The organism is Mycolicibacterium austroafricanum, assembly GCF_000612725.1.
GTDB classification, from domain to species: Bacteria; Actinomycetota; Actinomycetes; order Mycobacteriales; family Mycobacteriaceae; genus Mycobacterium; species Mycobacterium austroafricanum.
In genome coordinates this window covers 252886-368228 of sequence record NZ_HG964453.1, presented here as the reverse complement: position 1 = coordinate 368228, position 115343 = coordinate 252886, and the positions used below count along the sequence as shown (strand labels likewise).

Below are 115343 nucleotides of genomic sequence, written 5' to 3'. Positions count from 1 at the left end.
GGCCCGCGATGAAGAGCCGGTAACAGGCGACCCCTTCCTCCCGGGTGGCGTCGCGGTCGGCCGCCGCATCACCCGTCGGCGCCGGCGGGTGTTTCACCACGAAACCGCCCTTGGCGCCCACCGGGACGATGACGGCGTTCTTGACCGCCTGCGCCTTGACCAGCCCCAGGATCTCGGTGCGGAAGTCCTCGCGGCGATCCGACCACCGCAGGCCACCGCGGGCGACGAAACCGAACCTCAGGTGCACGCCCTCGACGCGCGGCGAGTAGACGAAGATCTCGAACTTGGGCCGAGGTAGCGGCAGCTCATCGATCAGCTGCGGGTTCAGCTTGAGGGACAACACATTCCGTGCGCGGGCCGACTCCTGGCCGGTGATGAAGTAGTTCGTGCGCAGCGTGGCCTGGATCATCGACGCGAACGCGCGCAACACCCGGTCGGTGTCGAGGCTGACCAGCGCATCGATGTCGGCGGCGACCGCGGCAGCGGCCGCCTGCGCATCGCGGTTGGCGCCCGGGCCCTGCTCGACGGGGCGGAACAGCGCCTCGAAAAGCGCGATGAGCGAACGGGCGGTGCCCGCATTGTCGTTGAGCACAGACTCGATGTGGGACTGGCTGTACGCGAAGCCGGCCTGTTTGAGGTATCTGGCGTAGGCGCGCAGCACGGCGACCTGTTGCCAGGTCAATTCGGCACGCAACACCAACTCGTTGAAGCGGTCGATCTCGGCGTTGCCGTGCCAGATCGCGGTGACGGCGTCGGCGAAACGCTCGGCGGTCGCCTCCCGCTGCGGTCCGGGCGGGGCTTCCGGGATGCCGCGGTGCGGCGACACCTTGAACTGATAGATCCATACCGGCAGTCCGTCGGGGCGGACCACCGTGAACGGCCGCTCCTCAAGCACGACGACGCCCATCGACTGCAGCATCGGCAGCAATCGGCTCAGTGACGCCGACCGTCCGCCCAGGTACCAGTTCAGGTGGGACACACCCGATTCGGCGGTGTCATCGCTGTCTGCCAGCACCAGCTTGACCGAATTGTCCTGCAGCTCTTCGATGACCGCGATGTCGGCGAGGGCGTGCACCGGGTCGATCGCCTGCTTGTACACCTCGGAGAACGCGGACGCGTAGTGCTCGGCGGTCGCCTGGTCGACTTCTCCCCCGGCACTCACCGCACCCAGCAGGCGATCACTCCAGGTGCGGGCCGCCTCGGTGAGCAGATCCTGAATGCGCGACTCGTTGGGCTCCGAGACGTCGATGTCCTGCGGGCGGGAACCCTCCGGCATGCGAACCGTGAAATGCACGACGGCCCAGGGAGACTCACTGACCCTGGCGGCGTAGTCGATACTCACACCACCGAGCTCGCGGACCAGGATGTCCTGCATCTCCAGCCGCACCGCCGTGGTGTAGCGGTCGCGCGGCAGGTACACCAGACACGACACGAAGTGGGCGAGCGGGTCGGCCCGCATGAACAGCAGCGCGCGGCGCCGGGACCCGAGGTCCACCACCGCCATCGCCATGTCGAGCAGACCTCTGGCGCTCAGCGCGAACAGCTCCGAGCGGGGAATGGTCTGGATGATGTCGAGCACCAGCTGGCCCGGATGGCTGGGATCCCGGTGGGCCATCGCCAACGCGTCGTTGACGCGGCGCGACACCAGCGGGATCTCCAGGACGTTGGCGTTCATCGCCGCGACGGTGAACATACCGACGAAGCGGTGCTCGATCGCCGCGGCGTCGTCGGCATCCGCGTCGCCGGACTGTTCCCGCACGACCACGATCTGCGGGTAGGTCCCGTAGCGCAGAAAGCTGGGAATCGTGGCCTGCGCCAGCGTCAGCAGCTCGTCCTTGTTGGTCAACTGCGGGAACACGTCCTCGCGCAGGCGAAGCACCCCGAGCCGGCTGGACGGGTCGACGGTGGCCTCCCCGTCGCGCACCGGGCAGCGCTGATAACCGAGCAGCACGAAATGCCCGTCGGCCAGCCAGCGCAGCAACGCCGCCACGTCCTTGCGGTCCGGGCTGGGGAACCGTCGCCCCGGGTCGCTGTCGAGTTCGGCGGCCAATGTGCGCAGCGCCGCGGCCATGCCGGTGGAATCCAGCGCCACCTGCCGTGCGTCGGCGAGCACCCGCGGCAACAGCTCCTCGGCCTCGGCGAGGGCGCGCCGGTCAACGGAGTCGGCCAGCTGGACGTGGACCCAGGTCTCGTCGACACCGTCGACGAAGGTGGCGTCCGAGGCGGGCGCGATGTCCTGTAGCTCTCCGCCCGCGCCGCGGCGGACCCGGAACACCGGGTTCATGATCGCGGTGTAGGCCACCCCGATCCGGTGCAGCAGGACCGTGATCGAGTCCATCAGGATCGCCGCGTTGTCAGTCACCACCTGCAACGCAGGACCGAAACCGCCCTCGACGTCTGCGGCGTGGACCGCAACCCGGGTCGCACCCGGCGACCGTTGGGCCCCGAGCCGGTAGTGCGCCGCGACCAACGCCGGACCGTTGACCGTGTCGGTGCCCTGCCGACGCAGCGGACCGGTGACGGCGCTCTCGGCGCCGGGCGCGCCGCCGTGCGGACCCCGATAGGTCGCGAGGTACGCGGGAAGGAGACGATCGATGACCTCAGAGGAGACTTCCGGGCCCACCGAACCGTTAATGGCACCTGGGTTCAACGACATTCGCCGCTCCTGACTCACACGCGCGCACCGGCCGCCGTTGGCTGTAACCGGGCGCCCTGGGTTGTCCGCGCCGGTTACCTGGTCCGCACGACGAGACTATCCCCGCGTGAGCTTCCGGTGGGTCACCCGGTGCGGACGCGCTGCTTCTGCACCGAGCCGTTCGATCTTGTTCTCCTCGTAGCCACCGAAGTTGCCCTCGAACCAGAACCATTTGGCCTCGTTGTCGGCGTCGCCTTCCCACGCCAGGATGTGCGTGCAGGTGCGGTCGAGGAACCACCGGTCGTGGCTGATCACCACGGCGCAGCCGGGGAATTTCTCCAGCGCGTTCTCCAGCGAACTCAGGGTTTCCACGTCCAGGTCGTTGGTCGGTTCGTCGAGCAGGAGCAGGTTGCCGCCCTCCTTGAGGGTGAGCGCCAGGTTCAGCCGGTTGCGCTCGCCGCCGGAGAGCACCCCGGCCGGCTTCTGCTGGTCGGGCCCCTTGAATCCGAACGCCGAGACGTAGGCCCGCGACGGGATCTCGTTCTGGCCGACCTCGATGTAGTCCAGTCCGTCGGAGACCACTTCCCACACCGTCTTCTTCGGGTCGATGCCCGCGCGGCTCTGATCGACGTAGCTCAGCTTGACGGTTTCGCCGATCTTGACCGTGCCGCTGTCGGGTTGTTCGAGCCCCACGATGGTCTTGAACAGCGTCGTCTTGCCGACGCCGTTGGGGCCGATGACGCCGACGATGCCGTTGCGCGGCAGCGTGAAGGACAGATCCTTGATGAGCTGCCTGCCGCCGAAGCCCTTGTCGAGGTGTTCGACCTCGACCACGACGTTGCCCAGCCGGGGCCCGGTCGGGATCTGGATCTCCTCGAAGTCGAGCTTGCGGGTCTTCTCCGCTTCGGCCGCCATCTCCTCGTAACGCTGGAGGCGGGCCTTGCTCTTGGCCTGACGCGCCTTGGCGCCCGAACGCACCCAGTCCAACTCGTCCTTGAGCCGCTTCTGCAGCTTGGCGTCCTTGCGGCCCTGAACCGCGATGCGCTCGGCCTTCTTCTCCAGGTACGTCGAGTAGTTGCCCTCGTACGGGAAGGCGCGGCCGCGGTCGAGCTCGAGGATCCATTCGGCGACGTTGTCGAGGAAGTACCGGTCGTGGGTGACGGCCAGCACGGCGCCCTTGTACTCGGCGAGGTGCTGCTCGAGCCACAGCACGCTCTCGGCGTCGAGGTGGTTGGTCGGCTCGTCGAGCAGCAGCAGGTCCGGCTTGGACAGCAGCAGCTTGCACAACGCGACGCGGCGCTTCTCGCCACCGGACAAGTGGGTGACGGGCTCGTCCGGCGGCGGGCAGCGCAGCGCGTCCATCGCCTGTTCGAGCTGGCTGTCGATGTCCCATGCGTCGGCGGCGTCGAGCTCCTCCTGGAGCTTGCCCATCTCCTCCATCAGCTCGTCGGTGTAGTCGGTCGCCATCAGTTCGGCGACCTCGTTGTACCGGTTGAGCTTGGCCTTGATCGCCACGCCCTCCTCGACGTTCTCCCGCACCGTCTTGGTCTCGTCGAGCTCCGGCTCCTGCAGCAGGATGCCCACGGTCGCGCCGGGAGCCAGGAATGCGTCCCCGTTGTTGGGCTGGTCCAAGCCGGCCATGATCCGCAAGACGCTCGACTTACCGGCCCCGTTGGGACCGACGACGCCGATCTTCGCGCCCGGAAGGAAGTTCAGCGTGACGTCGTCAAGGATCACCTTGTCGCCGTGCGCCTTGCGGACCTTCCGCATCGTGTAGATGAATTCGGCCATTGCCTTCGATGTGCCTTTCTCGATCCCGGTACCAGAACTGCGGGATCATCTCGTGACTGCGCGATAGTCGGGCCCCATCCTAGGCGGCGGCCGCATCCGAGGCGTTGGCCGCTAGGCGCTCAAGCTCAGCTCCTCCGCCCCGGACCCCGATGCGTCCTCGTCGACGACATCCCCGACGACATCCCCGTCGTCGACGCTGTCGGCTTCCGAGGCGACCGCCACCGCGGCCGGCACGGGCTCGGGATGCCTGCGGCTCTCGATGCGGATGATGCAGCGCGCCAGGTCCGGCCCGACCGAGGTGGCCCGGATCTCCAGGGACGACCGACGGTTACCGTCGCGGTCCTCGTATTCGCTGGTGTAGAGGTATCCGACGACGATGACCGGGTCCCCCTTCCCGAGCCCGGCGCCGACGCCGGTGACCAGGCGCCCCCAGCAGTTCACCGTCGCGTACAGCGAGTTTCCCGGCTCCCAGGTGCCGTCGGCGGTGCGCCGGCGCGAGTTGCTGGCCACCCGGAACTTGAAGAGTTCCTGGTCGCCGACCCAGCGACGGTCGGGCTGGGTGACGATGGTGCCGACGACGGTGATCGGTGTCTCGAACATGATGGTGCCTCTCGGTTTCTCCGCTGCGGGACGGGCACCGTGCCCGCCCCGTCGATGACACCGCCATTGAGCGCTTCGCCGCCGACACCGGGACGGCGAGTGGTCCCGCAGGATCTACGGGCTGTGGATGAATCAGGGATTGGGGACAGCGCGCCGCCGGGCGGCGGCGCCGGGGCCGTCAGGCGGTGGTCGCCGGTGCGGGCCGACCGAAGCGTCGATGTGCTGCATCGGTGTCGCGAGGCCGGCCCGCGCCCCGACGCTAACACAAGCCATGAATATCTGAACAGGTGAAAATATGACGGTCCCGATCAGCTCCGCTCACGCTCGCGTCGGGCGAGTTCGGCAAGCATCGCGTTGTAGGCGGCGAGGTCGGCGTCATCGTCGCGATCGGCGGCGCGGTCGAGACGTTTGGCGGTGCGATCGTCGGTGCGCCGCCACTGGACGAACAGCGCGATGAGCACCACGACGAGCGGGATTTCGCCTGCAGCCCAGGCGATTCCGCCACCGAGTTTCTGGTCGCCCATCAGATCGGTGTGCCAGCTCAGCTGCAGCGAGCGGTAGAAGCTCTCGGCGAGCACCGACTGGGTGCCCATCAGGACCACACCGAAGAACGCGTGCAACGGCAGCGAGGCGAACACCACCGCAAGCTTCGCGAGGTGCGGTATCGGCCGCGGTGTCGGATCGATCCCGATCACCACCCAGTAGAAGAGGTAGCCGCTGACCAGGAAGTGCAGGTTCATCGCCAGGTGGGCGAAGTGACTGCCCGCGGCGGCCTCGAAGAGGCCGCTGAAATACAGCCCGTAGAACCCGACGACGAACAGCGCCGTCGCGACGATCGGGTTGGTCACCACCTGCGAATACCGTGAGTGCAGTGCGGCCAGCAGCCATTCCCGCGGACCGGGCGGACCGTCGCGACCGGCGGCGGGCAACGCCCGCAGCGCCAGCGTGACAGGGGCGCCGAGCACCAGCAGTATCGGCGCCAGCATCGACAACAGCATGTGCGCGATCATGTGCATGCTGAACATCGCCGGCATGTAGCGGCCGATCCCCGAGGACGTCGCCAGAAGCAGCACCAGGCAGCCCAGCAGCCACGCCACCACCCGCCCGATCGGCCACGCGTCGCCGCGTCGGCGCAGTCTGCGCACGCCGGCGAGGTAGACCAGGGCGAACACGATCGCCGCGGTGCCGAAAATCAGGTCGAAGCGCCAGTCGAACAGCACCTTGCCCACCGTCGGCGGACCGGCCAGGTCGTAGCCGATCTCGACCGCAGGTATCGACAGGTTCGTGTTCGTCGGGGGCGGCGGCGGGGTCCGGCCGAGCGCGACCGCGACACCGAACGTGAGACCGAAGACGACGGCCTCCACGAGCGCGAGCCGGATGAGCGGCTGCCGCGCATCCGGGTCCTGTTGCAGCGCGGCGACCGCCCTGCGGCGCTGCTGCCAGCCCAGTCCACCGAGCGTCACCAGCGCCACCAGCTTCGCCAGGATCAGCAGGCCGTACTGGGTGCTGACCAGGTCCGCGGGCCGGATGCGGACCAGCGCGTTGATCACCCCGCTGAACGCCATCGCGACGAAACACCACAGCGCGACTGCGGAGAACCGGCGCGCGGCGAGGGGACCGTGGCCACCTCCCCGCAGCGTGTGCACGAGCAGCGCCAGCAGACCGCCCGCCCAGATGGCTCCCGCGACGAGATGGATGAGCAGGCTGTTGGTCGCGATGTCGTGGGATCCGCCGGACGACGAGTGCCCGGACAGTGCCAGCGGCAGCAGGGTGAGCAGCGAGCCGGCGAACAGCACCGGGGTCCAGGACCAGCGCAGCACCGGGATGCTGACGACGGTGACCAGCACGGCCAGCAGTGCCGTCCAGCGCCATGCGCCCGCGATCTCGATCAGGTCGGCCACCGACCAGATGTCGGCCGGGCTCAGTCGCGTGGCCAGCGGTTGACCGCTGACGTCGGAGACCGTCAGCGGCACCATCAGCACCGCGCACACCGCCCAGGCACCCGCGGCAGCCGTGCCCGTCCGCAGCGCGCGGTACCCGGCGGCGTCGAGAACCTGATTCTGCTGGGGCGGCACCATGAACGCGGCGAACAGGAACCCTCCTGTCGCGGTCACCGCCGCGATCTCCCCCACGGCCTTCACGAACGGCAGTCCATAGCTGGTCACCGGGCCCGGGTCGGGCAGGCCCGTCGCGGTCAGCGCATCGGCCAGCGACAACGCCGAGAGCGCCGCCGCGGTGACGCCGGCCAACACGGCGACGCCGTACAGCACCGCCCATACCGGCGCGCGGCGCACACCACCGGGCGCGACGGGGGCAACCGAAGTCATGCGCCCAGCGTATGACCCTGGCGAAGGCGATCTACGACACAGGGTCGTTGCGTAGCTGCCTACGGGCCCGCTCGCGGGCGAAGAACTGCCTCCGGGCGCATCTGTCGACGGTGTTCATGTCCTTGAGGATGCCGCGCAGCTCGGTACGGAAGGCCCTGCGGCGTTCGGCCAGATCGGCGGCCGGTTCGAGCAGATGCTGATCGGCGGCCACCTGACGGGCCGTGGTGAACAGCAGCGCCGACACCGACTCGGTGCTCTGCACCCGTCCCTGCGCGAGGTACTGCTGCCCCAGACCCAGCGCCTTGGCCGTCAGATCCTTCTCCGAGATCTCCGCCGGCGCGTCGATGAGAGCGTCGGCGACGATCTGATAGGCCTCGAAGAACGGACGCAACAACGGACCGGCGATCGCGGGCCGCTTCTCCCGCAGCAGTGCGTCGAGCCGGTCGCCACCCGCGGCGACGTCGGCCTCCCAGTTCGCATGCCACGACATCTCGGCGGCCACGTGGTCGCGGTAGCCGGCCGAATCGGCGAAGTAGAACTCGAACTTCAGCAGATCGCGCAGCCGCATCACCTGAGCCCAGAACGCATCCAGCCGGTCGGTGTCCGTGCGGGTGGCGCAGGCCAGCGCCAACTCGACCAGGGAGGTCTCCAGGAACGCGTCGATGAGCGAGTTGCGGTAGAACGCGGCCTCGAGCTCGTCCTCCGGGGCGATGTTCCAGACGGTGACGCGGCCGCTGTCGGTGCGGGTCACCGGATGCCCGCCGGACAGCGCGTCGAGCGCGGCGCGCACCCCCTCGGGGGTCCGCAGCCGCAGCGCGCTGTTGGTCATCGGAGTCTGCTTGCGCTCCAGATAATCCAGCGAGTCCTGCAGGGTGTGGTGCAGCTGGTCGAGGGTCAACGCGATGCCGCGGGTACTGAGCAGCAGCGCCGACACCAGCGCCGTGGCGTTGACCGGTGTCACCTGCAGGATGCGCCACGCCACCTCGAACGCCATCTTGTGCATGGCGAGCCGTTTCGCGGACTCGTCGGTCGCCATCGGGCCGTGCGGCTCGCCGAGGTACTCGCGCATCGAGACCGCCTCCGGGAAGCGGACGTAGATCTTGCCGTAGTTGCGCTCCCCCTGCGCCCGGATGTAGTTGACGAGCCAGGACAGGCCCTCGGGGGTTTTCTCCCCGCCCCTGGCGTAGGACGCGTACTCGGCGGTCTCGTGCAACTGGTCGAAGCTGATCGACACCGGCTGCAGCAGAATGTCGTCGCTGCGCCCGTCCAGATAGGCGTCGGCGACGTAGGCGAGCAGACCGAGCTTGGGCGGCAACATCTTTCCGGTACGCGACCGGGTGCCCTCGATGGCCCAGGACAGGTTGAACCGCTTCTCGACGATGTAGCCGACGAACTGGCGCAGCACGAACTTGTACAGCGGATCGTCGAGTTTGCGTCGCAGGAAGATGACACCGGATCGGCGCATCAGCGGACCCATGAAGCCGAACGACAGGTTGACGCCGGCGAACGTGTGCACCGGTGGCAGCCGGTTCTCCTGCATCGCGACCGGCACGATCGCCCCGTCGAGGTAGGACCGGTGCGAGAACAGCAGGACTGCCGGGTGGTTCTCCAGCGCGTGCCGCATTGCTTCGACCTCGGAGCGGTCGTAGTCGATGTTGGGGTCGAAGCCGCGGCTGAAGATGGCCCGGCCCATCGCCGGGATCAGGTCCACCGAGAAGCGACTCCAGCCGGTGCCGAGTTCGTCGAGCATCTCGCCTGCCTGCTCGACGGTGGCGCCGGGAATCTTCGCCAGCCCCTCACGGAACCGCGCCGAGGCCAGCACCTCGGGCTTGATCAGCCGCGGAGACTTGTATTCGGGACCCAGCAGTCGCAACTCGACGCGCTCGATCGCCAGGATGGCTCGCCTGAGCACGAATCGCGCGAATTCCCGGGGGTTCTCGGCGACGGTCGTCTCGCTCCAGCGCTTCCTCAGCTCGGAGACCTTGGCGGGTTCCCCGGCGACGACGCGGGCGCGGGACGGGTCCCGTTTGAGGATCGCGTGCTGCAGTGCCTTCGGCGGACGGTAGGTGTCCCGGCCGGACAGCACCGCCACCACCTTGGACCGTGTCGGCAGTCCGCCCGGGATCCAGAACACGCGCACCGGAACGACGGAGCGGTCGTCGTCGGCCTTGAGCAACTCGACGAGCTGGGCAAGCACCGGCGGTGCCGGGTCGTCGTCGATGGGCAGCTTGAGCACTTCGATCCTGGAGTCCGGATGCGCGCGCCGCTGGCTCTCCAGCCAATCGCTGAGCAGTGCCTCCTCGGCGGGTGAGGAGACCGAGGCCAACACGAGCGTGTCCTCGACGGCGGTGTAGGCCGCGAAATCGTCGGCCCGGACCTTCACGGCCGGCCCTTCGTGCCACCGGCCCGCTTGGTCGGCGCCTTGGCGGCTGCCTTCTTGGCCGGCGCCTTCTTGGCCGGGGTCTTCCTGGCGGTCGACTTCTTCGCCGGTTTGGCACGTCTGTACAGCTCAGGCGTGGGCAGCTCGTCGTGCGGCCAGTCCTTGAGCGTGTCGATATAGAGCTGACGCACTTCGTCGATGCGCTCCGACAGGTTCTCGCGGGTCCAGTCGTCGACCGGAATGGGCGGGTAGACAACGACATCGACGGTGCCCGGGTTGAACGTGCTGGAGTCGCGCGCGGCGATCACCTCGGCGTTGCGGATCACGATCGGCACGATCGGGATGCCCACCGACATCGCGATGCGGAACGGTCCCTTCTTGAAAGGGCCCACCTCGGTGGTGTCCAGCCGGGTGCCTTCGGGCGCGATCAGAATCGAGAGCCCTTTGCGGGCAAGCTCTTCGACCTTGTGCAGTCCCTCGACGGCCTTCTGCGGATCGTCCCGGTCGATGAAGGCGGCGTCCATGATCTTGCCCATCGTGCCGACGATCGGGTCGTTCTCCAGCTCCTTCTTGCCCACCGAGGTGAAGTTGTCGTTGACCAGCCGCCCGGCGATCAGCGGGTCGGCCTGGTTGCGATGGTTGAAGATGAACACCGCCGGCCGCTGGGCCGTCAGGTTCTCCTTGCCCAGCACCTGGAGATTGATGCCGACCGTGTTGAGCAGCGTCCGGCCGAACATCGAGGTGAAGAAGTTGACTCCGGTGCGCTTGTTGCGGGTCAGCAGCCCGACGCCGATGGCGCCGGCGGCGATCGGCACCATCGTCGCGATACCGACGGCGGTGCGCACCTGCGAGGCCGGGCTGGCTCCGCTGCGGCTGCTGAAGCGCAGGATCGGCCAGCCACGTTTGGCGGCGACGGCCGCCATCTTGCCCGCCGGGTTGGTGGGGCGTGGATTGCCGACCAGATACATCAGGGCGACGTCCTCGTCACCGTCGGCGTAGAAGTAGCTCTTCGACAGGTCGATGTCGTTGGCGGCGGCGAATTCCTGTACCGCCCTGGCCTTTCCAGGTCCCCAGATGATCGGCCGCTGGACCTCGCCGGTGATCAGCCCGTCGTCGTCGGTCTCGAACTTGTTGCTCAGCACGTTGTTGATGCCGAGAAACCGGGCCACCGGCTCCACCTGCACCGTCAGCGCGGACGAGGACAACACGACGGTGTGGCCGCGCGCCATGTGTGCGCGCACGATCTCGCGCATCTCCGGATAGATTCTGCCGACGATCTTCTGGACGAAGAGCCGCTCGGCGAGCTCGTCGATGTCGTCCACCGAGTTGCCGCGCAGCATTCGCGCACCCTTGCCGATCAGGTCCTCGAACTCCGAGCGGCCGAGCTGATGGTTGAGCCCGGCCTGCACCATGCCGATGAACTCACCGACCGACATCTGCCTGCGTCGCAACCGGTCCTGTGTCATCACCACGCCGGTGAATCCGGCCACGAGCGTGCCGTCGAGGTCGAAGAACGCACCGATCTCGGGGCCCTCGGGGCTGGCGTGGATCTCGGCGACCGATCCCGGCAGGCGCATTTGACGGTTGACCGGTGTCTCCGATGTCACTGTGGGCCACTTCCATTCAGTCGGGCGGAGTCTAAGGGCGGTGTGGTCTGCGCGGTGAACGTCGCCGGTACAGCGCGGCCGTCGCCGCCGAGGGCCAGCACTTCGTCGAAGCCGGCCAGCAGGCACTGGGCGAGAAGGTCCGGGTCGGTGATGGCCGCCCTGTCGTAGCGGGCGGTGACCGTGCAATACCCCGAACGCGATATCAGCACCACCATCATCGCCACGCCGGGCAGCGGCCCAAGGCCGTACTGGCGCAACACTTTCGCCCCGGCGATGAAGGTGTCCCCGGCGTAGACGGGGACATTGCTGGCCTGCACGTCGGAATTCACGAAGGAGCCCGCCATCGACTCGAGCACGGTGTCGGGAAGCAGGCTGACGACGGGCGCGATGGCCCCGACCATGTCCATTGCACGTTCGTCACGCTTGCGGGTCATCTGCGATCGGATGTCCTGGATGCGGACCTCGGGGTCGGACACCCCGATGGGCGCAGCGAGATTGACGCCGACGAACCGGTTACCGCCCGCCGGATCCGCTTCGGAGCGCAGGTTGACCGGCACGGCCATCGGCAGCGTGTCGATGGGCACGCCTTTGGCCTCGTGGTAGAGCCGCAGCGCCCCGCACAACCCGGCCAGGTACGCGTCGTTGATCGAACCGCCCGCGGCCTTCGCGGCGCGGTGCAGGTCGCCGAACTCGATGTCGATGGCGTCACTGCGTGACGACAGGCTGCGCCGGCGCAGGATCGGTGACGGGTCGGCGACCGGGCCGACCACCCGGAGACCGGACATCGCGTAATCGAACGCGCGGCCGAGCCGCGAGACCGGGTCGCGCACTACATGACCGACCGCCTGGGCGGCGCCGAACAACGCGTCGCGCACGCCGCCGACGATGGTGCCGGGCAGCCGGTTCATGCCGGCCCTCATCAGATCGTTCGGCGACAGGTCGGACGGGATGGGCAGCGGCGGGGTGCTCTGCGGCGGCGGGTCGCGCTCGAAGTCATAGAGGTTGGCGAACATCTCGACACCGCCGACCCCGTCGGTGACGGCGTGGCTGAGGTGGACCATCAGCGCCGCCCGCCCGTTCTCCACCCCCTCGATGAGGGTCGCCGTCCACAGGGGCCGGGAGATGTCCAGTGGGGACTGCGCAGCGATTTCGGCGAGATCCATCACCTGCCGGAAGGTGCCCGGCTGCGGGACCCGGACCCGTCGGACGTGGAAGTCCAGGTTGAAATCCGGGTCGACGACCCAGCGCGGCGCCGCCGTGGGCAGGGTCGGTGTGACGACCTTCTGACGCAGCCGCAACACCTTGCGCGAGGCGTTGTCGAACCGGGTGCGGAACGTGTCCCAGTCGGGCGTGGTGTCGAGAAGTTCGAGGGTCATGATCCCGGAGCGGGTGCGCGGGTTGCCCTCGCCGCGATGCAGGATCTGGTCGAGCGGGCTGAGTTCCTCCGGGAGTCCGGCCGCATCCAGTTCCGGCTCGTTGCTCATGCGCACCACGCTAGTCGGCGGCTGTGTCGGACGAGGTGGCTTTGAAAGCTGTTCAGCCGCGGCACCCCGCTTCGATGGCCAGCGCCATCCCGTTCAGAATATGTGCAGGGACCGGTTGGACTGTTGGTTAGGGATTCAGCGCACCGTCCAACGTCAGCCTGGGATCAACGAGGGCAGGTCGCGAAAAGCCGCCGCATTCAACACGCCTGCCAGCTGACCGTTCTTACTCGGCGCGATCCGCAGAGTCACCGATACACCGTGCGCGGAAGGGCTGATGTAATAGCACTCGTCAGTCTCTGGGCAGTAGACACACACCAGATCGACTGCTGACTAGGTCAGCATGAGCTTTCGCCACCCCCAAGCCACCCTTGTCCTTCGTGTGGTGTACCCCCATGGATCTGACAGTAAGGTACGACGGGTCCAGCGGTATGCGCCGATTCGGCTAGGGTGTGTGCGCTGCCTCCGTAGCTCAGCGGATAGAGCAGCCGCCTTCTAAGCGGTTGGTCGCAGGTTCGATCCCTGCCGGGGGCGCTTCTCGGCGTGTGACTCCCCGACGTCGGCGTCAGACGGCGACCAGCACCTCGGGCATCTCAGGCAGGCTCGGGTTGGGACCCTGATTGGTCCCCTTGGTGGTGGTCGGCATCGTCACCTCGACGCTCTCCACGTTGATGAAGCCGAACTGCGTCGCGTTGAAGTAGGACGTCGCGGTGGTGAATATCTGCAGTTCGAGTTCGCTGTCGGGCCCCACGGTGTAGGCGATGTCATTCAGGTCCACCGTGACGACCTGGTCCCGGCCGTTCAGCGTCACCGGAACCGGGGTGACGATGTTGCCGACGACGAGTCCGGTGCTCCGGTCGACCACCTGTGCGTAGATGTGCCGGCTGGTTCCGAAACCGCTGTAATGGATCACCACCGAGGGCGAGCCGACGACGTTGGCCTCGGCGACGGGATTCTCCAGCGCGATGGTGACCGCGTTACTGGCGATGGATCCGTCACCCAACGAATACGGCAACGGAACCTCCGGGTTGGGACCGGAACCACCGATGAGCGGGATGATCGGCAGCACTTTGCCGGTGTCCCACACGGTCGTCGGAATGACACCGGGCGGGTCGTAGAAACCGGCCTCGGTCGGGGAGACCTCGGAGGTCCACCGGTCCCCGTACTGATCGGTCCATTCGAAGACGACGTCGTCCTGCGAGCCGTCGTCTTTGACGTAGCGGTACATCCACGCCAGCGTCTCGCGCATCACCCATGCCGAATCGGCCTCGCCATTGCCTTGTCCGGGAAGGCACGATCCGTGCCCGCCGCAGAACCAGAGCATCTTGACGTCCTCGTTCAGCGCGAGCAACCCCTCGTTGACTATGGACTGCTGCAACGGGAACAACACGTCGACCGTGCCCTGGATGATCAGGGTCGGTGCCGAAATCCCCCGAACCGTCTGGCCCGGGCCACTGGTCTGGAGCAGTTGAATCTGACCGGGGGTGAGGACACCGAGAATCGCACCGGTGATGATGCCGCCGTAGATCTGCGGGTTGATCCTGGCGCCGGTGGTCACCAGACCCAGCAACAGCAGGGACGAGTAGGCCGTCTTGAAGGACCGGTCCGGGTAGAGCGAATCCGGCAGGGTGTTCCACGCCCAGCCCGGCGCGATCGCGTCGACCCGGTTGTCCCCGGCGGCGGTCACGAACTGGATGCCGCCGCCGTAGGAGACACCGACCATGCCCAGCGTCGGATCACCGACTCCGTCGAGTTCGACGCCGTCGAGACCGGCCGCCCAGGATATGAGCTGGGAGACGTCCTGCCCCTCGTACTGCGGGCTGTCGAGCTGAAGCACGCCACCGGAGGCGAATTCACCACGTGGGTCCCACGTGACCACGTTGTAGCCGCCCAGCCGGAATGTCGACACGAACGGGTTCTCCGGATCGGTGGCGCCCGCCTGCGCCAATCCCGGCCCGTAGAGGATGGTCTCGTATCCGGGATTGCCGTCATCAGGGTTCCCGTCGGCGATCGCCGGGAAGAAATTGGTGCTGATCTGCGTGCCGTCCCACGACGTCACCATGGTGGTGTAGGCCACCGGCGTTTCTGCCGGAGTCCGCAAGAAGTCGATGTCGACCAGGATGTCCTGTCGCGTCGCGGTGCCGATCAACGGTGCGAGGACGGTGCTGATGACCGGAATCTGTTGCAGGGTCATGATGACCGGCGCCAGAATCGACGATCCCACGATCGGCAGCCCGATCAGGAACGTCGTGAACTGCGTGTTCTGCGCAACGAGAACCGAGAACGTCTCCTGCCCGGACGGCCCGTCGGCATTCTGTGAACCGTCGGGGTTCTTCTCCGACGCGAAGGGTAGAAACCTGAAAGCGCCTGTCGTCGGATCCAGGGCGAGCTTGCCGCCCTTGTCCGGGTCCTTGATGAGGGTGAACGTCGATCCGTCCGCGGTGGTGCAGGTGGGCCCGACGACGCAACCGCCGATCACCCCCGCGGTCACACCGACGGAGTAGGGCGGAATCTCCAGCGCCGCCTCCTGCTGCGCCTGCAGTTCCCGTCGGGTTCCGGCCAGCAGCAGTAGATCGGCGGCCGATCCGCCGATCGGGGCCGTTCCGCTGTCGTCGGCGATGGGGTCGAGCGCGAGGTCGGCCGACGCCGGCGGTGACACGACCGTGGTACTCACTACCGGCGCCGAGAGCGACGCGGTGTCGTCGGCGGTGTCGACAGGTTCTGCGGGTGTCGTCGAATCTTCACCCGTGCCGCCGCCCGACTGCTGCTCTTCGACGTCGGACGCCTCGTCGTCCTCGGCGGTCTCGACATCGGACGCCTCGTCGTCCGCGACGGTCCCGACATCGGACGCCTCGTCGTCCTCGGCGGTCCCGACGTCGGACGCTTCGTCGTCCGCGCCGGTCCCGACATCGCTGTCCGAAGCGGCGCCTTGCCTGGCCGGGCCCTCGGCAGAGCTGTTCTCGGTCGCTGTGGTCTCCGAGCTCGCAGTTCCCGTGTCGTCGGCGTAGGCGACACCCTGCCCCGTGAGAATCGCGACACCCACCCCCAGGGCGACCGCCAACCCACCGACCCGACCGACATACTTCGCTGCGCCCATGTCACGACCCCTTCGCGCGGCACCCCGAACGGGGCAGACACTACGCCGACGCGACTTGGCCGAAATGGGTTTTCGGATGACCGGTTGCGGGGACGTCAGTTTGCCGGTGACCGCCCGGATCCCCGCGCCCGGTCACCGATCACGGGGGCCAGTCCGTCGAGGACCCGGGCCAGCCCGAACCGGTAGGCGTGTTCGGCGTTGTAGGCCCCGCCGAGGGCCCGGCCTGCGGCCTCGCCCACCCGCGCTGCCAGCGGGAACTCGTCGGCGTCGAACACCGTCGCCAGCACCGGCCCGGCCTGCTCCCACCAGGTGTCGTCGGTGACGCCGCTGTCGGCGCGCGCAGCGTTGGTGTCGATCGCGATGCGGGCCACCGACATCACGAACCCGAGCACATAGGTCAACGCCGAGTCCATGTCGAGGTCGCTGAGGCCGAGTCCGTCGAACGCACACAGTTCGTGTTCGTACTTGGCGATCATCCCCGGCCCCAGCGGGGGCCTGGTGGTCGCCAGCTGGGCGACCCACGGGTGCTGTTCGAGCAGCTCGCGGTTCTCCCCGGCGATCGCGGAAACCCTGTCGCGCCAAGCCATCCCGCTCAGATCACGACGTGGCATCTGTCGGTAGACGGTGTCGAGCATCAGGTCGAGGAGTTCGGCCTTGCCGGGAACGTAGGTGTAGGTGGCCATGGTCGCGATGCCCAGACGGGTGGCGACCGCGCGGATGGTCACCGCGCCGAGACCGTCGGCGTCGGCGATCTCGATCGCCGCGGCCACCACCGCATCGACGGTGGTGCGCTGCCTGGGGCCGCGGCTGGTTCGCGCTTCACCCGGCGTTCGCCACAACAGTTTCAGCGTCCGAACCGGGTCGCCGGCACTACTGCGCTCGGGACCGGCTCCACGGGTGACCATCCGGCCGATCGTAGCTGCTCCGGGCACCCGCGATATTCGTGTACTTTGTACAACGTACTTTGTACGCTAATTAGTGAGAGGATGTGGTCGCATGCCCGCACACGGTGGATTCGCCCCGGCACCGGAGGACGTCGAGGAGGTGCTGGCCTGGTTCGCCCGCTACGACGCGCTGGCCGTCGCCAGAGACATCGAGGCCATGGCCGATCAGGCGATGTTCCCCGTCAACGAGGTCACCGACGGGCAGGCCGAGACGTGCGACCGGGAACGGTTCGTCGCGCAGATGACCCAGGAACTGGGAGGTGCCGGCGATATCGCGATGGAGTCCGCGCGCACACCGCACTTCATCAACGAGAACCTGGTGTTCGTCGTCACCGACGCCACCATCACGGCGGCCGGGCACAGCCAGCAGGTCCGGTACGGCGACCTCCTGGTGAGGTGCGGCGGCGAGTGGAAGTTCCAGACGATGGTGCAGGGCGGGTGGGGCGAATCCTGACCTGACGGCCGGCCCCGAAACTGAGCTTGTGCCCGACGGCGAATGACGGCGCGCGAGTTCAGTTTCGGCGGTCGTTCCGCGCGCAGCGAAACGCCTTCCCCGGCCTCGGGCCCCTGTGGAAACGTCGGCCGCATGACCGTGCAGCACACCTCCCTGCGTCACATCATCGACGGCGCGCAGTTCGACGCCGTGCTGGTCCGCGACGACGCCGCCGGCGCCCCACCCACCGTCCTGGTCGTGCACGGCATGGAGGGCCGCAGCGACGCTCAGCTGCAGTTCGCGAACCGGCTGGCCGAGCGGGGCTACCAGGCCATCGCCGTCGACCTTTTCGGCGAGGACGTCAGCCGCGGCGGCATGGAGGCCACCAGTGCGGCCATGACGGGCTTCCTCGACGACCGTGAGGCGCTGGCCCGGCGCCTTGCGACGGTGTTCGGGACATTGACCGGGGCCGCCGAGGTGGACGCCGACCGGGTCGCGGCGATCGGATTCTGCTTCGGCGGTCTCTGCGTGCTCGATCTGGCCCGCGCGGGGCACCCCCTCGTCGGGGTCGCGAGCTTCCACGGCCTGTTGACTCCCCCACCACAGCCTCAGCAGCGTGAGGTGACCGCCAAAGTGATCGTCTTCCACGGCTGGGACGACCCGTTCGCCCCTCCGGAGGACGTCGTCGCCCTGGGGCGGGAGTTCTCCGGCCGCGGCATCGACTGGCAGCTGCACGCCTACGGCAACACCCTGCACGCGTTCATGGCGCCGTTCGCCGACGATCCGGCCCGAGGTGTCCTTTTCAGCGAATCCGCCTCACGCCGGGCTTGGACGTCGGCCGAGCTCTTCCTCGCCGAGTGTTTCGGCACCGAGATCCCAGCACACTGACCCAGGGGGTTCGCGTCGCGCGCTCCGGCGGGTACCGTGTCGCGGGGAGGAGTCACCGGTATGAGCAAAGTTCGCCACAGGATCGGAAGCGCTGCGTGCGGCGTCGCTGCGCTCGGGATGGCGATCACGGTCGGCGGGGTGGCGGCCACGCAGCCGGCCTCGATCTCGGCCTCCCCCGTGGACCTTACGGCGCTGATCGTCGTCGGCAGCTCCACCCACCCCGACCCCACCGGCAACGAGGACTTCTTCGGCGGCAAGTTCAATCAGGCCCCCTACAACCCGGGCGGCCAACCCGGCCCCGATCTGATCGGACTCGACTTCCGCGGCGGCGCCGCAGCAATCGAGCAAGCGCTGCAAGAGAATTCGGGCGAGGACAACGCCGTGCTGTCCTCCGGCTGGGGTGCGGCGAACGCCAGCCTGGTGCTGAACCGGCTCGACCGGGCAGGCGATCCGGCGCTGCCGAAGTCGCTGTTCATCCTGGACAACAACGTTTCGCGTCCCGACGGCGGCTTCGGTACCCGCTACCCGCTGTTCGCCCTGATCGGCGTGAATCCCTTCCCGTCGCCGACCGACACCGCCGCCAGGGCCGTGGTCGACATCGCCTACCAGTACAACTACAACTCGAACGCGCCCGCCGACCTGCTCAACCTCGTGGCGCACGTCAACTCGCTGGTCGCCTACCTGTACGGCTACCGGGAACAGTCCGAGATCGATCTGCCGGTGGATGTGGACGGCAGGCCGACGGCGTCGTGCGGCGGCGCCAACACCTGCGCGGTGCTGGCCGGTGGCGTCGACGCGCTGCCGTGTGACGACGCCCGCTGCGCCATCCCCTCCGGCGAACGGGTGCTCGCCTACGTGACCACCCGGGGCAACACCACCTACGTCACCTACACCACCGACGAGCTGCCCCTGACCCGGCTGATCCGCGCCGTTCTGGGCGACACCGTGGCCGATGCGTCCGCACCGCTGCTCAAACTGATCGTGGACTCCGCCTACTACGACGGCAATCCGATCTCGTCGGACCCCAGCCGCTACCGTCCGGCGCGGCTGATGCCGTCGTTGGGCGAGCTGATCGGCACCGCGTCCAAGGTCCCCGGAGCCATCCGCGAGGGACTGGAAACGCTGTCCGACAACGACTCTCGGCAGAGCGCAGGGCCGGCGCGCGAGACCGTCACCGCACAGACGGTCGAAGCGGCGGGCCACCGAGACGACGGTCCTGCCGCACCGGGCGAGGACGACGACGATGCGACTGAAGTCGGGCAGGACGATGACGAAGCGGCAGAAGTCGGGCAGGACGACGGCGCCGTGGACGCGGACCCGGCCGTCGACGAGTCCGCGGGTGCCGAGGACTCCGTAGGCACCGACGACGCGGTGGCGGCTGCGGACCCCGAGGGCGGCCTGACGACGGACGCCGCCGGCGGGTCCGGCGAGGAGTCCTCCGAGTAGTCGGCGCGACGGTCGGCGGCCCTGGTCGAACAGGCGGCGCCGCTGGCACATTCGAGACATGCAGGATTACTGGAATCACAACACCGCCTATCACCCGTGGCTGGTCGGTATCGCGGGCGAGCATCGGGGCGATGTGCTCGACATCGGTTGCGGCGACGGATTGCTGGCCCAGCGTCTGCTGCCGGTCTCCCGTTCGGTCACGCTGATCGATCCCGACCCGGATTCGGTGGCGCGTGCGCAGGCGCGGCTGGCCGGGCACGCCGACGTGTCGATCTCCCAGCAGTCGTTTCACGACTATCGCCCGGAAACGGCGCTGTTCGACGTGATCACCTTCGTCGCGAGCCTCCATCACATGGCACTGCGGGAGTCCCTGCGCAAGGCCCGTGCGCTACTCCGACCCGGCGGGGAACTGGCCGTCGTCGGGCTCAGCGCGAACAGGTCGGCGTCGGATTGGATCTGGTCGGGACTGTGTCTGCCCGCCGTGCGCATCGGCTCGCGACTGCACCGCGAAACCCGCGACATCGGGGTGGTCGTCGCCCAGCCGCGGGAAAGCCTGCGCGAGATCCGTTTGGTCAGCGACGACGTCATCCCCGGAGCTGTCGTGCGCCGCGCGCTCTACTACCGATATCTGTTGCGGTGGCGCAAACCGGCGTGAACGAAGACGACAGGTTCCGCGCCGTTAGGCTGACCGGATGTCCGAACTGGTACTGACGCAGGTCGAGGACCGCGTCGCGCTCATCACCATCAACGATCCCGACCGGCGCAACGCGGTGACCGCGGAGATCTCGGCCGCCCTGCGCGCGGCGGTGGAAGCCGCCGAGGCCGACACCGGCGTGCACGCGGTGATCGTGACCGGCGCGGGCAAGGCGTTCTGCGCCGGCGCCGACCTGACCGCGCTCGGCGCGGCCACCGAGAACGGACTTCGGGTGATCTACGACGGCTTCCTGGCCGTGGCGGAGTGCAACCTGCCGACCATCGCCGCGGTCAATGGGCCCGCAGTGGGCGCCGGCCTGAACCTGGCGCTGGCCGCCGACGTGCGTATCGCGGGCCCGGCAGCGCTGTTCGACCCGCGCTTCCAGAAGCTCGGCATCCACCCTGGTGGCGGCGCCACGTGGATGCTGCAGCGCGCGATCGGACCGCAGGCGGCACGGGCCGCACTGTTGTTCGGGATGCGCTTCGACGCCGAGTCGGCGGTGCGTCACGGGCTCGCGCTGGAGGTCGCCGACGATCCCGTCGCCGCGGCGCGCGAGCTGGCGGCCGGTCCAGCGTCGGCACCGCGCGACGTCGTCGTCTCGACGAAGGCGTCGATGCGGGCCACCTACAACCCCGGCATCTCCGACCTCCATCAACATCACATGGCCGTCGACATCGAGATCGGGCCGCAGGCCCGTTCGATCGAGTCCCCCGAATTCGCCGCCCGGCTGGCCGCGGCCCAGCGCAGGTAACTCACAGATCCAGCAGCGCCAACTCCGGCGCCTCGATCAGCGACCGCAGCTCCGCGAGGAACGCGGCCACCTGGGCACCGTCGGCGACACGGTGGTCGAACGCGCAGGTGAGCCTCATCGTCGGCCGCGCCACCACCGCGCCTTCGACAACCACCGCGCGCGGCTTCAACGAACCCACGCCCAGAATCGCGGCCTCGGGGTGGTTGATGACGGGCACTCCGTCGTCGAGACCGAGCGCGCCGTAGTTCGACACCGTGAACGTCGACCCCTGCAGCTCACCGGGTTTCAGCGTGCCGGCGCGGGCGGCGGCGACCAGCCGCGCCACCTCGTCGGCGAGCCGGCGGGTGCTTCGCTCCTGGGCGTCGGTCACCACCGGCACCAGCAGCCCGCGGGGCGCGGCGACACCGACGCCGAGATGGACCGCCGGGTGCACGTGCACGCGTGGCCCGTCCACGGTGTCCACCCAGGTGGCGTTGAGCACCGGGTGCCTGCGCAGCGCGACGACCAGCAGCCGCAGCACGAGCACAAAGGGCGTGACCCCATCCGCACCTGCCGCCGCGAGGCGGTCCCGCAGCCTGAGCAGTTCACTGCCGTCGACCTCGACCGACGCGTGCGCATCCGGAATCTCACTGCGGGAAAGGGACATTCGCCGAGCCATCGCCAGCCGCACACCGCTGACGACGCTGTCCTGCGAGGTTCCGCCGTCGGTCACGGCAAGGACGTCGTCGCGGGTCACGATGCCGTCCGGGCCCGAGCCGTCGATCCGTGACAGGTCCACGTCGAGGTCGGCGGCCAGTTTGCGCACCCGCGGTTTGGCGCGGGCGCGCCGCCGGCTGCCGTCCATGGTGTGGTCCGCGCCGTACCCGACCAGCACCGGCCTGCGCGGCGCGTCCTTCTCGGCGTCAGTCGCGCTGTCCCCGTCGCTGTCCGTGTCGCCGGCCCTGTCGTTTTCGGTGTCATTGCCCAGGTCGATGCGCACCAGCACCGAGCCGACGGGCAGCGTCTGACCTGCTGCGCCACCGAGTTCGGCGATCCGCCCGGCGAACGGACTCGGGATCTCGACTTCCGCCTTGTTGGTCTCGACGGTGCACAGCGTCTGGTTGAGGGTGACGACGTCGCCGATGGCGACCTGCCAGGCGGTGACCGTCGCCTCTTCGAGCCCCTCACCGAGATCGGGGACCAGGAACTCACGCACGGTGCTCATGGCTGACCCATCGCCTTGTCCACGCAGTCGAGCAGCCGGTCGACGCCGGGCAGCCACAGTTTCTCCAGCCGGGCCGGTGGATACGGGGTGTCGAATCCGGTGGCGCGCAGCACCGGCGCCTCCAGGTCGTAGAAACACTCCTCGGAGATCCGGGCGGCGAGTTCGGCGCCGAAGCCCACGGTGCGCGACCCCTCGTGCATCACCACGGCGCGGCCCGTCTTTCGCACCGAGGCGGCGACGGTGTCGAAGTCCAGCGGATTCAGCGACCGCAGATCGACGACTTCCAGTCCGTGCGGCGACAATTCGGCCGCGTTGAGCGCCGTCGCCACCAGCGGGCCGTAGGTGAGGACGGTGACGTCGTCGCCGGCTCGGCGGATCGCCGCGCGCCCGATCGGATCGGCCGGGTTACCGGTGTCGACGACCTCCTTGGCCCAGTAGCGGCGCTTGGGTTCGAGGAAGATCACCGGGTCCCGGCTGGCGATGGCGTACCGCAGCAGCCAGTAGGCGTCGGTCGGTGTCGACGGTGTCACCACCTTCAGGCCGGCGGTGTGCAGCCAGTACGTCTCCGTCGATTCCGAATGGTGTTCCACCGCACCGATCCCCCCGAAGGACGGGATCCGGACCGTCACCGGCATGTCGACGTCGCCGCGGGTGCGCATGCGGTATTTCGCCAGGTGGCTGACCATCTGGTCGAACGCCGGGGCGGCGAAACCGTCGAACTGGATCTCGGGCACCGGAACCAGGCCGCGGATCGCCATCCCGACCGCGATCCCGATGATCGCGGACTCGGCCAGCGGGGTGTCGAAACACCTTTGCTCCCCATAGGTCTCGGCCAGGCCCTCGGTGACGCGGAAGACGCCGCCGAGGGTCGCGACGTCCTCACCGAAGACCAGCACGCGGTCGTCGACCCGCATCGCATCGTGCAGCGCGCGGTTGATCGCCTGCGCCATCGAAATCGGGGCGATCGGTGCGACCGGAACCGCAACCGGCGTGCGCTGCGGCTCGGCGGCGTCGTCGTCGAATCCGAAGGGCCGTTCTATGAGTTGGGTCATCTCACGCCTCCTTCGCCAACTCGGCGAGCAACTCGTCGCGTTGCCGCGCCAGGTCCGGGGTGATGTCGTGGTAGACGGTGTCGAACACCTCGCCGATGTCGATGTCGGGTTCGGTGATGACGGCGTCGCGCAGCTCGGCCCGCAGCCGCTGCGACCGGTGCGCCACGCGTTCCTCCAGGCGTTGCGTCCACACCCCGGTGTGCTCGAGATAGGTACGGTAGCGCGCGATGGGATCCCTTGCGCGCCAATGCTCGACCTCCTCATCCGACCGGTACCGGGTGGGGTCGTCGGAGGTGGTGTGCGGACCCATCCGGTAGGTCACGGCCTCGATGAAGGTCGGCCCGCCGCCCTCGCGTGCCCGAGCGGCCGCCTGTTCCATCACCGCGAAACAGGCCAGCACATCGTTGCCGTCGACCCGCACCCCGGGCATGCCGTATCCGATCGCCCGGTGCGCCAGCGTGGGCCCGGCGTGTTGACGTTCGACCGGCACCGAGATGGCCCACTGGTTGTTCTGGACGAAGAACACGCACGGCGCACCGAACACCGCGGCCAGGTTGAGCGCCTCGTGGGCGTCGCCCTCGGAGGTGGCGCCGTCCCCGAGGAACGCGACCGTCACCGAATCCTCGCCCAGTCGCTGGGCGGCCATCGCCGCGCCCACGGCGTGCAGCCCGTGCGTGCCGATCGGGATCGACACCGGAGCGACACACCTGTCGGTGAACCCCAGCCCGCCGTGCCATCGGCCGCGCCACAGCGCGCCCAGCTGCGCCGGGGCGATCGCCCGCACCAGGAACGCGCCGAGTTCGCGGTACTGCGGGAACAGCCAGTCGGTCTTGCGCAGGCACGCCGCGGCCCCGATCTGGGCGGCCTCCTGCCCGCGACAGGACGCGAACAGCGCCAGCTCGCCCTGCCGCTGCAGGTTGACGAACTCGGTGTCGAGTTCGCGGGTGACGACCATGGACTCGTAGAGCCAGGCCAGCGTTTCGGGTGGGAGGTCTCTTCGGTATCTGGATTCCGGGGTGGGCGCGCCGTCGGGCGCCACCAGTTGAATCGGCTCGTCAAGCTCCGAGAGCGCCGACAATCCAGCCATACCGCCTCCTTGGGCCACTGGCGGCGGATCGCGCCGTCAGACGACTGAGGTGCTCAGGGCAGCGGCGATAAGGGCTGAACCCCTGGTGAGGGGCTGCCGGCTAGGCGCCGGGGTGTGGCGCCAGCTCGACGATGCGCTCTGCTCGCCGTAGCACTGGGGCATCCACCATTATGCCCTCGAATGCGAACACGCCCCGCTGTGTTCGCGCCGTGTCGAGAACCCGACGCGCCCAGTCGACCTCTGCGTCGGTGGGGGCGTACCCGGAACGGATGACCGCCACCTGGGACGGGTGGATGGCCACCTTGACGTCGAAACCGACCGCGACGGCGTCGTCGACCTCGGCCCGCAGCCCGTCGAGGTTCTTGATGTCGAGGAACACCGAGTCCAGCGCCAGCCGGCCGTACGCCTTGGCGGCCAGCAGGGTCTGCGACCGCACGTGGCGGGCCACCTCCCGGTACGAGCCGTCGGGGTAGCGGTTGGCGGTGCCACCGAGCACCGCGAAGAGGTCCTCGGCGCCCCACATCAGCGCCAGCGCGTTGTCCACCCTGGCCAGCTCGACCACGGCCAGCGCCCCGAGAGGCGTCTCGATGAGCACGACCACGTCCAGCGGAGCCAGCGCGGCAACCTGCTGCGGCGATTCGGTCTTGGCCAGCATCACCGTCGTGTAAGACGTGCGCGACAGCGCCTCGAGGTCGAGCTTGTGGTCCGGCGTGCCGGCGGGGTTGACCCGCACCACGGTGCGGGAGGGGTCCAGCGGCGTGTCGACAAGCGCCTTACGGGCAGCCTCGCGGTCCTTGGCCGCCACACCGTCCTCCAAATCGAGGATCACGACATCGGCTGCCGCAGCGGCCTTTTCGAACCTCTCCGGCCGGTCGGCCGGGCAGAACAACCACGCGGGACCGGCTGCCAACGTCATGTCACTCCCCCTCGGGGCGCTTGCGCACCATGGTCTTGCGCGACGCGGTGGCCACGATGTCGCCGTGTTGGTTGCGGCCGGTGTGGGCGAACGTCACGATGCCCTCACCGGGCCGACTCCTGGACTCACGCTTGTCGACGACCTCGGTCTCGGCGTAGAGCGTGTCGCCGTGGAACAGCGGCTTCGGGAATGCGACCTCGCCGAAGCCCAGGTTGCCGACGATCGTGCCCTGGGTGAGTTGGGCGACCGACAGTCCGACCAGCGTCGAGAGGGTGAACATCGAGTTGACCAGGCGCTGGTGGAACGGCGGCAACGCATCCGAGAACGCGGCGTCCAGGTGCAGCGCCTGGGTGTTCATCGTCAGGGTGGTGAACAGGACATTGTCGGCCTCGGTGATGGTGCGTCCGGGCCGGTGCTGGTAGAGCACGCCCGTTTCGAACTCCTCGAACCACAGCCCGCGCTGGATGACGGTCTTATTCGGCGTCATGTCGCTCATTACAGGCCGAGCTCCCGCCCGATCAACATCAGCTGCACTTCGGTTGTCCCCTCGCCGATTTCGAGGATCTTGCTGTCGCGGTAGTGCCGGGCCACCGGATACTCGTTCATGAAGCCGTAGCCGCCGAAGATCTGGGTGGCGTCGCGGGCGTTGTCCATCGCGGCCTCGCTGGAGACCAGCTTGGCCACCGCAGCGGCCTTCTTGAACGGCTTGCCCGCCAGCATCAGCGCGGCCGCGTCGTAGTACGACGCCCGCGCGGCATGCGCCCTGGCCTCCATCCGCGCGATCTTGAACGCGATCGCCTGATTGGTGCCGATCGCACGCCCGAACGCGTGCCGCTCCTTGGCGTACTTCACGCTTTCGTCCACGCATCCCTGCGCGGCGCCCACCGACAGCGCGGCGATCGCGATGCGGCCCTCGTCGAGGATCCGCAGGAAGCCCGCGTAGCCGCGACCCCGCTCTCCGAGCAGGTTCTCCTGCGGCACGCGGACGTCGTCGAAGCTGAGCGGGTGCGTGTCCGACGCGTTCCAGCCCACCTTGTTGTAGGCCGGCTCAGCGGTGAAGCCCGGCGTGGGCACCGGCACCAGGATCGACGAGATCTCCTTCTTGCCGTCAGTTTCCCCGGTGACCGCGGTGACGGTGACCAGCTTGGTGATGTCGGTGCCGGAGTTGGTGATGAACTGCTTGGAGCCATTGATAACCCAGTGCCCGTCGTCGAGCCGGGCGGTCGTCTTGGTCGCGCCGGCGTCGCTGCCACCGCCCGCTTCGGTCAGGCCGAAGGCGCCGAGGGCTTTTCCGCTGGCCAGCAGCGGCAGCCACTCCTGCTTCTGGGCTTCGGTGCCGAACCGGTAGACGGGCATCGCGCCCAGCGACACACCGGCTTCCAGCGTGATCGCCACGCTCTGGTCGACCTTGCCCAGTTCTTCGAGTGCCAGGCACAGCGCGAAGTAGTCGCCGCCCATACCGCCGTACTCCTCGGGGAACGGCAGGCCGAACAGGCCCATGTCGGCCATTCCGGCCACCACCTCGTACGGGAACGAGTGCTCCTCGTCGTGTTTGGCCGCGACCGGCGCCACGACGCTCTGCGCGAAGTCCCGCACGGTCTTGGCCAGCTGCTCGTAGTGGTCGGGCAGGATGCCCGTGGCCAGATTATTGCTCATGACTGCGGCTCCTCGATTGCCGTTATCCGGGCCAGGACCTGGCCCACCTTCACCTGCTCGCCCGCACTGACCAGCAGTTCCACCACCCCGTCGACGGGGGCGGCCAGCGCGTGCTCCATCTTCATCGCCTCGACCGTGACGACGACGGTCCCGGCGGTGACCGTGGCGCCGTCGTCGACGCCGACGGCGACCACAGCGCCCGGCATCGGGCTGGTGAGCTCGGCGTCGCCGCTGTGGGCGTCGTCGGGCCGCACCGGGGCTTCCCGGACCTCCTCGACCATTGTCACGCGGTCCGGCCCGGCCAACCACACCTGCCCGCCGGCACCGGCCACCAGGTACTCGGCGCGCATCCCGTCCACGGTGACCGCCAGCCGATCAGCGACCAAACTCGCACGCAGCGTTCGGGTTCGGCCGCCCTCGACGGTGGCCGTCGCATCCCCGGGTGTGCCGGTCAGCCACACGTGGTCGGTCCGCTCCCCCGCGTGCAGCCGGACCGGTGTCGCGGCGCGCCCGGCGATGCGCCATCCCGACGGCACCTCCCACGGACTCGACGGGGCCACCGGCCAGGACCGCAGCCAGCGGTAGGCGGCGGCGGCGATCAGTTCGTCGTCGGTGGCCGGGGTGGGCGCGAAATCCGGGAGACGGCGGTCCAGCAGGCCGGTGTCCAGGTTCCCGGCGGCCACGTCGGGGTCGGCCAACAGGAAACGCAGGAACTCGACGTTGGTGGTCAGGCCCAGGACCGCGGTGTCGGCCAGTGCCGCATCGAGGGCGCGCAACGCGGTCGGGCGGTCCCCGGCGTGGACGATCACCTTGGCCAGCATCGGGTCGTAGTCGCTGCCGACCGCCGTGCCGCGGGTCAGGCCGGAGTCCACCCGCACACCGGCCCCGGCGGGTTCCCGCAGCGCGAGGACGTCCCCGCCGGTCGGCAGGAAGCCGCGGGCCGGGTCTTCGGCGTACACACGGGCCTCGATGGCGTGCCCGTCGAGCCGGATGTCGTCCTGCGCGATCGGCAGCTTCTCGCCCGCGGCGATGCGGACCTGCAGCTCGACCAGGTCCAGGCCGGTCACCATCTCGGTGACCGGATGTTCCACCTGAAGGCGGGTGTTCATCTCCATGAAGAAGAACTCGTCGGGCCGGTCGGCGGAGACGATGAACTCGACCGTGCCCGCCCCGGTGTAGTCGACGCTGCGCGCGGTGTCGCAGGCGGCGGCGCCGATCCTGGCCCGGGTCTGCGGGTCGAGCAGTGGCGACGGGGCCTCCTCGATGACTTTCTGGTGGCGCCGCTGCAGGCTGCATTCGCGCTCGCCGAGATGCACGACGTTGCCGTGCGCGTCGGCGAGCACCTGCACCTCGATGTGACGCGGGTTCAGAACGAACCGTTCCAGGAACAGGGTGTCGTCCCCGAACGCCGAGGCCGCCTCACGGCGCGCGGAGACGAGGGCAGCGCGCAATTCACTGGCGTCCTGCACGACCCGCATGCCCTTGCCCCCACCGCCTGCCGACGGTTTCACGAGCACCGGGAAACCGACGTCGGCGGCACCGGCGATCAGATCCTGATCGGTGAGCCCCGGACGTGAGATGCCCGGCACCACAGGGACGCCGAACTCCGACACCGCGGCCTTGGCCGAGATCTTGTCGCCCATCGTCTGGATCGCCGCCACCGGCGGGCCGATGAACGCGATCCCCGCCGCGTCCAACGCCTCGGCGAATTGCGCGTTCTCCGAGAGGAATCCATAGCCCGGATGCACGGCCTGCGCGCCGGCGCGGCGAACAGCCGCGAGCAGCGCCTCGACAGACAGGTAACTCTGACGCGCCGGCGCGGGCCCGATGCGCACCGCGACATCGGCCTCGGCGACATGCCGGGCTCCTGCGTCTGCGTCGCTGAACACCGCCACCGAACGAATTCCCATGGCGCGCAAAGTGCGGATCACCCGCACCGCGATCTCGCCGCGATTGGCCACCAGGACTGTGCCGAACATCCCGTCGCTCCGCTCGCCCCGAACGTCGAACATCGTTTGATTCATGCGGTCACATCCTGAAGACGCCGTAGGACACCGGCTCCAGGGGCGCCTGGGCGGTCACCGAAAGTGCCAGTCCGACAACGGTTCTGGTATCAGCCGGGTCGATCACACCGTCGTCCCAAAGCCGCGCCGTCGAGTAGTACGGGTTGCCCTGGTCCTCGTACTGGGCGCGGATCGGCGCCTTGAACGCCTCTTCCTCGTCCGGGGTCATGTCCCCGCGCACGGTGGCCAGCACCGAGGCCGCCTGTTCGCCGCCCATGACCGAGATGCGGGCGTTGGGCCACATCCACAGGAACCGGGGGGAATACGCCCGCCCGCACATCGAGTAGTTGCCTGCGCCGTAGGAGCCCCCGATCACCACGGTCAGCTTGGGCACCCGCGCGCACGCCACGGCGGTGACCATCTTGGCGCCGTGCTTGGCGATGCCGCCGGCCTCGTAGTCCCGGCCCACCATGAACCCGGAGATGTTCTGCAGGAACAACAACGGGACGACACGCTTGTCGCACAGCTCGATGAAATGCGCGCCCTTGACCGCCGACTCCCCGAACAGCACGCCGTTGTTGGCCACGATGCCGACCGGGTGTCCGTGGATCCGCGCGAACCCCGTCACCAGAGTGGTGCCGTATTCGGCCTTGAATTCCGCGAACTCGCCGCCGTCGACGATGCGGGTGATCACCTCGTGCACGTCGTACGGCACCCGGGAGTCGACCGGGACGACGTCGTAGAGTTCGGCCTGGTCGGCCACCGCGTCCACCGTCGGCGCCACCTCCCACGGAGGATCGGCCTTCGGTGCCAGCGTGCCGACGATCCGGCGCACGATCCGTAGGGCGTCCCGGTCGTCGTGGGCGAGATGGTCGGTGACGCCCGAGACCTTGGAGTGCAGGTCGCCGCCGCCGAGCTCCTCAGCGGTCACGATCTCGCCGGTGGCGGCCTTCACCAACGGCGGGCCGCCCAGGAAGATGGTGCCCTGATTGCGGACGATGACGGCCTCGTCGCTCATCGCGGGAACGTAGGCGCCGCCCGCGGTGCACGACCCGAGCACCGCCGCGATCTGCGCAATTCCCTTGGCGCTCATGGTCGCCTGGTTGTAGAAGATGCGGCCGAAGTGCTCGCGGTCGGGGAACACCTCGTCCTGCCGGGGCAGGAAGGCTCCACCGGAGTCCACCAGGTAGATGCACGGCAGCTGGTTCTGCAGGGCGATCTCCTGGGCCCGCAGGTGCTTCTTGACGGTGACCGGGTAGTAGGTGCCGCCCTTGACCGTCGCATCGTTGGCCACGATCATGCACTCCCGGCCGGACACCCGCCCGATGCCGGCGATCATGCCCGCTCCGGGGCACTCGTCGTCGTACATGCCGTCGGCGGCCAGTGCGGCCAGCTCCAGGAACGGACTCCCGGGATCCAGCAGACCGTCGACGCGGTCGCGTGGGAGCAGCTTGCCCCGGCTGACGTGGCGTTCGCGGGCGCGCTCAGGCCCCCCCAGCGCCGCCGCGGCGAGCTTGGTCCGCAACTGGTCGACCAGCGCGACATGACTGTCACGATGAGATGCCCGCGCTGCCATCGCTGAACCCACCTTTAGTTAATGACGACTAACCGAGTGGTATGTTAATCACCATTAACTGTCGCTGTCCAGACCGCCCCGGAGGTTCACGTCATGACCACGACGGACGCCACCTCGCCGCGCAGCAGGGCCAAGTCCGACCGCCGCGGCCAACTGATCGGCGCGGCCGAGCGGCTGATCGCCGAGCACGGTTATCTGGCGGTCCGGCTGGAGGACATCGGGGCGGCCGCAGGCATCAGCGGGCCCGCGATCTACCGCCACTTCCCCAACAAGGAAGCGCTGCTGGTGGAACTGCTGGTGGGCATCAGCACGCGCCTGCTGGCGGGTGCCGTCGAGGTGGTCGACCGCGCCGGTGATGACGCCGACTCAGCACTGGAGGGCCTCATCGACTTCCATCTCGACTTCGTGTTCGGGGAACCGGATCTGATCCGTATCCAGGACCGTGACCTCGGCAACCTGCCGCCGGCGGCGAAACGGCAGGTCCGCCGCAAGCAGCGGCAGTACGTCGAGATCTGGGTCGACGTGCTCCGCCGGCGCACCCCCGGGCTCACAGAGACGGACGCCAGGCTGATGGCTCACGCGGCGTTCGGTCTGCTGAACTCGACGCCCCACGGCGTGAAACCCGGGCTGAACAAAGCGGCCGAGGCCAGCTCCCGGACCGTCCTCAGGACAATGACAGTCGCGGCGCTGACCTCGGCCGGCCGACGCGCTTAGGCGCTAGTACCAGACTTTCCTGCCGCCGATCGGGCGGCCGACGGCGCCGAGCACCCAGAACACTGCGCCGATCACCAGCAGAACCACACCGATATAGGTGAGGATCGAAAATCCGAAAATGAGGCCCAGGATGAGCAGGACCGCACCGAGGACGATCATGGCCACTCCTTTTCTTATCCAGTTCTGTCCAGTCAGCGGATTTACTGACTGGGCTGCGGAACGTTGCAGTCCGTTACCTTCGGATTGACTCCCGCGTAATTCAACGGTCCCGCCACCACCGTCAGCGCGATGCTTCCCGCCGTGGCGCAATTGGCTTCGCCACCACTGAAGTAGTCGCGCTGATACGCAGCGAAAACGCCGATCAACAACCAGACGAGCACAATGACGCCGAGAATCCCTCGCATGCCGCGCCTCCTCTGTCCGCACACCGGTCGGTGGCGTGCAGCAGAGTTTTACCCCGCGGAAAATTCCGGTAAACCTCCGCGGGGACAGGTCAATCCGCGAAAGCCTCGACGAGCCACGCCGTCATGGCTTTCCGCAATACGGCTCGATTCTCGCGTTTGTCGATCTCGTGCCCGTCATCCTCGAACGTCAACAGCTCGACCCGGCGGCCCAATTCGGTCAACGCGTCGTACATCTGTTGGGATTCACCGGGCGGCACATTGGTGTCGTTGAGCCCGTGCACCAACAGCAGCGGTGCAGTCACCTTGTCGGCCCGCGGCAGTGGAGACAACCGTTCGAGTAGATCCTGATCGCTGACCGGGTGCCCGTACTTCGGGTACGCCGCCGCCGCGATCCACTGCTCGGTGTTGCGGTACCAGCTGTTCAGGTCGCTCATTCCGCAGATGCTGATGCCCGCGGCGAACTCGTCGGGGTGAAAGGTCAGCGCCGCCTGTGTCAGGTAGCCGCCGTACGACCAGCCGCAGCAGGCCACCCGCCCGGCAGGCGCGTGCCCGTTGCCCACGAGGAAACGCGCGGCGTCGGCGACGTCATCGATGGCCGCGAAGCGGCGCTCGCGGTCGTCGGCGTGCATGAAGGCCCGCCCGAATCCGCCGGATCCGCGCACGTTGGGCAGGAAGACGCAGATCCCTTCGTCCAGCAGTGCGGGAAAGAACTCGTTGTACCCGGGCCTGCCCTGCCCCTCGGGCCCACCGTGCAGGAACAACATCGCACCGATGGTCTCCACCCCTTCGGGAGGCCGGAACAGCCAGCCGCTGAACGTCAGGCCGTCGCGGGCGATGATCGTCTCCAGGGTGGGGTCGTCCGACACCGGGCCGCAGCTGGGTTCGCGGTCGACCAACTCCCATTCGCGGGTCCGCGGATCGACCAGTTCGACAGTGGGCGGCTTCGACGGACCTTCGACCGTCATGGCCAGCATCGTCCCGCCCGCGCTGATGCTCAGCTCGCCGGCCACCATGCCCGGCAGCGGGATCGGGTCGTGCAGCGTCTGATCGGCGTACTCCAGGATCTGTAATTCACTGGCGCCGTGCAGATTCCACAACATCGCCACCGTCGACAGGTCATCGCTGACCGTGAACTCGTCGAGTTCGTAGCCGGGTCGCTCGGCCACCACCTGGTAGGACACGCCGTCGGCGGTCACCGTCACTTCGAGCAGGCGCGCGTGCTGGGCGCCGTTCTCGCTGCGGATCAAGGCCCGCACATAGCCCTCGGTGCTGTCGAGACCGTAGTCCTTGACCGGGTAATAGAGGTCGGTGGTCTCACCCTCCGGCCCCGAGCGCAACCGGCGCGGACTGTGGTCGTCGAGGATGATGCCGGTGTCGGTCGTCGACCCGGGATCGTAAGGCAGCAGCGCGGTTTCGGTGAGCGCCCGCAACATGATCAGATCGCGGTAGCCGCGTGGGCCCACCCGCACGAGCGAAGCGCCGCCCCAGGCGTCGACGAGTCGGCCACCGGATCTGCGGTCCAGCACGATGACCGTCGTCCCGGACGGGTCGAGCAGGCATGACGTGCCGACCCCGTCCTCACCGGTCAGGATGGCCGCGACAAGCGTGCCGTCCCAGCTGATCAGCTCCGCGGTGCCCTCCACCCCCGACGGCCACCTGTCGATCCTTCGCGCATCACGATCGTCGGGATCCGTTGTCACCACCCAGATCTGGCTGCGGCTGCCACCTTCTGGCGCGACCTGGCATGCCAACCAGTGACCGTCTGCCGAGTGCATCACCCGCGTCACGGGGCCTTCGACGGGCAGCTCGACATCGCGCGAGGAGCTCGCGCGCCACCCGCGGAGGAACCGCTGCACCGCCCTCGGATATCCACCGTCGTCGACGAGATGGGCGAACGCCGTGGCGTCGGGCGACATCGACGCGCCGTAGATTCGACGGACCTGTTCTGCCACGGTTCCCGATTGTGCACGGTCGACGCGCGCAGCGAGGTGCGAGGCGGTGCGGGGCGCGCTGAGCGGTTGCGCAGGTACCCTGCAGCCATGAGGTGGGTATGACGGATTCACCCTCCCGCGGACGTGAGGAGCGATCAGGCTTGGGCGGACGCGAGGAGCAATCAGGCCTGGGCGGACGCGAGGAGCAATCAGGCCTGGGCGGACGCGGGGAGCAGTCAGGCTGGGGCTACCCCGGGTACTCGGACCCGGCGTACGCGAGCCAGACGCCCTACGCGCCGCCCTATCAGGCGCCGCCGGGACCCCGGCCCACCGAGCGTCTGCCCGCCTACTCGCCCTACGGCCAGGACCCGTACGCGACGGGCCAGTATCCACCGCAGTACCCGCCGCAGGGTTACGGTTCCGAGCCACCACCTCCGGAGGACCCGAAGTCGCCCCGCTGGCTGTGGATCGTCGCCGGCCTGGCGGTGCTGACCGTCATCGGACTGGTGATCGCGCTGGTGATCGTCAACAGCTCCCGGCAGCAGCCGGTGGCCATCACCCCGTTGCCGTCGGCTCCGGAACCGTCGTACCCCACACCCGCACCGACCACGACGTCACGCCCGCCGACGCGGCCGTCCACGCCGGTGCTTCCGGCCCCGACGCTGCCGAGCGCGCCGAGGACCACACCGCCCACCGAACCGACGGTGCCGGGGGCCACCGACGCCGTCGTCTACACCGTCGACGGCAACGGCCGCGCCATCAACATCACCTATGTCGACACCGGCGGCCTGCTGCAGACCGAGTTCAACGTGATGTTGCCGTGGAGCAAGGAAGTGTCGTTGCCCGCGCCCGGGGAGGGTTCGGCAAGCATCAGCATCATCAACGTCGGCCGCGAGGTGACCTGCTCGATCACGGTCAACGGCGTCCAGCTCGACGAGCGCACCGGCGCCGGCCTGACGATCTGCACGTCGACGGGCTAGACCGGATCCCTGCGGTGCGGCGCACGCACCGGGAGAAACAGCAGCAACCCCAACACCAGCACGGCGACCAGACCGCCCATACCGGCGCGCGGGCTGTCGAAGACGTCGATGGACAGCGAGAACAGCCACGGCGCCAGGAAGGTCGCCGCCCGCCCGGCGGTCGTATAGAACCCGAACGTGACGCCCTCCTTGCCGTGCGCGCACATCCGCAGCATCAGCGTGCGCGCCGAGGACAACGTCGGACCGATGAACAGGCACAGCAGCAGACCGCACACCCAGAAGGCCAGCACGCCCGACAACACCATCAGAACCAGGCCCACCACGATCATCGACACCAGCGACACCACGATGACGTGCTTGGAGCCGACCCTGTCGTCGAGTCGCCCGCCGATCACCGACCCGACCGCGGCCACCACGCAGGCCGCGACGCCGAAAAGCAGCACATCGGCCGACGAGACGCCGTAGACCTGCACGCCCAGCACGGCACCGAAGGTGAAGACGCCCGTCAGCCCGTCGCGGAAGATCGCGCTGGCGCCGAGGTAGTAGACGAGGTTGCGGTCCCGGCGCCATTCGGCGCGCAGGTCGTGCCACAGCCTGCGGTAGGCACCGATGAAGCCCACCCGGGGTGGAGGTGTCTGCGCAAGCACGGGCGGCGGCGAGATGAGCAGCGGCAACGCGAAGACCGCGAACCACGCCGCGACGAGCAGCATGGCCGCCCGCACGTTCTGGCCGTCGGCGACGGGTAGGTGCAGCAGGCCGCGGGTGTCGCCGGCACCGGCGATGAAGCCCACATAGACCACGAGCAACGCCAGCACGCTGCCGAAATAGCCCAGGGCGAGCCCGAATCCGGAGACGCGGCCGGAGGTTTGCGGGGTGGACAGATCCCGCAGCATCGCGTTGTACGGGACGGTGGACAGTTCCCCGCAGGCCGCGGTGCAGGCCAGCAGGATCAGGCCGGGCCACAGGTAGCGGTGGTCGTCACGGATCAGGCTCATCGACGCGGTCAGCATCACCACGAGCCCGGTCAGGATCGCCAGGGCGCGTCGACGCCGGGCGGGCGCGTCGACCCACACCCCGGTCACCGGCGCGAGCAGCGCCACCACGAGCCCCGCCACCGCCAGCGCCCTGCCCAGCCAGCTCGCCGGGCTGGTTTCGCCGGGGAGGTCGTCGCCGACAGTGGAAGTCAGATAGACCGTGAACACGAACGTGATCACGATCGCGTTGATCGCGGTCGCCCCGAAATCCCACATCGCCCAGGCCAGCACGCGCGAGCGTTTCGCACCCGCACTGCCTACGGGCGGCCCGATCGTGGGCGACAGCTCGCTCATGATCGCTCACGATATAGTCCGGCCCATGCCCGTACCCGCTCCCAGCGAGGACGCCCGTGCCGTCGTCACCGGCGCCTCTCAGAACATCGGCGAGGCGCTGGCCGTCGAGCTCGCCGAGCGTGGACACCACCTGATCATCACGGCCCGCCGCGAAGAGGTGCTCAACGAGCTCGCCGAGCGGCTGCGTCAGAAGTACGGCGTGACCGTCGAGGTGCGAGCCGTCGACCTCGCCGACCCGGTGTCGCGCGGCGCGTTCTGCGACGAACTGGCCGGCCGCAACATCTCGATTCTGTGCGCGAACGCCGGCACCGCCACGTTCGGTGCTGTGCATGCACTGGATCCCGCCGAGGAGCGGAAGCAGGTGCAGCTCAACGTTCTCGGCGTACACGATCTGGTGCTGGCCGTGCTGCCCGGCATGGTGCAGCGCCGCGCGGGCGGCATCCTGATCTCGGGATCGGCGGCCGGCAACTCCCCCATCCCGAACAACGCCACCTACGCCGCGACCAAGGCGTTCGCGAACACCTTCGGCGAATCGCTGCGCGGCGAGGTGAAATCGGCGGGCGTGCACGTCACCGTGCTGGCCCCCGGCCCGGTGCGCACCGAGCTTCCCGACCCCGACGAGCAGTCACTGGTCGAGCGGTTGATCCCCGACTTCCTGTGGATCGACACCGAGTACACCGCGAAGGTTTCGCTGGATGGCTTGGACCGCAACAAGATGCGCGTGGTGCCCGGCATCACGTCCAAGGCGATGTCGGCGGCCAGCGGATACGCGCCCCGCGCGATCGTCGCCCCGATCGTCGGCGCGGTGTACAAGAAGCTCGGCGGCGACTGACCCCTCTTCAGCGTCGGCGTCGTCGCCGTCCGGTGCCGAAAATGCTGCGGGTGATCTCGCGACCGATCACGGTGCCCGCCGAGCGCATCGCACTCTTGAAGGCGGGGCTGTCCATCATCTTGTCCAGCAGGCCCGGCTCGTCGGGCTGCGCGGGCGCGGGCATGGGCGGCACCTCGACCGGCGGCGGGATGTAGACCGGCGGCGGGGAAGCCGGGAGCGCCGGGGTGACGGGCGGTGGCGGGGCGAGCTTGGCCGCCAACCGTTCGTGTGCCGAGTCCCGGTCTATGGTCTGGCCGTACTCGGCCTGCAGCGGGCTGGCTTTGGCGGCCGCCGCGATCGCCTCCGGCCCGATGGTGTCCATCAGCGAGCGCGGGGCCCGCATCCTGGTCCACGCCACCGGGGTGGGGGCGCCCCTCTCGGACAGCACGGTGACGACGGCCTCGCCGATCCCCAGCGAAGTCAACGCCGACTCCAGGTCGTACACCGCGGTTTTCGGGTAGGTGCGCACCGTCTTGGTCAACGCCTTCTGGTCGTCCGGCGTGAACGCCCGCAACGCATGCTGGATCCGCGCCCCGAGCTGGCTGAGCACCTCCTTGGGAACATCGGTGGGCAACTGCGTGCAGAACAGCACCCCGACGCCTTTGGAACGGATCAGCTTGACCGTCTGCTCCACCTGCTGCAGAAAGGCCTTGGAGGCGTCGGCGAACAACAGATGCGCCTCGTCGAAGACGAACACCAGCTTGGGTTTCTCGACGTCACCGACCTCGGGCAGCGTGGTGAACAGGTCGGCCAGCACCCACATCAGGAACGTCGAGAACATCACGGGGCGGGCGGCCTGGCTGCCCAGCTCCAGCAGCGTGATGATGCCGCGGCCGGACGCGTCGACCCGCAGCAGATCGTCGGGTTCGAGTTCGGGCTCGCCGAAGAAGGTGTCGGCGCCTTCGGCCTCGAGGTTGACCAGCGCACGCAGGATGACACCCGCGGTCGTGGTGGACACCGCGCCGAGCGCCTTGAGTTGCGGCTTACCCTCATCACTGGTCAGGTACTGGATCACCGCACGCAGATCCTTCAGATCCAGCAGCGCCAGGCCCTGCTGATCGGCCCAGTGAAAGATCAGACCCAGCGTCGACTCCTGAGTCTGGTTGAGCCCCAACACCTTCGACAGCAGGATCGGCCCGAAGCTGCTGATCGTGGCGCGCACCGGCACCCCGATGCCGGAGGTGCCCAGCGACAGGAACTCCACCGGATACGCCGTCGCGGCCCACTCGTCACCGGTGTCGGCGGCCCGCTGGGTGACCTTCTCGCCGGCCTCGCCGGGTTTCGACAGCCCCGACAGGTCGCCCTTGACGTCGGCCATCACCACCGGAACCCCCGCCGCCGACAACTGCTCGGCGAGCACCTGCAACGACTTCGTCTTCCCGGTGCCGGTGGCACCCGCCACCAGGCCGTGCCGGTTGAGCGTGGCCAGCGGGATCCGCACCCGGGCGGACGGATCGCAGACCCCGTCGACGACGACCGAACCCAGGTCCAGCGCCGCACCTTCGACGGCATAACCTGCGGCGATCTGCTGCGCTGGGGTACCGGAAAGTTCCGTCGTCATGGCCGGAACCCTACTTGGGCCTCGCGGCGATCAGGCGGGTGTGGGCAGCCGACAGCGGCGGCGGGGCTTACTGTTGAGCGCTGTGCGTGACGAACTGGTGTGGATCGACTGCGAGATGACCGGGCTGGACCTCAAGTCCGACCGGCTCATCGAGATCGCGGTGTTGGTGACCGACTCCGAACTCAACATCCTGGGCGACGGCCTCGACGTGGTCATCCACGCCGACGAGGCCGCGATGTCGTCCATGATCGACGTCGTCGCCCAGATGCACGCCAAGTCCGGTCTGATCGACGAGGTCCGCGCCTCCACCGTCGACCTGGCCACCGCCGAGGACATGGTGATGACCTACATCCGCGAGCACGTCAAACAGGCCAAGACGGCCCCCCTGGCCGGCAACTCCATCGCCACCGACCGCGGGTTCATCGCGCGCGACATGCCCAAGCTCGACGACTACCTGCACTACCGCATGATCGACGTCAGCTCGATCAAGGAGCTGTGCCGCCGCTGGTATCCCCGCATCTACTTCGGGCAGCCGGAGAAGGGTCTGGCGCACCGCGCACTTGCTGACATCCACGAGTCGATCCGGGAGCTGCGCTACTACCGGCAGACCGCGTTCGTCGCGCCGCCCGGGCCGTCGACCAGCGACATTGCCGCCGTTGCGGCCGAACTCGGGCCCGTTGCCAATGGCGATTCGGCTCGAGGGGGCTCCAGCGGCTAGTATGACCAAGCCGCACGCGCGGCGATGGTGGCTGTAGTTCAGTTGGTAGAGCACCAGGTTGTGATCCTGGCTGTCGCGGGTTCGAGTCCCGTCAGCCACCCCGACAGGGAAACGCCGTCTACTCCGGTAGGCGGCGTTTCTGTCTTCTCAGGACGCAGTGTCTGCCGGCGCGTAGGTGCCGTGACCTTCGACGACCAGTCCGGCATCGTTGAACCGGAGCACCTCGCTGACCAGTCCCCCGTTCTGGTTCCGGTAGGCGATCACCACCGTGTCGATGCCCTGATAGACGCGCTCGACGGTGAACCTGAGGTCCGGGATGCCGGCCAGGGCCGCCGTCCAGTACTCGCGCAGCGCCGCCTTCCCGCGGACCACGCCGCCCGTCTGCGGTGCCACCTTCAACGCCACCGGCGAGGTGAACACCACCTCGTCGTCGAAATGCTCCAGGACCGCGTCGACGTCGTGCTCGTTCCAGGCACGGACCCAGTCCGCGCTGAACGCCGCCGCATCGATGTGCACGCCTGCCGACCCGTCAGAGGTTGGCGTTGCCGGCCTTCCACTGATCCCACGGGATGTTCCAGTCGCCCAGCCCGTCGGTGCCCGACAACGGCGATCCCACGGTGTTGACGATCTCCACGATGTCGCCGCGCTTGGAGTTGTCGTAGAACCACTGGCCGTTACTGGTGCTCACGTTGATGCAGCCGTGGCTGACATTGCTGTAGCCCTGGCTGCCCACCGACCACGGGGCGGCGTGCACATAGATGCCGCTGTAGGAGATCTGGGTGGCCCAGTCGACCTCGGTGCGGTACCCGTTGGGCGAGTTGGCCGGAACGCCGTATGTCGACGAGTCCATCACCATGTGCGACCGCCGGTCCCCGACGATGTACACCCCGTTGTTGGTCGGGGTGCTGTTCTTACCCATCGAGACGGGCATGCTCTTGATGACCTCGCCGTTGCGGCGCACGGTCAGCGTCTTGGTGTTGTCGTCGACGGTCGTGATGACCTCGTCACCGATCTTGAAGCTCGTCTTGACGTTGTCCTGACCGAACAGACCGTCGCCCAGATCCACCCCGTAGGTGTTGACCGCCACCTCGACCGTCGTTCCGGGTTTCCAGTACTTGGCTGGGCGCCAACGCACTTCGCGATTGTTGAGCCAGTAGAACGCGCCCTCGACGGGCGGAGTGGTCTTGACGGTGATCGCGCGTTGCGCGGCGAGGCGATTCGGGATGTTCTCGTCGAACTGGATCGCCACCGGCTGCCCGACACCGACGACCTCACCGTCGTTGGGCAGCACGTAGGGCATCGTCAGGTTTTCCGGCGAGTGCGTCTCGAACGTCATCTGACTGCTGGTCACACCGCCGAGACCGAGTGACTGTGCAGTCAGCGTGTAGCTCTTGTTGTAGCCGAGCGGTTCCGCGGTCTCCCACGTCAGCCCGTCCTCGGACAGCTGCCCCGCGACGGGCTCGCCGTCCTCGTTGACCATCGTCACGGCGCCGAGCACACCGTAATCGGCGCTGACGGTGACCGGCGAGTCGACACTGACGCCGACGGCGCCGTCCTGAACCGAGGCCGTCAGCTTCGGGACCAGCAGGTCACCGAACGGTGTGCCCTTGTCGGTGATCACCTGCGCCTGGACCGGTTCTGCGTTGTCGCCGCAGGCGGTCAGGCCGAGCGCAATCGCGGGAACCAGCACAGCGACCGTCAGCCAAGACCGCCTCCGCCGCACCCGGGTTGCCGTGTTGACCTGCCACATACTCCGCCCCACCTCGCATACAGAACTCGCCCACAGATTGTTGCCGCCGATTCTACGGGGAGTTTCGATGTTGGAGCACGACTGCGATGTCGGCTCCGGATACCGCGTGGACGTGCTGATTTTCTTCCAGCGCCACGGGCCTGTTATTGTCTCACACGCGCGCCGTTAGCTCAGTTGGTAGAGCAGCTGACTCTTAATCAGCGGGTCCGGGGTTCGAAACCCTGACGGCGCACCACACAAAAACCCTGCTCAGGTGGGGTTTTTGTCGTTGCGGAGCGTTTGCCGTCTTGGCCGCCACCCGCCTCTTCGACCCCAACGTCTGACGGTCCGATGCACGATCAGCCCAGTGCCAACACCTCGTCGAAGCCGGCGACGAGGCAGTCGAAGAACACCTCGAAGTCGGGAATCGCGCCGGTGTCCACGTCTATGCCCAGCGTGCACACGTCCACGTAGGTCAACAACGTCACGTTGACCGCTGATCCGATGGTCGGGCCGAAACCGTATTGGGCGAGAACCTTCGCGCCGCCGAGGAACACCGGCACCGGAATCCCCGGCACGTCGCTACACAAAAAGTCGATATTGCGCAGCATCGATCCGATGTACCACCGCGGCATCATATTCAGGACACCGGCGATCCACTGCGTGTACGGCACCGACTTCTCGTGACGCACCCTGCCGGTTCGCTCGTGCACCTGGCGAATGCGCTCCACGGGATCGGCGACACCGACCGGTACGTCGAACCGCATGATGGTGATCCGGTTGCCGCCTATCTCGTCGCCATCTTCGCGCAGGCTCATCGGCATGGTCAGGTGAAGGTCTCCAACCGTCACGTCATGTGCTTCGTGGTAGCGGCGCAACCCGCCGGCCACGCCGGCGACGAACGCGTCGTTCAACGCACCACCGCCGCGATGGGCGGCCGCCCGCAGCGCTGCGAACGGGACCTCGTGCACGCCCAGCCGGCGGATGAGGCTGCGCTTGCTCATCAGCGACGAGCCCCTTCGGTTCACCGGCGCCATGGTCCGGTAGACCGACGCGGCCAGCTCGGCTGCCGACGACACGGTGTCCACAGGCCGCAGAATGCTGCGGGAAACCAGCTTCGGGGCCATCTTCAGGGCGCCCATCAGGGCGTTGCCCACCAAGCCGGCCCCGTATTGGGCGCTGTCGCGATAGCTACGCAGCCACGGCGGCGGGGGTACCTCGGGCAGTGCCGCCACCGCCGCGGGTTGCTCATGGGCCGCCGACAGATCGAAGAGGATCATCGCGATCTGGATGCCGCCCACGCCGTCGGTCAACGCATGATGGAACTTGAGAATCATTGCGGCGCCGTCATTGTCGAGACCATCGACCAGCGTGGCCTCCCAGAGCGGGCGGGCCCGGTCGAAGTCCTCCATCGCCGCGACCCGCGCCATCTCCAACAGCGTGTCGATGGTGCCGGGGGCCGACGCGGTCACTCTGCGCATATGGAAGTCGAGGTCGAAGTCCGGGGCCTGCTCCCACCTCGGCGGCGCCGGAGGCGGAGACGCGACGACCCGCTGTCGCAGCATCGGCACCGCCCGGGCGATGATGTCGAAGCGATTCCGTACTTCGTCCCAGTCCGGCGACTTGTCGAGCAGGATCAGCGTGACCACCGTCGAGCGCAGCCGGGGATCACTCTCCATGGCCCAGGTGAACGCATCGCTGTTGCGCATGAACTCGGTCATGGGGCATCAGCGATCGGTCGGCCCGCCCCATCGGGGGGTGTCCTGCGCTCGGCACGGCCGAGTTCGGCCAGGCACCTCACCCCTTCCCCGATCCCGCGGGCGAGCGCGTCGACGTCGGGTGCGCTGTCATAGTCGGCCGTGATGCCGAAGGAGAACCGGCCTGCGTAGCTGAGCATCGCGATCCCGGTTCGCAGATGAAGGGCAATCGGGGGGATCGGCAGGATCTCCACCACTTTGCGGCCCAGCACTCGTTGTCGGCCGCGGGGGCCCGGGACGTTGGTCGCCAATGCCGTCACCGATCTCTGTGGTAGTCGGGTGAGCAGTCGGATCGTCCACGCCGAGAGAGCGAAAGGAATGTTGCCGGCAGCCGCGAGCACCGCATCACCGCCCTCCCGCTGACCACTGCCCTTGGCCCGGCTCAGCCGCCGATGCACGATCTCGAGCTGCCTGACCGGATCGGGTTCGTCGACCGGCAGCAACGGCAGCATGGCCGACACCCGATTGTCGGTGACATCGAAATCGCCCGCCGAGCGCATCGACACCGGCACCAGCGTGCGCAACGCGTGAGGACCCGGTGATTCGCCGCGGTCGAGCAACATGTGCCGGTAGCCGTTGGTGATGGCGGCCAGCGCCACATCATTGAGCGTCACGTCGAAGTTCCGGCTCACCTGCTTCATGACAGCGAGGTCCACCACGGCGGCACTGTAACGACGCATCCCGGTGACGGGTCCGTTGAGCGAGGACTCCTGGCCGGGGGTGAGCACCCGGGCGGTCAGCTCCGCCGCTCCCACCACGGCGTGCTCGGCGGCACCGGCGGCGGCGAGAGTGGCCCGCCAGGCGCCGTTCATCCAGTCCAACGGGTTGAGCCTCGGCCTCAGCAGGCCGAGGATCGAAGGACCGGATTCCTGAGCGGCGCGGATGTCGGCGGCGAACGTCTCACCGGCACCGTCGTCACTCAACTTCGCCAGCATCTGCGCGGTCGCGATGCCGTCTGCAATGCAGTGATGGATCTTCATCAGTGTCGCCCACCGCCCGTCGGCCAGTCCCTCGATGATCCAGCACTCCCACAACGGCCGGTCGCGGTCGAGGCGGCGTTCCATGATGCCGGCGATCGTCGTGAACATCTCGGCGTCGTCGCCCGGGGCAGGCAACGCGATGCGATGCAGGTGGTGCGCGATGTCGAAGTGCGGGTCGTCCACCCACTCGGGAGCGGCGAGGTCGAACGGCCGGGTGTGCACGATCTGCGTGCAGCGCGGAATACCCTGCGCGCGTTCGGCGAACGCCGCCACGAGGTCGTCATAGTCAGGAGCCGGCCCCTCGATGATCGACACGGCGCCGACCGCGAGACTTACGTGCGGGTCGGAGTCCTCGGCCTGCAGGAAGCTCGCATCAAGCGTACTCAGATGCTCCATGGGGTGACACTGCACCATGCAACGGTTGTCGCGGCAGAGGCACAAGTCCTCAACCCGCGGAGACAAAACCGCCGGGTGTCACGGTCCCGGCCGGCTGCTCTGGGCCCAACGGCGTCGTGTCAGGGACTTAGGACCTTTACCGCCGCCCGATCGCGCCCCTAGGGTCGAAGCCGGACGGAAGGCGGGTTATCGATGACCGACATCACGAACGTACGCTCTCCGGTGAGTGGTTCGCGGATCGTCACGTTGACCATGAACCCGGCGCTCGACATCGCCACCAGCACCGAAATCGTCATGCCGACGGAGAAAATGCGTTGCAGCGCAGCGCGTTACGACCCGGGCGGCGGTGGCATCAATGTCGCCAGGGTGGCCCGGACCCTCGGCGCCTCGGTGGTGGCCTTGTTTCCCGCAGGCGGCGCCAGTGGTGATCTGTTCGCCGACATGCTGGAGGCTATCGGCATCTCGGCGCACATGATCCCGATCGCCGGTTCTACCCGGGAGAGCATCACGGTCAACGAACTCCGCACCCAGCGCCAGTATCGCTTCGTACTGCCTGGGCCGACCCTGACGGCCGCCGAACAGACGGAATGCCTGAACCAACTCCGCGAGGTCGCGGCGTCGGCCGATTTCGTGGTCGCCAGCGGAAGTCTCCCGCCCGGCGTCTCACCGGAGTTCTACAACCGGATCGCCGATGTGTGCGCACAGCTGGACGCCCCCCTGGTTCTCGACGCCTCCGGCGGCGGTTTGCAGCACCTCACGGGCGGCAACGTTTACCTGCTCAAGCCCAGTATCCGGGAGCTCCGTGAGTGCGTCCGCCGCGAGTTGGGCAGCGAGGCGGAACAGGTGGCGGCGGCCCGAGAACTCATCGAGCGGGGAGGCGCACGCAACGTCCTGGTGTCGCTGGGCGCCCAGGGCGCCCTGCTGGTCACCGCCGACGGGGCCCAGCGCTACCCGGCGGTCGAGGTGCCTCCCGGCAGCGGTGTCGGGGCGGGCGACGCCATGGTCGCCGGCGTCACCTGTGGGCTGGGCCGCGGGTGGGGGCTGCCCAAGTCCGTCCGACTGGGTATCGCCGCGGGCGCTGCCATGCTCATGACCCCGGGAACGGCGTCGTGCACCCGCGCCGATGTCGAGCGACTCTTCGACCGGACTCCCGACCCGGTCGACCTGACGGTCCCGGCCGCCGACCGCTGAAACAGACAGTCGCGTCGCAGTCTTGAAGCGAGGATGTCCGGGCTCTCCATGTCGGTGACGGCCCGACACCGTGACTGCGGGTCGGCCGTCCCCTCATGCGGGTGACCTTCGGCCCTGTCTGACCACCGACCGCTGTGGGACGTTGAGGTCGTTGAGCGGCATCGACTTCGCGACGAGAGGACAGTTCATGGGTACGTCTGAGTACGTTCGCTTCTTCGAGGACTTCGGCATCGAGGACGTACCGCTGGTCGGCGGCAAGAACGCTTCGCTCGGCGAGATGATCCAGAACCTGTCCGCCCAGGGGGTGCGCGTCCCGCACGGGTTCGCGATCACCGCGGCCGCCTATCGCCACATGTTGGACGAAGCAGGTGCCTGGGAACGGCTGCATGCCGAACTCGACGACCTGGACCCCGACGACGTCGCCGCGCTCGCGCGCAAGGCGAAACGGGCCAGGGAGATCGTTTACGGCGCAGGGCTTCCCGACGACCTGGCCGCCGAGATCCTGGACGGCTACCGCGCACTGCAGCGGGAGTACGGCGAGGAGGTCAGCCTCGCCGTACGCAGTTCTGCGACCGCCGAGGACCTACCGACCGCCAGCTTCGCCGGACAGCAGGACTCCTACCTCAACATCAAGGGCGAGGAGAGTCTGCTCGACACCTGCCGCCGGTGCTTTGCCAGCCTTTTCACCGATCGGGCCATCCACTACCGGATCGACCAGGGCTTCGACCACTTCAAGGTCTCGCTGTCCATCGGGGTGATGAAGATGGTGCGTTCCGACATCGCCTCCTCCGGGGTGATGTTCTCCATCGACACCGAGTCCGGGTTCCGCGATGCCGTATTCATCACCGGCGCCTACGGATTGGGTGAGAACGTGGTCCAGGGCGCCGTGGACCCCGACGAGTTCTACGTGCACAAGCCCACCTATCTCGCCGGCCACCGCGCCGTGTTGCGCCGCCTGCTCGGCGACAAGGCCGTGAAAATGATTCTCGTCGAAGGCGAGACGAAGAACACGACGCGCAACATTCCCACCCCGAAGGCCGATCGTGCTCGCTTCTGCCTCACCGACGACGACGCGCTCGAACTGGCCGGCTATGCGTGTGCGATCGAGGCGCACTACGGCCGGCCGATGGACATGGAGTGGGCAAAGGACGGTCTCGACGGAAAGCTCTACATCGTCCAGGCCCGCCCGGAGACGGTGGCCTCCCAGCACAGCGTGACAGCTCTGGAATCCTACGTACTCGACGGGCACGGCGACATCCTCACCGAGGGACGCTCGGTCGGTGAGAAGATCGCCTCGGGCGCCGTGCGCCGGATCGAGCACCTGGCGCAGCTGTCGGAATTCAAGCCCGGCGAGGTGCTCGTCGCAGACACCACCACACCGGACTGGGAGCCGGTCATGAAGACCGCCGCCGCGATCGTCACCAACCGGGGCGGTCGCACCTGCCACGCATCGATCATCGCGCGCGAACTCGGCATCCCCGCAGTGGTGGGCACCGGGGACGGGACCACGAGTGTGCCCAATGGAGCCGTGGTCACGGTCTCCTGCGCCGAGGGTGACACCGGCCGTGTGTACGACGGTGCGGTGGGTTTCCACGTGGATCGCACCGAGGTCGGCGACATCGCCAGGCCACGAACAGAGATCATGCTCAACCTCGGCAATCCCGACCTTGCCTTCAAGACCTCGTTTCTGCCCAACGACGGAGTCGGACTCGCGCGCATGGAGTTCATCATCAGCGAGTACATCAAGGTCCACCCACTCGCCCTTCTGCACCCGGAGCGGGTCACCGACTCCGAGGCGAGCCGGACGATCGCTCGGCTCACCCAGGGCTATGCCGACGGCAGTGAGTTCTTCGTCGAACGGCTCTCCGAAGGAATCGGCACGATCGCCGCGGCGTTCTGGCCCAAGCCTGTCGTGGTGCGAATGTCGGATTTCAAGACCAACGAATACGCCAGCCTGGTCGGCGGCCAGAGCTTCGAACCTTTGGAGAGCAACCCGATGCTCGGCTTCCGCGGCGCCTCCCGCTACGCCCATCCGGCTTATGCCGAGGGATTCGCTCTCGAATGCCGCGCGATGCGCAGGGTGCGCGACGAGATGGGACTGACGAACGTCATCATCATGTTGCCGTTCGTGCGCCGAGTCGCCGAGGCCGATCTCGTCCTGCAGACGATGGCCGACCTCGGCCTGAAGCGGGGCGAGAACGGGCTCAAGGTGTATGCGATGTGCGAGATCCCGAACAACGTCATCCTGATCGACCAGTTCGCCAAGCGCTTCGACGGCTTCTCCATCGGCTCCAACGACCTGACCCAGCTCACCCTCGGGGTCGACCGTGACAGCGAGGTCGTCGCCTTCGACTACGACGAACGCGATGAGGGCGTCAAGGAGATGATCCGGCTCGCCGTCGAAGGCTGTCGCCGCAACGGGATTCACTCCGGGTTGTGTGGCCAGGCCCCCTCGGACTATCCGGACATGGCCGAGTTCCTGGTCCGGATCGGCATCGACTCGATGAGCCTGAATCCCGACACCGTGGTCAAGACCACCCGCCAGGTCCTGGAGTTGGAACGACAGTTGGCGTCGGCCCGATGAAGCTCCCTGTCACCATCGATCCGCGGTACCACGACGCGGTGCTGCTCGACCTCGACGGCGCGCTGACCAGTGAGGCCCCGCTCTTCGGGCCTACGGTCGATCTGGCCAGGAAGTTGCAGAGCATCGGGGTCGCCACGGCGGCCTACTCGTCGAATGGACAGTGCAGGCAGGCGCTGAAGGCCGCCGGCATCGACGACCTGTTCGGCGTCTGCATCGACGGAATGGAGGGCGACCGCGGAACGGCCGAGAAGCCCAATCCCGCAGTGCTTCTGGAGGCCGCCCGGCGGATCGGAGCGCGACCGCAGCGATGCGTCGTGGTCGAGAACTCCGCGGCAGGCGTAGCGGCCGGCCGTGCCGGCGGTTTCGCGCTCGTGGTCGGCATCGACGGTACGGGGGTTGCCGACGAGTTGACCCGCCACGGTGCCGACGTCGTGCTCGCCGGTCTCGCCGACATCGCCGTCCGCACGGGTGACAGGCGGATCTCAGAACTGCCGAACGCGCTGGCTTCCTACGGCCAGTTGATCGGCATCACCAGCGCGCGCGAGTCCATGCTGTTCCTGGACTACGACGGCACGCTGTCCCCCATCGTCTCGGACCCTGCCGCGGCCAGGCTCGTCGAGGGTGCCGACGAGGCGCTCGAACTCGTCTCCAAGGTGTGCCCGGTGGCCATCCTGAGCGGGCGCGACCTCGCCGACGTCAGCGCCCGGGTCGGCACCCCCGGCGTCTGGTATGCAGGCAGTCACGGCTTCGAGTTGACCTCACCGGACGGCGCTTATCACTGCAACGATGCCGCTGCCGTGTTCGTGCCGGTCCTGGAGGAGGCCGCCGCCGAGTTGAACAAGACCCTGGCCCAGATCGCAGGAGTGCGCGTCGAGCACAAGCGCTTTGCCGTCGCGGTGCACTACCGCGAGGTGGCACCGGAGCATGTCAGCGAGATCGTCTCGGCCACACATCAACTCGGTGCGCGTCGCGGCCTGCGGGTGACCAGTGGGCGGATGCTCGTCGAGCTGCGGCCCGACCTCGACTGGGACAAGGGCACCACCCTGGCCTGGATCCGCGACCGCATCGACCCGTCCGGCTCACTGCTGCCGATCTACATCGGCGACGACCTGACCGACGAGGACGCCTTCGATGCGGTCCGGTTCGACGGCATCGGGATCGTCGTCGGGCATGACGAGGACGGCGACCGCAAGACCGCCGCGAACTTCACCCTCCAAAGTCCGGAGCAGGTGCGTGAGTTCATCCAACGCGGATCGCGGTGGCTGGCCTACAAACATCAGGTCTCGGGTGAGGCGTGGGATTACGTCTTCGACGGATACGACCCGCAGAACGAGAAGCTCCGCGAGGCGTTGTGCACCGTGGGCAACGGCTATTTCGCCACCCGCGGTGCCGCGCCCGAGTCGAAGGCCGGGCAGGTGCACTACCCGGGCACCTATGCGGCCGGGGTGTACAACCGCCTCGTCGACAACGTGTCGGGAACCGAGATCGACAACGAGAGTCTGGTCAACCTGCCCAACTGGCTCGCGTTGACCTTCCGTGTCGACCACGGCGACTGGTTCGACATCGACGCGGTCACCGTGCTGTCCTACCGGCAGACGCTCGACCTTCGGGGGGCGGTGCTGACCCGGCAGGTCCGCTTCCGCGACCACGCCGGGCGGACGAGCTCGTTGACGCAACGACGGTTCGTGGCCATGCACCTGCCCCACGCCGGCGCGCTCGAGACGACGGTCGTCGCGGAAGACTGGTCAGGGACGATCGAATTCCGCTCGACCGTCGACGGGAACGTGACGAACTCGCTGGTCGAGCGTTACCGCGACCTGGCCAACGAGCATCTCGATTCGGCTGACACACAGGAACTCTCGAACAACTCCGTCCTGCTGACCATGCAGACCAACCAATCCCGCATTCCCATCGCGATGGCCGCACGCAACACCGTGTGGCGCGACGGCGAGCCCGTCCCGGCCGCCTTCGCGCTGTTCGATCAGGGCGCCGAGATCGGCCACGACATAGCGGTCCACCTGTCGGCCGGGGATGCGGTGACGCTCGAGAAGGTCGTCACGGTCTACACCGGGCGCGACGTCGCGATCTCCGAACCCGGCGTGAATGCGCAGCGCTGGGTCACCCGGCTCGGCCGATTCGACGAGTTGCTGGACGGACATCGAACCGCCTGGACGCACCTGTGGGAACGGCTGTCGATCGATTTCGACGATTTCACCGACGAGTTGCGGATCCTGCGGCTGCATCTACTGCATCTGCTGCAGACGGTGTCACTCAACACCGCTGACCTCGATGCCGGGGTACCTGCACGCGGACTGCACGGTGAGGCGTATCGCGGGCACATCTTCTGGGACGAACTGTTCATCTTCCCCGTCCTCAACCTGCGGGCGCCGATGATCACCCGGTCCCTGCTGGGTTACCGCTACCGTCGTCTGCCCGAGGCGCGGCACGCCGCCCGCGCGGCGGGCCATTCCGGTGCGATGTTTCCCTGGCAGTCCGGCAGCGACGGGCGCGAGGAAAGTCAACGGCTGCACCTCAATCCGCGCAGCGGCCGCTGGAACCCCGACGCCAGCGCCCGCGCGCACCACATCGGCATCGCCGTCGCCTACAGTGCGTGGAAGTTCTACCAGGTCACCGGCGACCTCGCGTACCTGATCGACTACGGCGCGGAACTGATCGCCGAGGTCGCACGATTCTTCGTCAGCCTGGCCAGCTACGACGAAGACCGGGAACGGTTTGGGATCAAAGGCGTCATCGGCCCCGACGAATTCCACTCCGGTTACCCCGAAGCTCCCTATGACGGCATCGACAACAACGCGTACACGAACGTCATGGCGGTATGGGTGATCATGCGCGCGATCGACGCACTGAACCTGCTCCCCCTGCCCAACCGCCTCGACCTGCTGGAGGCGCTCGGGCTGCACAACGAGGAGCTGGCCCACTGGGACGACGTCAGCAGGCGGATGTACGTCCCGTTCCACGACGGCGTCATCAGCCAGTTCGAGGGCTACGGGGATCTGGCGGATCTCGACTGGGATCGTCTTCGCCGGCAGTACGGCAACATCCAGCGTCTGGACCGCATCCTGGAGGCGGAGAACGACGACGTGAACCGCTACAAGGCGTCGAAGCAGGCCGACGCGCTGATGCTGCTCTATCTACTCTCGGCCGACGAGTTGCGGGAGATACTCGACCGACTCGGCTACCGTTTCCTGCCCGAGCAGGTGCCGAAGATGGTGGACTACTACCTGGCCCGCACATCACACGGGTCTACGCTCAGCGGTGTCGTCCACACCTGGGTACTCGCCAGGGCCAACCGCAATCGCGCCCTGGAGTTCTTCCAGCAGGCGTTGAAGTCGGACGTCTCCGACATCCAGGGCGGCACCACCTCCGAAGGCATCCACCTGGCGGCCATGGCGGGCACCGTCGACCTAATGCAGCGCTGCTTCACCGGGCTGGAGACTCGTTCCAACCGCATCATCCTGTCCCCGTACTGGCCGGAATCCCTTGGCGTGCTGGCGATACCGATCCACTATCGCGGCCTGCACCTGCACCTGAGGGTCAGCGGAAAGGGCGTGATCATCAGCGTGGATCCACGAGACGCCGCTGGAATCGAGGTGGAGTGCCGCGGTCAGGTCGTTCAACTGATGCCGGGAACCACCGTCCGGTTCCCGGGCTGACCGATGCCGGGTTTCGACGACGTCACGCCGCTCGCGAACCTTGCCGAGGGGCACTCCCGGGCCGGCCCGGTGCGCGACCGCAGACCGGTGTACGTCGATCTGTTACCGCCCTGCAATGCCGGTTGCCCGGCCGGCGAGAACATCCAGGCCTGGCTGGCGCACACCACCGCCGGACGGCACGAAGCCGCCTGGCGGCAGCTGACGGCGGACAATCCCTTTCCCGCGATCCATGGCCGGGTGTGCTATCACCCCTGCGAAACTGTCTGCAACCGAGGTCGTCTCGACGCCGCGGTGTCGATCCATGCCGTCGAGCGGTTCCTCGGTGACCTTGCCCGCGAGCGCGGTTGGATGTTCGAACCGCCGTCGACCCGCACCGGAAAGCGGGTCCTTGTCGTCGGCGCGGGGCCCAGTGGCCTGTCTGCTGCCTACCACTTGGCGCGCCTCGGCCACCACGTCGAAGTCCGGGACGCGGGCGCCGGGCCGGGCGGGATGATGCGCTATGGCATTCCGAACTACCGGTTGCCGCGCAACGTGCTGGATGACGAACTGAACCGGATCGCCGCCATGGGCGTGCAGTTGACCTGTGACCACCGGGTCGACGATCTCGCCGCCGAACGGGACGAGGGGGGATTCGATGCCGTCTTCGTCGCCGTCGGCGCGCACCTGGCGAAGCGCGTCGACATCCCGGTGCGTGACGCGGCTCCGATGATGGACGCGGTGTCGTTCCTGCGCAGCGTGGCCTCCGGCGACGCTCCGGCGATCGGCCGTCGGGTCGCCGTCTACGGTGGCGGCAACACCGCGATGGACGCTGCGCGCGTCGCCCGCCGGCTCGGCGCCGAGGACACGGTGATCCTCTACCGTCGTACCCGCGATCAGATGCCCGCCCACGCCGAAGAAGCCGAGGACGCCGAACGCGAGGGCGTTCGGATCAACTGGCTACGAACCATCACCGCCTTCGACGGTCCCGATATCCAGGTCGAGGTCATGGAACTCGACGATTCGGGTCGGCCACAGCCGACCGGACGTTTCGAGACGCTGCCCGCTGACACCCTGATCATGGCGATCGGCCAGCAGACGGAGTCGGCTTTCATGCGGACGCTGCCCGGAGTGGAGTTCGACGCCGACGGCAGCGTGCTCGTCTCGGCGTCACTGATGACCGGCTGTCCGGGCGTATTCGCCGGTGGCGACATGGTGCCCAGTGAGCGCACGGTGACTGTGGGGGTGGGCCACGGGAAGAAGGCGGCCCGACACATCGACGCCTGGCTGCGCGGGGCGTCGGCCGGGCGCCCGCCCAAACATCCGACGGCCACGTTCGACGCGCTGCACCTCTGGTACTTCGGGGACACCGCGCAACGCAGGCAACCTGAACTGGAGGCCACCACACGTGTGCAGGGTTTCGACGAGGTCGTCGGCGGTCTGTCCACCGACGAGGCGGTGTACGAGTCGGGGCGCTGCCTGTCGTGTGGCAACTGCTTCGAATGCGACGGCTGCCTCGGCGCCTGCCCCGAGGATGCGGTGATCAAACTTGGTGTGGGCCAACGTTATCGGTTCGATTACGACAAGTGCACCGGCTGCGCGGTCTGCGCCGATCAATGCCCGGTACACGCCATCGAGATGTTCGGGGAGCCGACCTGATGCGGGTCGCGGTGGACGGCAACGAGGCCGCGGTCTCGGTGGCCTACCGGCTCAACGAGGTGTGCTGCATCTACCCGATCACCCCGTCGTCGCCGATGGCCGAGCTGGCCGACGAATGGTCGGCCGCAGAGCGGACCAACGTGTGGGGCGCTGTCCCCACCGTGGTGGAGATGCAGAGCGAAGGCGGTGCAGCCGGAGCGCTCCACGGAGCCCTGCAGAGTGGCGCACTGACCACCACCTACACCTCGTCACAGGGCCTGCTTTTGATGATCCCGAACATGTACAAGATCGCCGGGGAACTCACCTCGGCCGTCATCCACGTGGCGGCACGATCGATTGCCGCACAGGGATTGTCGATCTTCGGGGACCATTCCGACGTGATGGCGGTGCGGCAGACGGGATTCGCGCTGCTCGGATCCGCCTCGGTGCAGGAAGCCCACGACCTGGCGCTGGTCGCGCAGGCGGCGACGCTCGCGACCCGGGTTCCGTTCGTGCATTTCTTCGACGGATTCCGGACCTCCCACGAGATCAACACCATCGAGACGCTGTCCGACGACGACCTGCGGTCGCTGGTTCCCGAGGAACTGATCTGGGCGCATCGGGAGAGGGCGCTCTCCCCCGAACGGCCGTTCATCCGCGGCACCGCGCAGAATCCCGATGTCTATTTTCAGGCTCGCGAGACGGTCAACCCGTTCTACGCGCGGGTCCCCGGCGTGGTCGAGGACCTGATGGCGCGCCTCGGCGAGCGCACCGGTCGGGCGATGCACATCGTCGACTACAGCGGGCACCCCGAAGCCGAACGCGTGCTGGTGCTGATGGGATCCGGGGCCGAAACGGTGCAGCAGACGGTCGCCGCCCTCGTCGACCGTGGTGAGCGAGTGGGCGTCGTACAGGTGCGGTTGTACCGGCCGTTCCCCACTGCGGCGTTCCTCGAGTCGCTCCCGGCGACGGTCCGCGCCGTCGGTGTGCTGGACCGCACCAAGGAGCCCGGTTCGATCGGCGAACCGCTGTACCTGGATGTGGTCGCGGCGCTCGCCGGAGCCTGCGCAGACGGTGACCGCGCGGCCATGCCTCGCGTCACCGGCGGGCGATACGGCCTGTCCTCGAAGGAGTTCACCCCCGCCATGGTGGCCGGGGTGCTCGCCGAACTCGCGAGTGAGCGGTCGCGGCGGCAGTTCACCGTCGGTATCGACGACGACGTGTCCAGGACCAGCGTGGAGTACGACCCGTCGTTCGACATCGAGTCACCCGAGACGGTCCGGGCGGTGTTCTTCGGGTTGGGTTCAGACGGAACCGTGAGCGCGAACAAGAACACGATCAAGATCCTCGGGTCGGAGCCGGGACTACATGCTCAGGCCTATTTCGTCTACGACTCGAAGAAGTCAGGGTCGCAGACCGAGTCACACCTGCGCTTCGGGCCGCATCCCATTCGGGCGCCCTACCTGGTCACCGCGGCCAACTTCATCGGCTGCCATCAGTTCCGCTTCCTCGACAAGGTCGATGTCCTCGGCCGGGCCGCCCCCGGCGCCACGCTGTTGCTGAACTGCCGGCTTCCGGCGGAGAGGATCTGGGACGCGCTGCCCCGCCGGGTCCAGGAGCAGATCCTGGACAAGAAGATCACGCTCTACATCGTCGATGCCGACCGCATCGCCCGTGCGGCCGGACTGCCGGGCCGCATCAACATCGTCCTGCAAACCTGTTTCTTCGCGATCTCCGAGGTGCTCCCGCGTGACCGCGCGATCGACCGGATCAAGGATTCGGTCCGCAAGACGTACGGCAACCGCGGCCCCGACGTGCTGGCCGCGGAACTGGCGGCGGTGGACGGGGCGGTGGCCGGGTTGCAGCGGATCGAGGTGCCGACGTCGGCCACCTCCATCCGGGTAGTTCCGCCGCCGGTGCCCGAATCGGCCCCGGAGTTCGTCCGCACCGTCACCGCGGAGATGATGGCCGGCCGCGGAAACGCCTTGCCGGTCAGCGCACTTCCGGTGGACGGCACCTATCCCAGCGGCACCACCGCCTACGAGAAGCGCAACATCTCCGAGCTTGTCGCCGTGTGGGATCCGGACACCTGTATCCAGTGCGGCAATTGCGGTTTTGTGTGTCCGCACAGCGTGATTCGCTCCAAATTCTACGACGGGTCCCAGCTGGCCGGGGCGCCTGCAGACTTCGACTCCGCACCACTGGATGCCGTCGGCCTGCCCGGCGCCCGGTTCTCGCTGCAGGTGTACACCGAAGACTGCACCGGTTGTGGGTTGTGCGTCGAGGCCTGTCCGGTCGTCATCCCCGGCCCCACCGCCACCAAGGCGATCAACCTCGGCCCCGCCGAACCGCGCATGGCCACCGAGCGGGAGAACGTAGGGTTCTTCGAGTCGCTACCGACCAACGACCGGTCCAGGGTGGACTTCGGCACCGTGCGTGGCACGCAGTTCCTGGAACCGCTGTTCGAGTTCTCCGGCGCCTGCGCGGGTTGCGGCGAAACACCCTATGTCAAACTGCTCTCACAGCTGTTCGGTGACCGGCTGATGGTCGCCAACGCGACTGGTTGCTCGTCCATCTACGGCGGCAGCCTGCCCACGACGCCGTGGACCACCAACGCCGAGGGCAGGGGTCCGGCGTGGTCGAACTCGCTGTTCGAGGACAACGCGGAGTTCGGGCTCGGAATGCGATTGGCCGGCGACGCACACGTCCGGCTGGCCCGGCGGCGCCTGACAGAACTGCGCGACACGCTGGGTGGCGCGTTCGTGGATGCGATTCTCGATGCGCCGCAACGGCGGGAGTCGGAATTGGCGGCCCAGCGGGAGCGAGTGGCCGAGCTCAGAGACCGCCTCGCCTGCCTCGATGCCGCCGTCACGACTGATCTGCTCAGCGTGGTCGACCACCTGGTCCGGCGCAGCGTGTGGATCGTCGGCGGCGACGGCTGGGCGTACGACATCGGCTCCGGTGGCCTCGACCACGTGCTGGCGACCGGGCACAACGTCAACGTGCTGGTGCTCGACACCGAGGTGTACTCGAACACCGGCGGTCAGATGTCCAAGGCGACCCCGCTGGGTGCTGTGGCGAAGTTTGCGGCCGCAGGCAAGACGGTGCCGTTGAAAGATCTTGCACTCCAGGCGATTGCCTACGGAAACGTCTACGTCGCCCGGGTGGCGATGGGAGCCGACCCGCAGCAGACGCTGCAGGCCTTCCGCGAAGCGGAAGCCTATGACGGGCCGTCGCTGGTGATCGCCTACAGCCAGTGCATCGCGCACGGCATCGACATGCGCCTCGGGATGGACCAGCAGTACCGCGCCGTCGCCAGCGGGCACTGGCCGCTGCTCCGGTTCGACCCGGTGATGCGTGCCGCGGGCAAGAATCCGTTCCTGCTCGATTCGCACCGGCCACGAATCGCGCTCGAGCACTACCGAGACCGGGAACTGCGGTACCGCTCGCTGTCCAACGCCGATCCGGTGGAAGCGGAGCGCCTGCTCGGATTGGCGGAGCAGGCGATCGAGCAGCGCTGGAATGTCTACGAGGCCATGGCTTCCCAGCAGAGAAGCACGAAACGCGAGCACCTCCGCCCCGACGCACGCAGGGAACCATGATGGATCTTTCCACCCGCTATCTGGGTCTGAACCTGCGCAATCCGCTCGTCGCGTCGGCCTCCCCGCTGTCGAAGACCGTCGACGGCGTGCGGCGCCTGGCCGATGCCGGAGTCGGTGCGGTGGTCCTCTATTCACTGTTCGAAGAACAGGTGCGGCGCGAAGCCCGGCAGAACGCGCGGTTGGCCGAAGCAGGCACGGACAGCTTCGCCGAGTCGCTGTCGTACTTTCCGGAAGGCACCGGCGTCGACCATGGCCCGCGCCGTTACCTGAGCCTGCTCGAGCGCGCGGCCGAAGCGGTCGCGATTCCGGTGATCGGCAGCATCAACGCCAGTACACCCGGCAGTTGGGCCGGGTACGCCCGATCGATCCAGGATTGCGGGGCGGCCGCCGTCGAGTTGAACGTCTACCTTCTGCCCGGTGACGCGCACCTGTCCGGACGCGACGTCGAGCAGCGTCACCTCGACATCCTGGCCCGGGTCAAGGACGCGGTGACCATTCCGGTGGCGGTGAAGCTCAGCCCGTACTTCAGTGCGACGGCTGACATGGCCCGGCGGCTGGACCTGGCGGGCGCGGACGGACTGGTGTTGTTCAACCGGTTCCTGCAGCCCGACATCGACACCGAGACGTTGGCGGTGGCGCCGGGGATCCTGTTGTCCCGGGCCGCGGAAGTCCGACTACCGCTGACATGGATCACGTTGCTGCACGGACGGATCGGGGCTTCGCTTGCTGCGACCACCGGCGTGGAGGGTCCGGTCGAGCTGATCAAGTACCTGCTGGGGGGCGCGGATGTGGTGATGACCGCGTCGGCGCTTCTGCGCCACGGCCCGGACTACGCCGCCGTCCTGCTCGACGGGTTACGGCACTGGATGTCCCGCAAGGGATACGCCGCGATCAACGATTTCCGCGGGCTGCTCGCGGTGCCGATCGGGACGGACGAGGCGGCCCACGAACGGGTGAACTACGTCAGCGCGTTGCGGCAGGCCAACAGCGGCGACTACGGACCATGGTAAGGGGGTCGCTCTAGCCCGCCAGGTCGGTCTAGCCCGCCAGATTGAAGTTGCCGCCCGCCCCATAGACGGCGAGCGAGACGATCAGAGTGACCGACACGACCACGACGAGAGACGTGCGAACCGCATCCCCCGTCGCCACCCCGACACCGGCAGGCCCACCGGTGGCGTTGTAGCCGAAGTATGTGTGTATCAACAAGATCGCCACAGCCATCAGGACGGCTTGGGCAAAGGACCACAACAGATCGATCGGGCTCAGGAATGTCGCGAAGTAGTGGTCGTACAGGCCTGCCGACTGCCCCAGCAGCACCACGGTGGTGTATCGGCTGGCCAGGAACGACAGAATGACGGCAACGGAGTACAGCGGCGTGATCGCGACCATACCTGCGATCAGCCTGGTACTGACCAGAAACGAGATCGGGCGTATCGCCATTGCTTCCAGTGCGTCGATCTCCTCGTTGGTTCGCATGGCGCCCAGTTGTGCGGTCACGCCCGCACCGAACGTCGCTGCCAGGCCGATACCGGCCACCACCGGAGCGGAGATCCGGACATTGATGAACGCCGCCAGGAAGCCGGTCAGAGCCTCGATGCCGATGTCGCCCAAGGAGCTGTACCCCTGTACCGCCAGCGTTCCGCCGGTGGCCAACGTCAAGAAACCGACGATGACCAGTGTTCCACCGATCATCGCCAAGGTCCCCGCCCCCATGCTGATCTCGGCGATGAGCCGGAGAATGTCCCGACGGTAGAAGCGCAAGGCATAGGGAACGCCTGCGGCGGCCCTGGCGTAGAACAACGCCATGTCACCGATTCGGCCCAGAACGACGATCGGCCGCTCGAGTTCGCGGACGAGTCGCGGATAGACCGCGCGGTGCGTCATGGCGACTTGCGGACGCTCGTCACATCGTCACCGACCCTCCGTGGACACCCCCACCCCGCCCTGGTCCCGAGCGCAGTGGTACTGCCTTACGGTCCCCCTTCGCGAAGTGGGACCGTAGGGTCTTTGGTCTCAGCGGTGGGAGTCTGAGGACACCGCTGCAGTCCTGTGAGGCCGAGTGCCGCCCGTGGTGGCCGTGGTGGCGTTACCCACCGGACCCGGCGACGACAGACAGGCCGTCACGATATCCAGATTTCGCTGAGCTGCGCGTGTCAAACCCATGGCGAGTCCGAACTCGAAGCCCCTGATCGCGAGGACGTACACCTCCGGCAAGCACCCGAAACACTGCTCACAGGTGGCCATGATGGCGGGGACCGAGATCGCGTGGGAGGTGAAGGTGAAGTCCATCCTCGGCGCCGGGCGACGCAATTCGAACGACGTCACCGATTCGTCTTTGGTGGCGTCGACGAACAACACCCGTCTCTTGGTGCTGATCAGGTCGGCGTCCTCGATCAACAGCTGATAGCTTCGCTGCAACTGCGCTGAAGGGCAACGGCCTTGCGCCTCAAGCCAATCGACGAATGCCCAGCCGAGACCGTCGTCCTGTCGGCCCACGTTGCCGATCCCGTAGATCAGGCAGGAGTCGTCGTCGAAGTCGCCGAGGTTCACGACCGGACGCGTTCGTCGACGACATCCCCCGCCGGACCGTGGACCGTCACAATCAGCGGCATCTGGCCCAGGGCGTGGGTCGCGCAACTCAGGCAGGGGTCGAACGCGCGAATCCCGACTTCGATGGCGTTCATCATCGCTTCGGTGATCTCACCATGGCCAACCAGATAGTCCTCGGCCACCGAGCGCACTGTGCGGTTGAGGACCTGGTTGTTGTGCGTAGTGGCCACAATGAGGTTGGCGAAGGTGATGTCGCCTCCGACCCCGGCTCGATAGTGATGGAGCAACGTTCCGCGGGGGGCCTCGACGACACCGATCCCCTCACCGACCCACGCATCGTCTCCGGGAGTGACAACCAGGTCATCACCGTGCAGCTCAGGGTCGCGGAGCAACTCGCCGATCAGTTCCGCTGCGTGGAGCACTTCGATCGCGCGCGCCCAATTCGTGTGCAGCGTCATGTTGTTCGGCGAACCGCCGGTGTAGGCGTGGAAACGCTCGAGCGCCTCCTGAGCGAGCGGCGTCGACAGCGAATTCGTGACGTTCATCCGGGCCAGCGGCCCCACCCGGACCGAACCCTCTTCCCTCCCGAGATCTTTCAGGAAGGGGAACTTCATGTAGCTCCACGGTTCGACGGCCTCGGAGAAATGATCGAGGTAGTCGTGATAGTCGAATTCCCGGACGATGCGCTTGTTTTCGTCGACGATCCGCAGTGCGCCGTGGTAGTAGTCCACGTTGCCGTCAGCGTCGACAAGGCACATGTTCAGGGCGGGGACCTTCGCGAAACCGTCCACCTGGCGTCGATGCTTCTCGTGGAAGTCGTAGAACAGGCGAAGACCGTCCTGGGCGTAGTCCATCACGTCGTCGAACGACGCAAGCCCCTCCTCGCCGTCGAGCAGACGATCGCACTCGGCGCGGCTCAGATTCTTGTCGACGCCTCCGGGCACCGAGTTGATGCCGTGCATTCTCCTGCCGAAGACCGTCTTGATGACCTCCTGGCCCCACTTGCGCAGCATGATCACTCGCCGCATCAACTCGGGGTTCGCCTCGATCAGGCCCAGGAGGTTGCGCTGCTCGGGGGCGGCGTCCATCCCGAACATCATCTCGGGAACCACAAGGTAGAAGTATGCCGTGGCATGTGACTGCAGCATCTGCGCGTAATGGCCGAGGCGGCGGATCTTCTCGGCGGTCCGCGTCACCCGGACTTCTGCTGCCGTGCCGGCTCCGATCATGTCGTCGAGTACCTTGGCCCCGCACAGATGGTGGCTGACGAAACAGATGCCGCAGATGCGTTGCATCAGCATCGGCGCCTCCCAGTACGGGTGGCCCTGAACGAACTTCTCGAAACCGCGGAACTCGACGACGTGCAGCCTGGCATCGACGACATTGCCGTCGTCGTCAAGGTGCACGGTCACCTTGCCGTGGCCCTCGATCCGGGTGACCGGGTCGATGACGAGCTTCTTGCTCACGCGATGCCTCCGAGATCAGTCATAGTGGTTCAGCGAGCGTGGCAACGCGACCGGACGACCTTGGATCAGGTCGTCGATGACGGTGAAGATGGCGTCCGCGTCCGGCGGGCACCCGGGAATGAAGTAGTCCATCTTGACCACCTCGTGACACGGGTAGACCTTGGTGGTGAGCCGTGGGATGTCCGGGTGCGACGGGATGACAGGTTCGGCACCCGGGACCGCGGTCGGCGAGTGGAGGTATGCCTCGGCCAGACAGTCTTTCAGCTCGAAGACATTGCGCATCGCGGGGACACCGCCCCAGACCGCACACGCCCCGACCGAAATCAGGAGGTCGCAGTTGTCCCGGAAGTGCCGCAGGGTCTCGATGTTGTCCTCGTTGGCCACACCCCCCTCGATGAAGCCGATCGCGCACCTTTCGGTGATCCTCTTGATGTCGGTCAGCGAGGAGCGGTGAATGGTGACCTTCGTCAGCAGCGGCAGGATCCGCTCGTCCATGTCAAGAAACGACAGTGTGCATCCCCAGCAGCCGCACAGGCTGATCATCGCCACCCTGAGCTTCCCCTCCCGGGCGGCGCTCACCGTTGGATCCATTGGTGTCGAGGACATTTCGTGCGAGCAGATGCCGTCGGTCACGTCGGTTCAGCCTCCCTTGCCCCCGCGTCGAGGGTCCGCTCCCGGACGGATTTCACCTCATACTTGCGTCGGCCTATCGGGACGTCGTAGCCGACTCCTTTCTCCAGGATGGCACCCACGGGACAGATATCGACGGCGTAGCGGACCTGTTCGGCGGGCATCGCGTCGGCACGTTCGGCGTCGACTTCGATTCGGGACTCGGCGCCGCGGCCGCTGATACTGAAGATCTTCTGTCCGGTGGTTTCATCACGCACGAATTCCACACAGCGTTGGCAGAAGATGCAGCGATCGCGCTCCAGCCATATCCGTGCGGACGCGTGGTCCCGCTCCCGCTGCGGGAACCGGTACGGGAATCGGGAGACCAGCATGTCCACCTCGTAGCCGACCGCCTGCAGTGTGCAGCGACCGCTCTTCTCACAACTCGGACAGTTGTGGTTGCCCTCGGCGAACAGCAACTCCACCAAAGCCTTCCGGAGATCCGCGATCTCCGGTTCGTCCACCTCGACCGTCATCCCGTCGGACACGCGAACCGTACAGGACGCCATCACGACGCCGTTCACCTTTACGGAGCACACCCTGCAGGTCCCCAGGCACGGCTTGTCCCTGAGGTAGCACAGCGTCGGGATGTACACACCGGCGTCTGCGGCGACGTCGACGAGGACCCTGTTCACCTCGGTAGGTACCGACACCCCGTCGATCTCGATCCGGATGCTCATAGCGCCCCGTCTGCCTTCAGTTCGCTGAGTGCCTTGCCGTACCCCGCGAGGGCCGCATCGAGATCGAACGCAGGCAGCAGCGTGTCAGCCTGAGCGCACAGCCTCTCCTGATACATCTCCGGGAATTTGGTCAGGGTCGTCAAGATGGGATTGGCTGCGGTGGCCCCGAGACCGCACCGACTGGTGGACCGGATCAGCGCACCCCGACCGGCCACGTCGTCCAGATCCTGCCGGGTCCCATTGCCTGCGAGGATGCGTCGCATCGTGTCGTGGAGGTCGACGGTGCCTGCCCGGCAGGGAACACAGATGCCACACGATTCGTCGGCGAAGAATTTCGTGTAGTCCGTGACGCACTCGAGAAGGTCGCGCGTGGCGTTGAAGATGGTGACAGCCCCATTACACGGGATGTCCTCGTAGGCGATGCGGCGCCGCCCGTCCACCGCCACCGACACACATTCGCCTGACGGACCACCGATTTGGACGGCACGGGCGTCCGGCGCACCCACCATCGCCAGCACGTCGTCGAGGGTGATACCCCACTCGACCTCGTAGACGCCGGGTGCGCTGCAGTCGCCTGCGACGCTCAGCAGTCGGGTTCCTGCCGAATCTGCTGTCCCCATGCTCCGGAACCACTCGGCACCTTCGGCGGTCACCCGGCTTGCGGCGGCGAAGGTTTCGACGTTGTTGACTGTTGTGGGCTTGCCGAGGTAACCCTCCTGGATCGGGTAGGGCGGTTTCAGCCGAGGCGTGCCCCGGTTGCCTTCGCAGGACTCGATCAGCGCCGATTCCTCGCCGCAGATGTACGCGCCGGCGCCCAGCTGGATGCGGATGTCGAAATCGAAGCCGGGCAGGCCACCGATGTCGGCGCCGAGCAGCCCATCGTCGCGAAGCTCCTGAAGTTGGCGCTGCAGGTACCGCGCGAGGTAGGCGTATTCGGCTCGCAGATAAAGGATTCCGTCGCGGGCACCGATCGAGTAGGCCGCGATGACCATTCCGAGGAAGACGTCCTTGGGTGAGCGGGTCAGCAGCGCCCGGTCCTTGAATGTTCCGGGCTCACCCTCGTCGGCATTGCAGATGACGTACTTGTCCTCACCCGGCGCGGCCCGGCACAGGCGCCACTTCAGCCCGGTGCGGAAGCCCGCGCCGCCGAATCCGCGCAGACCGGACTCGCTGATCATGTCGATGGTCTGCTCCGGGGTATTGGCCAGGCAGCGCTTCAGCGTCATCGCGTGATCCACATCGCCGCTGAAGAACACCGGGCCCCTGGTCCGCACCGTGGACTCCACCAGAGTGTCGATATAGGCGATGCCGTCCTCGGGAAGGCCGGCGGGATTGACGATGTCTGCAGCAACCCGGCCGGCCTTCAGTTGCGCGACGATGTCGGCAACGGCGCCGGGCGTGAGCCGGGTGAACACCACCCCGTCGAGCAGCATCGCCGGTTCCTGATCACTGAGGCCGATACACGCCGTTTCGAACAGGCCGAACATCCCGGCCTCGTCGGTTCCTCCGAACCGGGCCCCGGTCTCCAGCTCGAGTGCGTCGTGCACCGCCTGATAACCGTTCATCTTGGCAATCACCGTGTTGCTCAAGTAAATCCGGTGCCGTCCCGATGGCGTGGTGTGGAAGAAGTGATAAAACGAGGCCGTCTCCACGATATCCAGCACAGTCCGATTCAGTGCCGCCGCCACCTGCGGGAGGTGCTCATCGGGGATGTGGCCGAACAGATGCTGGATGTCCCACAGGATGTCGAGCAACCGCGTTCCGTCGTAGCGGTGACGCCGGAGCACCGTCTCGATGTCCGCGTTCATCGGGCACCGGACCGCGGCTGGGAATCCGCCACACAGGGCGCCGGACCGCCGTCGTCGAGGCTTTCTGTCACGCTCAGATACCCATCGTCGTCGAAGTGACCCACCCTCACCAGTCGAGTCGGAAGCCGCCTTGCGGCTTCGGTCATCGGCTCAGGATCGAATGTATCCATTCCGTAGGCATGATCGATGGGGTCCTTGGACCCTACGAATCGGCCAACGGGCCCGACATTACGCGTCGTCCGGCCACGTCGCCGGGACAACCGGGCGCATTCGAGCTGCCGTCGACGGAGATGCGCCGACTCTGCCCCCTGGGGCCGAAAGTCTCTGTTAACTGCGTGCGTCGAACGTCAAAGCACTGGGTGACGGAGGAGCCCTACACCTTCTTCGTCTCGCCGTAGTACGCCAGCACGGCGTCGGAGACATCCGTCGAGCGGGTCAACACCGCGTACGAGCGGATGAACGACTCGCCGACGCACCCGTCGATCTTGATGCGGAAGCCCTTCACCATGACCCAAGGTTCGGCGCCGGTGAACTCCTTCTGGGTGACCGTTACGACGTTGATGATTCCCGGTTTGAGGCCGATCGTGATGCCGCCACCGAGGTTGCCGGCGACACCGGGCAACACGCCTTCGGGGAACGGTGAGATGACGTCGGTACCGAGGATGCCGATTGACGGGGTGATGCCGGCGGTTCCCGTCAGGGACACCCCGTTGAAGGTGCTCATGTCGATGCCGCAGCCGATCTGATACCCGACCTCCAGTTCCCCGCGCGACGCCTCGTCCTCCTCGGGGTGCGTCATCGCCGCGGTGAACGTCCCACCGACCTCGTACTCGCGGGTCGACAGCGCGGTCGTCAGGGGCGGAATGGGGCGCTGAGTCTCGTCTTTGGCGCCCACGGTAAGCGTCCACCCGTCGGGACCGGAAGTCGTCGACGGCGGCGGGGACACTACGGCGCCCTCCGGCGCCGGAGGCGCGTCCGCGGCCGCGGCCTCGGCCAGGACCGGCTCGCCGGCGGGCTCCGCCGACGCCACCGGGCCGCCGGCGGCACCGAGGACCAACAGGCCTGCCGACAAGGCGAGAAAACTAAGCCGCACGAAGCACCTACCAGGTTGAGCGTTACCGAGACGTGACCTGAGAAACGTACAGCGTCCGGACAGTGGCTCGGCCGGCAGTGCGCAGATCCGTAATACTCCCCCGCGGGTCAGCGGCGGAGGCCACCCGCCCCGGGCTGGCCCATCAGCGGGTTGACCTGTCCGGCCGGCCCGGTGTGCTCGCGCTGGTGCTGCTGGATCGCCTGCACCAGAGGGTTGTCCTTCATCAGCTGACGCTTGTCCTCTTCGGACAGCTCGTAGAACGTCCACATGCCCCACGCGGCCGGACGCACATACAGGGTGACCTTCTGCCGCTTGCGGGTGTTCTGCGGGAGCATCGCCGGAATGGCGACCACCCGGTCCAGGGTCACCGCACTGGCCAGCTCCGCAGCGAGCTTGTCCACATCGGTCGAATCCTGCAGTTCGTAGACCGATGCCTGATGGCTTGGCTGCGCCGGACCTTGCAGGGCCAGAAACCACGCCATTGCGCGTCTCCTTCGCTCGTCGTCAGATCAGCGTCAGCGTAGAGGACGCCGGCCGCCTCTTCGCATGGTGGACCCGCGGTCCGCCGCCGCAAGTCACTGACCGTAACGGCTTTACGATCGCGTTAATTCAGTCCAATTGCGATCTACTCGGCCCGGTCATGTGCTAGTAGCCACTCACCCGTGATCGGTGTGGCCGACGCTTCATCCGGGCCGAACAGTAACGAGATATCACGAGATCGCGAGCGACATGGGCTTTGTGCTGGGCAAAGACGATATCGAGTGTTATCGTGCAGTTAGCTGACGCGACGCGGGATGACACCGCGCGGAGCTGGAGAAGAAGAATCGAGGAATTTGCTGATGTCAAGCCCGGGCGATCTGGTCGGCACCGGTGCCGACGGCGAGGACTCGGCTAGGGGCGTAGCTGGGAAACGGCTGGTGGCGGTGCACAACTGCACCCGGATCGGCCGTGTCGCCAATCCGCCGGGCTTTTCGTTCTCCGATTGGTTCCGGGCCGGTCGCAGACGCTGACCCGACCGCTCAGGATTGCCGGATACGGCGAACCACCAGCACAACGACCACGACGCCGACCCCGGCCAGCGTGACAGCCACCTGAGGCTTCTGGACGAAGCGGATCACGCCGGCCTTGATGTCGTCGGCGATCCGCCGGGGATTCGCCCGGACGGCCAGCGAGTCGACAGTGATCGCAAGCTGCTCACGCGCCTGATCGATCTCAGCCTTGATGGTGTCGGGATCCCGGTCCGCCACTTTTACCTCCAATGCCTTCGGCGCCTTCAGCGCCGGCCGCGCCCCGACCAACAGTTCTTGTCGAACTACCCTAGTTGAGCCGGTGCGCACGCGAGCGTCCGGTCGACCGAACGAGCAGCACCCGACTCGGACCGCTTGAAGGGACAGCACACCCATGCCGCAGACCCCCCGACTCGAGGTGGGCGACACAGCGCCCGCGTTCAGCCTCCCCGACGCCGACGGCAACACCGTCAAGCTCGCCGACTACAAGGGCCGCAAGGTCATCGTCTACTTCTACCCCGCCGCATCGACGCCGGGCTGCACCAAGGAAGCCTGCGACTTCCGGGACAGCCTCGGCGAACTCAACGAGGCAGGCCTCGACGTCGTCGGCATCTCCCCCGACAAGCCCGAGAAGCTCGCCAAGTTCCGCGACGCGGAGAATCTCACCTTCCCGCTGCTGTCCGACCCTGACCGCAAAGTTCTCGAGGCGTGGGGCGCCTACGGCGAGAAGAAGATGTACGGCAAGACGGTGCAGGGCGTCATCCGTTCGACGTTCGTCGTCGACGAGAAGGGCAAGATCGCGGTGGCGCAGTACAACATTCGCGCCACCGGCCACGTCGCGAAGCTACGCCGCGACCTGTCGGTCTGATCCGGGGCCGGCGTGGCCGCTGCCGCGGCGGTTCGTCGCCGACTTCGCACACCTCACAGACTGAACTGCTGGTTCGGCCGGGGAACCGTTGCCTGCCAGCCGAACTCACGATCCAGACGTCGCCGTAGGGTGTCCGCCGCCTGCGGTTCACCGTGAACCACAAACACCTGTCGCGGCGCAGTGACGAACCCGCCGGCCCATCGGATGAGTTCGTCGGCATCGGCGTGCGCGGACAGCATCTGCAGGTTCGCCACCTGTGCATTGATCGGGATCCACTCGCCGTGGATCTTGACGTACGGTTCGCCGGCGGCGATGGATCGGCCGCGGGTACCGGGCACCTGATATCCGGTCACGATGATCGTGTTGCGCGGATCCGGAGCGAACGCCTTGAGGTGGTGCAGGATCCGGCCACCGGTGGCCATACCACTGGCCGAGATCACGATCTTGGGCTCGCGACTGGCCGTGATCTTCTTGGACTCGTCGGTATCGCGCGTATAGGTGGCCAGCGCACACATGTCGTCGTAGACCTCCGGCGGCAGGCGGTGGTCACGGGGAAAGGCGCCCAGTAGGTCGCTGGCATTGATCGCCATCGGACTGTCGAGGTAAATCGGAATGCCCGGCAGTCGGCCGGCGGAGTGCAGCCGCCACAGGTAGTAGAGCAGCGCCTGAGCCCGCCCTACCGCGAACGCCGGAATCACCACGGTGCCTCCGCGATCCACCGTGGCGTCGATGACCTCGGCGAGGGCCTCGCCGGGGTCGGCATGACCGTGCAGGCGGTCGCCGTAGGTCGATTCCATCACCAGGTAGTCCGCGGCCGGCACCGGTTCCGGATCGAGCATCACCGGGTCGTCGTAGCGGCCCAGATCACCGGTGAAGACGATGCGCCGCCCGTGCCATGCCAGGTCGACCGTCGCCGCCCCGAGAATGTGCCCGGCACGGCGGAATGTCACTGCCGGCCCTCGCCCCGGCAGATTGAACTCCTCCCCGAACGGATGGGCGTCGAACAACTCGAGGGCTCGCTGGGCGTCGTCACTGTCATACAGCGGCAGGGCAGGGTGGTGTTTGGTGGCCTTGTGTCTGTTGAGGAACTCCGCGTCCCGCTCCTGCAGCTTGGCACTGTCCCGCAGAATGATGTCGGCCACCGCGGCGGTCGCCTCGGTGGACACGATCGGCCCACGGAATCCGTCGCGCACCAATCGGGGCAGGTAGCCGGTGTGATCGAGGTGGGCGTGCGTCACGACGACTGCGTCGATGCTGGACGGGTCGACCGCCAGCGGTGCCCAGTTGAGCTCCCGCAGGTTCTTCACCCCTTGGAACAGCCCGCAGTCCACCAGGATTCGCGTGCCGTCGCTTTCCAGAAGGTGTTTCGAGCCCGTCACCGTGCTTGCGGCGCCCAGGGAGCGAAAGGTGAGTTCGGCGTTCTGCACTGGGCTGTCACCTGGGGACATGTGCCGAGTCTTCCAAAGTCGACGCCCCACGGGGGAACAACCGGCGGGAAAGCGGCCGTTGCCGGGGTCGGCAGGCATCCCGGTGGCCTCCGGCAACGTCGCACAGCTACGAGGCGGGCTGCCCGTCCGATCCGCCGAGCCGGGCCAGCAGCAGCGCCTCGGCCGTCGCGGCGCGCTCCAGTACGCCGAGATGCAGACTTTCGTTGATGCTGTGCGCCTGGGTGTCCGGGTCCTCGACGCCGGTCACCAGAATTTTGGCGTCGGGGAATGCCGCGGCGAACTCGGCGATGAACGGGATCGACCCGCCGACGCCGGTGTCGACGGCGTCGTGGCCCCACGCCTCCCGGAAGGCGCTGCGCGCCGCGTCATAGACGGGACCGCTGGCCGCGATCGCGTAGGGCTCACCGACATCGCCGGGCGTCACGGTGACCTTCGCGCCCCACGGCGCGTGTCCTTCCAGGTGACGGGTCAGCGCGGCGAGGTGTGCGGCGGCGTCCCCTCCCGGTGCCACCCGCATGCTCACCTTGGCGCGTGCCCGGGCGATCAGCGTGTTCGATGCCTGGGCGATGGGCGTGGTGTCGATGCCGATCACGGTGATGGCGGGCTTGGCCCAGAGGCGTTGGGCCACCGAACCCGAACCGATTTCGCGTACGCCGTCGAGCAGGCCGGTGTCGGCACGCACCCGATCCGGGGTGTAGTCAGGGAAGTCCGCAGCGGCCGTTACCGGCTCGTGCAGACCCTCGACCGCGACGTTGCCGTCGTCGTCGTGCAGGCTGGCCAGCAGGCGGACCAGCACCGAGAGCGCGTCGGGCACCACACCGCCCCACATGCCCGAATGCAGGCCGTGATCGAGCGTCGCGACCTCGACCACGCAGTCGGCCAGCCCGCGCAGCGACACGGTCAGCGACGGGATGTCGGTACTCCAGTTGTCGGAGTCGGCGATCACGATGACGTCGGCGGCCAGCGCCTCGCGGTGGGTGGCCAGCAGCCGCGACAGCGACGGCGAGCCCGACTCCTCCTCCCCTTCCACGAAGACCGTGACCCCGACCGGCGGGTTACCCCCGTGCGCCCGGAACGCGGCCAAATGTGTTGCGATACCGGCCTTGTCGTCGGCGGTGCCGCGGCCGTAGAGCCGGCCGTCACGCTCCGTCGGCTCGAACGGCGCCGTGTGCCACTGCCCCGGATCCCCTTCCGGTTGCACATCGTGGTGGGCGTACAGCAGGACCGTCGGCGCACCCTCCGGTGCGGGGTGGTGCGCGATGACGGCGGGCGCGCCGCCTTCTGCGACGATCCGGACGTCACCGAATCCGGCCTCCGACAACAACTTCGACACCGCCTCTGCCGAGCGGTGCACCTCGGCGCGTCGTGCCGGGTCGGCCCACACGGATTGGATGCGCACCAGATCCTCGAGGTCGGCGCGCACCGATGGCAGAACGTCGCGGACGCGTTGGACGAGATCACTCATGCCGTCGAGGTTAAACGAGCTCACGCGGTGTCGGCGTCGTGGCGCTCTTCCCGGAGGCGGTCCTTGCTGCGCAGCAGCCGCAGCAGCGTCACCAGGAGCAGGCCTCCGGCAATGTTGCCGACGACCGTGTATCCGAACCACCCGAGCCAGTCGAGATACCCGAACGGCGCGTGGCCCGTGACGAGCGCTCCGAAGATCAGCAGCGAGTCCAGAATCGAATGGAACAGCTGCAGACCCGCGAGCAGGAAGGCGCCCGCGACGGCGGCGGCGATCTTGCCGACCATCGCGTCGGTGCCGTGCTGCATGCGCGTCATCAACGTGATGACCATGCCACCGAGCAGCGACAGCGCCACCGTCTCGGCGGACAGCGGTGCGGTCGCATAGTGCGCGGCCGACTCGATGGTCTGCGCGCGCAACCGCGGCAGCGCCGTCATGATCAGCCACATCAGCACCCAGCCGCCGACCAGATTCGCGGCCAGCGTACCGGTCCACAGCTTGGCCAACTGGGCGACACTGGCCCGCTTGGCTGCGACGGTGGTCACCGGTATCAGGAAGCCTTCGGTGAACAGCTCGCTGCGGCCCAGCAGCAGGGCCAGGAACCCGACCGAGAACGCCAGCGCGGCGAGCAGCGGCTGCTGGGTGGCGTCCAGCACGGCCAGGTACGCCAGCACTCCCACCGCGATGTCGGTCCCGCCGAAGAACCCGGTGACCAGCACCTCCCGCCAACTCCGGTGGAGCCGTTGGGTGCCTTCGTCGACCATCCGCCGGAAGGCGTACTCGAGCTCGTCCTCTATCGGGCTGTCGGACTCCCCGAGTTCGCGCTGATTGGTCTGAGACACGGTGGTGTCCTCCCGGTGCGGCCTTCGTGGTCCGCCCGGATACCCGCAACCACTGCCGTGCAACCCACGAGCGTGCGTGGACTTCGCCTGGAGACCGGCGCGCCGGCCGCAGACACGCACGCTCGCCCAGAAAAGAGGGAGAGGGCCTCAGCGTTCCTCGGCGTCCCTCAGCGTTCCTCGGCGTCCCTCAGCGTTCCTCGAGGACGGCGACCGCCGCGGCGGTGTCGGCCTCGTGGGTCAGCGACAGATGGATCGTCACCTCTTTGAGGTGCTCGGCCACCGCACCCGACAGCCGCACCCGTGGCCGGCCCCACATGTCGGTGATCACCTCGATGTCGCGGTGAATCGCCTCGGGCAGCACCGGCCGCTTGGCGAACCGTGATCCCGACCAGGCCTTGATCACCGCCTCCTTGGCCGCCCACCTCGCGGCGAGGTGGCGCGCCGCCGACGAACTCTTGTCGGCGGCGTCGCGCCGCTCGCCGGGGGTGAACGTCTCGGCGAACACCGTCCCCGGCCGGTCCACCTGTTCGGCGAACTCCGGAATGGAGACGAGATCGATGCCTATCCCGACGATGGCCACGGGCAGCACGCTATCTCACGGGTCAACGCCGATACACGCCGTCCTCGCCGAGCCGTGATGCCGCGTCGAGCAGCATCGCGGCTTCCTGCGCCTTCTCCGACTCGTCGTGGTCGAAGCGGCGGTCGGCCGGCCGCTCGAACATCGGCCGCCCGCCCGCGATCGCCGAGGCCAGCCTGCGCTGTCCGGCCAGGACCCGCTCCTGAGCCTGGGCGGTGTAGGCCGCCCGCTGCTCGGGGGTCAGCGTGGCCAGGAACGCCTGCGGGTGCACCAGCGCGATCAGACCGGACACGTGACCGAACCCGAGGCTGGTGACCAGCCCCGCCTTCAGCGGGTACTTCTCACCCAGTCGCAGCGTCTCCCGTGGCCACACGAAGTGCGCCGAGGTCGCCAGCTCGTCGTCGACACAGTCCAGGCTGCGGTTCGGCGGGATGACACCGTCGCGCAGCACCTGGCACAGACCCATCATCTGGAAGACCGCCGCGCCGCCCTTGGCGTGCCCGGTCAGGCTCTTCTGGCTGATGACGAACAGGGGCGCGCCGTCCGAACGACCCAGCGAGGCCGCGAGCCGCTCATGCAGTTCGGTCTCGTTGGGATCGTTGGCCAGCGTCGAGGTGTCGTGCTTGGAGATCACCGCGATGTCGTCCGCGCCCACCCCCAGCTTGGCCAGCGACCGCGCCAGCACCGAGTCCCTGCCGCCACGGCCTGCACCGAGTGCGCCCAGCCCGGGGGCCGGGATCGAGGTGTGCACACCGTCGGCGAACGACTGCGCGTACCCGACGACCGCCAGCACCGGCAGCCCCATCTTCAGCGCCAGGTCGCCACGGGCCAGCAGCACGGTGCCACCACCCTCGGCCTCCAGGAAGCCCAGCCTGCGCCGGTCGTTGGCGCGGGAGAACTTCGAATCGCTGATTCCCTTCGCCCGCATCATCTCGGTGTCGGCGGTGGCCGCCATGTCCCCGAAGCCGATGATGGCTTCCAGCGTCATGTCGTCGAAGCCGCCCGCGACCACCAGTTCGGCCTTGCCGAGGCGGATTTTGTCCACCCCCTCCTCGACCGAGACCGCGGCGGTGGCGCATGCGCCGACCGGGTGAACCATCGCGCCGTAGCCGCCCACGTAGGACTGCATCACATGGGCCGCAACGACGTTGGGCAGCACCTCCTGCAGGATGTCGTTCGGCTTGCTACGTCCGAGCAGGTTGCCGTGGAACATCGTCTGCATCGACGTCATGCCACCCATGCCGGTGCCCTGCGTGGAGGCCACCAGGCTCGGGTGCACCCAGCGCATCAGCTCCGACGGGGTGAAGCCCGATGACAGGAACGCGTCCACCGTGGCCACGATGTTCCACAGCGCGACCCGGTCGACCGACGTCGCCATGTCCGGGCTGATGCCCCACACGGTCGGGTCGAAGCCTGTCGGGATCTGCGCACCCACGGTCCGCGACAGCTTGGTCTTGCGCGGCACGCGGATCTCGGTGCCCGCCTTGCGGATCACCTCCCAGTCGCCGGAATCCGGGATCGGGCGGGCAAGGGTGTGCTCGGGATCGAACTGGACGAACGCCCGCGCGTCGGCCTCACTGGAGACCACGAACCGGAAGTCCTTGTCCAGGAACACACTCACCAGCAGCGGCGAGCCGTGATCGGGATCGATCGCACCGTCATCGACGAACTCCCGGATGCCGCATCGCTCCACCACGGCGTCGTGGTAGCGCTCGACGAGCTCGGATTCGTCGACCAGATCGCCGGATTCGGTGTCATACCAACCTGGTTGGGGATCGTCCTCCCACTTGACCAGACCGGTGGTCCACGCCAGCTCCAGCACACCGGCCGCCGACAGCTCGTTGTCGACCTCCATCTCGAAGCGGGTGCGCGACGACCCGTACGGGCCCAGCTCGGCACCGCCGACGATGACGACGAGGTCGGCCGGGTCGACGTCGAGGTCGGCCCATTCCGGCGCGTGCGCCGGGGTCACCGGACGCGGCGGGGACGGCAGCGCGGCGATCAGGTGATCGGCGGCCTCGTCGTCCTCGTCCTCATCGGCCGACGTGGATGTCGCCTCCTCGCGGGCCTTGGTGGCCAGTGCGGACAGGTCCAGCTCCACCTCGGCCAGGCCACCCGTCAGGTCCGCCAGCACCGGTTCGCGCGCCGCGGCGACCTTGGTCTCCACATCGCAGAGATCCAGCAGCATGCTTGCCATCTGCTCGGTGGAGTAAGTGGTCACCCCGGCCTCTTCGACGGCGTCGACGATGACGTCGTTGTGGCCCATCAGGCCGGTGCCGCGCGTCCAGCCGATCAGCGCGTGGGCCAGGCTGACGCGCTGCGCCCACGACGTCTCGGCCTTCCAGCGGGACACGACCGCGTCGAGTGCCGCCTTCGACTCGCCGTAGGCACCGTCGCCGCCGAACATGCCACGGTTCGGCGAACCGGGCAGCACCACGTGCAGCCGGGCGGCGATGTCGCGGTCGGCGCTGATGTGCGACAGGCCGCCGATGAGCCGCTGCACGGCCCACAGCAGAACCTTCATCTCCATCTCGGAGCGCGAACCCGCGTCGGACAGGTCGCCGCCCACCCGCGGCGCCGCGAACGGGAACAGCAGCGTCGGAGTCAGGGCGTCCTTGATGTGAACGGACTTGGGCCCGAGGCTTTCGCTCTGCTCGGTGCCGATCCACTCCACCAAGGCGTCGATGTCGTTGTAGGAGGCCATGTTCGCCGGCAGCACCCACAGCTTCGCACCGAAGCGCGCGCTGTCGCGGTAGAGCTGACGGTAGAACGCCAACCTGTTGTCATCGAGCTTGGACGTGGTGGCGACCACCGTGGCACCGCCGTCGAGCAGCTGCGCCACCACCGAAGCGGCGATCGAACCCTTCGACGCTCCCGTCACCACCGCGACCTCGTCGTGGTAGCGGCCCTTGCCCGGGTTCTCCGCACCCGCCGCGGCACGTGCGTACAGCGAGGCGTGCACGGTGCGGCCCGCGGCCAGCGCCTTGCCCTGCCAGTAGGTGGCCTGGGTGCCCACCACGTGGCCGGCGCCCTCGAACCGTTCCGACAGTCGGGCCCAGTCCGCGTCGATGTCCCCTTCGTCCATCAACCAGATCCGCGCCAGATCCTCACGGGCGCTGGCCCACCGGTCGTCGAGCACGACGGCCTTGCGTCCGTCGAACACCGGAGCCACCAGCCGCGGCCAGTCCGAACCGAGTTCGGCGGTCACGAGGTCGATCAGCTCCGCGTCGGCCGACGCGTCGGGCGTCACGAACTGGTTGCCCAGGCCGAGCTGGTCGAGGATCGTGCGGGCCGCCGAAGCCAGCACACCGTCGGGTCCGGTGACCTGCTCGGCGAATTCGCCGAGCGCGGCGGAATCCACCACACCGCCACCACCGCCCGCGGCGGACGGCAGCGACACCGACACACCCTTGCGCGCGCCGATCGCCGCGACCGCAGCGTCGATCGCCTTGTCGACGGCGGCGGCGTCGGCCAGCGCGCCGTCGTGCAGGCCGCCCAGCGCTCCCCCGCGGACACTGGATCCCTCGCGGGTGCCGAGGGCGACCTCGACGGTGGCGTGCTTGGCCCAGCCGTCACCGAGCTCCCACGTCTTCTTGACGCGTTCGGCGATGTAGGCGGGCCGCTTTCCGGACGGCCCGAAGACCGTACGCAGCTGATCGTTGATCGCATCCGACAGCACCGGACCGAACGGCTTGTAGGTGCGGGCCAGTTTGGTGACCTGTCCCTTCAGCCCGGCCAGATCGGCTTCTGCAGCGCCGTCGATGGCGCCGAGGTTGAGCTCCGAGCCGAGGTCGACCAGCATCTGGTTGCGCCGCGAGGACGCACCGTCGGTGATCGACTCGATGGAGTCCAGCGCCTCGATCTGGTCGATGCGGATCTTGGCCGAAAGCGCGATGAGCGCCATGGTGGCGTCGGCGGCGTCGAACGCCAGATCATCCGGGCGCGGCCCACCGCTGGGCGCGGCGGCCGGGGCCGGAGCGGCGGGCGCCGCCTCGGCCGGAACCGCTTCTGCCGGTGCGGTTTCCGCCGCAGGCGTGGCGTCCGCGACATCGTCCTCGGGGTCCGGTTCGGGATCGGTGTCGGTCGCGAACAGCACCGCGGCGTCCCGCTCGGCGTTGAGCACCTCGGTGGTGTTGTGCGAGTACTCGGGCAGCTTCAGCGTGTTGGCGGCCAGGCCCGCGACCGTCGGGGCGTTCTTGACGCCGATCTCGACGAACCGCTCCACCCCGAGACCGCCCGCGGCCTCCTCGATGAACAGCAGGTCCTGGGTCTCGATCCAGCGCACCGGGCTGGCGAACTGCCAGGCCAGCAGCTCGATGACGATCTTGCGGCACAACTCGCTCGGCCGCTCGTTTCGCCAGGTGTCGTAGTCGGCGAGGATCTCGTCGAGCGGCTCGGCGGGCACCAGATCGCGGATCTCCTGGATGAAGTCGCGATCCAGGGTGAACGGCCGCGGCACCAGGTTCGGGATGTAGCGCCCCACCAGCAGATTGGGATCGTTCGGGTTGGGCATGACCCGCTCCAGCGCCCGGCGGAAGTCGGCGACGCCGACCCGCAGCACGCTCGAGTGGAACGGCACGTCGATGCCCGGCACCAGGATGAACGACCGCTTGCCGCCGGACAGTTCGCGGCGCCGCTCCACTTCGGCCTCCAGCGCCTCCAGACCGGCGACGGTGCCGGCGATCGCGTACTGCGACCCGCGCAGGTTGTAGTTCACGATCTCGAGGAATTCACCTGTGCGGTCCGAGATCTCGGCGACGAAGTCCTTCACGTCGGCGTCGTCCAGGTCGATCTGCGACGGCCGGATGGCCGCCAGCCGGTAGTTGGACCGGCCCTGCGCGTCGCGCGGCACGATGTCGTGCATCTTGGAGCCGCGGTGGAACACGACCTCCAGCAGCGCGGGCAGCTCGTACACGCCGGACACACAGGCCAGCGCGGTGTACTCGCCGACCGAATGGCCGCAGGCGATCGCACCCTCGACGAACGCACCCTGTTCGCGCATCTCCGCAACCTGCGCCGCGGCGACCGTGGCCATCGCGACCTGAGTGAACTGCGTCAGGTACAGCACGCCCTCGGGGTGGTGGTAGTGCACACCGGAGGCGATCAGGCTGGTCGGATTGTCCCGCACGACGTGCAGCACCGAGAAGCCGAGCGTCTCACGGGTGAACTTGTCGGCGGTGTCCCAGACGGCGCGGGCGGCCTTGGAGCGGGCCCGCACGTCCATACCCATGCCCTTGGACTGGATGCCCTGACCGGGGAAGGCGTAGACCGTCTTCGGGGCGGCCAGCTGCGCGGTCGCCGACATCACCAGCTCACCGCCGACCTTGGCGGCCACCTCGATGATCTCCGCGCCGCGGTCGATGCCGACCCGGTCGACCCGGAACTCGATCTCGTCACCGGGCAGCACCATGCCGAGGAATCGGGACGTCCAGCCGACCAGACGCGCGGGCGGAGTGGCCCTGCCGTCGGTCGCGGTGACCGCGTGCTGCGCCGCGGCCGACAGCCACATGCCGTGCACGATGGGCGTTTTCAGACCGGCAAGCAACGCAGCGGCCCGATCGGTGTGGATCGGGTTGTGGTCACCGGAGACGACGGCGAACGCGCTCATGTCCACCGGTGCGTTGACGACGACGTCGCGCCGCCGCCGGCGCGGGGTGTCGGTCGCGTTGTCGGTGATGGCCCCACCCGCGCGCGGCGGATCGGCGAGTTCGGCCGCGCCGGTGCGGCCGCGGATCGCGAACCGCTCACTCAGGGTGGCCAGCACGGTGCCCTCGGAGTCGGCGATCGTGACGTCGACCGGCACGACGCGGCCGACCTCGGTGTCGGTGGCGGCCGAAGCCGTTGCGGTCACGGTCAATTCGGATTTGCTCGACGGCATTGAGGTCAGCAGATGCGCGGCGTGGTCCAGATGGACGAGGCTCAGCAGGCCCTCGACGACCGGGAAGCCGTCCTCGGTGAGCGCCGATCCGATCGCCGAGAACACCGCCGGCCAGCACAGGCCCACGAGAGCGTCGGGCACCAGGGTCAGGCCCGGCGCCAGCGGGGCGCCGAAGGTGGCGGTGACACCGGTGTGGTCGGCGACCTTCTCCGGGTCCCACTCGACGGTGACCGCTGCGGCATCGCCCTGCACGGGCGGAAGCGATTCCGGCCCCTCGACACCGGCGGCGATGGCCAGCACCGAACGCATCGCCTTGGCGGCGTCCTCGACCGTGACGATCGGCGCACCGCCGTCGACCGTGGCGGCCGGCAGCGTGAACCGGATGTCGATCCAGATGTCGGACAGCGGCACGCTCAGCGTCACCGAGACATGTCCGGAGTCGTCGGTCGCCTGCTCCAGGCGTGCACCGGTGTTGGGATGCGTGGCGCTCGGCTTGCCGGGCACGTCGTTGACCTGCCACTCGCCGGGCGCTCCGATACGGTGCACCGGGTTGATCGCGGTGCGTCCGGCCCACAGCACGTCGGGCGAGTCGAGCACCACGGCCAGCGGACCGCTGACGTCGGCGCGGGCCTGGCGACGCGACACCACCGGGACCGGCTGAGCACCGGCGGCCAGCACGCGGTCGACGATCTCCTGCTCGAACCGGTCGAGCAGCTCACCGACGGGCTCGTCGACACGGGTGATGCCGGCAACGGCCTGGGTTCCGGGGATGATGCAGACCTGGTCGGCGCTGTAACGGGCGTCGTGCGCCTGCCACAGCGAGTCGCTGCGCCACCAGCGCCGCACGTCCTTGTCGATGACGGGCACGAAGTTCACCGGCTTGCCGGGCTTCTTGCACAACGTCACGAAGAACGGCACGTCGGCGGGATGCAACTTCACCGACTCGGCGTCCGGGTAGCGGGCCAGCAGGGCCGCGATCGCGGCATCCGGATTGTCGAGCAGCGCTTGACCGCCCGAGCTCGCGCGGGAATCCGAGAACAGCGACTCGATCGGGCCGGAGTCCTTCTCGTTGAGGCGGGCCTCGGCACGCTTGAGCATCTCCTCGAAACGCTCGCGCCAGGTGTCGGCCAGCCACGGGCTGCCGGGGGCTGCGGTGTCGGCGGTGCTGTCACCGTCGCCGATGGCCAGCTCGATGTAGCGCTGCAGCCACTGCAGGTAGGTCATGTCGCCCACGTCGCCGAAGTACGGCTTGGCGGTGTTGGCCATCGCGGCGATCAGCTCGTCGCGCCGCTCGGCGACGGCGTCGGCGTCACCGGCCACCTCGTCGAGCAGGCGGCCACACCGAGAGGCGGTGTTGTCGATCTCGTGGATGTCGGCGCCCAGCTGGCTGCGGCCACTGGCCATGCCGTTGATGGCGTTGCCTGCCCCGACCCAGGTTTCGGTGCCCGTGGTCTCGACGAGCAGTTGCTTGACCGCGGGTGACGTGGTGGCCTCCAGCGTGGCCATCGCGGCGGTGCCGACCAGGATGCCGTCCACCGGCATGTCCGGGAATCCGTAGGCTTTTGCCCACTCGCCGGACAGGTACTCGGCGGCCCGCTCCGGGGTGCCGATGCCGCCACCGACGCAGATGGTGACGTTGCTGTACTTGCGCAGCTCGCCGTAGGTGGTCAGCAGCAGATCGTCGAGGTCCTCCCACGAGTGGTGTCCGCCGGCGCGGCCGCCCTCGATGTGGACGATGACGTCGCGACCCGGCACCTCGGCGGCGATCTTGATGACCGACTTGATCTGGTCGACCGTGCCGGGCTTGAACACCACGTTGCTGATGCCGACGGTGTGGAGTTCCTCGATCAGCTCGACAGCCTCTTCGAGGTCCGGGATGCCCGCGGTGACGACCACCCCGTCGATGGGTGCACCGGACTGGCGCGCCTTCTGCACCAGGCGCTTGCCGCCCACCTGCAGCTTCCACAGATACGGGTCGAGGAACAGCGAGTTGAACTGGATGGCGCGGCCCGGTTCGAGCAGCTGGGTGAGCTCTTTGATGCGCGCGTCGAAGATCTCCTCGGTGACCTGTCCGCCACCGGCGAGCTCGGCCCAGTGGCCGGCGTTGGCCGCCGCAGCGACGATCTTGGCGTCGACGGTCGTCGGCGTCATGCCGGCGAGCAGGATCGGCGAGCGCCCCGTGAGACGGGTGAATTTGGTCGAGGCCTTGACCGAACCGTCGGGCAGCGCGATCGGCTGGGGCGCGTAGCTCGACCAGGCGGGCGCGACCGCGGGTGCGGCGCCGACGGTGAACAGGCTGCGCTGACCGGCGCGGGTGGCGGCCGCGACGATGCCGATGCCCAGGCCGCGGATGACCGGCGCGGTCAACCGCGTCACGGTGTCGCTGGGGCCCAGGTCCACGATCCACTTGGCGCCGGCCTCGGCCAACCCTTCGACCTCACTGACCCAGTCGACGGGATCGATGAAGATGGCCTCGGTGAGCTTGCGGGTGAGCTCGCGGTCCAGCCCGGTGCGCGACGCCCATTCGTTGACCAACTCGACGCCGCCGGCCAGCCGCGGAGTGTGGAATCCGACCTCGACGTTGAGCTGGTTGAAGACCGGGCGGAAGATCGCGCCGCCGCGGACCTTGTTCTTGCGCTCGGCCTCTTCCTTCTCGGTGATCTTCTCGCAGTACAGCTCGAACCGGGCGAGCTGCTCCGGGGTCCCGGTGATGACGACCGAACGCCTGCCGTTGCGAATGGACAGCGCGGGCGGCAGCACCGTGCGCACATCCTGGGCGAAATCGTGGAGAAGCTCGGCGATCCGGGCGGGATCCACGTTGAGCACCGACACCATCGGCGACTTGTCTCCGCGACCGACCATGCCGCAGCGGCGCGACACCAGCGAACCGGCGGCACCGATCAGCTGACCGATGGCGAGCAGCTCGACGTCGCGGGTACCGCCGGCCTTCAGCGATTCCACCGCTGTGACGCCCTGAGAATGACCTGCGATGGCAACCGGCGGGTGCCCGTCGAGGTCGAGACCCTGACGCTTGAGCGCGCGCTGGGCGGCCATCTGGGTCAGCAGGATGCCAGGGCCGGAGATGGCCGCGGTGGTGAGGTCCTTGGCGGCGGGCAGCGGCTCGTCTGCGGCCAGCGCGCGGATCCATTTCATCGGTTCGAACCCGATGGGCCGCACGACGACCAGTTCGCGCGCCAACGGCTCGAGCATCAGTTCGGCCTCAGCGACCAGCTGACTGATCTCCGACTCGATACCGGCCGAGTTGACCAACTCCTCGAGATTCTCCAGCCACGGGCCTCCCTGACCGCCGAACGCCACCGCGTACGGCTCGCCCGAGTGCAGCCGATCGACGAGTGCGTGCGTTCCGGTCAGTGGTTCGAAGCCCTGGGCCACCTGGCCGTCGGAGTCGGTTGTCGCACGGTGCTGGTCGTTGATCGTCACGTCGTGTGTTCTCCTCAGTGCTTCAATCGCGCTGCGATCGCGTGTTCACGGTCGTCTCGGGCTGGTGGGCTCGTCGTGGAGCTGGCCTGCACACGTTGTGCGGCCATTGCGATTCGGCGTCGAATCCGGCTGGTGTCGGCGGCGGGCTCAGTCAGGACGGGCTCAGTCGCCATCCATGAGGTGCCGCCGGCGGACACTCCAGCCGTAGTAAGAGTGTCATAAGAGACTGGCCCAGTTTCCCGCGCTAAATGGTTACTGGCGAGTTCTACGCATCGGTAACAGTGCCGTGCATAACACGGGCTCCGAACGACGTTCAACCCATCCGGTACAAACGTCCTGCATGCGGGTGGTTACGGTCGAGTAGGATAGAAGCGCAGTTCAAAGCAGTATTGTTACAGAATCGTTATCTGGGAAATCGCGTTCGCAACCCGGACACCCCCCATGCGGGCAGAGACGACAAGATCGTCAATTGTGTCCGGTCTTCGCTTCGCTTGCCGGATACAAGTTTGCTGCAAAACCTTACCGATGAGTAAGTCTGAGTCCCGCTCAGTCCCACTGGCCGAAGCCGGGCTTCAGAATGTGGTCGACATCGACTCCAAGCCCGGCCACTTGCGCCTGTCGATCTCCACTGGTGCAGGTGGGCGTCGCCGATGCCCGAGCACACGCTCCCACCCACGCAGGTAGGCGCCACCTGACGCTTGTACTGCTCGAACGTCGGGTGCCCGCCGCATCGTCGAGCAGGATGCCGAGCGGCGCCGCAGAAGCCTTCGCAGCGAGGGCGCTCGGCCCTGCGCCGCTCGACAGCGCACCCAACCCGAGGACGGCCGGGGTAGCTGCAGCGGCGCATCTGAGAACGGAGCGCCGTGGCATCAGGGGGCGCGTGACACGAGCCACAGGGTGCGACAACAACATCAATTTTCACGGCAGCATCGATTTTCACGATCCTGCCAGTGGTCACGACTGCATCAGGAATCACGCGCCGCGCTTCGGCTCCCATGCCCCGCTCAGCAGGATCCCAGCGGTGTAGCCGGACGCCGAGGCCACCATGCGGCGACGCGTCGCCTGGTCGAAGCGCGCCACCATCACCTTCTCCCCCAGCGCGCGGTAGTCCTGGACCACCTGCCGGATCTCGTCCACCTCATCCGGCCGTGGGAGGTAGTCGGCCCCGACACGGGCGTGGTAGAGCTCCCCGAGACTGGTGACGAACGCCTCCGCGAGATCGTCGACGGAATCCTCGGCGGCCTCCACGAACCGCAGCAACGCGCGTACGTACAACAACTGGTCGGGAGAGCGCGCCAGGATGTCCGCGGCAGCACAGTCGATCATCAGGACCTCGCCGTCGACCACCTCGGCCATCCCGAACGCAACGAGCTTGCGCGCCTCTTCGCTCTTGGCGTCGATCTTGACGGCGGTGTTCCTGTTCCGCGGCTCGGGGGTCTGGCCCAGCACCGCACGCTGCAGGCCGAGGATGTCGGCGAGGTCGGTGCCCTGCCGCATGCTGGCGAAGAACTCGGCGATGTGCGCCGAGTTGTAGCCCTTGCGCAGCAGCTGGCTGATGGTGTTCAGCTGGGACAGGTGGTAGTCGTCATACAGCGCCGACCGGCCGACCCGTCGCGGCGGGTCCAGCAGTCCGCGTTCCCGGTAGGCCCGGATGTCCCTGGCGCTGATGCCGGACTCGCGGGCCAGATCCTCCAGCCGGTACTCAGCCACGCCAGGCCCCCACACGTAACAGGTGGCGGGCCAATCCATGGCCGACATGGTGCATCTCACCACTTTACCCGTGTATCGGCACCACGAGCGAAGGAAATGAGTGTACCGACGTACCGCACTATGTGCCACCTAACCGTCAGCTACCAGCACTTTTACGATTGCCCGGTCGAGATTTGCGCATCGGTGTGCAGATGTAGCCAACTTCGAACCGGCGACCGGCACCGCTTGTGCCGCGATATCGATTGGCCTCGACGGTCGCCGGTGCGGGAGAATGGACCCGCCCAATCGAGTAGGACATTAAGACAAACCGGGCAGGTTGAGAGGTATCGGCGTGCGTCCCTGGATCGTCTGGGCGACCGGGCTGCTCGCGTACATCGTCGCCGTTCTCGACCGGACCACGCTCGGGGTGTCTGGGCTGGCCGCCGCCGACCGCTTCGGCGCGGGCCCCAGCCTGCTGTCGACGTTCGTGGTGCTGCAGGTCGTGGTCTACGCCGGAGCCCAGGTGCCGGCCGGCCTGCTGCTCGACCGGTACGGCTCCCGTGCGCTGATCGCGTCGGGCGCGGCACTGATGGCGTCCGGACAGCTGGGCCTGGCTTTCACCGAGTCGCTACCGGCGGCGATCGCGGCGCGGGCTGTGGTTGGCCTGGGCGACGCCGTGACGTTCATCTCCGTGCTGCGCCTCGTCCCCCACTGGTTCGCTCCGCGCCAGATCCCGGTGGTGACCCAGCTGACGGGCATCTGTGGTCAGCTCGGACAGGTCCTGTCCGCGATACCGTTCCTGGCGCTGCTCTCGGCATCGGGCTGGTCGGTCGCCTACGCGTCGGCCGCCGCGCTCGGCGTCCTGTCGATCGTGCTCACCTTGGCCATCGTCCGGAACACGCCGGACGGTTCAGCGGCGACGTCGGAGACCATGTCCGTCCGCGAGACCCTGACCAGTGTCAAGACCGTGTGGCTGCGTCCGGGCACCCGGCTGGGGTTCTTCACCCACATGGGCACCCAGTTCTCGATCACCGTGTTCGCGCTGATGTGGGGGCTGCCCTATCTGACGGAGGCGCAGGGTCTCTCGGCCGGGGTGGCCGGCGCGTTGCTGAGCCTGTCGGTCGTCTCCGCGATCGGGTGCGGCGTGCTGATCGGAATCCTGACGGGGCGTTACCCGCACCGCCGTTCACGCATGGTGCTGGCCATCATCACCAGCAACGCGGTGGTCTGGACCGTGGTGCTGGCCCTGCCCGGTCCGGCCCCGCTGTGGCTGCTCATCGTGCTGATCGTCATCATCTCGGTGGGCGGTCCGGGTTCGATGGTCGGGTTCGACTTCGCCAGGACGTTCAATCCCCGGGCCACGCTGGGCACCGCGCAGGGCATGGTCAACATGGGCGGGTTCATCGCGTCGCTGCTGCTGATGCAGGCGATGGGGATGGTCATGCAGGCCATGGGAGGCATCTCGTTCGAGTCGTTCCGGTCGGCCTGGATGGTTCAGTACGTGGTGTGGGCGCTTGCCGTGGTAGGCATCCTGATCACCCGACGCAAGGCCCGCCGGCTGCTGCGGGACGGGAACGACAGGATCCTGCTCGAGGGCGTCAATCCCTAGTCCAGACCCTGGGTCCTGGCCGTCGCCACGACATGCCGGTGCCCGACCAACTCGTGGCCGACGACGGACACCACGGGGGCCAATGTCACCACCAGCAGGCAGTTCGCCATCGAGATCCCGCCGGCGGCCAGCACCACCGCCAGGCCGAGCACGGCAGCGCTCAGCACGACCGTGACGACGTGGAACAGCGCCACGGTCCGCGCCATCACTGCGTACAGGACGTAGACCGTCACGATGTAGACACCCACGGGGATGACCACCGTCAGCACGGTGGCGACCGAGGACAGCGCGGAATGGTGCTCGATGTAGTAGGCCGCCGCGTGCAATCCGGCGCCGGTGCCCACGATCGAGGCGAACACCACGATGTGCACGTAGCCGAACCAGAAGGAGCGTTCTCGCCGTAGGTGCAGGATGTCAGCCTGCGGTAGCACGTAGTAGATCCACCACATTCCGAACGTCAACCCGGTTCCCGCGACGGCGACGAACACCGCCTCGACCGACCAGCCCTGCGCGCCGACAACCGCCGTCAGGGACGCAACCGTGCCGACGACCCCTTCCCCGAGGGCGATGATCGTGAACAGGCCATACCGTTCGACGATGTGATGGGCATGCCAGGGTGTTCCCCCCTGACGCCATTCGGCCACCACCGGCCCGGTCACCTCGACGAGAACCAGAGACACCACGATCGCCGCGGTCACCGGCACCGAGGTGGGGACGAAAATCGCCACCACCCAGCCGATCTGGGCGATCGTGATCCACAGCGCGTAGGTCAGGCAGGCCCTTCGGCGCAGCGGGTCCTGCCGGGCGGCGCGCAGCCACTGGGCGACCATCGCGACCCGCATCACCACGTACCCGGCGACGACAACCGCGTTGTCGACGTGCCCGCCGTGTTCGATCGACGAGTACATCTGGGGCAGTCCGAGCGCCAGGACGATGACACCGACCATCTGCAGCATCGTCGTCAGCCGGTAGGGCCAGTCGTCGGTGTCGTAGGCCGACGCGAACCAGCTGAAGTTGATCCACGCCCAGCACACCGCGAACATCGCGAAGAAGAAACCGGCCAGGCCCGCCGCGACGTGCCCGGCCGCGAGCAGATGGGCGAACTCCGAGGCCGCGATGCCGAAAGCGATCACGAACGTCAGGTCGAACAGCAGCTCCAGCGGGGTGGCGACCCGCCCCTGCTCGTGCGGGTCCCGCCCTGACATCGGCCGGATCCGGTGCAGCCGGCCGGTCGATACGTGCATTTGCTCGCTCACGGGGCCTCCTTCTCGAACGTCGGGCAGAGCGTAGCGGCGGCATGGTCCTCGACCGCGCCTGCCGGCGCGTCGCGATAAGGTTCGCCCATGGATGCGGTCGGTGTGGTGTTGGCCGCAGGACTGGGCACCCGGGTCGGCGCGGACGGGAACAAGGCCTACCTGCCTCTGGCCGGACGCAGCATGCTGGCCTGGTCGCTGGACACGTTGACCCGGCTGCCCGACATCGCGCGCACGATCCTGGTGTACCGGCGAGGCGAGGCGACGCTCGCGCGCGACACCGTGCAGAGCGAACTCGACAGTGACGCGGTGGAATTCGTCGAAGGCGGCGACACCAGGCATGGGTCGGAGACCAATGTGCTGCGATATCTGGCCGACGACATCGAGTCCGGCGCCGTCGACGTGGTGGCCATCCACGACGCCGCCCGACCACTGGCCGGACCCGACATGTTCGTCGAGGCGATCACCTTGGCCCGCCGGTTCGGAGGAGCCCTGCCGGCTCTGCCGATCCGCGACCTGGCGCGGCAGGGCGCCGAGGGACTGGAATGCATCGCCGACCCGTCGACACTGGTCCGGGTTCAGACGCCGCAGGCGTTCCGCGCGCGGGACCTGCTGCACGCCTACCTGCGCGCCGAGCGGGACGGGTTCGAAGGCACCGACACCTCGTCGTGCATCGAGCGGTACACCGACCTCGAGGTGCGGACGTTTCCCGGCCGCGCCGCCAACCTCAAGGTCACCTACGCCCGGGATGCCGCTGTCGCGCAACACCTTCTGGCCCAAGCGGGTGGACCTACCGCCCTGCGATGACCGCGGCCAGAAACGCGGAATCCGCGGGCAGATCGAAGCTCATGGTGTCGGTGTCACCCTCCACGAGGGTCAGTGGTGTTCCGACCGACAGTGCGGCACCGAGTTCGTCGAAGTCTGCGGCACCGTCGGCAAGGAGTCGCTCCAACACTGCGGCGTCGAACCCGCGTGGGAACTGCACGGTGCGCAGCGGCGAGCGGTCCAGCGTCGCCGTCACCGCGCCGCGTGCGTCCACCGCTTTGACACTGTCGGTGACGGGCCGGATCGGCAGCACCGCGTCCGCGCCGCCGTGCACCGCCGACAGCACGGCATCGAGCGTCGCGTCCGCGATGAGCGGCCAGGTCAGGTCGTGCAGCAGCACAGGACCGTCACCGTCGCCCAGTGCGGCCAACCCGGCGGCGATGCAGTCCGCCCGCGCACCCGGTGACCGGGCGCCCACTGTGCGGACCGCCGGGAGTGCTTGTGCCGCCAGGGTTTCGCGGACTTCATCGGTCAGCGACTGCGCCGCGGCCACCACGACGTCACCGACGGCGGCCAGCGCCCGCACGATCCGCACGAGCGGCGACTCGCCGGCCACCGGGGCGAACACCGCTTCGCGGCGCTGGACGTAGCTTTCGGGCACGGGCAGGATCGCCGTCACAGTCACGGCGTTCGAGGCTATACCGGTCAGACGGGATCGAACGACTCGATGAGCCAGTTGCCGTCGATCTTCTTCAGGCCCACCTTGACGCTGCTCGCGGCGAAGGCCCCGTCCGGGTTCTCCTTGCTGGTGGTGGTCTGGTTGATGAACACCAGCACCTCGGCGCTTTCCGGCTGAATGTCCGCGACTGCGGCGCGGACCACCGAGGCCGCGGTCTTGACCGACTTCTCCTTGGCCGCGGGCGTGACGATCTGTTCGGTGAATTGGGTGTAGTACGACAGGAATTCGCCCGTCAGCTTCGCCTTGGCGTTGGCGAAGTCCTGGTCGAGGGATTCCGGCGAGTATGAGAGCAACGCGACGGTCCCGGTCCTGGCGGCGTCGAGAGCAACCTGCGCGGCGGCGGGATCGGTCTGCTGATCGGGGCGGTAGTCGTTGAGGTACAGCCAGCCGGCCATGCCCGCGGACGCCAGCAGCGCGACGGCCAGCAGGATCGCGGTGACCAGGCCGCGCACCGGACGCCGCGTGGGCGGCTTCGTGGTGGCCGCGCCGCTGTCGGCTTCGGCCTTGTCGTCGTCACCGGGTTCGCGCCCGGCGGCGGCCTCGTCGACGTCGTCGGCCTCATCGGTCGAATCGACGTCGGCGATCACGTCGCCTTCGACGAGTGCGGCGTCTGTCTCGGCCGCGTCTTCGGTGCGATTCTCGTCGGTCACGGCACGAACTCGACTTTCGCCATCTTGATCTGCCCGTCTTCACGCTTCAGGCTCACGCTGAGCCGCCAGGTCCGCGGCTCCTGATTGGCCCCGGCGGTGTTGGTCACCCGCGACGAGGCCGCGACCAGCACCTCTGCCGAATCGTCGGACATCGATTCCACGGCGGTGGAGTTGACGCTCACCTCCGTGACGACCTTGGAGTCCTGGGCGACCTTGACGAAATCGGCCGCCTGGGACTCGAAGTCGGTCTTGAACTGGCCGGTGGAGTTGTCGATGATGCGCTGGACGTCCTCCTCCGCCTTGTTGAAGTCCAACGACATCAGCGTGACGACGCTCTGCCGGGCGGCGGCGGCGTACTCGGCGTTCTGCTGGCGCAGCTTCTCGGCCCCGCGGTGGGTCCAGACCATGTAGCCGCTCGCGCCGAGCAGTGCCACCGTGGCCAGGGCGACGACGGTCGCCACCGCCGCCTTCCACCCCGGGCGCGGAATTCGCCGCCGTCGCGACGGGGCGGCGCCACCGTCCGCAGGCGCGCTGTCGGCGGTCTCGTCGGTCTCGGCGGTCTCGATGTCGACGACCTCGGGCTCGGCGTCGGCCGATCCGGTGACGGCGTCATCGTCGCCGTCCACGTCCGCATCTCCGACGGTCGCCGAATCCTCGCCGACCTCCGGTTTGGCGGCGACGTCGGCGGCGAGAGCCTGCCGGCGCAGCCGGGCGGCGCGGGCCCGGGCCTTGGCCGCGGCCGCCATCGCCTCGGCCTCAGCGGCCTCTGCTTCCGCTTCCTCGGCGAGCGCGCGGGCCTGGTCAGCCTCCGTCACGCTCTCAGGTTCCACGGTCGACTCTTCGACGCGATCGGCGTCGATCACCGCATCGCGGCGCCTGAAAGACGGCACACCGACCTCCTTGTCTGCAGCGTCGTGTGAACGATAGTCACTATGAGAATGTCATTCTTCTTTTTTGAGTATCGCTGCGACGATACCCCTGTCCCGCAGGTCGGGACAAAAGTCCTGTCTGCGGAAATGCCGTTTACGCGCTGTGCGTACGCTCAGCTCTGACGGTTCTGCAGCCGGTCTTTCATCACCTTGCCGGTGGCGTTCAACGGCAACTCGTCGAGGAACTCTACATACCGCGGCACCTTGAAGCCTGCCATTCGGTCCCGACACCACGCGATCAGGCCCTCGGCGGTCAGTGCGGCACCGGAACCGTCGGCCGGCGTCTTGGCCACCACGAACGCCTTGCCGACCTGCCCCAGACGCTCGTCCGGCACCCCGATCACCGCGGCCTGCGCGACGGCCCGGTGCTCCAGCAGGAAGCCCTCGATCTCGGCCGGGTAGGCGTTGAACCCGCCCACGATGAACATGTCCTTCTTGCGGCCCACGATCCGGAGCCGGCCCGCATCGTCGACCGTGCCGAGGTCTCCGGTGTGCAGCCAGCCGTCGGGGTCGATCGTCTCGGCGGTGGCCACCGGGTCGTCGAGGTAACCCTGCATCACCGTGTAGCCGCGAACCAGCACCTCACCGTCGTCCGCGATGCGCATCTCCACGCCGTCGCAGGCCACGCCCGCGGTGGTGGCGATGTCGGTGAACGAGTCACCCGGGCGTGACAAGGTCACCGTGCCCGCCTCGGTGAGCCCGTAGCCGGTCGCCAACGTCTGGAACGGCAGCTCTTCGTGAACGCGCCGCACCAACTCGACCGGGATGTCGGCGGCGCCCGTCACGCCGGCGCGCAGGGTGGCCAGCTTCGACTTGTCCGTGACGTTCAGCAGCGAGTGATACAACGTCGGCGGACCCGGCAACATCGTGATCCGTTCCGCTGCAATGAGTTCCACCACGCGATCGACGTCGAACACCGACACCGGCAGCATCGTGGCACCACGGATGAAGGAGGCGATGAGCCCGGCCTTGTACCCGAATGTGTGGAAGTAGGGGTTGACCATGAGGTAGCGGTCACCCTGGCGGAGGTCGGCCAGGTCGCACCACTCCTGGTACAACCGCAGGTTCTGGCTGTGGTTCATCATCACCCCCTTGGGGCGCCCGGTGGTGCCGGAGGTGAAGATGATGTCCGAGACGTCGGTGCCCTGCACAGGGCGGCTGAAAGGCGTTCCAGAGGAAAGGAAATCAGATTTCAGATCGATGACGGGAACACCACCGGGTGCGGTGTAGTCCACGCCGAGGAAGCCCTGCTGCACCAGCACGGCCTTCGCGCCACTGCGGGCGATGATGTCGGCCGCCTCGTCGGCCTTGAAACGGGTGTTGACCGGCACGAGCACACCGCCGGCCGTCAGCAGCCCGAACGCTGCGATGATCCACTCGGCGCTGTTCGGCGCCCAGATGGCGGCGCGGTCGCCCTTTTCGATCCCGAGCTCAGCGAAAGCCCCTGCAGCGCAGCTGATCCGCTCGACGAGTTCGGTGAATGACAAGCGCAGCGGACCGTCGACGACAGCTTCCGCGTCGCCGAACCGGTCCGCCGCGCTGGCGACCATCTCGGGGATGGTCTGCCATCGGCTCTGGAACGTCACGTGGTGACGAGGCGTCCCAGGTTGCCACCCATGATCTTGGCCTGATCTTCGACGGAGAGGTGTTCGAGTGCGGTGACGTAGTGCGTCGGTTCCGCCAGACCCTCCGGGTGCGGCCAGTCAGAGCCGTAGAGCACCTGGTCCACGCCGATCAGGTTGATCAGGTCGTCGATGCCCTCCTCGTAGAAGGGGCTGACGTAGATGCGGTTCTTGATCTCCTCGATCGGATTGCCCAGGAAGGCCTCCGGGGCTTTCTTGTACACCTCGGCCATCGAGTCCAGCAGCGGGAACATCCACTTCGACCCGGCCTCGACGATGCCGACCTTGAGCTTCGGGAAGCGGAACAGCGCACCGTGAATCACCCACGAGGCCACCGCATCCTGGATCGGACGCCACTCGTTGAGGATCGACATCGCATTGGTCTGGAACGGAAGCATCTCCTGCGCCGCACCGTCCCACTCCGAGGTGTAGCGCGAGTAACCGCTGTCGCTGGAGTGCATGCCGACGAAGATGTCGTGGTGCACGACGCGCTCCCAGAAGGGGTCGAACTCCGGCAGCGCGAACGAGCGGGGTCCGCGGAAGCCCGGCACCGGGGCGGGGCGGATCAGGATGGCGCGGGCGCCGCGCTTGACCGCCCACTCCAGCTCCTCGATCGCCTTCTCCACGATGGGCAGCGTGATCACCGGGGTGGTGAAAATTCGCCCCTGGTAGTTGAAGCCCCAAACCTCGTGCAGCCACTCGTTGAGCGCATGGATGATGACGTGGATGGCGACCGGATCGTCGGACAGCCGCTCCTCGATCAGGCTCGCCAGTGTCGGGAACATCAGCGAGCGCTGAATGCCCAACTCGTCCATCACCTTGATGCGTGGCTCGGGCTCGAAGAACGCCGGGATGGCCTTCATCGGCTCGCCGAACAGCTCACGCTTGCTCTTGCCGTCGGGGTTGCCGAACTTGAAGTACTCCTCCCACGCACCCGGCTTGGCGACCACCGAGAACGTCGGGTTCGGGATGTAGTTACTGATCTGGCCCTTGAGCGCGATCTTGGTACGTCCGTTGACCTCGACGTACTGGACGACGTCCTTGTACTCCTTGGGCAGGTACTTGGTCATCGCCTCTGGCGGCTCGTAAAGGTGGTTGTCCGCATCGAACAGCGGGAACGGGATATCCACCCGGTGCGACAGTTGTCCCATGAAAGACTCCTTTTCCTATCGAGAGAATCGTATTCTCATTTACGTCCGGTCGCAATGGCCGACAACTCGCCGGCAGCCAGCTGCTGCCGGATGACGAATTTCTGCACCTTGCCGCTCGCAGTCCGGGGGAAGTCCTGCCCCTCGGGGACCCGGTGCAGCTCCTCCGGCCACTTCTGCGTGGCCACGCCGGCCTGCTTGAAGTGCTCGCGGACGTCGCCGAGGGCCGGCATGGACTGCCCTTCCCGGATGCGCAGTACCGCAGCGGTGTGCTCGCCGAGGCGGGCGTCGGGAGCGGCGACCACGACGGCTTCGGCGACGGCGGGCATGGCCAGTAACACCTCCTCCACCTCGAGGGCACTGATGTTCTCTCCCCCGCGGATGATCACGTCGGCCTTGCGGTCGGTGATGGTGAGGTAGCCGTCGTCGTCGAGCACGCCGACGTCGCCGGTGCGGTACCAGCCGTCGTCGTCGAAGGCGCGAGCGGTCAACTCGTCGTCGGTGTACCCGAGGCACAGGTCAGGGCCCCTGCTGAAGATCTCGCCGTCCTCACCGAGCCTGATCTCGACCCCGGGACGCACGTTGCCGTCGGTGAAGAGCCGCTTGGCCTCGGGAGCATCCGGCCGCGAGCCGGTGATCGACGGGTGCTCGGTGCTGCCGTAGGAGCGGAACACGAACAACCCCAGATCGGTCAGCCGCTGCGTGACGGCCGCGGGCACCGTGGAGCCGCCGAGCCCGACGGTCTTGAAGCGACGCAGATGCTCCGGCCTGAAGTCGGGGTGGTCGAGCAGGCTGGTGACGAAGTACGGCGGTCCGCCCCCGATGGACAGCCCGTCGCTCTCGATCAGCTTCAACACCCGACCGGGATCCCAGACGTCGCACAGGTCGATCGGGGCGCCCTCCAGAACCGGGATCAGGAAGGCTCCGAGCATGCCGATGAAATGCCCGACCGGAGTGGCGGTCAGCTGGCGCCCCCGGTCCGGCGGGTAGTTCTCCAGCAGCTGACGCGTCTCGCAGCTCAGGGTCTGATGGCTGTGGATCACGCCCTTGGGGTCGCGGGTGGTTCCGGAGGTGAACGCGATCAGGGTGGGTGCGGCGGGGTCGGCCGCGACGGTACCGGCCATCGGCTCGTCGGCGAGCAGCTGCTCGAACGCGTGCTCATTGCCGGCGGCCGGGTGCGCCGCGCCGACCAGCCCGACGACTGCTACGTCGCCACACAGGTCGGGCTGGTACCGCATCCGGCCGAACTCCTCGGCGGTGACGAACACCCGCGGTTTCGCCGTGGCCATGATGTGGGCCAGTTCCCTACGACCGTAGAAGTGCACGATCGGTACGACGACCGCACCCAGGAATGCCGACGCCCAGAACGTGACGGCAGCTTCGCGCCAGTTCGGCAGCTGCATCGCCACCACGTCGCCGGGACCGACACCGCGCTCCCGCAGGCCGGCGGCCAGCCGCCGGGCGTCGCGTTCGACCTCGCCGAACGTGCCCCGGTACGGGCGTATCGACGAGTGGACGCAGAAGCCGGCCTCGGGACTGCCGGCCAGCCCCCGGGCCAGCATGTCGCCTAGGGTTTCCTGGGTCCAGTAACCCTCCCGCTGGTAGCGCTCGACGAGTTGTGCAGGAATCCTTCGCATGGCTGTGCGCCACCTTCCCGTCCGCGAGGAGATGCCAGGCGATGGTATTCTCCTCCTGCGAGAATGCCAATACCGTGAATGGAGAATGCCCGATGGTCGACCTCGAACTCGACGACGGTCTGGCGGTCATCACCATCGATCGACCCCATGCGCGCAACGCGATCTCGTTGGAGACCATGGAGCAGCTCGACAAGGCGCTCGACGGCGCCGAGGGCGCGGCCGCCCTGGCGCTGACGGGGGCCGGCGACAAGGCCTTCGTCTCCGGTGGCGACCTCAAGGAACTGAGTGCGCTGCGCACCGAGGAACAGGCCGCGGCGATGGCCTTCCGGATGAGGTCGATCTGCGATCGCATCGCCGGCTTTCCCGGCCCGGTACTGGCCGCGCTCAACGGCCACGCCCTCGGCGGCGGTGCGGAGTTCGCGGTGTCCGCCGACATCCGGGTGGCCGCCGACGACATCAAGATCGGGTTCAACCAGGTGGCGCTGGCGATCATGCCGGCCTGGGGCGGAGCCGAACGGCTGGTGAAGTTGGTCGGCTACAGCAGGGCCCTGCTCCTGGCGGGCACGGGACGGATCCTGGACGCCGCGGACGCCGAGCGTATCGGTCTCATCGATCAGGTCACTCCGCGCGCGTCGTTCGACGAGCAGTGGCGCCTCGTCGCCCGCTCGCTGGCCTCCGCGCCCGCCGGCGAGGTCAAGCGCGTCATGCGCGGCGTCCCGACCACCGAGGCCGTCGCCGCGTTCGCACGGCTGTGGGCCTCCGACGAACACTGGGCCGCAGCCGACAAGGTCATGAAGAAGGGCAAATAGCCTTCACGCACTCAGCTCCCGGACCGGGTCGCGGCCGTCCCACGCCGCGGCGGCCTCACGCAGGAACGTCGCCATCCCCTCGGTGGCGGCGCTGAGTTCCATGATCTCGATGACCGCCGCCGGGCCGTCGGGCGGTTCCACGTACGCGAACCTCGTGACCGCGCCGCCCGGCCCGCTCGCCCCGTTCCACACCACCGGCCAGCCCGCTTCGGCCACCGAACCCATGGTTCCCTCGAAATCGTCTGTCCAATAGGCCAACTGGTGAAAGCCCGGCCGACCGGAGTCGAGAAACTCGGTGAAGATGCTCGGGGTGTCGTCGTGTTGGTGGATCAACTCGACCTGCAGGTCGCCGCTGTTGGCCAGCGCCAGCGACAGGGTGACCGCGCACGGCTCGCCGCGGTAGGTCACCCGCTGCGGCATTTCGCGGATCACGTACCACGGGCCGACCCCCAGTGCGACCCAACTGTCCAGCGCACGGTCGAGATCGGTGACGACGTAGCCGATCTGACGGATGGGTCCGGGAAGGGTCACGTACGCACGTTAACAACATGCGGGGTGGCCGGCGTGGCTCTTCAGCGAACCTGTTCTCTCTGGACGAGAACGTCATTTCCGATTATGGTGAATTGCGTGTCGACCACGCAGCGCGCGCTCGCGCCCGAAATCTCCACCTGGCCCGCTGACGATCCACAACTGATCGGCAGCTCCTGCGGCACCTGCGGTGCCACCACGTTCCCTGTCCAGCAACGCTGCCCGAAATGCAGTGGCGGCGAAATGTCCGAGGTGCTGCTGCCGCGGCGCGGCACCCTGATCGCCTGGACGACGCAGGGCTTCCCGCCCGGTGCGCCGTACAAGGGGCCGACCGGTAAGGATTTCGTGCCGTTCGGAGTCGGCCTGGTGCAGCTGGATGACGTGATCCGGGTCGAGGGTCGGCTCACCGAGAATGACCCGGCGAAGCTGAAATTCGGTGAGCAGGTCGAACTGACCATGCTCCCGTTCACCACCGACGAGGACGGCACCGAGGTCGTCACCTTCGCATTCCGGCCAGTCGAGAACTGAGGCGCTGACAATGACCAACTCGTCTCCGAACGCCGCCGGCGAAGTCGCCATCATCGGCGTGGGTCTTCATCCGTTCGGCCGGTTCGACAAGACCGCGATGCAGATGGGCGCCGAGGCGATCCAGTCCGCGCTGACCGATGCCGGTGTCGAGTGGAAGGACATCCAGTTCGGCTTCGGCGGCAGCTACGAGGTGTCCAACCCCGACGCCGTCACCCGACTGGTCGGCCTGACCGGGATCACGTTCACCAACGTGTTCAACGCCTGCGCCACGGCGGCCTCGGCGATCCAGCAGACCGCCGACACCATCCGCCTCGGCAAGTACGACATCGGGATCGCCATCGGTCTGGACAAGCACCCGCGTGGCGCCTTCACCGACGATCCCGCCAAACTCGCGCTACCGCAGTGGTATGCCGAGAACGGACAGTTCGTCACGACGAAGTTCTTCGGCATGAAGGCCAACCACTACATCCACAAGCACAACATCTCCGAGGAGACGCTGGCGCGGGTGGCCAACAAGAACTTCCGCAACGGCGTGCTCAACCCGAACGCGTTCCGTCGCAAGGAGATCTCCGTCGAGGAGATCATGGCCTCGCCGGTGCTGAACTATCCGCTGCGGCAGTACATGTTCTGCGCTCCGGATGAGGGCGCCGCCGCTGTGATCATGTGCCGCGGCGACATCGCGCACAGGTTCACCGACAAGCCGGTGTTCGTGCGCGCCAGCGAGATTCGCACGCGAACCTTCGGCGCATACGAGGTGCACGCGACGTCGGCCCCGTTGGAAGAGGACCCCTCGCCCACCGTGTTCGCCGCGAAAGCCGCCTATGAGGCGGCCGGCATCGGACCCGAGGACGTCGACATCGCGCAACTGCAGGACACCGACGCAGGCGCCGAGGTTATTCACATGGCCGAGACCGGCCTGTGCGCCGACGGGGAGCAGGAGAAGCTTCTGGCCGACGGGGCGACCGAGATCCACGGCAGCATCCCCGTCAACACCGACGGCGGCCTCATCGCCAACGGCGAGCCCATCGGCGCGTCGGGACTGCGCCAGGTCCATGAGTTGGTTCGGCAGCTGCGCGGCCAGGCCGGTGACCGGCAGGTGCCGGGTCAGCCTCGCGTCGGGCTCGCTCAGGTCTACGGAGCCCCCGGCACGGCCTCGGCAACGATCCTGTCGCTGTAGCGATTTCGCGCAACACCGCGCCGATCGCGCGGTGGGCGGCGGCGCCGGCGCTTCAGGCGCGTTGATCGAGGGGCGGCAACGGGTCGCCCTCGAGGCGTCGTATCCACTCCTCGCAGAACGCGAAGGTCTCGGCATGGCCCGTGTCCATCCCGAGCGCTCTCTCCATCACCAGGGCCTGTGACACGCTCGTCGCGAACACCGTCCAGACGACAGGCGGCACGTCGGTGAAGTCCGTCCCGTAGCGCTGCAGCGCGTCGGCGATGGCCCGGTTCTGCTCCTGCCGGAAACGCTCTGCGTAATAGACGATCTCGGCCCGCAGGGCCTTGCGGTGGTTGGCCAGACCCATGAACTCCATCGTCAGCCGCGTCGCCTCGGGGGCCGTGCTGAACCGCCACAGCGCCCACAACGGTTGCGGAGACGCAAGAGCGGTGGAAAGCACCGCCAGCCCTTCCTCGGCCCTACGGTGGAAGACCGCGAGGAAGAGATCCTCCATGGTGCGGAAGTAGTAGTGCACCAGTTGCGGTTTCAGGCCCGCCCGGTCGGCGACGCGACGGGACGTCACCGCCGCGTAGCCCTCCTCGATGAGCAGTTGCTCTGCGGCGTCGAGCAGTACCACGCGATTCTTCGCGTCCGGCGCCCCGATCCGTCGTGGCGATGTCATGCCAGCTCCCACTCCTCCGTCGCGATGCCCACACAGCGTGACACCGCCGGCCCGCATCGGCGCGCATATTCCGACAGGCCCGTGCCGCGCGCCGATCTTGACCCTAACTCTCGCATCATGCTAAGCAGGTGCTCAGCAATTTCACCAAGACGGACATACACCCCAGCCCCGGGAGGCTTCGGACATGAGCGACTTCGACACGATCGACTACTTCACCGATCCCTCCCTGGTCCCCGACCCCCACCCCTATTTCGACCACCTGCGCAGCAAATGCCCGGTCGTGAGGGAACCGCACTACGGGGTGCTGGCGGTCACCGGCTACGAGGAAGCCGCCACCGTCCTGAAGGACAGCGACACGTTCTCCTCGTGTATCGCCGTGGCAGGTCCGTTCCCTCCCCTGCCCTTCACCCCAGAAGGCGATGACATCACCGGCCAGATCGCGGCACACCGGTCGCAGATGCCCATGTTCGAGCACATGGTGACGATGGATCCGCCGGACCACACCAATGCCCGCTCCCTGCTGAACCGGCTGCTGACACCCAGCCGGCTCAAGGAGAACGAGGACTTCATGTGGCGTCTGGCCGACGAGGTGTTGGACGACATCATCAGCAGGGACCCTGTCGGGCGCTGCGAGTTCCTCAGCGCGTACGCCAAACCGTTCTCGCTGCTGGTGATCGCCGACATGCTCGGGGTGCCGGAGGCCGACCACGAGGAGTTCCGCACCGTCCTGGGCGCACCGCGTCCCGGCGCCAACGTCGGCTCGCTCGATCACAGCGACCTTGTCGGAGCCAATCCTCTCGAATGGCTCGACGAGAAGTTCATCGGTTATCTCGAGGACCGCCGCAAAGAGCCCCGCGACGACGTGCTCACAGCGCTGGCGACGGCCAAGTACCCGGACGGGTCGACCCCGCCGGTCATCGAGGTGGTCCGCTCGGCGACGTTCCTGTTCGCCGCCGGGCAGGAGACCACCACCAAGCTGCTCTCCGCCTCCCTGCGGGTGCTCGGCGACCATCCCGACATCCAGGAGCGGTTGCGCCGCGACCGCAGCCGCATCCCGATCTTCGTGGAGGAGGCACTGCGGATGGACGCACCGGTCAAGAGCCAGTTCCGGCTCGCGAAGAAGAACACCAGGGTCGGCGACATGGATGTCCCCGCGGGCACCACGATGATGGTGTGTCCCGGTGCGGTCAACCGCGATCCCAGCCGGTTCGAGCATCCCCATGAGTTCGACCTCGACCGCAAGAACGTCCGCGAACACATCGCGTTCGGCCGCGGCGTGCACTCGTGCCCGGGCGGACCGCTCGCCCGCGTGGAGGGCCGGGTGTCCATCGAGCGCATCCTGGACCGGATGGGCGACATCGCGATCGACGAGGAACTGCACGGACCGCCCGGGGCGCGCCGCTACAACTACGAGCCCACGTTCATCCTGCGCGGGCTGACCGATCTCAACATCACGTTCACCCCGGTTCGATAGGGAGCGCGGTGATTCCGCCCCGGCGGCGGAATCACCGTTCTAGAATCCGAAAATGGTGTTCTACAAGACGCTTCCGGTCGTCGCTGCCCTGGTCGCGGGAACGTTCGCGGCAAGCACCGTCGTCGCGGGCGGCACGGCGGCGGCCCAGCCACCTCTCCATCGCGTGCAGTACACGGTGGGCGCCAGCCAGGACATCGCAAACGCCGAGATCTACTGGCGTCAGGTCGATCCGCCGGACTGGGGCGCCTACAGCCACAATCCGTACGAGTTCACGCCGAATGTGGAAGCCAACCTCGGGCCGAACCAGGCCTGGGTGCACGAGACCTGGCTGGCCGATCCCAACCAGTGGGCCATGGTCGTGGTCGGCCTGCCCGCACAATCCACACCGCCGCTGGCCGAACCCGGCTTCGTCTGCGAACTGAAGGTGGATGACGTCGTCGTCGCGACCGACGCGGGCACCAAGGGCGCACTTTGCTCGATGCGCCCCTGGTAACACTGCGTGGCTACTGCGGCGGAGGGTTGCCGCCGCCGACGGACGCGTCGCCGCGCTCCCAGTAGGACCGGTTGTCCTTCGCGATACAGGTGAGGAAGAGCCCGTCCGGCGCCTGCGCCACCTGCCCGTCGAGCGCCGGGCACAGGTCACCCTGGTTCTTGACGCCGTGCATCTCCGGCGCCCGGAACCAGCGGGGTTCGTAGCGCCGTGGGGAACCGCAGAACACCAGCCGGCCCCAATCCGTCACGCCGAACACGTAATACGTGGTGTTGGCGCAGTAGGAACCCAGCACCACGTTAGGCTGGATTCCGGGTGTGCAGTTCGGATAGTTGCACTCCCCGCCCGGCGGGGGCGGGGGCGGCTGGGCTGAAACGGGCGGTGCAGTCATCAGCACTGCGGGGGCCGCAAGGGCAGCGAGCACTGAGACGAGGGATCGCATCCACCCATTTTCCCATGCGGCGGAACGAAATTCTCACTTTTGAAGAGCTTCCCTCTGGGCACAGTTAGGCTGAGAGGATGCGCGCAACACGTCTGGTAAGTGGCCTCGCCGCAACGGCAATCGCTGTGCTGGGAAGCCTGAGCATCGCACCGGTCGCACAGGCGGATGACTCAGACTGGGGCGTCGACATCAGCGGAACCTGGCGCGTGTTCTCCGACGGCCAGTGGGCACGGACGAACCAGGTGAAGATCGAACAGCAGTCGGTGCTCGAGACATGGACGGTCAACGTGTCCTGTGTCAGCCCGATCGAGTGCTCAGGCGAGGTGAAGAGCTCGCTCGGGTGGACCGGTACCGCCAGGCTCGACGACTTCTGGTTCGTCGAGCACGTCGTCCCGAACTGGATGCCTTGTCCCAATGGCACTTTCGCCACCGGCTACCAGAAATTCCTGCTCTGGGGAGTCGATCCCCCCACCCAACACCGGATCAGGAGAAACATGTCCATCATGGCCGGCCGCAACATCACCAAGAGCGACAGCGGCGCGTGTGGCGTGAACCTGTCGAAGGTGATCGAGCTGCCGGTGCGGATGGAGAAGATCTCCTAGCTCGACCACTTTCCTTCATCCGGGCCGGCAGCTCGACCACTGCGGTCACATCGGCAGCAGGTCCTTCCACGATTTCGGATTGGCTCCCGACGCCACGTTCGTAACCCGATTCATCGATCCGTCCGGAGCGATGTACTCCCCTGTCTGCGGATTGTATTGCGCTGTCCCCACGGTCGGAACGCCGGAATCATTGCTCCCGAACGCACTTGGTGCCACCGGGACTGCGCCGGAAGCCGGTGCCACGGGTACGGCCTGTCCCGGGAGCAGCGGCCCCTGTCCGGGCAGCAGAGGGGCCGGAGGAAGGATCGGCGGCTGAGCAGGAGGAGGCGCACCGGGAACCATCGGCGCAGGCGCGCCCACCGGGAACGGCGGGGTACCGGGCTCCGACACGGGTGGCGTACCCGCCCGCACCGCGCCCGGCGGCAGTGGCGTTCCCTCCGGCGGCAGGTAGATACGGTCCGGTCCTTCGACAGTCGAATCGATAGGGACGCCCTGGGACACCAGGTTCGGATCGAACGGATACGGACCCGTGATGTGGTTACGGATCGCGGTCGGGACAAATCCCCGTGGATCGTTGCAGAGTTCGACTGTGGGGGCACGTTTCCCGGGATGCTCGATGCACGGGTAGTTACGTGCACCACGGACGTTCATCGGAGAATCCTGCGGCAGTTTGCAATACAAGCCGTCCGGGGTGTCGATCGTCGTCTCGTCCTCAGGGGAACGCCACTGCGTCGACGGCAGGAATCCGACGGTGCACGGGTTCGGATCGCTGATCGTCAGTGCGAAATCGCCCATGGGCAGACCGGTGGGGCTGTTCTGCGGCAGGCCGAAAGACTGCTGGGCGGCGATGATTCCCGGGAACAGCACAAGGAGCTGTTCGATCGCCGGATTGTAGGTGAGCAGTGTCTGCCCCACCGTGCTGAGATTCGCCAGCAGGATCGGCAGGGTCGGCTTCACCTGATTCAGAAGTGCGCTGACCTCCTGCGCGAACGCGGGTCCCTGCTGCAGAAGCGCGCGGACCTGCGGGTCGTTCTGCACCACCTGCGCCGAGATCCCGTTCAGGCTCTGCGCCCAGGTCCGGATCGCGTCGGCGGTCTCGGCCTGCGAATCGATGAGCGGTCCACTGTCATCGATCAACGAACGCATCTGGTCGGAAACGCCGTTGACGTCGTTGGTCAGCGTGGCAGCGGAGTCCAGCATCGACCCGAAATCGGGTCCAGCACCGTTGAACGCCTTGAAGGTCTCATCGAGCAGATCGGGAATGCGGTCCTTGGGCAGGCTGCCGACCAGTGCGCTCAGCTGATCGAGCATGGGACCGACCTGCTGCGGAACCGTGGTGTTGGCCACCGGGATCCGCGCCCCGTCCTCCAGATAGGGTCCCTCGTCGGTGTTCGGACGGAGGTCGACGTACTGCTCGCCGACGGCGGACACACTGAGCACCTCGGCTTGCAGATCCGCGGGGATCTTCGGCGAAGTCTCCAGGGACAGCGTCGCTTCCGCTCCGTTCTCGGTCAGCGACACACCGGTGACCTTGCCGACCTGGACGCCGCGGTAGGTCACGTTGCTGAAGCGGTAGAGCCCACCCGATTCCGGCAGCTCCAGAGTGACGACCAGCCGGCCGACACCCAGCAGGGTGGGGACCTGCATGTAGGCGAACAGCATCACCGCCACACCGACGATCGACGCAATCGTGAAGATGATCAGCTGGTTTCGGACGAAGCGGGTGAGCATCAGCCACCTCCTCCAGGTGTCGGCACGGAAGCTGCCGGTGCAGCCACCGGCGGCGGGGTCGGCGCTCCGTACGGGCCCGCGAAGATCTGGTCACCTGCCATCGGCTGCGCCTGCGGCAACCACGGCGCTGCCGGCGGCGGAGGTATCACCGGCAGCAGCGGCTGGGCAGGGATACCGGTCAGTGACGCGGGCGCACCGTCCTGCGCTGGTGGCGGCAGAGCCTCCTCCGGCGGAGGCGTGATGCCGACCATCATCGGGTTGTATGCATAGTTGAGATAGTACGGATCTCCCGGTGCAGGAATCAGTTTGGCGTTCTCGTCGCCCCACCGCGTCCCGAGAAGGAGCGTCTTCTTCAACCGTGGGTAGGTGAGGTCGAAGATCGCGTACAGGTTGATGTAGTCGCCGCGGACGACGCGGTCGGCGAATGTCGGTCCGTACGGGAACGCAGTCGTCCAGAGTACTGCTTGATTGAGATCCGGTCCGATGTCGGCGAGCGCACCGAGCACCGGACCCAGATTCTCCAGGTTCTTGACCAGGTCGTCGCCTGCGTCGTTGACGAGCTGCGTGGCGGTGTTGCTGAACTGGCCGAGTCGATCCAGCGCGGTGGTGAAGTTCGGCCGTTCCTTGATCAGGACGTCGATGGCGGGCGGGATCTCCTTGAGCGCACGGTCGATCACCTCGCGCTGGTTGGCGAACGTCCCAGCGACGCGGCGCAACTGTTGGATGGACGCAATGATGTTCTCGCGCTGCTCGGCAAGGACCCGGACGAAATTGTCGAGCCTGGTGAGCAGTTCGCGGACCTCGGGCTCACGCCCCGAGAGGGCTGTGTTCATGTTGTGGATGATGTCACCGATCTGGCCGAGTCCTCCGCCGTTGGCGACGGTGGACAGCGACGAGAGGGTCTGCTCAGTGGTGGGATACGCGGACGATGAGTTCAGCGGGAGTGTGGATCCCGGCTGGAGGCGTCCTGTCGGGTCGTCTCCCAACGGCGGGTTCAATGCGAGGTGCATCGACCCCAACAGGCTGGTCTGCCCCACTGTCGCCACCGCGTTCGCGGGGATAACGACGTCGGGCTTGACCGAGATCTCGACGTCGGCGTGCCAGTTCTGCACGGTCATCTTGCCGACGCTGCCCACGACGACGTCATCGATCATGACCGGCGAATTCGACTCCAGCGTCGCGACATTCGGCACCTGAACGTTATAGGTGACCGCGTCCGGGCCACGTCCCACCGCGCCTGGCAGAGGCAGTGAGTTCACGCCCTGGAACGCGCACCCCGAAAGTGCCAGCGCGACACCGCAACCGAGCACCGTCAACTGCTTCGCACCGCGGATCATGCTGGCGGCATCCTTTCTGCAGGCAACAGTGGCCTGTTGGGGGCCACCGCAGGCGCCGGCGCGGGGGGCAGCAGCAGCCCGTCGACGGTCTGCGGCTGCGGTTGGGCCGGGATGTTCGACAAGATGTTGGGTGGCCCCGGTAGCGGCGCACCCGGGAACAGCGCCGGTGACGGCGTTGCCGGCGCGTCGGGGTCGGGCTGGTAGATCCCCGGCGGGCCGGGTGGCGCGCCCCATCCCGGCGGCGGCGGGATATCCCCTGAACCGGTGTACGCCGACACCGTGGGCGGTATCTCGGGGGCATCGCCCGGCCCGGCGCCGCCGGGTGCCAGCTTGGGATCGGTGTAGATCATCCGATGCGGACTCACCGCGGGCCGCAGATACGCGTTGATTGGGAAAGGCAGGTTGTGAATGGGGACCGAACGTAATGCCGGCCCGAGATACTGCGCGCAGAGCTTGGCAGTCTCGGGTGCCGTGGTGTTGGCGACGCCGCCGATGAGGCCGCACACGAACCACACCGGATTCGAGAAGTTGGACACCGAGAACGCACCGGTGACCGACCCGCCGTTCGGGTAGTAGATGTTCTCGAAGTTGGCGATCGCGTTGGGCGTGATGTGCAGGACGTTCTCCAGCGCAAGGCGGTTGTCGACCAGAACCTGCGTCACCTGGCCGAGACTGCGGATCTGTTCTGCGGTCTGGTCCCTGCTGCCGGCGACGAACCGCTGAACCTCGTTGATGGCGAATGACAGGTCGGTCAGCGCGGCGTCAAGGTCGGATCTGCTGTTGTTCACCACGCTGGTCAGCGTGGCGAGGCGGTTCTGGAACAGCACGATCTGGTCTTTGCTGTCGCGCAGCGCGGAAACGAACACCTGAAGGTTCTTGATGATGTCGACGATGTTGCCGCTACCCTCGGCGAAAATCCTCGCTACTCCCGAGAGTTGGCGCAGCGTCTCGCGAAGCTTCTCACCGTTGCCCTCCATCGCATTCGCGGCACTGTCGACGAAGCGGGAGATCGATGTCCCCGACACATCAGCCTGGGGACCCAGTTCCTCCGAGAGGCGCATCAATTGCGTCTTGACCTCGTCCCACTCGACAGGGACGGCGGTCCGGGATTCCGGGATCGTGGCGCCGTCGCCCATCGTCGGGCCGTCGCCCTCACGGTAGGACGGGGTGAGCTGCACGTACCGGGCGGCGACCAGGTTCTGCGCCACGATGACGGCTTTGGCGTCGGCGGGCACGGGTACGTCCCTGTCGACCTTGAGCGTCATCTTTGTCAGCGTGCCCTGCGGCTCGATCCTGTCGATCGTGCCGACCTTCACCCCCGAGACGCGAACTTCGTCGCCGGGGTAGATCGCTGTCGCGGTCGGGAAGTAGGCCGTGATGGTCCTGGGTCCGAACAACACCTGACGCGCGAGAACCGCCGCGCCGGCGATCAGGAGTATGGCCAGCAGCAGCGCCGTGCCGGCCACCCATCGCTTACGGGTTGCCATCATTGGGGAGATCTCCAGGCTGCGGAAGGCTGTTGACGGGGAACGGGAGTTGGGCCCGGGGCCCTGCGTTGTCCGGCGGCTGGCCGATATCGACGCCGTTGCGGAATCCGAACGCGTAGTCGAGGAACGGTTGCAGCAGCTGTGCGGGTTGGATGTTCGGGATCAGCGCGTTGTAATACGCACCGTTGGAGACGATCTCGCCCTGAGTGAGGTAGTACTTCGCCGCACCGGGGAGCATCTTGGCGAGATTGTCCCGGTTCTTCTCCAGCATCTGCGTCACGTTGTTCAGCCGCTCCAGCGCGGGAGCGAGTTCCGCCTCGTTGTCGGCGACAACGCCCGACAGCTGTTGCGACACGGCCGAGATGTTGGCGAGCAGGCTCGTGATCGCGTAGCGGCGCTCGTTGAGCACCGCGAGCAGATCGTTGGCGTTGAGGATCAGCGCGTTCACCTGGCTGCTGCGCTCGGAGAAGATCCCGGTGACGTCTCCCGCGGTCCGAAGCAGCTCGGCGAGGCTCTCGTTGCGGCTGTTGAGCGACTGGGACAGGCGCGACAGGCCGTCGAACGTCGGTCCCAGCTGCGGCGCGACCTGGTCGAGGGTCTGCGCCAGGGTGTCCAGCGACTGGTTGAGCGAATCGGTGTCCGTGTCACGACTGTTCGCGGTCAGCTCGCTGACGGCATCGGTCAGCGAGTAGGGCGACGACGTCCTGGTGATCGGGATGACCTGCTGGGGATCCAGCGTGCCGCTGCCGCCGGAGTCCAGTGCCAGCACCCGTTCGCCCAACAGGGTGCCCGTCCGGATGTGCGCGGTGGTGTCGGAGCCCAGGGCGTACTTCCCGTCGATGGTGAAACCGACCAGGGCATCCCCGTTGTCGAGCGCTATCGACGACACCGAGCCGACCTTGATGCCGGACACCGTGACGTCGTTGCCCACGGTGAGACCGCCGGCTTCGGCGAAGAGCGCCTGGTAGCGAATTGCGGTGGCCCAGGACAACAGCCTCTCCGGCTGCAGCCCGACGGCGATCACCAGAATGATCAGGACCACGCCGATGAAGCCGGCCCTGGCGAGTTGAGATCCGCGGTATTTGAGCATTATTCGTCCACGCACCTTCCCTCTTCTTGTTTGATCCAGGGGAAGACCACCGTGCGTCCCTCAAGATCGCTGGCGCGGAACGCGATACCGCAGATGTAGTAGGGGAACCATGCACCATACGAACCCACGCGTGCGAGCTTTCGGTAGATCTCCGGCAAACGCTGAAGCGTGGCGTCCAAGCGGTCGAGGTCGTTGTCGACAAGCGGCGCAAGCCTGTTCATCTCGTCGACGGTGCTGGCCAACGGCGCCCGACCCCGGCTGAGCAGGTCCGCAATCGAAGCGGTGCCGTTGTCCAGTGCGGTGATGGCGGTGCCGATGGGATCCCGGTCGGACGACAGTCCGCTGACCAGTTGCTCGAGTTTGTCGATCGCTCCGGAGAATTCGTCGCCGTCCTTGGACAGCGTGTCGAGCACCGTACGCAGATCGACGATCAACTCTTCGATGACCTGGTTGTTGTCGGCCAGCGAATTGCTGAACGAGGATGTCTTCGAGAACAACGAGTCGAGCGTTCCCCCCTGACCCTGCAGGATCTGGATCAGGGACGACGTCAGGCCGTTCACGTCTTCGGGATTCAGGCCCTGGATAACCGGCTTGAGGCCGCCGAGCAACACGTCGAGGTCGAGTGCGGGAGCGGTCCGGTCTGCGGGGATCTGTCCGCCCGCGGGCACGATCTGGGTGGAATCGGGGGTGTCGACCAACTCCAGATAGCGGTCCCCGACGAGGTTCAGATAACGGATCGCGGCGTTGGTCCCGGTCGTCAGCACGGTGCTGCGGTCGGCGTCGAACGTCACCAGGACGCTTCGGTCGGCCTGCAGTTCCACGTCTTTGACGGTGCCGACCCGGATACCGGCGATACGCACGGTATCTCCGGTCTTCAGGCGGGACGCGTCCTTGAAGACCGCGGTGTACTCATTGGCCGCACCTGTTCTGGTGTCGCTGAACACGAGGAAGAGGAACGCGGTCAGCAAAGCCATCACGAGCCCGAAGGCTGTGAACTTCACGAGCGTCGCAGCCGACCGCGTCATCCGGGCATTCCGATCTGTGCGGTGTTACGCGGCGGCCCGTCCAAAGGTCCGAACAGCCAGTTCTTCAAGCCTTCTGAATTCAGCAAAATGCCCGCGTTGCCGTATTGCGCAGGGTTGGCCCCGACGTCACCGACGATCAACGGGGGGATGAACTCGGCGGGCATCTCGGGCAGGCCCAGTTCCGCACAGTAGTCGCGGCCACCGCTGGATGCGGCCACCTTCGGCAGGTCCCGCGGGTAGCGGTAACGCTCGACCCCGAGCGTCAGGCCGGACGACACGATGATGCCGGAGAACTGCGGTGGCGATTTCGCAAACGGAATCAGACCGCCGATGCCGCACCACAGTGACTTGCGGTAGGAGTGGAGCAGATCGGTGGTCGGCACGAGCAGGTCCAACGCAGTGGTCAACGCCTGACGGTTACCACCGACGACCTCGTTGCCGAGGTCGGCGAGACCGATGGAACTGACCAGGAATTCGTCCAGGTTGTCCTGCTCATCGACGATCGAGTTACCCAGCGTGGTCGTGTTCTCGATTGTCGAGACGAGGTCAGGGCCGGCGTCGGCGTATGCGGTGAGCGCAGGTACGGCGGCTTCGATGTCGTGACTCAGGTTCGGCAGGCTGGGTTCGATCTCGGCCAGCAGTGCATTGAAGTCGGACAGCGTCTGGCCGAACTTCTCGCCTCGGCCGTTGAACGCCTGCGCGATTGCGCCGAGCGTCTCGTTCAGCTTCGTCGGTTCGACCGCATCCAGCACATTGACGAGCTGTTGGAAAACGGTGTTGATCTCGACGGTGACGTGGTCACCCGCGAGAACCTGCCCCTTCTTCAGCTCACCGGTCGGATTCGGCGGCGCTTCGAGTTGGACGAACTTGGCGCCGAACACCGTCGACGACGCGATGTCCACGTTGACGTTCGACGGAATGAGATGCAGCTGCGACGGATCCAAGTCCAGCTGCAGCTCGGCCTTGCCGTCGGGCCGGTACTGGATCGACCTGACGGAGCCGACCTGCACACCGCGCATCTTGACCTTGGCGTCGGGATTCATCACCAGACCGGCGCGGTCCGAGATCACGGTCACCGGAACCGTTTCGGTGAACTTCCCGGCGAACAGCCCGATCGAGACCGCCAAGATCACCAGCAACGCCACCACCATCCCGAGGCCCGCCAGCGGGCGCGCCAAATTCGACATGCCGAAATGACGCCCAAAGGGCGCCACCAGAGGTGTTGCACCACTGGTCGTTTCGGACCGGTGATGCGGTCCTGGGCCGAGGTTGCTGCTCACTCGCCTCCCTAGCCTGACAGGTTGAAGTTGCCGTTGGAGCCGTAGATCGACAGTGACACCAACAGGGTCACCGAGACCACCACGACAAGGGAGGTGCGTACCGCATTGCCGACCGCGGCACCCACGCCCGAGGGGCCACCGGTCGCGAAGTAACCGAAGTAGGTGTGCACCAACAGGATCGCGATCGCCATCAACACCGCCTGCAGGAACGACCACAACAGGTCGATCGGGTTGAGGAAGGTGTCGAAATAGTGGTCGTAGAGCCCACCGGACTGGCCGAACAACACCACCGTGGTGAACTGCGACGCCACGAACGACAAGATCACTGCGATCGAATACAGCGGCGCGATCGCCACCATGCCGGCCACGATGCGCGTGGAGACCAGATACTCCACCGGCCGGATCCCCATCGATTCCAGCGCGTCGATCTCCTCGTTGATCCGCATCGCGCCCAACTGCGCGGTCACCCCGGCCCCGAATGTGGCGGCCAACCCGATGCCGGCCACCACCGGTGCGGCGATGCGCACGTTGATGAACGCGGCCAGGAACCCCGTCAACGCCTCGATGCCGATATTGCCCAGCGAGCTGTACCCCTGGATCGCCAATGTGCCACCCGCGGCCAGGGTCAGGAATCCGACGATCACCACCGTGCCGCCGATCATCGCCAACGTGCCCGCCCCCATGGAGATCTCGGCGATCAACCGGACGATCTCCTTACGGAAATGCACGGCGGCGTGCGGCACACCGCCGATCGCGCGGCCGTAGAACAGCACGTGATCGCCCAACCGGCTCAGCAGAGCCACCGGCCGACCCAGATGGTCGACCAGCCGCGGGAAGCGTTGACGCAGCAGCGTTGAGGTGCCCATGCCCGCTATCCCGTCGTCATCCGGATGCCGATGGCCGTCACCACCACGTTGATGACGAACAACGCCATGAAGGCGTACACCACCGTCTCGTTGACGGCGTTACCCACCGCCTTGGCCCCGCCACCGGTGATGGTCAATCCCCGATAACAGGCGACCAACCCTGCGATCAGACCGAACAGCGCGGCCTTGACACAGGAGATGATGACCTCGGGCACTCCGGTCAACAAGGTGATGCCCGCGGCGAACGCGCCCGGGTTCACGTCCTGGACGAAGACCGAGAAGAAGTAACCGCCCAGGATCCCGATGATCACCACCAGGCTGTTGAGCAGCAACGCCACCAGACCCGCCGCCAGCATCCGGGGTGTCACGAGCCGCTGTACCGGATTGATGCCCAGCACTTCCATGGCATCGATCTCCTCGCGGATGGTGCGCGACCCCAGATCGGCACACATCGCCGTCGCGCCCGCACCGGCCACGATCAGCACCGTGACCAGCGGCCCGACCTGGGTGACCGCGCCGAACGCCGCACCGGCACCGGACAGATCCGCAGCGCCCAGCTCACGCAGCAGGATGTTCAGCGTGAACGACACCAGCACCGTGAACGGAATCGCCACCAGCAGCGTCGGCGCCATCGACACCCGCGCCACAAACCAACACTGCTCCAGGAACTCTCGCCACTGAAAAGGCCGCACGAACACGAACCGCACCGCGTCCAGCGCCATCGAGAAGAACCCACCGACAGCCTGCATCGCACCTGACAGCCCGTTGGGCAACGCGATGCCGGTCGTCCACCGCTCCGGTCCCTTACTTGCCACGGGGGCCCTCCAAGATCGTCACCGCAGAAACGGCCGTCGGACCGCCGATGTTGTGCGCCAGGCCGATCCGGGCGCCGTCGACCTGATTGACCGCTTCCCCGCGCAGTTGGGCGAAAAGCTCGACGCACTGAGCGACACCGGTGGCGCCCGGCGGATGCCCCTTGGCCTTGAGACCGCCGCTGGGATTGACCGGCAGCGCACCGCCGACGCTCGTCACCTCGGCCTCCAGAAGTTTGTAGCCACCCAGCCTTTCGGCGAAGCCGAGATCCTCGTAGCTCATCAACTCGATCCCGGTCAGAAAGTCGTGTACCTCGGCGACATCCACGTCCGCGGGCGTCCTGCCCGCCATCGCGAACGCCTGGCTGGCAGCCCTGGTGGTGGCCGGGAACGTGGTCAGGTCCGGCTTGTGCTGGTGCATCACCGAATCCAACCCGAGCCCGACGCCGGTGATCCACACGGGCCGATCGGTAAATCGGTCGACGACGTCGTCGGCGGCGATCACCAGCGCAGCGGCACCATCACTCTGCGGCGCGCAGTCGTACAACCGGAACGGGGTCACCACCGTAGGTGCGTTCAGGGCCTGCTCCATCGTGATCTCGAAGCGCAACCGCGCCTTGGGGTTGTTGACGCCGTGGCGATGGTTCTTGACCGCCACCATAGCTAAGTGTTCTTCAGTTGCCGGAGATTCGTGGAGATATCGGCGAACATGTAAGGCGAATCCTGCCGGAGCCACCAGACCGAGCGGGTAATCCCAGGCCATGTCGCGTGCCATGGCTTCCCATTCCCACAGCATCTCCGCAGAGGTGGTGTCGCGGAGCTTGTCCGCACCCATCACCAGAGCCACGTCGAACGCCCCCGACGCGATCCCGAACAACGCATTGCGGATCGCGTCATGCCCCGTTGCGCAGGAATTCTCGACGCGTGTCACAGGCAGCTCGGGCAGGCCGAGCGTGTCGGCCAGGATCCCCGAAGGGAAGCCGTCCGCGGTGCCCATCGCACCGAACCACGCCGCCTGCAGGTCCGTCTTCGACAGCCCCTTGTCGACAGTGCCCGCACACGCGGAGAAGGCCATGGGCAGCAGGTCTTTGATGCCGAGCGCGAAGTGCTCCCCGAAAGCCGTCATGCCGGCTCCCACGATCGCGACCCTTCTCACGCAGCCCCCCTGACTCCGGACTGCGCCGGGTCGGGTTCGAACGCATAGCCGTAGTCCGGCACCCCGGACCGGACCGCGACGCGACGCAGCACCAGCCGCCCGCGATCACCGATGTCGACGGTGCCCGGCGCCACCCCGGTGACCTTGACCAGCGCCCGGACCCCGACCCCGTCGAGTTCGACGATCACCAGCGAATACGGCGTGCGCAGCCCGGGGACCGGGATGTGCACGGTCGTCTCGGTGTACACCGTGCCGGTTCGTGGCAACGGAACGAGCTCGTAATCGGTGGCCAGTGCGCCGTCGGAGCCCACCCGGTAACGCGGCGGGAAGTCCAGCTCCTCCGAGTCGCCGAATTGTCCTGCTTCCCAACGAACCTTCGCCTCGAAGGCCCGCTCGTAGGCGGCCAGTGAGATCGGGATTTCCACATCGCCGGCGAAGGTGCCGTCGGGAACCGGGCGCGGGTCCGGCTCCCTGCGGTGGACCTGCGCACCACCTCCGCCGACACTCACCCCGGACAGCAGGGCCTGCTCAGCGGCCACGAGCGGACCGGTTCTGCCCTGCTCAGCCAGTGCCGCCAGGGCGAACAGACTCGCGCTCGCACCCGACGTGGGCAGGGCCGGCGGATCTGCCAGACACAGTTCGATCGCCCGCTGATGGTCGACCCCGGCCACCGCCACCGGGGTGTCCAGCCATGCGGCGGCCAGCGAGGCGATCAAGCCGCGTTCGTGCAGCAGCCGAGGATCGCCGTAGTCGTGTACGTCGCCGGTGGCCTTGCGGGTCCGCACCGGCAGGCTGCGCGCGACCCGCGCGGCGGTCCGCACCTGAAGCCCGTTCTCGGCCGTCACGATGGCGGCCGCACCGGCAGGCGCAAGGTCGGCGCCGATGATCAGGGTGCGCGGCCGGGCCGAGCTGACGGCGTCGACGGTGGCCGGTGCCCCACCGAGCCGTTCGTCGACCTCCAATTCGGGGTCCAGCCCGAGTCCGGCCAGAAGCACTGCCGCGTTGCTGCTTTCCAACAGCGGCAGGTCACGGCTGACCAGCACCACGCGCTCCACTGCCCCGCCCGCCGTCAACGCCGCCCGGCCGGCCTCGACGGCCATCGTGACGACGTCCTCGTCATCGCCGGCCACCCGGTGCAGGGACGTACCCCAGCACGGCAGGTAGGTGCCGACGGACGCGACGTAGGGCATGGGTATCTCCAGGATCGGAACGCGGGCGGTCAGGTGACGGCGCCGGCAGTCTTGAGCTCGATGATGCGGTCCCAGTCCAGGCCGAGTTCGACCAGGATGTCGTCGGTCTGCTCGGCGAAGCCGGGCGCCGGACCCGACGTCGGAGCGGCGACATCGAACTGTACCGGGTTGGCCACGAGCTCGAGTTCGCCTGCCTGAACCAGGTATTCGTTGGCGCGGACCTGCGCGTCGTCGGCCGCCTGCAGGGTGTCCTGCACCGGCGCCCACGGCCCGGCCAGGGTGGCGAACCGCTCGCTCCACTCGACCAGCGTGCGCTTGCTCATCGCCTCCTTGAGGATCTCTGCCGCGTCCGCGGTGTTCTCTGCGAACGATTCGGCGGTGGCGAACCGCGGGTCGTCGGCCAGTTCGTCGAGATCCATGTGCTTGCACACATCGGCCCAGAATTTGGTCGGCTGCATCATCACGAAAGAGATGTAGCGATCGTCGGCGGTCGGATAGAGGCCGACCAACGGATTGATCGGTGAGCCGTGCACTCCCGGCGGGAAGGCTTCCATCCGCTCGTGGAGGTGGTTGGTCAGCGCCACCGTGTGGCCCAGCGCCCACAGCCCGCTGCCCAGCAGCGATACGTCGACGATCGACGGCTCCCCCGTGCGTTCCCTCTTGAGCAGCGCTGCGGCGATACCTCCGGCGAGGTTGGTGCCGGAGATCGTGTCGCCGTAGGCCGGTCCGGGCGGACCGACCATGCCGGGGGTGCCCGGCGGGGTGATGGTGGCGGCGGTGCCGGCCCGGCACCAGAACGCGGTCATGTCGTAACCGCCCTTGACCGACTCCTCACCGCGGGGCCCCAACGCGCTGCCGCGCGCGTAGACGATCTTCGGGTTGACCGCGCGGATGTCGTCGACATCGATGCCGAACTTCTGCCGGTGGCCCGGCAGGAAGCTGGTCAGGAAGACGTCGGCGCGGCGGGCCAGCTCCAACAACACCTCTTTGCCCTCGGGCACCGACATGTCCAGGCCGATGCTGCGCTTGAGGCGGTTGGCGTGCTCGATGTTCGGGTTCGGGTCTCCCTCGACACGCAGCAGGCCGGTCTGGCGCAGCCCGCGCTGCGGGTCCCCGGTGACGGCGTGCTCGACCTTGATGACGTCGGCGCCCCACTCGGCGAGCACTGCGCCCGCCGACGGAACGAAGCCGTACATCGCGACCTCGAGGACGCGGATCCCGTCGAGCGGCTTGCTCATGCTTGTCCCTCCGCCTCCGGCACGACCACTGCGTATGTCTTGGACTCCAGGAACTCCTCGAGCCCGGCCCTCCCCATCTCGCGGCCGATGCCCGACTGCTTGTAGCCACCGAACGGGCTGTCGGGGCTGAAGTAGTTACCTCCGTTGATGGAGAAGGTGCCGGTGCGGATCCGACGCGCCACCGCGAGCGCACGGTCCTGACTGCCGAACACCGCGCCCGAGAGCCCGTAGATCGAGTTGTTGGCGATGCGCACCGCGTCGTCGTCGTCCTCGTAGGCGATTACGACCAGGACCGGTCCGAACACCTCTTCCTGGGCGATCTCGCTGTCCGGGTCGACGTCGGCCAGCAGCGTCGGCGTGTAGAAGTAGCCGGGGTCGACGCTCTCGCCACCGGTCACCAATGTGGCACCGGCCTCGACGGCGCGCCGGACCATCCCGTCGACCTTGTCGCGTTGCTTCTCGCTGATCAGCGGGCCCATGTAAGTGCCCGCCGCGGTGGGGTCCCCGTAACGGACGAGACCGAAATTGTTCTTGACCAGCTCGACGAGCTCGTCCTTGTGCTTCTTGGGAACCAGCAGGCGCGAGGTCAGCGCGCAGCCCTGACCGGCGTGGGTGACCATGCTGAACGCCGAGAACATTGCCGCAGTGTTGAAGTCGGCGTCGTCGAGGACGATGGCCGCCGATTTGCCGCCGAGTTCGAGGAACACCTTCTTCAGCGTTCCGCTCGCGGCCGCCATGATCGCGCGTCCGGTGGGGGTCGACCCGGTGAACGTCACCATGTCGACGTCCGGGCTGGTGGTCAGCGCCGCGCCCACGGCCGGGTCCGCACCGGAGAGCACGTTGACGACGCCGGCCGGGATGTCGGTGTGCTTGGCGATCAACTCGCCGAGCGCCAGCGTGACCAGCGGGGTGTCGGGAGCGGACTTGAGCACCACGGTGCAGCCGGCGGCCAGCGCCGGCGCGAGCTTGGCCAGCGCCAACTGGTTGGGATAGTTGTAGGCGATGATCGCGGCCACCACGCCGCCCGCCTCTTTCTCCACCCAACGGTGGTGTTGCATCCCCCGGCTCTCGATGTTGCCGAGGTCCTCGGTGAGCGGATACGTCTTCAGCAGGTCTGCGTAGTACCGGACGATCTCGATCGGCTGGTCGAGTTGAGCACCCTGGCACAGGGCCGGGGTGGCGCCGACCTCGGCGATGGTCAGGGCAGCCAGCTCGTCGCGATGCTCGACCAGCGCCGCGTGGAACTGCTCCAGGCAGCGGATCCGCAGCTCGGTGTCGGTCGCCCAGACACCCGCGTCGAATGCGCGGCGCGCCGCGGCCACGGCTGCCTCCGCATCGGCGACGGTGGCGTCAGGCGCATACCCGAGCACCTCACCGGTCGCCGGGTTGAGGGAAGGAAACGTCCGCTCGGTCTCGAGGAGTTGCCCCCCGATCAGGAGGTGCCGTTCCGCGCGCTGCGCTGCCTGGCCGGCACCGCTGCGCTCACCCGAGATCGTTGCTGTTTCCTGCATCTTCCTCCTCGCAGAACCGTCGCCACAGGCGTGATGTGGGCATATGTGATGGAAACTGCATTCTCATCACCGGCGAATCATACATTCGCTGGATGAGAACTCAAGGAAATGAGAAGAAGCCGCGACTGCCTGCAATAGAAGGTGGGACAATCCACCGTCAAACGTCTCACCGGTGCGAACACGACAGGTCTCTTGTCTTGCGATCCTGCATGATGCGAGAGTACGGTTCTCATAATCGGAAGGACGGTTCTTGTTGAATAACGAGACGGGCGGAGTCTGCCTGTGAAGAACGCGGTAGTGACCGGTGGCGCGTCCGGTATCGGTGCCGCGATAGCGGAACGGCTGCGCGCCGACGGTATGCGCGTGGCGACGATCGACCTCAATCCCGGCGACGAGAAGTACTCCTACGCCGCCGACGTGACGGACCGGGCCGCCGTGGACGCCGTACTGAGCGAGATCCACGCCGAACTGGGACCGGTGACGGTGCTGGTGAATGCGGCCGGGCTGGACCGCTTCAAGAAGTTCCTGGACCTGTCCTTCGACGAATGGCAGAAAGTCGTCGACGTCAACCTCAACGGAGTCTTCCACTGCACCCAGGCGGTGCTGCCCGACATGATCGAGGCGGGCTGGGGACGCATCGTCAACATCTCGTCGTCGAGCACGCACTCCGGCCAGCCGTACATGTCGCCCTACGTCGCCGCGAAGTCGGCCGTCAACGGGCTGACGAAATCGCTGGCTCTCGAGTACGGCCCGAACGGGATCACCGTCAACGCCGTGCCACCCGGTTTCATCGACACCCCGATGCTGCGCAAGGCCGAGCAACGCGGCTTCCTCGGCGACACCGACAAGCAGATCCAGCAGACACCAGTCCGACGCATGGGACGTCCCGAGGACATCGCCGCCGCCTGCGCGTTCTTCATCTCCGAGGAGGCCGGCTACATCACCGGGCAGATCCTCGGCGTCAACGGCGGCCGGAACACCTGACCAACCAGCAGATTTCAGCGAAAGGACGAGTGTCAATGGGACGGGTTCAAGGCAAGGTCGCCTTCATCACGGGCGCAGCGCGGGGGCAGGGCCGTAGCCACGCAGTCCGGCTCGCCGAAGAGGGCGCCGACATCATCGCCGTCGACCTGTGCGAGAACGTCGACACCATCGGCTATCCGATGGCCACCGCCGAAGACCTGGACGAGACCGCGGCGTTCGTGGAGAAGACCGGCCAGCGCATCGTCACCGCGAAGGCCGACGTCCGCGACGCGGCGCAACTGAAGAAGGCCCTCGAGGACGGCATCGCACAGTTGGGCGGCGTGGACATCGTCGTCGCCCAGGCCGGTGTCGCCGGCATGAAGGGCCAACCGCCGATGCTGGCGTGGACCGATGTGATCAACACCAACCTGGTCGGCACCATCAACGCCATCCAGGTCGCGCTCCCCCACCTCAAGGAGGGCGCCTCGATCGTGGCCACCGGCTCGACCGCCGC

General features: G+C 67.4%; 90 protein-coding genes, 3 tRNA genes and 1 pseudogene (2 of these 94 only partly in view). 29 read left to right on the top strand and 65 right to left on the bottom strand.

Annotated features, from left to right (window positions below):
• The 8 genes from BN976_RS15555 to BN976_RS34180 form a co-directional block, all read right to left on the bottom strand.
• A protein-coding gene (locus BN976_RS15555) for an NAD-glutamate dehydrogenase (protein WP_011781225.1) crosses the window boundary here: on the bottom strand, positions 1 to 2656 show its 5' portion. 2228 nt of this gene lie to the left of the window's left edge; only the first 2656 of its 4884 coding nucleotides appear in the window; it begins with the start codon at positions 2654 to 2656; the stop codon falls past the left edge of the window.
• A 96-nt stretch (positions 2657 to 2752) separates the two neighbouring features.
• Complete coding sequence (gene ettA, locus BN976_RS15550; RefSeq protein ID WP_011781226.1) at positions 2753 to 4426, bottom strand: energy-dependent translational throttle protein EttA; 1674 nt, start codon at positions 4424 to 4426, stop codon at positions 2753 to 2755.
• Between the two features lie 111 nt (positions 4427 to 4537).
• Positions 4538 to 5026, bottom strand: a complete 489-nt coding sequence (locus BN976_RS15545; RefSeq protein ID WP_036371790.1) for a single-stranded DNA-binding protein — start codon at positions 5024 to 5026, stop codon at positions 4538 to 4540.
• Positions 5027 to 5334: 308 nt separating this feature from the next.
• A complete protein-coding gene (locus tag BN976_RS15540) occupies positions 5335 to 7353 on the bottom strand; it encodes a bifunctional copper resistance protein CopD/cytochrome c oxidase assembly protein (protein WP_011781228.1) in 2019 nt (672 codons plus the stop codon).
• A 31-nt stretch (positions 7354 to 7384) separates the two neighbouring features.
• The gene (locus BN976_RS15535) at positions 7385 to 9736 is read right to left on the bottom strand and encodes a glycerol-3-phosphate 1-O-acyltransferase (protein ID WP_011781229.1); all 2352 of its coding nucleotides are present in this window, start codon (positions 9734 to 9736) and stop codon (positions 7385 to 7387) included.
• Entirely contained in the window at positions 9733 to 11310 is a 1578-nt protein-coding gene (locus tag BN976_RS15530; RefSeq protein WP_011781230.1) for an HAD-IB family hydrolase/lysophospholipid acyltransferase family protein, read from the bottom strand. The genes BN976_RS15535 and BN976_RS15530 overlap by 4 nt, the downstream gene beginning before the upstream one ends.
• Before the next feature lie 26 nt (positions 11311 to 11336).
• Positions 11337 to 12824, bottom strand: a complete 1488-nt coding sequence (locus BN976_RS15525; RefSeq protein ID WP_036371788.1) for a wax ester/triacylglycerol synthase family O-acyltransferase — start codon at positions 12822 to 12824, stop codon at positions 11337 to 11339.
• A 153-nt stretch (positions 12825 to 12977) separates the two neighbouring features.
• On the bottom strand, positions 12978 to 13139 hold the full coding sequence (locus BN976_RS34180) for a group I intron-associated PD-(D/E)XK endonuclease (RefSeq protein WP_234935326.1): 162 nt from the start codon (positions 13137 to 13139) through the stop codon (positions 12978 to 12980).
• Between the two features lie 143 nt (positions 13140 to 13282).
• Here BN976_RS34180 and BN976_RS15520 point away from each other — a divergent pair.
• Positions 13283 to 13355 (top strand) — tRNA-Arg (locus BN976_RS15520).
• A gap of 31 nt (positions 13356 to 13386) precedes the next feature.
• Here BN976_RS15520 and BN976_RS15515 read toward each other — a convergent pair.
• On the bottom strand, positions 13387 to 15918 hold the full coding sequence (locus BN976_RS15515) for a CocE/NonD family hydrolase (RefSeq protein ID WP_036371786.1): 2532 nt from the start codon (positions 15916 to 15918) through the stop codon (positions 13387 to 13389).
• Between the two features lie 95 nt (positions 15919 to 16013).
• Entirely contained in the window at positions 16014 to 16823 is an 810-nt protein-coding gene (locus tag BN976_RS15510; protein WP_011781233.1) for a TetR/AcrR family transcriptional regulator, read from the bottom strand.
• Positions 16824 to 16914: 91 nt separating this feature from the next.
• On the opposite strand from BN976_RS15510, the gene BN976_RS15505 reads away from it, so the two are divergent.
• The 5 genes from BN976_RS15505 to BN976_RS15485 all read left to right on the top strand — a co-directional run bounded on the left by BN976_RS15505 (position 16915) and on the right by BN976_RS15485 (position 21074).
• On the top strand, positions 16915 to 17316 hold the full coding sequence (locus BN976_RS15505; protein ID WP_011781234.1) for a hypothetical protein: 402 nt from the start codon (positions 16915 to 16917) through the stop codon (positions 17314 to 17316).
• 132 nt (positions 17317 to 17448) lie between these two features.
• Positions 17449 to 18183: a dienelactone hydrolase family protein gene (locus BN976_RS15500; protein WP_011781235.1), complete on the top strand. Its 735-nt coding sequence runs from the start codon at positions 17449 to 17451 to the stop codon at positions 18181 to 18183.
• A 60-nt stretch (positions 18184 to 18243) separates the two neighbouring features.
• Positions 18244 to 19629 carry a PE-PPE domain-containing protein gene (locus BN976_RS15495; RefSeq protein ID WP_199558953.1) on the top strand — a complete coding sequence of 462 codons (1386 nt, stop codon included), beginning with the start codon at positions 18244 to 18246 and terminating at the stop codon, positions 19627 to 19629.
• 58 nt (positions 19630 to 19687) lie between these two features.
• Positions 19688 to 20284 (top strand): class I SAM-dependent methyltransferase, encoded by a 597-nt coding sequence (locus tag BN976_RS15490; RefSeq protein ID WP_036371785.1) that lies wholly within the window; start codon positions 19688 to 19690, stop codon positions 20282 to 20284.
• 37 nt (positions 20285 to 20321) lie between these two features.
• Positions 20322 to 21074, top strand: a complete 753-nt coding sequence (locus tag BN976_RS15485; protein WP_036371781.1) for an enoyl-CoA hydratase — start codon at positions 20322 to 20324, stop codon at positions 21072 to 21074.
• Position 21075: 1 nt separating this feature from the next.
• Here the strand turns inward: BN976_RS15485 and BN976_RS15480 are convergent, their stop codons facing one another.
• The 8 genes from BN976_RS15480 to BN976_RS15445 form a co-directional block, all read right to left on the bottom strand.
• Positions 21076 to 22278 carry a dihydrolipoamide acetyltransferase family protein gene (locus BN976_RS15480; protein WP_036371778.1) on the bottom strand — a complete coding sequence of 401 codons (1203 nt, stop codon included), beginning with the start codon at positions 22276 to 22278 and terminating at the stop codon, positions 21076 to 21078.
• Positions 22275 to 23330: an alpha-ketoacid dehydrogenase subunit beta gene (locus tag BN976_RS15475; protein WP_036371775.1), complete on the bottom strand. Its 1056-nt coding sequence runs from the start codon at positions 23328 to 23330 to the stop codon at positions 22275 to 22277. Before BN976_RS15475 ends, BN976_RS15480 begins: the two co-directional genes overlap by 4 nt.
• 1 nt (position 23331) lies before the next feature.
• The gene (gene pdhA, locus BN976_RS15470; RefSeq protein WP_011781241.1) at positions 23332 to 24417 is read right to left on the bottom strand and encodes a pyruvate dehydrogenase (acetyl-transferring) E1 component subunit alpha; all 1086 of its coding nucleotides are present in this window, start codon (positions 24415 to 24417) and stop codon (positions 23332 to 23334) included.
• A 100-nt stretch (positions 24418 to 24517) separates the two neighbouring features.
• Positions 24518 to 25333, bottom strand: a complete 816-nt coding sequence (locus BN976_RS15465) for an HpcH/HpaI aldolase/citrate lyase family protein (RefSeq protein ID WP_011781242.1) — start codon at positions 25331 to 25333, stop codon at positions 24518 to 24520.
• 1 nt (position 25334) lies between these two features.
• Positions 25335 to 25829, bottom strand: coding sequence for a MaoC family dehydratase (locus BN976_RS15460; protein ID WP_011781243.1), 495 nt, complete (start codon positions 25827 to 25829; stop codon positions 25335 to 25337).
• Positions 25829 to 26989, bottom strand: coding sequence for an acyl-CoA dehydrogenase family protein (locus BN976_RS15455; protein ID WP_036371773.1), 1161 nt, complete (start codon positions 26987 to 26989; stop codon positions 25829 to 25831). Before BN976_RS15455 ends, BN976_RS15460 begins: the two co-directional genes overlap by 1 nt.
• Positions 26986 to 28968, bottom strand: a complete 1983-nt coding sequence (locus tag BN976_RS15450) for an ATP-binding protein (RefSeq protein ID WP_036372291.1) — start codon at positions 28966 to 28968, stop codon at positions 26986 to 26988. Before BN976_RS15450 ends, BN976_RS15455 begins: the two co-directional genes overlap by 4 nt.
• Before the next feature lie 49 nt (positions 28969 to 29017).
• The gene (locus tag BN976_RS15445; RefSeq protein ID WP_011781246.1) at positions 29018 to 30568 is read right to left on the bottom strand and encodes a carboxyl transferase domain-containing protein; all 1551 of its coding nucleotides are present in this window, start codon (positions 30566 to 30568) and stop codon (positions 29018 to 29020) included.
• 93 nt (positions 30569 to 30661) lie between these two features.
• Here BN976_RS15445 and BN976_RS15440 point away from each other — a divergent pair, with 93 nt between their 5' ends.
• The gene (locus BN976_RS15440) at positions 30662 to 31282 is read left to right on the top strand and encodes an SACE_7040 family transcriptional regulator (protein ID WP_011781247.1); all 621 of its coding nucleotides are present in this window, start codon (positions 30662 to 30664) and stop codon (positions 31280 to 31282) included.
• 3 nt (positions 31283 to 31285) lie between these two features.
• Here the strand turns inward: BN976_RS15440 and BN976_RS33235 are convergent, their stop codons facing one another.
• From BN976_RS33235 to BN976_RS15430, 3 genes are all read right to left on the bottom strand, one after another.
• Positions 31286 to 31441: a hypothetical protein gene (locus tag BN976_RS33235; protein ID WP_011781248.1), complete on the bottom strand. Its 156-nt coding sequence runs from the start codon at positions 31439 to 31441 to the stop codon at positions 31286 to 31288.
• Positions 31442 to 31482: 41 nt separating this feature from the next.
• Complete coding sequence (locus BN976_RS15435) at positions 31483 to 31686, bottom strand: hypothetical protein (protein WP_011781249.1); 204 nt, start codon at positions 31684 to 31686, stop codon at positions 31483 to 31485.
• Positions 31687 to 31775: 89 nt separating this feature from the next.
• A complete protein-coding gene (locus BN976_RS15430) occupies positions 31776 to 33602 on the bottom strand; it encodes an alpha/beta hydrolase family protein (RefSeq protein ID WP_049778249.1) in 1827 nt (608 codons plus the stop codon).
• Positions 33603 to 33736: 134 nt separating this feature from the next.
• Between BN976_RS15430 and BN976_RS15425 the strand changes: the two genes are divergently transcribed.
• Positions 33737 to 34597: an MmpS family transport accessory protein gene (locus BN976_RS15425; protein WP_083767287.1), complete on the top strand. Its 861-nt coding sequence runs from the start codon at positions 33737 to 33739 to the stop codon at positions 34595 to 34597.
• Here the strand turns inward: BN976_RS15425 and BN976_RS15420 are convergent.
• On the bottom strand, positions 34594 to 35925 hold the full coding sequence (locus BN976_RS15420; protein ID WP_036371770.1) for an MFS transporter: 1332 nt from the start codon (positions 35923 to 35925) through the stop codon (positions 34594 to 34596). The two genes, BN976_RS15425 and BN976_RS15420, sit on opposite strands and share 4 nt — an antisense overlap.
• A gap of 25 nt (positions 35926 to 35950) precedes the next feature.
• Between BN976_RS15420 and cmrA the strand changes: the two genes are divergently transcribed.
• Entirely contained in the window at positions 35951 to 36757 is an 807-nt protein-coding gene (gene cmrA, locus BN976_RS15415) for a mycolate reductase (RefSeq protein WP_036372285.1), read from the top strand.
• Positions 36758 to 36764: 7 nt separating this feature from the next.
• Here the strand turns inward: cmrA and BN976_RS15410 are convergent, their stop codons facing one another.
• Complete coding sequence (locus BN976_RS15410) at positions 36765 to 38357, bottom strand: helicase HerA-like domain-containing protein (RefSeq protein WP_036371760.1); 1593 nt, start codon at positions 38355 to 38357, stop codon at positions 36765 to 36767.
• Positions 38358 to 38439: 82 nt separating this feature from the next.
• On the opposite strand from BN976_RS15410, the gene orn reads away from it, so the two are divergent.
• Positions 38440 to 39075, top strand: coding sequence for an oligoribonuclease (gene orn, locus BN976_RS15405; protein ID WP_036371757.1), 636 nt, complete (start codon positions 38440 to 38442; stop codon positions 39073 to 39075).
• Between the two features lie 27 nt (positions 39076 to 39102).
• A tRNA-His gene (locus BN976_RS15400) sits at positions 39103 to 39175 on the top strand.
• 47 nt (positions 39176 to 39222) lie between these two features.
• Here the strand turns inward: BN976_RS15400 and BN976_RS15395 are convergent.
• Both BN976_RS15395 and BN976_RS15390 read right to left on the bottom strand, forming a co-directional pair.
• Entirely contained in the window at positions 39223 to 39591 is a 369-nt protein-coding gene (locus BN976_RS15395; RefSeq protein WP_011781256.1) for a nuclear transport factor 2 family protein, read from the bottom strand.
• A gap of 13 nt (positions 39592 to 39604) precedes the next feature.
• Positions 39605 to 40825 (bottom strand): L,D-transpeptidase, encoded by a 1221-nt coding sequence (locus tag BN976_RS15390; RefSeq protein WP_036371754.1) that lies wholly within the window; start codon positions 40823 to 40825, stop codon positions 39605 to 39607.
• A 159-nt stretch (positions 40826 to 40984) separates the two neighbouring features.
• Between BN976_RS15390 and BN976_RS15385 the strand changes: the two genes are divergently transcribed.
• Positions 40985 to 41060 (top strand) — tRNA-Lys (locus BN976_RS15385).
• A 103-nt stretch (positions 41061 to 41163) separates the two neighbouring features.
• Here BN976_RS15385 and BN976_RS15380 read toward each other — a convergent pair.
• Both BN976_RS15380 and BN976_RS15375 read right to left on the bottom strand, forming a co-directional pair.
• A complete protein-coding gene (locus tag BN976_RS15380) occupies positions 41164 to 42525 on the bottom strand; it encodes a wax ester/triacylglycerol synthase domain-containing protein (protein WP_036371751.1) in 1362 nt (453 codons plus the stop codon).
• Entirely contained in the window at positions 42522 to 43937 is a 1416-nt protein-coding gene (locus BN976_RS15375) for a WS/DGAT/MGAT family O-acyltransferase (RefSeq protein WP_011781259.1), read from the bottom strand. Before BN976_RS15375 ends, BN976_RS15380 begins: the two co-directional genes overlap by 4 nt.
• Positions 43938 to 44129: 192 nt before the next feature.
• Here BN976_RS15375 and BN976_RS15370 point away from each other — a divergent pair, with 192 nt between their 5' ends.
• The 6 genes from BN976_RS15370 (at position 44130) to BN976_RS15345 (ending at position 57612) form a co-directional block, all read left to right on the top strand.
• Positions 44130 to 45128 (top strand): 1-phosphofructokinase family hexose kinase, encoded by a 999-nt coding sequence (locus BN976_RS15370; protein WP_011781260.1) that lies wholly within the window; start codon positions 44130 to 44132, stop codon positions 45126 to 45128.
• Between the two features lie 187 nt (positions 45129 to 45315).
• Positions 45316 to 47712 carry a phosphoenolpyruvate synthase gene (gene ppsA / locus BN976_RS15365; protein ID WP_036371748.1) on the top strand — a complete coding sequence of 799 codons (2397 nt, stop codon included), beginning with the start codon at positions 45316 to 45318 and terminating at the stop codon, positions 47710 to 47712.
• Positions 47709 to 51386, top strand: coding sequence for a trehalose-phosphatase (gene otsB / locus BN976_RS15360; protein ID WP_036371730.1), 3678 nt, complete (start codon positions 47709 to 47711; stop codon positions 51384 to 51386). The genes ppsA and otsB overlap by 4 nt, the downstream gene beginning before the upstream one ends.
• A gap of 3 nt (positions 51387 to 51389) precedes the next feature.
• Complete coding sequence (locus tag BN976_RS15355; RefSeq protein ID WP_011781263.1) at positions 51390 to 53021, top strand: NAD(P)-binding protein; 1632 nt, start codon at positions 51390 to 51392, stop codon at positions 53019 to 53021.
• The gene (gene nifJ, locus BN976_RS15350; RefSeq protein ID WP_036372280.1) at positions 53018 to 56602 is read left to right on the top strand and encodes a pyruvate:ferredoxin (flavodoxin) oxidoreductase; all 3585 of its coding nucleotides are present in this window, start codon (positions 53018 to 53020) and stop codon (positions 56600 to 56602) included. Before BN976_RS15355 ends, nifJ begins: the two co-directional genes overlap by 4 nt.
• Positions 56602 to 57612 carry a dihydroorotate dehydrogenase-like protein gene (locus BN976_RS15345; protein ID WP_011781265.1) on the top strand — a complete coding sequence of 337 codons (1011 nt, stop codon included), beginning with the start codon at positions 56602 to 56604 and terminating at the stop codon, positions 57610 to 57612. Before nifJ ends, BN976_RS15345 begins: the two co-directional genes overlap by 1 nt.
• Before the next feature lie 28 nt (positions 57613 to 57640).
• Here the strand turns inward: BN976_RS15345 and BN976_RS15340 are convergent, their stop codons facing one another.
• The 9 genes from BN976_RS15340 to BN976_RS15300 all read right to left on the bottom strand — a co-directional run bounded on the left by BN976_RS15340 (position 57641) and on the right by BN976_RS15300 (position 66115).
• Positions 57641 to 58486 carry an MlaE family ABC transporter permease gene (locus tag BN976_RS15340; RefSeq protein WP_011781266.1) on the bottom strand — a complete coding sequence of 282 codons (846 nt, stop codon included), beginning with the start codon at positions 58484 to 58486 and terminating at the stop codon, positions 57641 to 57643.
• Between the two features lie 129 nt (positions 58487 to 58615).
• The gene (locus BN976_RS15335; RefSeq protein ID WP_011781267.1) at positions 58616 to 59152 is read right to left on the bottom strand and encodes a hydrogenase maturation protease; all 537 of its coding nucleotides are present in this window, start codon (positions 59150 to 59152) and stop codon (positions 58616 to 58618) included.
• Positions 59149 to 60618, bottom strand: a complete 1470-nt coding sequence (locus BN976_RS15330; protein WP_036371727.1) for a Ni/Fe hydrogenase subunit alpha — start codon at positions 60616 to 60618, stop codon at positions 59149 to 59151. Before BN976_RS15330 ends, BN976_RS15335 begins: the two co-directional genes overlap by 4 nt.
• A 15-nt stretch (positions 60619 to 60633) precedes the next feature.
• Positions 60634 to 61197 carry an NADH-quinone oxidoreductase subunit B family protein gene (locus BN976_RS15325; protein ID WP_235622055.1) on the bottom strand — a complete coding sequence of 188 codons (564 nt, stop codon included), beginning with the start codon at positions 61195 to 61197 and terminating at the stop codon, positions 60634 to 60636.
• Between the two features lie 50 nt (positions 61198 to 61247).
• Positions 61248 to 61967: a 2Fe-2S iron-sulfur cluster-binding protein gene (locus BN976_RS15320; RefSeq protein ID WP_011781270.1), complete on the bottom strand. Its 720-nt coding sequence runs from the start codon at positions 61965 to 61967 to the stop codon at positions 61248 to 61250.
• Positions 61964 to 63775 carry an NAD(P)H-dependent oxidoreductase subunit E gene (locus BN976_RS15315; RefSeq protein WP_036371721.1) on the bottom strand — a complete coding sequence of 604 codons (1812 nt, stop codon included), beginning with the start codon at positions 63773 to 63775 and terminating at the stop codon, positions 61964 to 61966. The genes BN976_RS15320 and BN976_RS15315 overlap by 4 nt, the downstream gene beginning before the upstream one ends.
• 373 nt (positions 63776 to 64148) lie before the next feature.
• A complete protein-coding gene (locus BN976_RS15310; protein ID WP_036371719.1) occupies positions 64149 to 64847 on the bottom strand; it encodes an MspA family porin in 699 nt (232 codons plus the stop codon).
• Positions 64848 to 64975: 128 nt separating this feature from the next.
• A complete protein-coding gene (locus BN976_RS15305) occupies positions 64976 to 65350 on the bottom strand; it encodes a hypothetical protein (protein WP_011781273.1) in 375 nt (124 codons plus the stop codon).
• 537 nt (positions 65351 to 65887) lie between these two features.
• Positions 65888 to 66115, bottom strand: a complete 228-nt coding sequence (locus BN976_RS15300) for a DUF3618 domain-containing protein (protein ID WP_011781274.1) — start codon at positions 66113 to 66115, stop codon at positions 65888 to 65890.
• A 154-nt stretch (positions 66116 to 66269) separates the two neighbouring features.
• Between BN976_RS15300 and bcp the strand changes: the two genes are divergently transcribed.
• Positions 66270 to 66743: a thioredoxin-dependent thiol peroxidase gene (gene bcp / locus BN976_RS15295; protein ID WP_011781275.1), complete on the top strand. Its 474-nt coding sequence runs from the start codon at positions 66270 to 66272 to the stop codon at positions 66741 to 66743.
• A 53-nt stretch (positions 66744 to 66796) separates the two neighbouring features.
• Here bcp and BN976_RS15290 read toward each other — a convergent pair whose 3' ends face one another.
• From BN976_RS15290 to BN976_RS15265, 7 genes and pseudogenes are all read right to left on the bottom strand, one after another.
• Complete coding sequence (locus BN976_RS15290; protein WP_036371716.1) at positions 66797 to 68191, bottom strand: MBL fold metallo-hydrolase RNA specificity domain-containing protein; 1395 nt, start codon at positions 68189 to 68191, stop codon at positions 66797 to 66799.
• Positions 68192 to 68297: 106 nt separating this feature from the next.
• Complete coding sequence (locus BN976_RS15285) at positions 68298 to 69656, bottom strand: dipeptidase (RefSeq protein ID WP_036371714.1); 1359 nt, start codon at positions 69654 to 69656, stop codon at positions 68298 to 68300.
• Positions 69657 to 69676: 20 nt separating this feature from the next.
• Positions 69677 to 70495: a formate/nitrite transporter family protein gene (locus BN976_RS15280; RefSeq protein WP_036371712.1), complete on the bottom strand. Its 819-nt coding sequence runs from the start codon at positions 70493 to 70495 to the stop codon at positions 69677 to 69679.
• 187 nt (positions 70496 to 70682) lie between these two features.
• Complete coding sequence (acpS, locus tag BN976_RS15275; RefSeq protein ID WP_197420393.1) at positions 70683 to 71075, bottom strand: holo-ACP synthase AcpS; 393 nt, start codon at positions 71073 to 71075, stop codon at positions 70683 to 70685.
• Positions 71076 to 71097: 22 nt separating this feature from the next.
• On the bottom strand, positions 71098 to 80391 hold the full coding sequence (locus BN976_RS15270; RefSeq protein ID WP_036371710.1) for a type I polyketide synthase: 9294 nt from the start codon (positions 80389 to 80391) through the stop codon (positions 71098 to 71100).
• A 546-nt stretch (positions 80392 to 80937) separates the two neighbouring features.
• Positions 80938 to 81112: pseudogene (locus BN976_RS34765) on the bottom strand (hypothetical protein); the annotation flags it as partial.
• Positions 81113 to 81363: 251 nt separating this feature from the next.
• Positions 81364 to 82101: a MerR family transcriptional regulator gene (locus BN976_RS15265; RefSeq protein WP_036371708.1), complete on the bottom strand. Its 738-nt coding sequence runs from the start codon at positions 82099 to 82101 to the stop codon at positions 81364 to 81366.
• 331 nt (positions 82102 to 82432) lie between these two features.
• Here BN976_RS15265 and BN976_RS15260 point away from each other — a divergent pair, with 331 nt between their 5' ends.
• Entirely contained in the window at positions 82433 to 83689 is a 1257-nt protein-coding gene (locus BN976_RS15260; protein ID WP_036371707.1) for an MFS transporter, read from the top strand.
• Here the strand turns inward: BN976_RS15260 and BN976_RS15255 are convergent.
• Entirely contained in the window at positions 83686 to 84933 is a 1248-nt protein-coding gene (locus BN976_RS15255; protein ID WP_011781283.1) for a low temperature requirement protein A, read from the bottom strand. The genes BN976_RS15260 and BN976_RS15255 overlap by 4 nt on opposite strands.
• Before the next feature lie 99 nt (positions 84934 to 85032).
• Between BN976_RS15255 and BN976_RS15250 the strand changes: the two genes are divergently transcribed.
• On the top strand, positions 85033 to 85749 hold the full coding sequence (locus BN976_RS15250; RefSeq protein WP_036371703.1) for an IspD/TarI family cytidylyltransferase: 717 nt from the start codon (positions 85033 to 85035) through the stop codon (positions 85747 to 85749).
• Here the strand turns inward: BN976_RS15250 and BN976_RS15245 are convergent.
• The 6 genes from BN976_RS15245 to BN976_RS15220 all read right to left on the bottom strand — a co-directional run bounded on the left by BN976_RS15245 (position 85733) and on the right by BN976_RS15220 (position 92432).
• Entirely contained in the window at positions 85733 to 86392 is a 660-nt protein-coding gene (locus tag BN976_RS15245; RefSeq protein ID WP_036371700.1) for an IspD/TarI family cytidylyltransferase, read from the bottom strand. The genes BN976_RS15250 and BN976_RS15245 overlap by 17 nt on opposite strands.
• A gap of 20 nt (positions 86393 to 86412) precedes the next feature.
• On the bottom strand, positions 86413 to 87096 hold the full coding sequence (locus BN976_RS15240) for a hypothetical protein (RefSeq protein ID WP_011781286.1): 684 nt from the start codon (positions 87094 to 87096) through the stop codon (positions 86413 to 86415).
• A complete protein-coding gene (locus BN976_RS15235) occupies positions 87093 to 87986 on the bottom strand; it encodes an Rv1363c family protein (RefSeq protein WP_036371698.1) in 894 nt (297 codons plus the stop codon). The genes BN976_RS15240 and BN976_RS15235 overlap by 4 nt, the downstream gene beginning before the upstream one ends.
• A 152-nt stretch (positions 87987 to 88138) precedes the next feature.
• The gene (locus BN976_RS15230; RefSeq protein WP_036371695.1) at positions 88139 to 89611 is read right to left on the bottom strand and encodes a FadD3 family acyl-CoA ligase; all 1473 of its coding nucleotides are present in this window, start codon (positions 89609 to 89611) and stop codon (positions 88139 to 88141) included.
• The gene (locus BN976_RS15225; protein ID WP_011781289.1) at positions 89608 to 90798 is read right to left on the bottom strand and encodes an amidohydrolase family protein; all 1191 of its coding nucleotides are present in this window, start codon (positions 90796 to 90798) and stop codon (positions 89608 to 89610) included. The genes BN976_RS15230 and BN976_RS15225 overlap by 4 nt, the downstream gene beginning before the upstream one ends.
• A gap of 35 nt (positions 90799 to 90833) precedes the next feature.
• A complete protein-coding gene (locus BN976_RS15220) occupies positions 90834 to 92432 on the bottom strand; it encodes an AMP-binding protein (protein WP_036371693.1) in 1599 nt (532 codons plus the stop codon).
• A gap of 92 nt (positions 92433 to 92524) precedes the next feature.
• Between BN976_RS15220 and BN976_RS15215 the strand changes: the two genes are divergently transcribed.
• A complete protein-coding gene (locus BN976_RS15215) occupies positions 92525 to 93241 on the top strand; it encodes an enoyl-CoA hydratase/isomerase family protein (protein ID WP_036371689.1) in 717 nt (238 codons plus the stop codon).
• A 3-nt stretch (positions 93242 to 93244) separates the two neighbouring features.
• Here the strand turns inward: BN976_RS15215 and BN976_RS15210 are convergent, their stop codons facing one another.
• Positions 93245 to 93772: a VOC family protein gene (locus tag BN976_RS15210; protein WP_036371688.1), complete on the bottom strand. Its 528-nt coding sequence runs from the start codon at positions 93770 to 93772 to the stop codon at positions 93245 to 93247.
• Between the two features lie 84 nt (positions 93773 to 93856).
• On the opposite strand from BN976_RS15210, the gene BN976_RS15205 reads away from it, so the two are divergent.
• Both BN976_RS15205 and BN976_RS15200 read left to right on the top strand, forming a co-directional pair.
• Positions 93857 to 94297, top strand: a complete 441-nt coding sequence (locus BN976_RS15205) for a Zn-ribbon domain-containing OB-fold protein (protein WP_011781293.1) — start codon at positions 93857 to 93859, stop codon at positions 94295 to 94297.
• 10 nt (positions 94298 to 94307) lie between these two features.
• The gene (locus BN976_RS15200; protein WP_011781294.1) at positions 94308 to 95474 is read left to right on the top strand and encodes a thiolase family protein; all 1167 of its coding nucleotides are present in this window, start codon (positions 94308 to 94310) and stop codon (positions 95472 to 95474) included.
• A gap of 52 nt (positions 95475 to 95526) precedes the next feature.
• Here BN976_RS15200 and BN976_RS15195 read toward each other — a convergent pair whose 3' ends face one another.
• Entirely contained in the window at positions 95527 to 96135 is a 609-nt protein-coding gene (locus tag BN976_RS15195) for a TetR/AcrR family transcriptional regulator (protein ID WP_011781295.1), read from the bottom strand.
• A 184-nt stretch (positions 96136 to 96319) separates the two neighbouring features.
• Between BN976_RS15195 and BN976_RS15190 the strand changes: the two genes are divergently transcribed.
• Both BN976_RS15190 and BN976_RS15185 read left to right on the top strand, forming a co-directional pair.
• Complete coding sequence (locus BN976_RS15190) at positions 96320 to 97609, top strand: cytochrome P450 (RefSeq protein WP_011781296.1); 1290 nt, start codon at positions 96320 to 96322, stop codon at positions 97607 to 97609.
• Positions 97610 to 97661: 52 nt separating this feature from the next.
• On the top strand, positions 97662 to 98102 hold the full coding sequence (locus tag BN976_RS15185; RefSeq protein WP_011781297.1) for an Rv2576c family protein: 441 nt from the start codon (positions 97662 to 97664) through the stop codon (positions 98100 to 98102).
• A gap of 10 nt (positions 98103 to 98112) precedes the next feature.
• Here the strand turns inward: BN976_RS15185 and BN976_RS15180 are convergent, their stop codons facing one another.
• A complete protein-coding gene (locus BN976_RS15180; protein WP_011781298.1) occupies positions 98113 to 98541 on the bottom strand; it encodes a hypothetical protein in 429 nt (142 codons plus the stop codon).
• Between the two features lie 77 nt (positions 98542 to 98618).
• On the opposite strand from BN976_RS15180, the gene BN976_RS15175 reads away from it, so the two are divergent.
• Positions 98619 to 99143, top strand: a complete 525-nt coding sequence (locus BN976_RS15175; RefSeq protein WP_011781299.1) for an Rv2253/PknI dimerization domain-containing protein — start codon at positions 98619 to 98621, stop codon at positions 99141 to 99143.
• A 45-nt stretch (positions 99144 to 99188) separates the two neighbouring features.
• Here BN976_RS15175 and BN976_RS15170 read toward each other — a convergent pair whose 3' ends face one another.
• The 12 genes from BN976_RS15170 to BN976_RS15115 form a co-directional block, all read right to left on the bottom strand.
• Entirely contained in the window at positions 99189 to 100874 is a 1686-nt protein-coding gene (locus tag BN976_RS15170) for an MCE family protein (RefSeq protein WP_011781300.1), read from the bottom strand.
• The gene (locus BN976_RS15165) at positions 100874 to 102211 is read right to left on the bottom strand and encodes an MCE family protein (RefSeq protein WP_036371683.1); all 1338 of its coding nucleotides are present in this window, start codon (positions 102209 to 102211) and stop codon (positions 100874 to 100876) included. The genes BN976_RS15170 and BN976_RS15165 overlap by 1 nt, the downstream gene beginning before the upstream one ends.
• On the bottom strand, positions 102208 to 103701 hold the full coding sequence (locus BN976_RS15160; RefSeq protein WP_036371681.1) for an MCE family protein: 1494 nt from the start codon (positions 103699 to 103701) through the stop codon (positions 102208 to 102210). The genes BN976_RS15165 and BN976_RS15160 overlap by 4 nt, the downstream gene beginning before the upstream one ends.
• Positions 103685 to 104788 (bottom strand): MCE family protein, encoded by a 1104-nt coding sequence (locus BN976_RS15155; RefSeq protein WP_036371676.1) that lies wholly within the window; start codon positions 104786 to 104788, stop codon positions 103685 to 103687. The genes BN976_RS15160 and BN976_RS15155 overlap by 17 nt, the downstream gene beginning before the upstream one ends.
• On the bottom strand, positions 104788 to 105813 hold the full coding sequence (locus tag BN976_RS15150; RefSeq protein ID WP_036371675.1) for an MCE family protein: 1026 nt from the start codon (positions 105811 to 105813) through the stop codon (positions 104788 to 104790). Before BN976_RS15150 ends, BN976_RS15155 begins: the two co-directional genes overlap by 1 nt.
• Entirely contained in the window at positions 105810 to 107000 is a 1191-nt protein-coding gene (locus BN976_RS15145; RefSeq protein ID WP_036371674.1) for an MCE family protein, read from the bottom strand. The genes BN976_RS15150 and BN976_RS15145 overlap by 4 nt, the downstream gene beginning before the upstream one ends.
• Positions 107001 to 107101: 101 nt before the next feature.
• Positions 107102 to 107959, bottom strand: a complete 858-nt coding sequence (locus BN976_RS15140; RefSeq protein WP_036371673.1) for an MlaE family ABC transporter permease — start codon at positions 107957 to 107959, stop codon at positions 107102 to 107104.
• 5 nt (positions 107960 to 107964) lie between these two features.
• Positions 107965 to 108774: an MlaE family ABC transporter permease gene (locus tag BN976_RS15135; protein WP_036371672.1), complete on the bottom strand. Its 810-nt coding sequence runs from the start codon at positions 108772 to 108774 to the stop codon at positions 107965 to 107967.
• Complete coding sequence (locus BN976_RS15130) at positions 108764 to 109927, bottom strand: thiolase C-terminal domain-containing protein (protein WP_036371671.1); 1164 nt, start codon at positions 109925 to 109927, stop codon at positions 108764 to 108766. Before BN976_RS15130 ends, BN976_RS15135 begins: the two co-directional genes overlap by 11 nt.
• Positions 109924 to 111117 carry a Zn-ribbon domain-containing OB-fold protein gene (locus BN976_RS15125; protein ID WP_036371670.1) on the bottom strand — a complete coding sequence of 398 codons (1194 nt, stop codon included), beginning with the start codon at positions 111115 to 111117 and terminating at the stop codon, positions 109924 to 109926. The genes BN976_RS15130 and BN976_RS15125 overlap by 4 nt, the downstream gene beginning before the upstream one ends.
• A 29-nt stretch (positions 111118 to 111146) precedes the next feature.
• Positions 111147 to 112355 (bottom strand): CaiB/BaiF CoA transferase family protein, encoded by a 1209-nt coding sequence (locus BN976_RS15120; RefSeq protein ID WP_036371669.1) that lies wholly within the window; start codon positions 112353 to 112355, stop codon positions 111147 to 111149.
• Positions 112352 to 113866: an aldehyde dehydrogenase family protein gene (locus tag BN976_RS15115; protein WP_036371668.1), complete on the bottom strand. Its 1515-nt coding sequence runs from the start codon at positions 113864 to 113866 to the stop codon at positions 112352 to 112354. Before BN976_RS15115 ends, BN976_RS15120 begins: the two co-directional genes overlap by 4 nt.
• 282 nt (positions 113867 to 114148) lie before the next feature.
• On the opposite strand from BN976_RS15115, the gene BN976_RS15110 reads away from it, so the two are divergent.
• Both BN976_RS15110 and BN976_RS15105 read left to right on the top strand, forming a co-directional pair.
• A complete protein-coding gene (locus BN976_RS15110; protein WP_036371667.1) occupies positions 114149 to 114850 on the top strand; it encodes an SDR family NAD(P)-dependent oxidoreductase in 702 nt (233 codons plus the stop codon).
• A 35-nt stretch (positions 114851 to 114885) separates the two neighbouring features.
• Positions 114886 to 115343, top strand: partial view of a mycofactocin-coupled SDR family oxidoreductase gene (locus BN976_RS15105; RefSeq protein ID WP_036371666.1) — the 5' portion only. 403 nt of this gene lie beyond the right edge of the window; the window shows 458 of its 861 coding nt (coding positions 1–458); its start codon is at positions 114886 to 114888; its stop codon lies beyond the right edge, outside the window.

Bases quoted from the DNA above. Each gene is read 5' to 3' on its own strand.
- BN976_RS15465 (WP_011781242.1), bottom strand. From the start codon at position 25,333: ATGACGTTGGCAGCCGGTCCCGCGTGGTTGTTCTGCCCGGCCGACCGG.
- BN976_RS15475 (WP_036371775.1), bottom strand. From the start codon at position 23,330: ATGACCCAACTCATAGAACGGCCCTTCGGATTCGACGACGACGCCGCC.
- BN976_RS15305 (WP_011781273.1), bottom strand. From the start codon at position 65,350: ATGGCGTGGTTTCTGGCCCTGCAAGGTCCGGCGCAGCCAAGCCATCAG.
- BN976_RS15220 (WP_036371693.1), bottom strand. From the start codon at position 92,432: ATGCGAAGGATTCCTGCACAACTCGTCGAGCGCTACCAGCGGGAGGGT.
- BN976_RS15500 (WP_011781235.1), top strand. From the start codon at position 17,449: ATGACCGTGCAGCACACCTCCCTGCGTCACATCATCGACGGCGCGCAG.
- BN976_RS15370 (WP_011781260.1), top strand. From the start codon at position 44,130: ATGACCGACATCACGAACGTACGCTCTCCGGTGAGTGGTTCGCGGATC.
- BN976_RS15450 (WP_036372291.1), bottom strand. From the start codon at position 28,968: ATGTTCGGCACAGTCCTGGTGGCCAATCGCGGCGAGATCGCGGTGCGG.
- BN976_RS15150 (WP_036371675.1), bottom strand. From the start codon at position 105,813: ATGACGCGGTCGGCTGCGACGCTCGTGAAGTTCACAGCCTTCGGGCTC.
- BN976_RS15190 (WP_011781296.1), top strand. From the start codon at position 96,320: ATGAGCGACTTCGACACGATCGACTACTTCACCGATCCCTCCCTGGTC.
- BN976_RS15170 (WP_011781300.1), bottom strand. From the start codon at position 100,874: ATGCTCACCCGCTTCGTCCGAAACCAGCTGATCATCTTCACGATTGCG.
- BN976_RS15185 (WP_011781297.1), top strand. From the start codon at position 97,662: ATGGTGTTCTACAAGACGCTTCCGGTCGTCGCTGCCCTGGTCGCGGGA.
- pdhA (WP_011781241.1), bottom strand. From the start codon at position 24,417: ATGGCTGGATTGTCGGCGCTCTCGGAGCTTGACGAGCCGATTCAACTG.
- BN976_RS15250 (WP_036371703.1), top strand. From the start codon at position 85,033: ATGGATGCGGTCGGTGTGGTGTTGGCCGCAGGACTGGGCACCCGGGTC.
- BN976_RS15410 (WP_036371760.1), bottom strand. From the start codon at position 38,357: ATGACGACGGAACTTTCCGGTACCCCAGCGCAGCAGATCGCCGCAGGT.
- BN976_RS15125 (WP_036371670.1), bottom strand. From the start codon at position 111,117: ATGCCCTACGTCGCGTCCGTCGGCACCTACCTGCCGTGCTGGGGTACG.
- BN976_RS15175 (WP_011781299.1), top strand. From the start codon at position 98,619: ATGCGCGCAACACGTCTGGTAAGTGGCCTCGCCGCAACGGCAATCGCT.
- BN976_RS15425 (WP_083767287.1), top strand. From the start codon at position 33,737: ATGACGGATTCACCCTCCCGCGGACGTGAGGAGCGATCAGGCTTGGGC.
- BN976_RS15545 (WP_036371790.1), bottom strand. From the start codon at position 5,026: ATGTTCGAGACACCGATCACCGTCGTCGGCACCATCGTCACCCAGCCC.
- BN976_RS15430 (WP_049778249.1), bottom strand. From the start codon at position 33,602: ATGTCGCCCGACGCCACGGCGTTCGCCCATCTCGTCGACGACGGTGGA.
- BN976_RS15530 (WP_011781230.1), bottom strand. From the start codon at position 11,310: ATGCGCCTGCCGGGATCGGTCGCCGAGATCCACGCCAGCCCCGAGGGC.
- BN976_RS15355 (WP_011781263.1), top strand. From the start codon at position 51,390: ATGCCGGGTTTCGACGACGTCACGCCGCTCGCGAACCTTGCCGAGGGG.
- BN976_RS15505 (WP_011781234.1), top strand. From the start codon at position 16,915: ATGCCCGCACACGGTGGATTCGCCCCGGCACCGGAGGACGTCGAGGAG.
- cmrA (WP_036372285.1), top strand. From the start codon at position 35,951: ATGCCCGTACCCGCTCCCAGCGAGGACGCCCGTGCCGTCGTCACCGGC.
- ettA (WP_011781226.1), bottom strand. From the start codon at position 4,426: ATGGCCGAATTCATCTACACGATGCGGAAGGTCCGCAAGGCGCACGGC.
- BN976_RS15480 (WP_036371778.1), bottom strand. From the start codon at position 22,278: ATGAGCACCGTGCGTGAGTTCCTGGTCCCCGATCTCGGTGAGGGGCTC.
- BN976_RS15145 (WP_036371674.1), bottom strand. From the start codon at position 107,000: ATGTCGAATTTGGCGCGCCCGCTGGCGGGCCTCGGGATGGTGGTGGCG.
- BN976_RS15160 (WP_036371681.1), bottom strand. From the start codon at position 103,701: ATGATGGCAACCCGTAAGCGATGGGTGGCCGGCACGGCGCTGCTGCTG.
- BN976_RS15225 (WP_011781289.1), bottom strand. From the start codon at position 90,798: ATGGGACAACTGTCGCACCGGGTGGATATCCCGTTCCCGCTGTTCGAT.
- BN976_RS15215 (WP_036371689.1), top strand. From the start codon at position 92,525: ATGGTCGACCTCGAACTCGACGACGGTCTGGCGGTCATCACCATCGAT.
- BN976_RS15195 (WP_011781295.1), bottom strand. From the start codon at position 96,135: ATGACATCGCCACGACGGATCGGGGCGCCGGACGCGAAGAATCGCGTG.
- BN976_RS15285 (WP_036371714.1), bottom strand. From the start codon at position 69,656: ATGAGTGATCTCGTCCAACGCGTCCGCGACGTTCTGCCATCGGTGCGC.
- BN976_RS15375 (WP_011781259.1), bottom strand. From the start codon at position 43,937: ATGGAGCATCTGAGTACGCTTGATGCGAGCTTCCTGCAGGCCGAGGAC.
- BN976_RS15515 (WP_036371786.1), bottom strand. From the start codon at position 15,918: ATGGGCGCAGCGAAGTATGTCGGTCGGGTCGGTGGGTTGGCGGTCGCC.
- BN976_RS15525 (WP_036371788.1), bottom strand. From the start codon at position 12,824: ATGAGCAACGAGCCGGAACTGGATGCGGCCGGACTCCCGGAGGAACTC.
- BN976_RS15315 (WP_036371721.1), bottom strand. From the start codon at position 63,775: ATGAACGCGGACATCGAGACGGTGCTCCGGCGTCACCGCTACGACGGA.
- BN976_RS15455 (WP_036371773.1), bottom strand. From the start codon at position 26,989: ATGAGCAATAATCTGGCCACGGGCATCCTGCCCGACCACTACGAGCAG.
- BN976_RS15205 (WP_011781293.1), top strand. From the start codon at position 93,857: ATGGTGAATTGCGTGTCGACCACGCAGCGCGCGCTCGCGCCCGAAATC.
- BN976_RS15445 (WP_011781246.1), bottom strand. From the start codon at position 30,568: ATGGCAGCGCGGGCATCTCATCGTGACAGTCATGTCGCGCTGGTCGAC.
- BN976_RS15495 (WP_199558953.1), top strand. From the start codon at position 18,244: ATGAGCAAAGTTCGCCACAGGATCGGAAGCGCTGCGTGCGGCGTCGCT.
- BN976_RS15255 (WP_011781283.1), bottom strand. From the start codon at position 84,933: ATGCACGTATCGACCGGCCGGCTGCACCGGATCCGGCCGATGTCAGGG.
- BN976_RS15340 (WP_011781266.1), bottom strand. From the start codon at position 58,486: ATGACGCACCGCGCGGTCTATCCGCGACTCGTCCGCGAACTCGAGCGG.
- bcp (WP_011781275.1), top strand. From the start codon at position 66,270: ATGCCGCAGACCCCCCGACTCGAGGTGGGCGACACAGCGCCCGCGTTC.
- BN976_RS15140 (WP_036371673.1), bottom strand. From the start codon at position 107,959: ATGGGCACCTCAACGCTGCTGCGTCAACGCTTCCCGCGGCTGGTCGAC.
- BN976_RS15320 (WP_011781270.1), bottom strand. From the start codon at position 61,967: ATGAGCATCCGGATCGAGATCGACGGGGTGTCGGTACCTACCGAGGTG.
- BN976_RS15510 (WP_011781233.1), bottom strand. From the start codon at position 16,823: ATGGTCACCCGTGGAGCCGGTCCCGAGCGCAGTAGTGCCGGCGACCCG.
- BN976_RS15540 (WP_011781228.1), bottom strand. From the start codon at position 7,353: ATGACTTCGGTTGCCCCCGTCGCGCCCGGTGGTGTGCGCCGCGCGCCG.
- BN976_RS15120 (WP_036371669.1), bottom strand. From the start codon at position 112,355: ATGAGCAAGCCGCTCGACGGGATCCGCGTCCTCGAGGTCGCGATGTAC.
- BN976_RS15440 (WP_011781247.1), top strand. From the start codon at position 30,662: ATGACCACGACGGACGCCACCTCGCCGCGCAGCAGGGCCAAGTCCGAC.
- ppsA (WP_036371748.1), top strand. From the start codon at position 45,316: ATGGGTACGTCTGAGTACGTTCGCTTCTTCGAGGACTTCGGCATCGAG.
- BN976_RS15460 (WP_011781243.1), bottom strand. From the start codon at position 25,829: ATGAGCGACATGACGCCGAATAAGACCGTCATCCAGCGCGGGCTGTGG.
- BN976_RS15290 (WP_036371716.1), bottom strand. From the start codon at position 68,191: ATGTCCCCAGGTGACAGCCCAGTGCAGAACGCCGAACTCACCTTTCGC.
- BN976_RS15345 (WP_011781265.1), top strand. From the start codon at position 56,602: ATGGATCTTTCCACCCGCTATCTGGGTCTGAACCTGCGCAATCCGCTC.
- BN976_RS15165 (WP_036371683.1), bottom strand. From the start codon at position 102,211: ATGATCCGCGGTGCGAAGCAGTTGACGGTGCTCGGTTGCGGTGTCGCG.
- BN976_RS15490 (WP_036371785.1), top strand. From the start codon at position 19,688: ATGCAGGATTACTGGAATCACAACACCGCCTATCACCCGTGGCTGGTC.
- otsB (WP_036371730.1), top strand. From the start codon at position 47,709: ATGAAGCTCCCTGTCACCATCGATCCGCGGTACCACGACGCGGTGCTG.
- BN976_RS15420 (WP_036371770.1), bottom strand. From the start codon at position 35,925: ATGAGCGAGCTGTCGCCCACGATCGGGCCGCCCGTAGGCAGTGCGGGT.
- BN976_RS15115 (WP_036371668.1), bottom strand. From the start codon at position 113,866: ATGCAGGAAACAGCAACGATCTCGGGTGAGCGCAGCGGTGCCGGCCAG.
- BN976_RS15380 (WP_036371751.1), bottom strand. From the start codon at position 42,525: ATGACCGAGTTCATGCGCAACAGCGATGCGTTCACCTGGGCCATGGAG.
- BN976_RS15435 (WP_011781249.1), bottom strand. From the start codon at position 31,686: ATGCGAGGGATTCTCGGCGTCATTGTGCTCGTCTGGTTGTTGATCGGC.
- BN976_RS15180 (WP_011781298.1), bottom strand. From the start codon at position 98,541: ATGCGATCCCTCGTCTCAGTGCTCGCTGCCCTTGCGGCCCCCGCAGTG.
- BN976_RS33235 (WP_011781248.1), bottom strand. From the start codon at position 31,441: ATGATCGTCCTCGGTGCGGTCCTGCTCATCCTGGGCCTCATTTTCGGA.
- BN976_RS15390 (WP_036371754.1), bottom strand. From the start codon at position 40,825: ATGTGGCAGGTCAACACGGCAACCCGGGTGCGGCGGAGGCGGTCTTGG.
- BN976_RS15155 (WP_036371676.1), bottom strand. From the start codon at position 104,788: ATGCTCAAATACCGCGGATCTCAACTCGCCAGGGCCGGCTTCATCGGC.
- BN976_RS15485 (WP_036371781.1), top strand. From the start codon at position 20,322: ATGTCCGAACTGGTACTGACGCAGGTCGAGGACCGCGTCGCGCTCATC.
- BN976_RS15200 (WP_011781294.1), top strand. From the start codon at position 94,308: ATGACCAACTCGTCTCCGAACGCCGCCGGCGAAGTCGCCATCATCGGC.